The organism is Pseudomonas sp. GW821-FHT01E05 (assembly GCF_059422425.1).
The window spans coordinates 112,203-226,897 of record NZ_JBWKWW010000010.1 but is presented as its reverse complement, the minus strand read 5'-3'; the positions used below and the strand labels follow the sequence as shown (position 1 = coordinate 226,897).

Annotated in this window: 112 protein-coding genes and 1 pseudogene (2 of these 113 cut by a window edge); 89 read left to right on the top strand and 24 right to left on the bottom strand. The window is 59.3% G+C overall.

The genetic code is table 11. The features are described 5' to 3' along the window. The 4 genes from AC07W5_RS22335 to AC07W5_RS22320 all read right to left on the bottom strand — a co-directional run. On the bottom strand, positions 1-52 hold the 5' end (the start) of the coding sequence (locus tag AC07W5_RS22335; RefSeq protein ID WP_494994270.1) for a response regulator transcription factor. 626 nt of this gene lie to the left of the window's left edge; the window shows 52 of its 678 coding nt (coding positions 1-52); its start codon is at positions 50-52; its stop codon lies beyond the left edge, outside the window. 7 nt (positions 53-59) lie between these two features. Beyond that, positions 60-470, bottom strand: a complete 411-nt coding sequence (locus tag AC07W5_RS22330) for an SH3 domain-containing protein (protein ID WP_495024343.1) — start codon at positions 468-470, stop codon at positions 60-62. 110 nt (positions 471-580) lie between these two features. Then, positions 581-880: a YciI family protein gene (locus tag AC07W5_RS22325; RefSeq protein ID WP_495024342.1), complete on the bottom strand. Its 300-nt coding sequence runs from the start codon at positions 878-880 to the stop codon at positions 581-583. A gap of 1 nt (position 881) precedes the next feature. Next, complete coding sequence (locus AC07W5_RS22320; RefSeq protein ID WP_494994267.1) at positions 882-1,478, bottom strand: septation protein A; 597 nt, start codon at positions 1,476-1,478, stop codon at positions 882-884. A gap of 87 nt (positions 1,479-1,565) precedes the next feature. Here AC07W5_RS22320 and AC07W5_RS22315 point away from each other — a divergent pair, with 87 nt between their 5' ends. From AC07W5_RS22315 to arfB, 7 genes are all read left to right on the top strand, one after another. Beyond that, positions 1,566-2,429 carry a PHP domain-containing protein gene (locus AC07W5_RS22315; protein WP_494994266.1) on the top strand — a complete coding sequence of 288 codons (864 nt, stop codon included), beginning with the start codon at positions 1,566-1,568 and terminating at the stop codon, positions 2,427-2,429. A gap of 13 nt (positions 2,430-2,442) precedes the next feature. Then, positions 2,443-3,072, top strand: a complete 630-nt coding sequence (locus AC07W5_RS22310; RefSeq protein ID WP_494994265.1) for an L-threonylcarbamoyladenylate synthase — start codon at positions 2,443-2,445, stop codon at positions 3,070-3,072. Next, complete coding sequence (locus AC07W5_RS22305) at positions 3,073-3,891, top strand: segregation and condensation protein A (protein WP_495012237.1); 819 nt, start codon at positions 3,073-3,075, stop codon at positions 3,889-3,891. It abuts the gene before it with no gap. 13 nt (positions 3,892-3,904) lie between these two features. Beyond that, complete coding sequence (gene scpB, locus AC07W5_RS22300; RefSeq protein ID WP_495012236.1) at positions 3,905-4,888, top strand: SMC-Scp complex subunit ScpB; 984 nt, start codon at positions 3,905-3,907, stop codon at positions 4,886-4,888. A gap of 292 nt (positions 4,889-5,180) precedes the next feature. Next, positions 5,181-6,410 (top strand): 23S rRNA pseudouridine(2605) synthase RluB, encoded by a 1,230-nt coding sequence (rluB, locus tag AC07W5_RS22295; protein ID WP_494994262.1) that lies wholly within the window; start codon positions 5,181-5,183, stop codon positions 6,408-6,410. 1,153 nt (positions 6,411-7,563) lie between these two features. Next, positions 7,564-8,985 carry an amino acid permease gene (locus AC07W5_RS22290; protein WP_495024341.1) on the top strand — a complete coding sequence of 474 codons (1,422 nt, stop codon included), beginning with the start codon at positions 7,564-7,566 and terminating at the stop codon, positions 8,983-8,985. Between the two features lie 116 nt (positions 8,986-9,101). Then, entirely contained in the window at positions 9,102-9,515 is a 414-nt protein-coding gene (gene arfB / locus AC07W5_RS22285) for an alternative ribosome rescue aminoacyl-tRNA hydrolase ArfB (protein WP_495012232.1), read from the top strand. A gap of 1 nt (position 9,516) precedes the next feature. Here arfB and AC07W5_RS22280 read toward each other — a convergent pair whose 3' ends face one another. From AC07W5_RS22280 to phhA, 5 genes are all read right to left on the bottom strand, one after another. Beyond that, entirely contained in the window at positions 9,517-10,722 is a 1,206-nt protein-coding gene (locus AC07W5_RS22280; RefSeq protein WP_495024340.1) for an MFS transporter, read from the bottom strand. A gap of 138 nt (positions 10,723-10,860) precedes the next feature. Beyond that, positions 10,861-11,043, bottom strand: coding sequence for a hypothetical protein (locus tag AC07W5_RS22275; protein ID WP_494994258.1), 183 nt, complete (start codon positions 11,041-11,043; stop codon positions 10,861-10,863). 545 nt (positions 11,044-11,588) lie between these two features. Further along, on the bottom strand, positions 11,589-12,782 hold the full coding sequence (locus AC07W5_RS22270; RefSeq protein WP_494994256.1) for an amino acid aminotransferase: 1,194 nt from the start codon (positions 12,780-12,782) through the stop codon (positions 11,589-11,591). Then, the gene (locus tag AC07W5_RS22265; protein WP_419119313.1) at positions 12,782-13,138 is read right to left on the bottom strand and encodes a 4a-hydroxytetrahydrobiopterin dehydratase; all 357 of its coding nucleotides are present in this window, start codon (positions 13,136-13,138) and stop codon (positions 12,782-12,784) included. Before AC07W5_RS22265 ends, AC07W5_RS22270 begins: the two co-directional genes overlap by 1 nt. Positions 13,139-13,208: 70 nt before the next feature. Next, complete coding sequence (gene phhA / locus AC07W5_RS22260) at positions 13,209-14,000, bottom strand: phenylalanine 4-monooxygenase (protein ID WP_494994255.1); 792 nt, start codon at positions 13,998-14,000, stop codon at positions 13,209-13,211. Positions 14,001-14,417: 417 nt separating this feature from the next. Between phhA and AC07W5_RS22255 the strand changes: the two genes are divergently transcribed. The 66 genes from AC07W5_RS22255 to AC07W5_RS21930 all read left to right on the top strand — a co-directional run bounded on the left by AC07W5_RS22255 (position 14,418) and on the right by AC07W5_RS21930 (position 85,070). Beyond that, a complete protein-coding gene (locus AC07W5_RS22255; RefSeq protein ID WP_495024339.1) occupies positions 14,418-15,989 on the top strand; it encodes a sigma-54-dependent transcriptional regulator in 1,572 nt (523 codons plus the stop codon). A 336-nt stretch (positions 15,990-16,325) separates the two neighbouring features. Next, on the top strand, positions 16,326-17,066 hold the full coding sequence (locus AC07W5_RS22250; protein ID WP_494994253.1) for a flagellar basal body rod protein FlgF: 741 nt from the start codon (positions 16,326-16,328) through the stop codon (positions 17,064-17,066). Between the two features lie 45 nt (positions 17,067-17,111). Then, positions 17,112-17,897 carry a flagellar basal-body rod protein FlgG gene (gene flgG / locus AC07W5_RS22245; protein WP_494994252.1) on the top strand — a complete coding sequence of 262 codons (786 nt, stop codon included), beginning with the start codon at positions 17,112-17,114 and terminating at the stop codon, positions 17,895-17,897. A gap of 51 nt (positions 17,898-17,948) precedes the next feature. Next, positions 17,949-18,644: a flagellar basal body L-ring protein FlgH gene (gene flgH, locus AC07W5_RS22240; RefSeq protein WP_494994251.1), complete on the top strand. Its 696-nt coding sequence runs from the start codon at positions 17,949-17,951 to the stop codon at positions 18,642-18,644. Positions 18,645-18,659: 15 nt separating this feature from the next. Further along, positions 18,660-19,769: a flagellar basal body P-ring protein FlgI gene (locus AC07W5_RS22235; RefSeq protein WP_494994250.1), complete on the top strand. Its 1,110-nt coding sequence runs from the start codon at positions 18,660-18,662 to the stop codon at positions 19,767-19,769. 10 nt (positions 19,770-19,779) lie between these two features. Further along, positions 19,780-21,057, top strand: coding sequence for a flagellar assembly peptidoglycan hydrolase FlgJ (gene flgJ / locus AC07W5_RS22230; protein ID WP_495024338.1), 1,278 nt, complete (start codon positions 19,780-19,782; stop codon positions 21,055-21,057). Between the two features lie 10 nt (positions 21,058-21,067). Next, the gene (gene flgK / locus AC07W5_RS22225) at positions 21,068-23,113 is read left to right on the top strand and encodes a flagellar hook-associated protein FlgK (RefSeq protein WP_495024337.1); all 2,046 of its coding nucleotides are present in this window, start codon (positions 21,068-21,070) and stop codon (positions 23,111-23,113) included. Between the two features lie 13 nt (positions 23,114-23,126). After that, a complete protein-coding gene (locus tag AC07W5_RS22220) occupies positions 23,127-24,692 on the top strand; it encodes a flagellar hook-associated protein 3 (RefSeq protein ID WP_495024336.1) in 1,566 nt (521 codons plus the stop codon). Positions 24,693-24,808: 116 nt separating this feature from the next. Next, positions 24,809-28,405, top strand: a complete 3,597-nt coding sequence (locus AC07W5_RS22215) for a glycosyltransferase (RefSeq protein WP_495024335.1) — start codon at positions 24,809-24,811, stop codon at positions 28,403-28,405. Positions 28,406-28,695: 290 nt separating this feature from the next. Next, positions 28,696-29,469, top strand: coding sequence for a glucose-1-phosphate cytidylyltransferase (gene rfbF, locus AC07W5_RS22210; protein ID WP_494994245.1), 774 nt, complete (start codon positions 28,696-28,698; stop codon positions 29,467-29,469). Next, positions 29,451-30,533, top strand: coding sequence for a CDP-glucose 4,6-dehydratase (gene rfbG / locus AC07W5_RS22205; protein ID WP_494994244.1), 1,083 nt, complete (start codon positions 29,451-29,453; stop codon positions 30,531-30,533). The genes rfbF and rfbG overlap by 19 nt, the downstream gene beginning before the upstream one ends. Further along, the gene (locus AC07W5_RS22200) at positions 30,530-31,090 is read left to right on the top strand and encodes a dTDP-4-dehydrorhamnose 3,5-epimerase family protein (RefSeq protein ID WP_495024334.1); all 561 of its coding nucleotides are present in this window, start codon (positions 30,530-30,532) and stop codon (positions 31,088-31,090) included. Before rfbG ends, AC07W5_RS22200 begins: the two co-directional genes overlap by 4 nt. Next, positions 31,087-32,313: a methyltransferase domain-containing protein gene (locus AC07W5_RS22195; protein WP_495024333.1), complete on the top strand. Its 1,227-nt coding sequence runs from the start codon at positions 31,087-31,089 to the stop codon at positions 32,311-32,313. The genes AC07W5_RS22200 and AC07W5_RS22195 overlap by 4 nt, the downstream gene beginning before the upstream one ends. Continuing rightward, positions 32,310-33,431 carry a DegT/DnrJ/EryC1/StrS family aminotransferase gene (locus AC07W5_RS22190; protein ID WP_495012222.1) on the top strand — a complete coding sequence of 374 codons (1,122 nt, stop codon included), beginning with the start codon at positions 32,310-32,312 and terminating at the stop codon, positions 33,429-33,431. Before AC07W5_RS22195 ends, AC07W5_RS22190 begins: the two co-directional genes overlap by 4 nt. After that, positions 33,428-34,093, top strand: a complete 666-nt coding sequence (locus AC07W5_RS22185) for an acetyltransferase (protein WP_495012221.1) — start codon at positions 33,428-33,430, stop codon at positions 34,091-34,093. The genes AC07W5_RS22190 and AC07W5_RS22185 overlap by 4 nt, the downstream gene beginning before the upstream one ends. Positions 34,094-34,119: 26 nt before the next feature. Beyond that, the gene (locus AC07W5_RS22180; protein ID WP_495012220.1) at positions 34,120-34,848 is read left to right on the top strand and encodes a cephalosporin hydroxylase family protein; all 729 of its coding nucleotides are present in this window, start codon (positions 34,120-34,122) and stop codon (positions 34,846-34,848) included. Between the two features lie 55 nt (positions 34,849-34,903). Further along, complete coding sequence (locus tag AC07W5_RS22175; protein WP_495024332.1) at positions 34,904-37,834, top strand: TIGR00180 family glycosyltransferase; 2,931 nt, start codon at positions 34,904-34,906, stop codon at positions 37,832-37,834. Between the two features lie 30 nt (positions 37,835-37,864). Further along, complete coding sequence (gene pseB, locus AC07W5_RS22170; protein ID WP_494994237.1) at positions 37,865-38,866, top strand: UDP-N-acetylglucosamine 4,6-dehydratase (inverting); 1,002 nt, start codon at positions 37,865-37,867, stop codon at positions 38,864-38,866. After that, the gene (pseC, locus tag AC07W5_RS22165; RefSeq protein WP_495024331.1) at positions 38,863-40,020 is read left to right on the top strand and encodes a UDP-4-amino-4,6-dideoxy-N-acetyl-beta-L-altrosamine transaminase; all 1,158 of its coding nucleotides are present in this window, start codon (positions 38,863-38,865) and stop codon (positions 40,018-40,020) included. The genes pseB and pseC overlap by 4 nt, the downstream gene beginning before the upstream one ends. A 34-nt stretch (positions 40,021-40,054) precedes the next feature. Continuing rightward, positions 40,055-40,675 carry a pseudaminic acid biosynthesis-associated methylase gene (locus tag AC07W5_RS22160; protein ID WP_494994235.1) on the top strand — a complete coding sequence of 207 codons (621 nt, stop codon included), beginning with the start codon at positions 40,055-40,057 and terminating at the stop codon, positions 40,673-40,675. Further along, on the top strand, positions 40,672-41,379 hold the full coding sequence (gene pseF, locus AC07W5_RS22155) for a pseudaminic acid cytidylyltransferase (RefSeq protein WP_494994234.1): 708 nt from the start codon (positions 40,672-40,674) through the stop codon (positions 41,377-41,379). The genes AC07W5_RS22160 and pseF overlap by 4 nt, the downstream gene beginning before the upstream one ends. Further along, positions 41,376-42,881 (top strand): UDP-2,4-diacetamido-2,4,6-trideoxy-beta-L-altropyranose hydrolase, encoded by a 1,506-nt coding sequence (pseG, locus tag AC07W5_RS22150; RefSeq protein ID WP_495012215.1) that lies wholly within the window; start codon positions 41,376-41,378, stop codon positions 42,879-42,881. The genes pseF and pseG overlap by 4 nt, the downstream gene beginning before the upstream one ends. After that, the gene (gene pseI / locus AC07W5_RS22145) at positions 42,874-43,926 is read left to right on the top strand and encodes a pseudaminic acid synthase (RefSeq protein WP_494994232.1); all 1,053 of its coding nucleotides are present in this window, start codon (positions 42,874-42,876) and stop codon (positions 43,924-43,926) included. Before pseG ends, pseI begins: the two co-directional genes overlap by 8 nt. A gap of 228 nt (positions 43,927-44,154) precedes the next feature. Further along, positions 44,155-45,081 carry a ketoacyl-ACP synthase III gene (locus AC07W5_RS22140; RefSeq protein ID WP_494994231.1) on the top strand — a complete coding sequence of 309 codons (927 nt, stop codon included), beginning with the start codon at positions 44,155-44,157 and terminating at the stop codon, positions 45,079-45,081. 83 nt (positions 45,082-45,164) lie between these two features. Further along, positions 45,165-46,457, top strand: coding sequence for a motility associated factor glycosyltransferase family protein (locus AC07W5_RS22135; protein WP_495024330.1), 1,293 nt, complete (start codon positions 45,165-45,167; stop codon positions 46,455-46,457). Then, complete coding sequence (locus tag AC07W5_RS22130) at positions 46,454-46,726, top strand: hypothetical protein (RefSeq protein ID WP_494994229.1); 273 nt, start codon at positions 46,454-46,456, stop codon at positions 46,724-46,726. Before AC07W5_RS22135 ends, AC07W5_RS22130 begins: the two co-directional genes overlap by 4 nt. 247 nt (positions 46,727-46,973) lie before the next feature. Then, on the top strand, positions 46,974-47,825 hold the full coding sequence (locus AC07W5_RS22125) for a flagellin domain-containing protein (RefSeq protein ID WP_419119285.1): 852 nt from the start codon (positions 46,974-46,976) through the stop codon (positions 47,823-47,825). A gap of 73 nt (positions 47,826-47,898) precedes the next feature. Then, on the top strand, positions 47,899-48,249 hold the full coding sequence (locus AC07W5_RS22120) for a flagellar protein FlaG (RefSeq protein WP_494994228.1): 351 nt from the start codon (positions 47,899-47,901) through the stop codon (positions 48,247-48,249). An 83-nt stretch (positions 48,250-48,332) separates the two neighbouring features. After that, on the top strand, positions 48,333-49,745 hold the full coding sequence (gene fliD, locus AC07W5_RS22115) for a flagellar filament capping protein FliD (RefSeq protein ID WP_494994227.1): 1,413 nt from the start codon (positions 48,333-48,335) through the stop codon (positions 49,743-49,745). 128 nt (positions 49,746-49,873) lie between these two features. After that, positions 49,874-50,269: a flagellar export chaperone FliS gene (fliS, locus tag AC07W5_RS22110; protein ID WP_494994226.1), complete on the top strand. Its 396-nt coding sequence runs from the start codon at positions 49,874-49,876 to the stop codon at positions 50,267-50,269. A 10-nt stretch (positions 50,270-50,279) separates the two neighbouring features. Then, the gene (gene fliT / locus AC07W5_RS22105) at positions 50,280-50,576 is read left to right on the top strand and encodes a flagellar protein FliT (protein WP_494994225.1); all 297 of its coding nucleotides are present in this window, start codon (positions 50,280-50,282) and stop codon (positions 50,574-50,576) included. A 169-nt stretch (positions 50,577-50,745) separates the two neighbouring features. Continuing rightward, complete coding sequence (locus AC07W5_RS22100; protein WP_494994224.1) at positions 50,746-52,221, top strand: sigma-54 dependent transcriptional regulator; 1,476 nt, start codon at positions 50,746-50,748, stop codon at positions 52,219-52,221. Between the two features lie 286 nt (positions 52,222-52,507). Further along, positions 52,508-53,713, top strand: coding sequence for a sensor histidine kinase (locus tag AC07W5_RS22095; RefSeq protein ID WP_495012251.1), 1,206 nt, complete (start codon positions 52,508-52,510; stop codon positions 53,711-53,713). Between the two features lie 5 nt (positions 53,714-53,718). Beyond that, positions 53,719-55,122 (top strand): sigma-54-dependent transcriptional regulator, encoded by a 1,404-nt coding sequence (locus AC07W5_RS22090; protein ID WP_495024329.1) that lies wholly within the window; start codon positions 53,719-53,721, stop codon positions 55,120-55,122. 126 nt (positions 55,123-55,248) lie between these two features. Beyond that, positions 55,249-55,578, top strand: a complete 330-nt coding sequence (gene fliE / locus AC07W5_RS22085) for a flagellar hook-basal body complex protein FliE (RefSeq protein ID WP_419119279.1) — start codon at positions 55,249-55,251, stop codon at positions 55,576-55,578. Between the two features lie 15 nt (positions 55,579-55,593). Beyond that, complete coding sequence (gene fliF / locus AC07W5_RS22080) at positions 55,594-57,375, top strand: flagellar basal-body MS-ring/collar protein FliF (RefSeq protein WP_494994222.1); 1,782 nt, start codon at positions 55,594-55,596, stop codon at positions 57,373-57,375. Then, a complete protein-coding gene (gene fliG, locus AC07W5_RS22075; RefSeq protein ID WP_494994221.1) occupies positions 57,368-58,387 on the top strand; it encodes a flagellar motor switch protein FliG in 1,020 nt (339 codons plus the stop codon). The genes fliF and fliG overlap by 8 nt, the downstream gene beginning before the upstream one ends. A gap of 9 nt (positions 58,388-58,396) precedes the next feature. Further along, on the top strand, positions 58,397-59,200 hold the full coding sequence (gene fliH, locus AC07W5_RS22070) for a flagellar assembly protein FliH (RefSeq protein ID WP_494994220.1): 804 nt from the start codon (positions 58,397-58,399) through the stop codon (positions 59,198-59,200). After that, positions 59,190-60,548: a flagellar protein export ATPase FliI gene (gene fliI, locus AC07W5_RS22065; protein ID WP_495012210.1), complete on the top strand. Its 1,359-nt coding sequence runs from the start codon at positions 59,190-59,192 to the stop codon at positions 60,546-60,548. Before fliH ends, fliI begins: the two co-directional genes overlap by 11 nt. 6 nt (positions 60,549-60,554) lie before the next feature. Further along, positions 60,555-61,004, top strand: a complete 450-nt coding sequence (gene fliJ / locus AC07W5_RS22060) for a flagellar export protein FliJ (protein WP_495012209.1) — start codon at positions 60,555-60,557, stop codon at positions 61,002-61,004. Positions 61,005-61,090: 86 nt separating this feature from the next. After that, entirely contained in the window at positions 61,091-61,396 is a 306-nt protein-coding gene (locus AC07W5_RS22055) for an STAS domain-containing protein (protein ID WP_494994217.1), read from the top strand. A 5-nt stretch (positions 61,397-61,401) separates the two neighbouring features. Continuing rightward, on the top strand, positions 61,402-63,108 hold the full coding sequence (locus AC07W5_RS22050; protein ID WP_494994216.1) for an ATP-binding SpoIIE family protein phosphatase: 1,707 nt from the start codon (positions 61,402-61,404) through the stop codon (positions 63,106-63,108). 30 nt (positions 63,109-63,138) lie between these two features. Continuing rightward, positions 63,139-63,483 (top strand): Hpt domain-containing protein, encoded by a 345-nt coding sequence (locus AC07W5_RS22045; protein ID WP_494994215.1) that lies wholly within the window; start codon positions 63,139-63,141, stop codon positions 63,481-63,483. A 109-nt stretch (positions 63,484-63,592) separates the two neighbouring features. Then, entirely contained in the window at positions 63,593-64,933 is a 1,341-nt protein-coding gene (locus AC07W5_RS22040; RefSeq protein WP_495024328.1) for a flagellar hook-length control protein FliK, read from the top strand. A 159-nt stretch (positions 64,934-65,092) separates the two neighbouring features. Further along, entirely contained in the window at positions 65,093-65,593 is a 501-nt protein-coding gene (gene fliL / locus AC07W5_RS22035; protein ID WP_494994213.1) for a flagellar basal body-associated protein FliL, read from the top strand. A gap of 9 nt (positions 65,594-65,602) precedes the next feature. Beyond that, complete coding sequence (fliM, locus tag AC07W5_RS22030; RefSeq protein WP_494994212.1) at positions 65,603-66,571, top strand: flagellar motor switch protein FliM; 969 nt, start codon at positions 65,603-65,605, stop codon at positions 66,569-66,571. A 57-nt stretch (positions 66,572-66,628) separates the two neighbouring features. After that, positions 66,629-67,087 (top strand): flagellar motor switch protein FliN, encoded by a 459-nt coding sequence (fliN, locus tag AC07W5_RS22025; RefSeq protein ID WP_494994211.1) that lies wholly within the window; start codon positions 66,629-66,631, stop codon positions 67,085-67,087. After that, the gene (gene fliO, locus AC07W5_RS22020; protein WP_495024327.1) at positions 67,088-67,522 is read left to right on the top strand and encodes a flagellar biosynthetic protein FliO; all 435 of its coding nucleotides are present in this window, start codon (positions 67,088-67,090) and stop codon (positions 67,520-67,522) included. It begins immediately after the preceding gene. After that, on the top strand, positions 67,522-68,274 hold the full coding sequence (gene fliP / locus AC07W5_RS22015; RefSeq protein WP_495012205.1) for a flagellar type III secretion system pore protein FliP: 753 nt from the start codon (positions 67,522-67,524) through the stop codon (positions 68,272-68,274). The genes fliO and fliP overlap by 1 nt, the downstream gene beginning before the upstream one ends. Before the next feature lie 24 nt (positions 68,275-68,298). Further along, positions 68,299-68,568 carry a flagellar biosynthesis protein FliQ gene (gene fliQ, locus AC07W5_RS22010; protein WP_494994208.1) on the top strand — a complete coding sequence of 90 codons (270 nt, stop codon included), beginning with the start codon at positions 68,299-68,301 and terminating at the stop codon, positions 68,566-68,568. Positions 68,569-68,571: 3 nt separating this feature from the next. After that, on the top strand, positions 68,572-69,354 hold the full coding sequence (gene fliR / locus AC07W5_RS22005; RefSeq protein ID WP_494994207.1) for a flagellar biosynthetic protein FliR: 783 nt from the start codon (positions 68,572-68,574) through the stop codon (positions 69,352-69,354). A 3-nt stretch (positions 69,355-69,357) separates the two neighbouring features. Then, complete coding sequence (gene flhB / locus AC07W5_RS22000; RefSeq protein ID WP_494994206.1) at positions 69,358-70,494, top strand: flagellar biosynthesis protein FlhB; 1,137 nt, start codon at positions 69,358-69,360, stop codon at positions 70,492-70,494. 293 nt (positions 70,495-70,787) lie between these two features. Beyond that, positions 70,788-72,917 carry a flagellar biosynthesis protein FlhA gene (gene flhA / locus AC07W5_RS21995; RefSeq protein WP_494994205.1) on the top strand — a complete coding sequence of 710 codons (2,130 nt, stop codon included), beginning with the start codon at positions 70,788-70,790 and terminating at the stop codon, positions 72,915-72,917. A gap of 11 nt (positions 72,918-72,928) precedes the next feature. Then, on the top strand, positions 72,929-74,248 hold the full coding sequence (flhF, locus tag AC07W5_RS21990) for a flagellar biosynthesis GTPase FlhF (RefSeq protein WP_494994204.1): 1,320 nt from the start codon (positions 72,929-72,931) through the stop codon (positions 74,246-74,248). Between the two features lie 119 nt (positions 74,249-74,367). Continuing rightward, a complete protein-coding gene (fleN, locus tag AC07W5_RS21985) occupies positions 74,368-75,198 on the top strand; it encodes a flagellar synthesis regulator FleN (protein ID WP_494994203.1) in 831 nt (276 codons plus the stop codon). After that, a complete protein-coding gene (fliA, locus tag AC07W5_RS21980) occupies positions 75,195-75,935 on the top strand; it encodes an RNA polymerase sigma factor FliA (protein WP_494994202.1) in 741 nt (246 codons plus the stop codon). The genes fleN and fliA overlap by 4 nt, the downstream gene beginning before the upstream one ends. 166 nt (positions 75,936-76,101) lie before the next feature. After that, a complete protein-coding gene (locus AC07W5_RS21975) occupies positions 76,102-76,473 on the top strand; it encodes a chemotaxis response regulator CheY (RefSeq protein WP_003183998.1) in 372 nt (123 codons plus the stop codon). Positions 76,474-76,503: 30 nt separating this feature from the next. After that, a complete protein-coding gene (locus AC07W5_RS21970) occupies positions 76,504-77,292 on the top strand; it encodes a protein phosphatase CheZ (protein ID WP_494994201.1) in 789 nt (262 codons plus the stop codon). Positions 77,293-77,319: 27 nt separating this feature from the next. Further along, positions 77,320-79,548 carry a chemotaxis protein CheA gene (locus tag AC07W5_RS21965; protein ID WP_495024326.1) on the top strand — a complete coding sequence of 743 codons (2,229 nt, stop codon included), beginning with the start codon at positions 77,320-77,322 and terminating at the stop codon, positions 79,546-79,548. A 49-nt stretch (positions 79,549-79,597) separates the two neighbouring features. After that, positions 79,598-80,731: a protein-glutamate methylesterase/protein-glutamine glutaminase gene (locus tag AC07W5_RS21960; protein ID WP_495012203.1), complete on the top strand. Its 1,134-nt coding sequence runs from the start codon at positions 79,598-79,600 to the stop codon at positions 80,729-80,731. Next, a complete protein-coding gene (locus AC07W5_RS21955) occupies positions 80,731-81,471 on the top strand; it encodes a flagellar motor protein (RefSeq protein WP_494994198.1) in 741 nt (246 codons plus the stop codon). The genes AC07W5_RS21960 and AC07W5_RS21955 overlap by 1 nt, the downstream gene beginning before the upstream one ends. An 11-nt stretch (positions 81,472-81,482) precedes the next feature. Further along, positions 81,483-82,370, top strand: a complete 888-nt coding sequence (motD, locus tag AC07W5_RS21950; protein WP_494994197.1) for a flagellar motor protein MotD — start codon at positions 81,483-81,485, stop codon at positions 82,368-82,370. Positions 82,371-82,420: 50 nt separating this feature from the next. Continuing rightward, the gene (locus AC07W5_RS21945; RefSeq protein WP_494994196.1) at positions 82,421-83,209 is read left to right on the top strand and encodes a ParA family protein; all 789 of its coding nucleotides are present in this window, start codon (positions 82,421-82,423) and stop codon (positions 83,207-83,209) included. A gap of 31 nt (positions 83,210-83,240) precedes the next feature. Further along, positions 83,241-84,116: a CheW domain-containing protein gene (locus tag AC07W5_RS21940; RefSeq protein ID WP_494994195.1), complete on the top strand. Its 876-nt coding sequence runs from the start codon at positions 83,241-83,243 to the stop codon at positions 84,114-84,116. 75 nt (positions 84,117-84,191) lie between these two features. Beyond that, a complete protein-coding gene (locus AC07W5_RS21935; protein WP_008024622.1) occupies positions 84,192-84,677 on the top strand; it encodes a chemotaxis protein CheW in 486 nt (161 codons plus the stop codon). Beyond that, positions 84,678-85,070, top strand: a complete 393-nt coding sequence (locus AC07W5_RS21930; protein WP_495024325.1) for a DUF2802 domain-containing protein — start codon at positions 84,678-84,680, stop codon at positions 85,068-85,070. Positions 85,071-85,241: 171 nt separating this feature from the next. Here AC07W5_RS21930 and AC07W5_RS21925 read toward each other — a convergent pair whose 3' ends face one another. Beyond that, positions 85,242-85,571 (bottom strand): EscU/YscU/HrcU family type III secretion system export apparatus switch protein, encoded by a 330-nt coding sequence (locus AC07W5_RS21925; RefSeq protein WP_495024324.1) that lies wholly within the window; start codon positions 85,569-85,571, stop codon positions 85,242-85,244. Next, a complete protein-coding gene (gene fliK / locus AC07W5_RS21920; protein ID WP_495024323.1) occupies positions 85,568-87,139 on the bottom strand; it encodes a flagellar hook-length control protein FliK in 1,572 nt (523 codons plus the stop codon). Before fliK ends, AC07W5_RS21925 begins: the two co-directional genes overlap by 4 nt. Before the next feature lie 249 nt (positions 87,140-87,388). Here fliK and ccmA point away from each other — a divergent pair, with 249 nt between their 5' ends. The 11 genes from ccmA to AC07W5_RS21865 all read left to right on the top strand — a co-directional run bounded on the left by ccmA (position 87,389) and on the right by AC07W5_RS21865 (position 95,767). Continuing rightward, complete coding sequence (gene ccmA / locus AC07W5_RS21915) at positions 87,389-87,970, top strand: cytochrome c biogenesis heme-transporting ATPase CcmA (protein WP_494994191.1); 582 nt, start codon at positions 87,389-87,391, stop codon at positions 87,968-87,970. Next, positions 87,967-88,635, top strand: coding sequence for a heme exporter protein CcmB (gene ccmB / locus AC07W5_RS21910; RefSeq protein ID WP_494994190.1), 669 nt, complete (start codon positions 87,967-87,969; stop codon positions 88,633-88,635). Before ccmA ends, ccmB begins: the two co-directional genes overlap by 4 nt. 76 nt (positions 88,636-88,711) lie before the next feature. Further along, entirely contained in the window at positions 88,712-89,467 is a 756-nt protein-coding gene (locus AC07W5_RS21905) for a heme ABC transporter permease (protein WP_494994189.1), read from the top strand. Continuing rightward, a complete protein-coding gene (gene ccmD, locus AC07W5_RS21900) occupies positions 89,464-89,640 on the top strand; it encodes a heme exporter protein CcmD (RefSeq protein ID WP_494994188.1) in 177 nt (58 codons plus the stop codon). The genes AC07W5_RS21905 and ccmD overlap by 4 nt, the downstream gene beginning before the upstream one ends. Further along, a complete protein-coding gene (gene ccmE / locus AC07W5_RS21895) occupies positions 89,637-90,092 on the top strand; it encodes a cytochrome c maturation protein CcmE (protein ID WP_494994187.1) in 456 nt (151 codons plus the stop codon). The genes ccmD and ccmE overlap by 4 nt, the downstream gene beginning before the upstream one ends. Before the next feature lie 3 nt (positions 90,093-90,095). Then, complete coding sequence (locus tag AC07W5_RS21890) at positions 90,096-92,084, top strand: heme lyase CcmF/NrfE family subunit (RefSeq protein WP_494994186.1); 1,989 nt, start codon at positions 90,096-90,098, stop codon at positions 92,082-92,084. Beyond that, on the top strand, positions 92,081-92,617 hold the full coding sequence (locus tag AC07W5_RS21885; RefSeq protein ID WP_495024322.1) for a DsbE family thiol:disulfide interchange protein: 537 nt from the start codon (positions 92,081-92,083) through the stop codon (positions 92,615-92,617). The genes AC07W5_RS21890 and AC07W5_RS21885 overlap by 4 nt, the downstream gene beginning before the upstream one ends. After that, positions 92,614-93,087 (top strand): cytochrome c-type biogenesis protein, encoded by a 474-nt coding sequence (locus AC07W5_RS21880; protein ID WP_495024321.1) that lies wholly within the window; start codon positions 92,614-92,616, stop codon positions 93,085-93,087. The genes AC07W5_RS21885 and AC07W5_RS21880 overlap by 4 nt, the downstream gene beginning before the upstream one ends. Then, a complete protein-coding gene (gene ccmI, locus AC07W5_RS21875) occupies positions 93,080-94,288 on the top strand; it encodes a c-type cytochrome biogenesis protein CcmI (RefSeq protein WP_495024320.1) in 1,209 nt (402 codons plus the stop codon). The genes AC07W5_RS21880 and ccmI overlap by 8 nt, the downstream gene beginning before the upstream one ends. Positions 94,289-94,302: 14 nt before the next feature. Next, on the top strand, positions 94,303-94,701 hold the full coding sequence (locus AC07W5_RS21870; protein WP_495024319.1) for a hypothetical protein: 399 nt from the start codon (positions 94,303-94,305) through the stop codon (positions 94,699-94,701). A 496-nt stretch (positions 94,702-95,197) separates the two neighbouring features. Further along, the gene (locus AC07W5_RS21865) at positions 95,198-95,767 is read left to right on the top strand and encodes a hypothetical protein (RefSeq protein ID WP_494994293.1); all 570 of its coding nucleotides are present in this window, start codon (positions 95,198-95,200) and stop codon (positions 95,765-95,767) included. Positions 95,768-96,043: 276 nt separating this feature from the next. Here AC07W5_RS21865 and AC07W5_RS21860 read toward each other — a convergent pair whose 3' ends face one another. The 8 genes from AC07W5_RS21860 to gcl all read right to left on the bottom strand — a co-directional run bounded on the left by AC07W5_RS21860 (position 96,044) and on the right by gcl (position 105,609). Next, positions 96,044-97,042 carry a sulfate ABC transporter substrate-binding protein gene (locus tag AC07W5_RS21860; protein WP_494994181.1) on the bottom strand — a complete coding sequence of 333 codons (999 nt, stop codon included), beginning with the start codon at positions 97,040-97,042 and terminating at the stop codon, positions 96,044-96,046. A gap of 91 nt (positions 97,043-97,133) precedes the next feature. After that, entirely contained in the window at positions 97,134-97,958 is an 825-nt protein-coding gene (locus AC07W5_RS21855; protein WP_495024318.1) for an ion transporter, read from the bottom strand. A 21-nt stretch (positions 97,959-97,979) separates the two neighbouring features. Next, positions 97,980-98,894, bottom strand: a complete 915-nt coding sequence (locus tag AC07W5_RS21850; RefSeq protein WP_494994179.1) for an urea transporter — start codon at positions 98,892-98,894, stop codon at positions 97,980-97,982. Positions 98,895-99,038: 144 nt separating this feature from the next. Beyond that, positions 99,039-100,454, bottom strand: coding sequence for a pyruvate kinase (gene pyk / locus AC07W5_RS21845; protein ID WP_495024317.1), 1,416 nt, complete (start codon positions 100,452-100,454; stop codon positions 99,039-99,041). Then, positions 100,444-101,724, bottom strand: a complete 1,281-nt coding sequence (locus AC07W5_RS21840) for a glycerate kinase type-2 family protein (protein WP_495024316.1) — start codon at positions 101,722-101,724, stop codon at positions 100,444-100,446. The genes pyk and AC07W5_RS21840 overlap by 11 nt, the downstream gene beginning before the upstream one ends. 147 nt (positions 101,725-101,871) lie before the next feature. Then, positions 101,872-102,762 carry a 2-hydroxy-3-oxopropionate reductase gene (locus tag AC07W5_RS21835; protein WP_495012191.1) on the bottom strand — a complete coding sequence of 297 codons (891 nt, stop codon included), beginning with the start codon at positions 102,760-102,762 and terminating at the stop codon, positions 101,872-101,874. A gap of 146 nt (positions 102,763-102,908) precedes the next feature. Next, positions 102,909-103,691, bottom strand: coding sequence for a hydroxypyruvate isomerase (gene hyi / locus AC07W5_RS21830; RefSeq protein WP_495024315.1), 783 nt, complete (start codon positions 103,689-103,691; stop codon positions 102,909-102,911). Positions 103,692-103,833: 142 nt separating this feature from the next. Beyond that, positions 103,834-105,609, bottom strand: a complete 1,776-nt coding sequence (gcl, locus tag AC07W5_RS21825; RefSeq protein WP_495024314.1) for a glyoxylate carboligase — start codon at positions 105,607-105,609, stop codon at positions 103,834-103,836. Positions 105,610-105,875: 266 nt separating this feature from the next. On the opposite strand from gcl, the gene AC07W5_RS21820 reads away from it, so the two are divergent. After that, on the top strand, positions 105,876-106,316 hold the full coding sequence (locus AC07W5_RS21820; RefSeq protein ID WP_494994173.1) for a GlcG/HbpS family heme-binding protein: 441 nt from the start codon (positions 105,876-105,878) through the stop codon (positions 106,314-106,316). Positions 106,317-106,466: 150 nt separating this feature from the next. On the opposite strand, the gene AC07W5_RS21815 is transcribed toward AC07W5_RS21820, so the two are convergent. Further along, entirely contained in the window at positions 106,467-106,925 is a 459-nt protein-coding gene (locus AC07W5_RS21815) for an REP-associated tyrosine transposase (protein WP_495012188.1), read from the bottom strand. 204 nt (positions 106,926-107,129) lie between these two features. Further along, positions 107,130-107,738: a TetR/AcrR family transcriptional regulator gene (locus AC07W5_RS21810; protein WP_495012187.1), complete on the bottom strand. Its 609-nt coding sequence runs from the start codon at positions 107,736-107,738 to the stop codon at positions 107,130-107,132. A gap of 134 nt (positions 107,739-107,872) precedes the next feature. Between AC07W5_RS21810 and AC07W5_RS21805 the strand changes: the two genes are divergently transcribed. Beyond that, complete coding sequence (locus AC07W5_RS21805) at positions 107,873-108,787, top strand: DUF808 domain-containing protein (protein ID WP_495012186.1); 915 nt, start codon at positions 107,873-107,875, stop codon at positions 108,785-108,787. A 77-nt stretch (positions 108,788-108,864) separates the two neighbouring features. Here AC07W5_RS21805 and AC07W5_RS21800 read toward each other — a convergent pair whose 3' ends face one another. Together AC07W5_RS21800 and AC07W5_RS21795 are read right to left on the bottom strand one after the other, a co-directional pair. Further along, positions 108,865-109,569, bottom strand: coding sequence for an MlaA family lipoprotein (locus AC07W5_RS21800; protein ID WP_495012250.1), 705 nt, complete (start codon positions 109,567-109,569; stop codon positions 108,865-108,867). 88 nt (positions 109,570-109,657) lie between these two features. After that, a complete protein-coding gene (locus AC07W5_RS21795) occupies positions 109,658-110,956 on the bottom strand; it encodes a serine/threonine protein kinase (protein ID WP_495012185.1) in 1,299 nt (432 codons plus the stop codon). Positions 110,957-111,190: 234 nt separating this feature from the next. On the opposite strand from AC07W5_RS21795, the gene AC07W5_RS21790 reads away from it, so the two are divergent. Beyond that, complete coding sequence (locus AC07W5_RS21790; protein ID WP_494994168.1) at positions 111,191-111,562, top strand: hypothetical protein; 372 nt, start codon at positions 111,191-111,193, stop codon at positions 111,560-111,562. 59 nt (positions 111,563-111,621) lie between these two features. Here AC07W5_RS21790 and AC07W5_RS21785 read toward each other — a convergent pair whose 3' ends face one another. Beyond that, positions 111,622-113,217 (bottom strand): glycoside hydrolase family 17 protein, encoded by a 1,596-nt coding sequence (locus tag AC07W5_RS21785; RefSeq protein ID WP_494994167.1) that lies wholly within the window; start codon positions 113,215-113,217, stop codon positions 111,622-111,624. Positions 113,218-113,666: 449 nt separating this feature from the next. Here AC07W5_RS21785 and AC07W5_RS21780 point away from each other — a divergent pair, with 449 nt between their 5' ends. Beyond that, positions 113,667-114,518, top strand: a complete 852-nt coding sequence (locus AC07W5_RS21780; RefSeq protein WP_494994166.1) for a glycine betaine ABC transporter substrate-binding protein — start codon at positions 113,667-113,669, stop codon at positions 114,516-114,518. A 121-nt stretch (positions 114,519-114,639) separates the two neighbouring features. Continuing rightward, positions 114,640-114,695, top strand: a pseudogene (locus AC07W5_RS21775) (group II intron reverse transcriptase/maturase); its annotated part runs 115 nt beyond the window's last position; the annotation flags it as partial.

Below are 114,695 nucleotides of genomic sequence, written 5' to 3'. Positions count from 1 at the left end.
TCAGGAGCTCACACAGCTCCTGGTCATCATCTATCAGTAACAGGTCGCTCATGACTCACTCAATTTAGCCATTGCCGACGTTGTCTACGTCCGCCACTGGCGAAGATACCGCAGAGCAGGGCCAATAGCGCTACTCCGGCACCGGTGACGAACCACCGCTGCTGATCGGTCAGCAGGTGCGGTACCGAGCTGGCCTGGGTTTCCTTGAGTTGCAGCTTGAGGCGCTGGTTCTCTTGGTGCAGACGGGTCAGCTTGGCGCTCTCGCGTTCGGCATCGGCACTTTGCAATTGTTTGTTCAGCTCATCGCGCTGGCGTTCGCTTTCTTTCAAACGCTGCTGCAACTCGGTGATCTGACTGCCGGCGCTCAGGGACAGAGGCGTTGAATTGCCCGAATCAGAGCGTTCTTCGGCATGGGCAGGGACCCCGATCGATAACATGACCAACAGCAGACACAACGGACCTTGGCGCATCGGAACTCCTGATTCCAATCGAGTGTTAGGCAAGTTGTCGGCCGTTAAACGAGAATAATGAGCGATTGAGCGCGCGATGAACCGACAGGATTCACCGCGCAAGGGACACTTTACGGCAGGACTTGCTTGAATGGCTTGACCAGAACACTGGCGTAGACGCCTGCCGCGATGTACGGATCGGCATCGGCCCAGGCTTGGGCGGCCGTCAGCGAGTCGAACTGGGCGACGATCAGGCTGCCGGTAAAACCTGCAGCGCCCGGATCATTACTGTCGACGGTCGGGTGCGGACCTGCCAGCACCACGCGACCTTCGGCCTGCAGCTGTTGCAGCCGCTCCAGATGCGCGGGGCGTGCAGCCAGGCGATTTTCCAGGGAATTGGCGACGTCTGTAGCAATAATTGCGTAAAGCATGTCAGTCCTCGGTTTTCGGAGTGGTGGTGTCGGCGTCATGCAGGTGGCGGGACAGGTAGATACCCTGGCCGACCAGGAACAGCAGGGTCATGCCCAGGCTGCCGAAGACTTTGAAGTCGACCCAGTAGCTCTGGAAGGTAAAGGCCACGAACAGGTTGGCACCGCCACAGAACAGGAAAAACGCGATCCAGGCAATGTTCAGGCGGGTCCAGACCGGGTCCGGCAAGGACAGCGCGTGGCCCATGATGCGTTTGATCAGCAGTCGGTCACCAATGAAATGGCTACCGGCAAAAGCCACGGCGAATAGCCAGTTGACCACCGGGGCTTTCCACTTGAGGAAGGTTTCGCTGTGGAAGGCGAGGGTCAGGCTGCCGAAGACCAGGCAGGCGATCAACGTCAGCCATTGGCTTTTTTCCAGCTTGCGCTGGGAAACGAACAACGTGCCGTAAACCACCAGTGAACTGATGATCAGCATCGCGGTGGCGCTGTAAATACCGCCTACAGTCAGCTCATGGCCGGCGATGTCGACGACCCGAGGATCGATTTTGTAGACGATGAAAAACAGGAACAGCGGGATGAAGTCGATGAATTGTTTCACAGTGGCAGCCAGAAGCAGGATGTGGCGGCATAATAACAAACATCTTAGGCCGCGAAAGCGCCAGCTGATTTGAGGTTACAGAGTCCTGTGAATGTTGATTTGCACTGCCATAGCACGGCCTCCGATGGCGCCCTGGCGCCTGCGGCACTGGTTGCGCGTGCGTTCGAGAGAGGCGTGCGAGTCCTGGCCTTGACCGACCATGACACCCTCGAAGGCCTGGAAGAGGCCCGCAGTGCAGCAGTTGCGCTGGGTATGCAACTGATCAACGGTGTCGAACTGTCCTGTACCTGGGGCGGTGCGACCATTCATGTATTGGGCTATGGTTTCGACATTAATGCCCCGGCTTTGGTCGAGGCCATCGGCAAGTTGCACCACGGTCGCTGGCTAAGGTCCGAAGAAATCAGCCGCAAACTTGCGCTCAAAGGCATGCCGGGAGCGCTGGAAGGTGCCCGGGCGGTTCAGCAGGAGTTGGGGGACAGCGGCAATGCACCCGCTCGACCGCACTTCGCTGATTACCTGGTACGTGCCGGTTTCGTGAAGGACCGCGCCGAGGCATTTCGCAAATGGTTGGGCGCCGGCAAGCTGGGGGACGTCAAGCAGCATTGGCCGACCCTGGAGGAAACCGTCGAGACGCTGCGTGCGGCGGGCGCCTGGGTCAGCCTGGCACATCCTTGGCACTACGATTTCACTCGCAGCAAACGTCGTCGCCTGATTGCCGACTATATTCAAGCGGGTGGCCACGCGATTGAGGTAGTCAATGGCCATCAGCCCGCCGAGCAGGTGGGCAGCCTGGCTATTCTGGCTCGTGAATTTGGGCTGCTGGTCAGCGCCGGCAGTGATTTCCATGGACCTGGAGGCTGGTCCGAGATTGGCGAATACCGTCCGCTCCCGGAGGATCTGCCGCCGCTTTGGTGTCGGTTCAAACATGACCCAATTATTGCCGCCGTCTGAACAGGTAGAGAATGTGAGTCAATTTTTCCAGATTCATCCGGAAAACCCGCAAGCGCGCCTGATCAAACAGGCTGTTGAGATCATCAGGTCCGGTGGGGTGGTGATCTATCCAACTGACTCCTCCTACGCCATTGGTTGCCAGATCGGCGACAAGAACGCCATCGAACGTGTCCGTCGTTTGCGGCAACTGGACGACAAGCACAACTTCGCGCTGATCTGCAGCGACCTGTCGCAACTGGGGCTGTTCGCCAAAATCGATACCGGTACCTTTCGCTTGCTCAAGGCCCATACGCCGGGCCCGTACACGTTCATTCTCAACGCTACCCGCGAAGTCCCGCGCCTGTTGCTGCACCCCAAGAAGCGGACCATCGGTCTGCGGGTGCCGAGCCATCCGATTGCCCTGGCGTTGCTTGAAGAGCTGGGGGAGCCGCTGATGAGCGTGACGCTGATCATGCCCGGTGAGACTGAGCCAATGAGCGATCCTTACGAGATGCGCCAAATGCTTGAGCATCAAGTCGATCTGATCATCGATGGCGGTTTCGGCGGCATCAAGGCGTCCACGGTGATCAATCTGGCTGATGGCGAGCCTGAAGTGATCCGTGTCGGTTGCGGCGACCCGGCGCCGTTCACGGTCGAAGCCTAGATGTCTGCAGTCGAATCAGTGGACAGCCAGGCGGGAGCGCAGCAAGAACTGCCGTTCGCCATGGTCTATGGCCAGGCGGTCATGGAAATGCCGCTGGACCTGTACATCCCGCCGGATGCGCTCGAGGTTTTCCTCGAAGCCTTCGAAGGCCCGCTGGACCTGCTGCTGTACCTGATCCGCAAACAGAACATCAACATTCTTGACATCCCGGTGGCGGAAATCACCCGCCAGTATATGGGCTATGTCGAGTTGATGCAGTCGGTGCGCCTGGAGCTCGCCGCCGAGTACCTGGTCATGGCGGCAATGCTCGCCGAGATCAAATCGCGGATGCTGCTGCCTCGGTCTAGTGAGATCGAGGTGGAAGAAGACGATCCGCGCGCCGAGCTGATCCGCCGCTTGCAGGAATACGAACGCTTCAAAGCCGCGGCAGAAGGCATCGACGGGTTGAGCCGGGTAGGGCGCGATGTGGTGGTGCCCAGGCTCGATGCCCCGGAAGCCCGGGCGCGCAAATTGTTGCCGGACGTGAGCCTGGAAGAGTTGCTGATGTCCATGGCCGAAGTCCTGCGTCGTGGCGATATGTTCGAAAGCCATCAGGTCAGCCGCGAGGCGTTGTCCACCCGTGAGCGCATGAGTGATGTGCTCGAACGCCTCAAGGGCGGCGGCTTCGTGCCCTTTGTCGAGCTGTTCACCGCTGAAGAAGGCCGCCTGGGTGTGGTGGTGACCTTTATGGCAATCCTCGAGCTGGTCAAGGAATCTTTGGTCGAGCTGGTGCAGAATGAGCCTTTTACGGCTATCCATGTGCGGGCGCGAGCCGAATAACGAGCCGAAATCAATGAATCTGAGTGAACCCCGCGAGCTGGCGCCATTGCTTGAAGCCTTTCTGTTGGCCTCGGGAAAGCCGCAAACCATGGAACGTCTGTTTGAGCTCTTCGAAGAGGGTGAGCGGCCGGAACCTCCGGTTTTCAAGAAAGCCCTGGAGATCTTGCGCAAATCCTGTGACGGCCGGGCCTTTGAGCTCAAGGAAGTCGCATCCGGTTATCGCCTGCAGATTCGCGAGAAGTTCTCGCCTTGGGTTGGGCGACTGTGGGAAGAGCGGCCGCAGCGTTATTCCCGGGCCATGCTGGAAACCATGGCCTTGATCGCCTATCGCCAGCCGATAACTCGGGGCGAGATCGAGGATGTGCGCGGTGTGGCAGTCAACAGTCATATCGTCAAAACCCTGCTCGAACGTGAGTGGATCCGCATCGTTGGTTACCGCGAAGTGCCAGGTAAACCGGCGATGTTCGCCACCACCAAAGCCTTTCTCGACCACTTCAACCTGAAAAATCTCGACGACCTGCCGCCGCTGGCCGAACTGCGTGAGCTGGAGCCCGATCCGATTCTCGATTTCGACGACGCACCAGTGCCGCAGAGCCTGCAAGAGCTGGCCGATGCCAGCGCCGAGCCGGAAGAACCGAAAGACGAAACCAGCTTCCATACCCTGTTGCTGGAACTGGACTCGATGGAGGAAGGGATCAAGACCGACTTCGACGATTTGCTTCGGGATGGGGCAGTGAACGAGACCAGCGTCGAGAGCGAGACCGAAGTCCAAGCCGAAGCACAACCCGAAATTGAGGTTGAGCTTCACGTTGAGGCTGAAGCCGAAACTGAGGAAGAGCAGGAAGACGACCTTATCGGCGTCGCAGAGGCCCGCGCCAAACTGCTGGCCGCTGTCGCCGCGCTGGAGCAAGCAACACCAGTCTTGAGCGACGAAGAAGCCGAAGCCCAGGCCCTCGCCGAAGCAATCGAGAACGAAAGACGCTTGCTGGAAGAGTGATCGTTCCCACGCTCTGCGTGGTAACGCATCCCGTGACGCTCTGCGTCGCAGCCGAAGGCGGACGCAGAGCGTCCATGGCGGCATTCCCACGCAGAGCGTGGGAACGATCTGATCACCTTTCCCCTCACCGGTCGGCGGAAAAACAACTAACCGACCGTTTATCCGCTAGTCTCTGATGCGCGAACAGCGCCATGCGCGTATGATTCGCGACCCTTTGGCGATCCTTGCGCCCAAAGACCAGCTTTCAACGCTTCAGGCCAGGCCTGAACAGACCACACCGGGAGGTGCCCAGATGAGTGACAACGACCAGAAAGACAGCCAGGAAATCGGCCCAGCAGGCGAAAAACTGCAGAAAGTCCTCGCCCGTATCGGCGTTGGCTCGCGCCGTGACGTAGAGGCCTGGATCAGCCATGGCCGGATCAAGGTCAATGGCAAAGATGCCACCCTTGGCCTGCGCGTCGACCTGCATGACGCCATCACTATCGATGGCAAGGTGATCAAGCGTGAAGAGGCCGCCGAGTCGGTGCGCCGCGTGATCATGTACAACAAGCCCGACGGCGAAATCTGCACCCGTGACGACCCTGAAGGCCGTCCGACCGTGTTCGATAAAATGCCGCGTCCGAAAGAAGGTCGCTGGATCAACATTGGCCGTCTGGACATCAACACCACCGGTCTGCTGATGTTCACCACCGACGGTGAGCTGGCCAACCGTCTGATGCATCCTTCCTACGAAATGGACCGCGAGTACGCGGTGCGTGTGCGTGGCGAAGTCGATGACGAGATGATCGAGCGGCTCAAGGCCGGCGTGGTCCTCGAAGACGGCCCGGCGAAGTTCACCGATATCAAGCAAGCACCGGGCGGCGAAGGCTTCAACCATTGGTACCACTGCGTAGTGATGGAAGGCCGTAACCGTGAAGTGCGTCGTTTGTGGGAATCCCAAGGGCTGGTGGTCAGCCGTCTGAAGCGTGTACGTTTTGGTCCGGTGTTCCTCAACTCCGACCTGCCGATGGGCCGCTGGCGCGAAATGAGCCAGTACGAAGTCGATATTCTCAGCGCTGAAGTCGGCTTGACGCCGGTCGCCATGCCGCAGATGAACGCCAAGAGCAAAGACAAGCTTGAGCGTATGCAACGCAAATCGTCCCGCCCGGTTGGCAAGGCCGAGCGCGTGCGGACCCTGCGTCCAGCCGCTGGTGCACCTGCCGCTGGCCCGCGTCCAGTCCGCGAGCCGCAGATCGAAGGCGAGCGCCCGGCGCGCAAACCTGCTCCACGTCAGGATGGCGAGCGCGGCCCACGCACTCCGCGTCCGGCTACCGGTCGCGGTGCTCCAGCAGGCGGTCGCAGCGATCGTGGTACGCCAGTGGCAGACCGTCCGGCCGACACCAAGCGTCCAGCCAAGCCTGGGCCAAAGTCCAAACGTCCGGGTATCGGCCTGGTCGACAGGGATGCGCCATCCGGCAAGCGCCGTGGCGCACCGGCCGGCTCCGGTCAGCGTCCAGGCTTTGGCCGTCGCAAGCCTGAGTAAGCGGTAAGCTGCAAACAAGAACGCCAACCCCAGGGTTGGCGTTTTTTTTTGCGCTTCGTATTGATCGTTCCCACGCTCTGCGTGGGAATCCCGCCTTGGACGCTCCGCGTCCGCTTTGGCAGTGACGCAGAGCGTCACGGGATGCATTCCCACGCGGGAGCGTGGGAACGATCATGTGTTGCACTTAAAACACAAACCACCCATCAAACACCATCTTATGGGCGTTGTGATTTGATCGTTCCCACGCTCTGCGTGGGAATGCCGCCTTGGACGCTCCGCGTCCGCTTCGGCAGTGACGCGGAGCGTCACGGGATGCATTCCCACGCGGGAGCGTGGGAATGATCATGTGTTGCACTTAAAACACAAACCACCCATCAAACACCATCTTATGGGCGTTGTGATTCAGCAAATGGCCAATCCCTGGCGGATCTGTATTGGAAATTTTGCGTGCCGCCTCGTAAACAAATATTTACGAAATTCCAGCTTTCCACCCATGGAATCGACAATTCATCCCAACCGTAAGGAAAACCTGCCGGAAAAGTGTTGAAGCGAGCTATTCCAAGGCTCTGCCCCGGTTGTTTCGCAAGGCTGGTGAGGGTGTTATGCGCCCCATGCCTGTCGTGCAGGCCATAACAACAAGGAGGCGCAATGAACGCTGTGACTCATTTTCTGCGAGGCGAAATCGACTTCGCCCTTAGCGACCACCCATGTGGGTATGTCCATTCCTTTGCTGCTATTGAAGACCATCGAGCAAGCCCCAGCCTGACGCTGCGTAATCCGCGCTGACCAAGCGGTGTCTGGCAGCAGGAGGTTACGGGTGTACAATGCGCGGCGTTTTAACTGTGACTCAACTGCGTATCCGCGCATTTTGCGCCTGTCGGCTGTCATGACTCGCTGCGAGCTTTTGCTCCCGGCAACCCGCTCGATTGCCCAAGGCCAATAAACTCAAGGCTATCCGCCTTGTTCACTCCGCCGCGTCACAAGCGTGGTGGGTTCGATCTCGTCACAGATAAAAACAAACAGGTGACGCATGACCCGTGAAAAAACGCTGAACTCCTGGTGCCTGCGCTGGGGTTTGATCTGTGCTGCTTAAACCCGTATCCAAGCAGCAACGTAAAACGAACATCATCAAACCTTGCGTGAGACCCTTTTAATGAGTGGACAAAACTCGCATTCAGGTACGCTTCAGCGCGGCCTGAAAAATCGCCATATTCAACTTATCGCCCTCGGTGGCGCGATCGGTACCGGGTTGTTCCTGGGCTCCGCCGGCGTTCTGAAATCGGCCGGTCCGTCGATGATCCTCGGCTACGCGATCTGCGGCTTCATTGCCTTCATGATCATGCGCCAACTGGGCGAAATGATCGTAGAAGAGCCGGTGGCCGGTTCGTTCAGCCACTTCGCCCACAAATACTGGGGCGGATTTGCCGGCTTCCTGTCGGGCTGGAACTGCTGGATCCTCTACATCCTGGTGGGCATGTCGGAGCTGACCGCGGTCGGCAAATACGTGCACTACTGGTGGCCGGATGTCCCGACCTGGGCTTCGGCAGCCCTGTTTTTCGTGATGATCAACGCGATCAACCTGGCCAACGTCAAAGTCTTTGGCGAGGCCGAGTTCTGGTTCGCGATCATCAAGGTCGTGGCCATCGTCGGCATGATCGCCCTGGGTAGCTACCTGCTGGTCAGCGGTAATGGCGGCCCACAGGCTTCAGTCAGCAACCTGTGGGAACACGGCGGTTTCTTCCCCAATGGCGTCAGTGGTTTGGTGATGGCCATGGCGATCATCATGTTCTCCTTCGGGGGCCTGGAAATGCTCGGTTTCACTGCCGCCGAGGCTGACCAGCCGAAGACCGTGATCCCGAAAGCCATCAACCAGGTGATCTACCGGATCCTGATTTTCTACATCGGCGCACTGGTGGTGCTGTTGTCGCTGACCCCATGGGACAGCCTGCTGGTGAGTTTGAACGCGTCCGGCGATGCCTACAGCGGCAGCCCGTTCGTTCAGGTGTTCTCGATGCTCGGCAGCAACACCGCGGCGCACATCCTGAACTTCGTGGTCTTGACCGCCGCGTTGTCGGTGTACAACAGCGGTACTTACTGCAACAGCCGTATGCTGCTGGGTATGGCCGAGCAGGGTGATGCACCGAAGGCGCTGGCGAAGATCGACAAGCGCGGCGTACCGGTGCGTTCGATTCTGGCGTCGGCGGCGGTGACCTTCGTCGCTGTGGTGCTGAACTACCTGATCCCGCAACATGCACTGGAATTGCTGATGTCGCTGGTGGTTGCGACGCTGGTAATCAACTGGGCGATGATCAGCTTCTCGCACTTCAAGTTCCGTCAGCATATGAACCGTACCAGGCAGACCCCGCTGTTCAAGGCGCTCTGGTACCCGTACGGCAACTATATTTGCCTGGCGTTCGTGGTGTTTATTCTCTGCGTCATGCTGATGATTCCGGGCATCCAGATATCGGTCTATGCGATTCCGGTGTGGGTGGCGTTCATGTGGATTTGCTACGGCATCAAGAACAAGCGCAGTGCTCAACATGCGTTGAGCGTGGCCGGTTCTGCGGTGAAGTAAGCGCAACCTGCTGACAACAAACCCGGCCTGTGCCGGGTTTGTTGTTTCTGGGCTTTTTGTTTATTGAAACGGGTAGACCCGCGTATCCTGAAGGCCCTGAAACCGGATCGTTTTCCATGCTGGTGATTTCCAACAATGTGCATCTGCCAGATGCCGAGATCGAGTTGACCGCAATTCGCGCCCAGGGCGCGGGTGGGCAGAACGTCAACAAAGTCTCCAGCGCGGTGCATTTGCGCTTTGATATACCGGCTTCGTCCTTGCCACCGTTCTACAAGGAGCGGCTGTTGGCGCTGCGCGACAGCCGGATCACCAGCGAAGGGGTGATCATCATCAAGGCGCAGCAGTATCGGACCCAGGAACAGAACCGCGCTGATGCGCTGGAGCGCCTGACCGAGCTGATCCTCAGCGCCACCAAGGTCGAAAAGAAGAGGCGTGCAACCAAGCCGACCCTGGGTTCGAAGAAGCGTCGGCTGGAATCCAAGACCAAGCGTGGTTCGATCAAGGCCGGGCGCGGCAAGGTCGATTTCTAGTTCAGGCAGTAGTGGCCGCGCGCTCTTCACGGTATTTCGGCGCTCGCCGGTACAGGTAGATGCTCAGTATCAAACCGGCCATGGCGGCCAATGCGGCGAACAGGAAGATCGAGGCAAAACCAAAGCCTGCCGCAATCGCCCCGGCCAAGGGGCCAGTGATGCCCAGCGACAGGTCGATGAACAGCGAATAGGCCCCGACCGCCGCACCACGGCTGGAGGCCGGTACCAGATTCACCGCTTCCACACCCAGGGCCGGGAATACCAGCGAAAACCCGAAGCCGCTCAGCGCTGCGCCAGCCAGCGCCCAGTGGGCGTTCGGGGCCAGCCACAGGAGCAAGAGCCCGAGGATTTCTACCGACAGGCAGGCAATTGCCACACGAAAGCCGCCGAGGCGGTTGATCAGGTTGCCGAACAGCAGTCGCGCACCGATGAAGCAGGTACCGAACAGGCTCAGGCAGAGTACGGCGTTGGACCAGTGCTGAGTGGCGTAGTACAGCGTAATGAACGTGGCGATGGTGCCGAAACCGATTGAGCCAAGGGCCAGGCCGCAACCGTGGGGCAGCACACGCCCCAATACATGCAGGAACGGCAAGCGCTCGCCGGCCACGATCGGCGCGGCGATTTTTGGCCAGGCCAACAGCAGGCCCAGTGCAGCCAGCAACAAAATGCTGACGCCCATGCTCCATAGTCCCAGTTGATTGACCAGCAATACCCCCAGCGGAGCACCAATGGCCAGCGCGCCGTAACTGGCGATGCCGTTCCAGGAAATAACCTTGGCGGTGTTCTGCGCGCCGACCCGGCCAATACCCCAGCCAATCGAGCCGGAACCCACCAGGCTTTCGGCGCTGCCCAGCACCAGTCGGCCGATCAACAGGCTGATCAGGCTCAGGGCCGGCATGCTCTGCAGCCAGGCCGAGAGCAGCATGAACACACCACTCAAACCGCAACCGGCCAGGCCGTACATCACTGCACGTTTGCTACCGAGGTTGTCGATGATCCGGCCGGCATAAGGACGGCTGAGCAGGGTGGCGAGGTATTGCACGCTGATCACCAGGCCCGCGATCACCGCGCCGAAGCCCAGATCGCTGTGCACGTAACCTGGCAGCACGGCCAGGGGAATACCGATATTCAGATAGCCAATGAAGGTGAAAAGTACGATAGAAACGACTTGCAGCGTGACCGCCATGGGGCGTTGGGTATCTGGCATCGGTAAAGGTCCACTGGCGCAGCAGGATAGATAGGCTGCTTATGATACCGATGGTTGCGCCGATGCAGGGGGGCTAAAACGAAAAACTATCTCGCCGACGATGAGGTTCCGGCAGCGGTTTGATCAGGATGAGAAAAATCAGGATTTGGCAGGTGCCAGCATCTGCGTGGCGACCAGAGCGGCGAGCGCATTTTCCTGGGTGCCGAAGCGTTGCAGCAGGGTGGTTTGTTTTTCTGGAGTGAGGCGATTCCAGACCTCGATCATTTTTTCAGCGGTGTCGATCAGGATGCCGGCTTGGGTTTCGCTGAAATTGTCGGTCATGGTTCGGGTCTCTGGCGTTCAGGCTGTGTGGAAAGCGCATGAATCAGCGCTTTCCACACGGTCTGGGTATCGCGTTCAGTCTTTGCTGTCGGCCTTGCGGCGTTCAGCTGCTTCTTTTGGCTCGGGCTGATGGGCGCCGGCTTGCCGCGGGGTTGTCTGCTCAGTTTCGTGCAGGCTTGGGAAGGGGAGATTAGGGATCTCGTGCATCGTAGTCGCTCCTCGCAAGGTCTGTTTTTAAATCGCTGGTAGATCCACGCTTTTAAAAAGCCTGCGCAGCATACAGCACTGGAAAAGACAAAAAGGCTTTTATATCCAGTTGTTACGACGGATGGGGTTGTCTAGACAGGTGAAGGGGTGAGCCAGCAGGGAAGGAGATGCAATCTGCAAAACACCACAGCTCTAGTGTGGGAGCGGGCTTGCTCGCGATGAACGATGACACGGTTTTCTGATAAACCGCGCCGCCTGCATCGCGAGCAAGCGAAGCGTCGCCCGGCCCTTCCCACATTAGATTTTCGTAGCCGCGAGCCCGTGCTTTGCCAAAATTATTACGCGCAAACCTCAGCAATCGCTTCAGCCAGCAAATCCAGGCGCGTCGCATCGATACCGGCGACGTTGGCGCGCCCGGAACTGACCATGTACACGCTGTGGTTTTCCCGCAGGCGCTGCACCTGTGTCGGAGTCAGGCCGGTGTAGGAAAACATTCCGCGCTGTACGCCAATGTGCGCGAAGCGCTCGCCAAGACCATGAGGGCCAAGGGCTTCCACCAGGCCTGAACGCAGTTGTGCAATACGCAGGCGCATGGCCTCGACCTCATCGGCCCAGAGGCTTTTCAGCTCTGGATCGCCAAGGATGGTCGCGACAACCGCTGCGCCATGATCCGGCGGTGTCGACCACAGGTTGCGGGCGATAAAGGCCAGTTGGCTACGGATATCCAGCAACTTGTCGGCATTGGCCGCGCAGACGATCAGTGCGCCGGTGCGTTCACGGTACAGACCGAAGTTTTTCGAACAGGAGCTGGTGATCAGTAACTCAGGCAGTGCTTCTGCGAACAGGCGTACCGCCCAGGCGTCCTGCTCCAGACCGTCACCGAAGCCCTGGTAGGCGAAGTCGATCAGTGGTAACAGTTCGCGACTGCGCACGACCTCCAGCACCCGACGCCAGTCATCGCGGGACAGATCGAAACCGGTGGGGTTATGGCAGCAGGCATGCAGCAGCACAACGTCGCCCTTGGGCGCCAGTTTCAGAGTCGCCAGCATGGCTTCGACGTCGAGGCGGTTGTCGCTGCCGACATACGGATAGTGACTGACCTTGAGGCCAGCCGCCGCGTAGATGGTTTCGTGGATCGGCCAGGTCGGGTTGCTCAGCCAGATGCCACGGCCCGGCAGGCAGCGGGCGATGAAATCGGCGCTCAGACGCAATGCGCCGGTGCCGCCAGGTGTTTGGGTCGCGCCAGCACGCTGGTGGGCGAGCAAGGCCGAGTCCGCACCCAGCACCAACTCATTGATGACCTTGCCGAACGCCGCGTCGCCGTGACCACCGATGTAGGTCTTGGTGGTTTGCCGGTCGACCAACCGTTGCTCGGCCAGCTTCACTGACTGAAGAATCGGCGTCAGGCCCTGGGCGTCTTTGTAGACGCCAACGCCCAGGTCGAATTTGTGCGGGTTGGTATCCGAAGCGTAGGCCTCCATCAGGCCGAGAATCGGGTCGCCGGGCACTCGACCGATGGCATCGAAATGCATTATTTGCGGCCCTCGGCGTCTTTGGCCACTTCGTCAGTGCGCGCGGCCATGATGAAGTCGTTGCGGTGCAGGCCCTTGATCGAGTGGCTCCACCAGGTCACGGTGACTTTGCCCCACTCGGTGAGCAGGCCTGGGTGGTGACCTTCGGCCTCGGAGATTTCGCCGACAGCGTTGGTGAAGGCCAGGGCAAATTTGAAATTTTTGAACAGGAAGACTTTTTCCAGCTGCATGACGCTATCGCGTACTTCAATGTTCCAGTCAGGAATCTGCTTGATCAATACCGGCAGTTCTTCGTCGCTGACTTGAGGAGCGTCGGCACGGCAGGCTTCGCAATGGGCTTGGTTCAGAGTGGACATGGTGTATTCCTGAATTCGGTTCTTATTGAAAACTACTATTTTTTTGAGAGCGTCGCGAGTGCTGCCGTTCTCAAGCCGCCTTGGGCCTAGGCGGAAATTTTGGTGCGTGCAAGCCCAGCTGCATGCCGCGCTGGACCATTCCCATGATGTCTTCATGAGCCAGGTCGAACAGGCGCTTCAAGTCAGGCAAGACAAAGTACAGCGGTTGCAGGATGTCGATGCGATATGGCGTGCGCATCGCTTCCAGTGGGTCAAAGGCCTGATGTTCAGGCTCTGCGGACAAGCTGTAAACCGTTTCTTTGGGTGAGGAAAGAATACCGCCGCCGTAGATGCGCTTACCTTGCGGTGTGTCGACCAGGCCGAACTCGATGGTCATCCAGTATAGCCGCGCCAGGTAAACCCGCTCCTCCTTGGAGGCCTGCAGGCCAAGCTTGCCGTAGGTGTGGGTAAATTCAGCGAACCAGGGGTTGGTCAGCAACGGACAGTGGCCAAAGATCTCGTGGAAAATGTCCGGCTCTTGCAGGTAATCCAGCTCTTCGCGGGTGCGAATAAAGGTCGCCACCGGAAACTGTTTGTTGGCCAGCAACTCGAAAAAAGTCTGGAAGGGAATCAGCGCCGGAACCCGGGCGACTTGCCAGCCGGTGGTGGCGCCCAGCACCTGATTGATTTCGCCGAGCTGCGGAATGCGATCGTGAGGCAAGCCGAGTTTTTCAATGCCGTCCAGGTATTCCTGGCACGCACGACCCTGGACCACTTTCAGTTGGCGAGTGATCAGCGTATTCCACACCGCATGTTCTTCGGCGGTGTAGTCGATAAAACCTTGCGCATCGGGCTCGCGGGCCACGTATTGCGTCTGCTTCATGCTGCTCTCCTGCGAGGGGATTCGTTCTTGTTATGTCCAGCTATGTCCATAGAGATAGCTCAGAGAAGAACAAGTTGCAGCACCTTGGTCGCAGCGTAAGCGGGAATTTCCCCTGCTATTTGTAAAGTTTTCGTTACGTAACGACCCCGATCCCACACTCATTGAGATTTGTCGGTTTGAAAAGGCCTGTAACTGTCACATAATCTTGACGACTAACTGAGCCTGGCTGCAAAAAAAGTGGCAGGCCTTGTCTTAATACCTTGTAGGAGCCGAGCTTGCTCGCGATGGACTCAAGGGCGGCGCGTTCATTCAGAAAACACGCGTTATCGTTAACGTCCATCGCGAGCAATCGAGCGTCGACCGGCTGCTCCTACAAGGTGCAGCGTCGATCTCCCAATAATAATCCTGGACCTTTATATGCGTATCAAAGTCCACTGTCAGAATCGCATTGGCATCCTGCGCGACATCCTCAATCTGCTGGTGGAGTACGGGATCAACGTCGCCCGCGGGGAAGTCGGCGGTGAGCACGGCAATGCGATCTACCTGCATTGTCCGAATCTGATCAACATCCAGTTCCAGGCGTTGCGTCCGAAGTTCGAGGCGATTGCCGGGGTGTTCGGCGTCAAGCGGGTAGGGCTGATGCCCAGCGAGCGTCGGCATATGGAACTCAATGCGTTGTTGGGGGCGCTGGAGTTTCCGGTGCTGTCTATCGATATGGGCGGTTCCATCGTTGCGGCAAACCGCGCGGCTGCGCAGTTGCTTGGTGTGCGGGTGGATGAAGTGCCGGGGATTCCGCTGTCACGCTATGCCGAAGATTTCGATTTGCCTGAACTGGTTCGTGCCAACAAGTCACGGATCAATGGCCTGAGGGTCAAGGTCAAGGGCGATGTGTTTTTGGCCGATATCGCGCCGCTGCAATCCGAGCACGATGACAGTGAGGCCATGGCCGGCGCCGTGCTCACGCTGCACCGGGCCGATCGGGTCGGTGAGCGTATCTACAATGTGCGCAAACAGGAGCTGCGTGGCTTCGACAGCATTTTTCAGAGTTCTAAAGTCATGGCAGCGGTGGTCCGCGAAGCGCGCCGCATGGCGCCGCTGGACGCGCCCTTGCTGATTGAAGGCGAGACTGGCACCGGCAAGGAATTGTTGGCTCGGGCTTGCCATCTGGCCAGCCCGCGTGGGCAGTCACCGCTGATGGCACTCAATTGCGCCGGGTTGCCGGAGTCGATGGCCGAGACTGAGCTGTTCGGTTATGGCCCGGGTGCTTTCGAAGGTGCACGGGCCGAAGGCAAGCTCGGTCTGCTGGAGCTGACGGCCGGCGGCACGCTGTTTCTTGATGGGGTGGGGGAGATGAGCCCGCGCCTGCAGGTCAAGCTGCTGCGTTTTCTGCAGGACGGCTGTTTCCGCCGGGTCGGCAGTGATGAAGAGGTCTATCTGGATGTACGGGTGATTTGCGCGACTCAGGTCGATCTGTCCGAGTTGTGTGCCCGTGGTGAGTTCCGCCAGGATCTTTACCATCGGCTCAATGTGCTGTCCCTGCATATTCCGCCGCTGCGCGAATGTCTCGACGGTCTGACACCGCTGGTGGAGCACTTCCTCGATCAGGCCAGCCGGCAGATCGGTTGCTCGTTGCCGAAACTGGCACCGGCGGCGATGGATCGGCTCAGTCATTACCATTGGCCGGGCAACGTTCGGCAATTGGAGAACGTGTTGTTTCAGGCGGTTTCACTGTGTGATGGCGGGACGGTCAAAGCTGAGCATATCCGCTTGCCGGACTACGGCGTGCGCCAGCCACTCGGCGATTTTTCGCTGGAAGGAGGGCTGGATGCGATTGTCGGGCGCTTCGAAAAAGCAGTGCTGGAGCGGCTGTATTCGGAGCATCCAAGCAGTCGGCAATTGGGCAAGCGACTTGGGGTTTCCCACACCACCATCGCCAACAAATTGCGCGAGTACGGGGTGGGAAAGAACGATCAAGAGTCGAGTGCATAACCTTTAAAAGATCGTTCCCACGCTCCTGCGTGGGAATGCCTCATTGGACGCTCTGCGTCCGCTTTAGCTGTGACGCGGAGCGTCGCGGGCTGCATTCCCACGCAGAGCGTGGGAACGATCAGATCAAAAGATCGCCGCCTGCGGCAGCTGATACGCCGCAAGCGGCATAACGGCGCCGGTTTTTCGTCTTTGACACAATTCATAAATCCCCTCTGATTCCATCAAGTCCTTTGTTTGCCTGCCCTCAAGCCACCAAAAGAAAGTTGGTGCACTTATTGCTTCTGGCTCAGCAGTACAGCGGTGGGCGGCAAACGTCCGGCAGACAGAGGAAAGACTGTGGACAAGTACCTTTACGTGGCAATGACCGGTGCCAGCCAGAATGCACTGGCGCAAAAGGCGCATGCCAACAATCTGGCGAACATCTCCACCAACGGTTTTCAGCGTGACCTGGAGCAGGCGCGCTCGATGCCGGTGTTTGGCGACAGCTTTCCGGCGCGTGCGTTTGCTTTGTCTGAACGTCCGGCAACCGATTTTACTGCCGGGTCCATGGTGGAAACCGGCCGCGACCTCGATGTGGCGGTGAGCGGCGACGGCTGGATCGCCGTGCAGACGCCTGATGGCAGCGAAGGTTACGTGCGCACCGCAAGCATGAATGTGGACGCCCTTGGCGTACTGCGGGCCGGCAACGGTATGCCAGTGTTGGGCAACGGTGGGCCGATTGCCGTGCCGCCAGAGCAGAAAATCGAAGTCGGTCAGGACGGCACCATCAGTATCCGTGCGATGGGCGAAGGTCCGCGGGTAATGGCTGAAGTCGACCGCATCAAGCTGGTCAAGCCGGACCTCAAAAACATGACCAAGGGCCTGGATGGTTCGATCCATACCATGGACGGCAAGCCAGTGGTGGCTGATGCCAGCGTGCAGGTGGTGTCCGGTTTCCTTGAGTCGAGCAACGTCAATGCCGTCGAAGAGATGACCTCGGTGCTGGCTCTGTCCAAGCAGTTTGAGCTGCACATCAAGATGATGAACACCGCCAAAGACGACGACCAGGCCATGGCTCGGGTCTTGCAGATCAGCTAATTATCAGAACGTAGCGCCGTAAAACAGGCGCGCGAGGAGAATCGAATGCTTCCGGCTCTATGGGTTGCCAAAACAGGTCTGTCCGCCCAGGACACCAACCTCACGACTATTTCCAACAACCTGGCGAACGTCTCGACCACGGGCTTCAAGCGTGACCGTGCCGAGTTCCAGGACTTGCTGTACCAGATCAAGCGTCAGCCAGGTGCCCAGTCGACCCAGGACAGTTCGTTGCCATCGGGCCTGCAAGTGGGTACCGGTGTGCGCATTGTCGGTACCCAGAAGAACTTCACTGCCGGTAGCCTGCAAACCACCGAGCAGCCTCTGGATCTGGCCGTCAATGGCCGCGGCTTCTTCCAGATCCTGCAACCGGATGGCACGACCGCCTATACCCGTGACGGTACCTTCCACCTGGACTCCAACGGCCAGATCGTGACGGCCAACGGCTTCGCTCTGGAGCCGGCGATCGTCGTTCCAAACAATGCGCAAACCTTCACCGTAGGCCAGGACGGTACCGTTTCGATCACGACCGCCGGTAGCGCTGCGTCGCAAGTGATCGGCAACCTGCAAACCGCCGATTTCATCAACCCGGCCGGTCTGCAAGCGGCTGGTAGCAACCTGTTCCACGAAACCGCCGCCAGCGGCGCGCCGCAAATCGGCACGCCAGGCCTGAACGGTTTCGGGACCACGCTGCAGAACACCCTGGAAACCTCCAACGTCAGCACCGTTGAGGAGATGGTCAACATGATCACCACTCAGCGTGCTTACGAGATGAACTCCAAGGTGATCTCCACCGCCGACCAGATGCTCTCGTACGTAACGCAGAATCTGTAATCAAGTCTATGGGGCGGCCTGAGGTCGCCTGCAATACCGTGAGGTAAGGTCATGAATCGGTTTGTTTCTGTTCTGGCACTGAGTGGGATCGCTGTGCTCGCGGGCTGTGTCGGCCCGACGCCGAAGCCCAATGACCCTTACTACGCGCCGGTGTTGCCGCGTACGCCGTTGCCTGCTGCGGCGAACAACGGTTCGATCTACCAGGCCGGTTTCGAACAGAACCTGTACGGTGACCGCAAGGCGTTCCGGGTCGGTGACATCATCACCATCACCCTGAACGAGAAAACCCAGGCCAGTAAAAATGCCAACTCGCAACTGGCCAAGACCAGTAAGACCAGCATCGGCCTGACCTCGCTGTTCGGTAGTACGCCCAACACCAATAACCCGTTTGGCAGTGGTGATTTGAGTCTGGACGCCAGCTACAACGGTGACCGCGCGACCAAGGGTGACAGCAAGGCCGGGCAGGGCAACAGCCTGACCGGTTCGATCACCGTGACCGTCGCTGAAGTCTTGCCTAACGGCATCATCGCCGTGCGCGGCGAGAAGTGGATGACCCTCAATACCGGCGATGAGCTGGTGCGGATTGCCGGTCTGGTACGAGCTGACGATATCGCCACCGACAACACCGTGTCTTCGACCCGGATCGCCGATGCGCGTATCACGTATTCGGGTACCGGTTCGTTTGCCGATACGAGTCAGCCAGGCTGGTTCGACCGTTTCTTCCTCAGCCCGCTGTTCCCTTTCTAGGTGATGACCCGCCCCATGTTGAATTTCAAGCACCTGATGGCGGCCATGGTTTTGCTGTCGATCTCCCTGGATGCTCATGCCGAGCGGCTGAAGGACATCGCGAGTATTTCGGGCGTACGTTCCAACCAGTTGATCGGCTATGGCCTGGTTGTCGGGCTTAACGGCACGGGTGACCAGACCACGCAAACCCCGTTCACCCTGCAGACCTTCAACAACATGCTGTCGCAGTTCGGTATCAAGGTGCCGGCAGGCTCGGGCAACGTGCAGTTGAAGAACGTCGCAGCGGTATCGATCAGTGCAGATTTGCCGGCGTTCGCCAAGCCGGGGCAGCAGGTGGATATCACCGTGTCCTCCATCGGTAACTCCAAGAGCCTGCGTGGCGGTACCTTGCTGCTGACACCGCTCAAGGGTATCGACGGCAACGTCTACGCCATCGCTCAAGGTAATCTGGTGGTCGGTGGTTTTGATGCTGAAGGTCGCGATGGTTCGAAGATCACCGTCAACGTTCCGTCGGCCGGCCGGATTCCCGGTGGTGCCTCCGTCGAGCGTGCGGTGCCGAGCGGTTTCAATCAGGGCAACAGCCTGACTCTTAACCTCAACCGTTCAGACTTCACCACCGCCAAGCGCGTTGTCGACAAGATCAACGACATGCTGGGCCCTGGGGTCGCTCAAGCCATCGATGGCGGTTCGATTCGGGTGACGGCGCCACTGGATCCGAGTCAGCGCGTCGACTACCTGTCGATCCTGGAAAACCTCGAAGTCGATCCGGGGCAGGCGGTGGCCAAGGTCATCATCAATTCGCGCACCGGCACCATTGTGATCGGCCAGAACGTCAAGGTGTCACCGGCCGCCGTGACCCATGGCAGCCTGACCGTGACCATTACCGAAGACCCGATCGTCAGCCAGCCGGGCCCTCTGTCCAACGGCCAGACGGCGGTCGTGCCGCGCTCGCGGGTCAGTGCCCAGCAAGAAGCCAAGCCGATGTTCAAGTTCGGTCCGGGTACCACGCTCGACGAAATCGTCCGGGCGGTGAATCAGGTTGGCGCTGCGCCGGGTGACTTGATGGCAATCCTGGAAGCCTTGAAACAGGCCGGCGCCTTGCAAGCCGACCTGATCGTGATCTGATATGGCGGCCATGGATATTCGCAAGAGCGGTCTGGTCACCACTGGCGACTCGGGGGCTTACTCCGACCTCAACCGGCTTAACCAGCTCAAGGTCGGCGACAAGAACAGTGACGGCAACATGCGCAAAGTCGCGCAGGAGTTCGAATCGCTGTTCCTCGGCGAAATGCTTAAGTCCATGCGCTCGGCCACCGAGGCGCTGGGCAAGGACAATCCGCTCAACACGCCAGCGGCCAAGCAATACCAGGAAATGTACGACCAGCAGCTGGCGGTTTCCTTGTCTCGTCAGGGTGGTGGTATCGGTCTGGCTGACGTGCTGATGCGGCAAATGTCGAAAGCCCACCCGGCCACTGCTGCCACAGAGTCAGCATTGCCGGGCGCCGCGCCAGAGACCAGGGTATCGACGCCTACTGCCATTGCCGCGGGCACCAGCGCGGTGGATGGCCCATTGACTCGTCTCAATGGTCAGCGTCCGCTGTGGGCATCGCGCGCCGTGGACCCGCACAAGTCCGCCAATGGCGCGGTGCATAACGACATGGCATTGCTCAATCAGCGACGTTTGTCGTTGCCGAGCAAAATGACCGATCGCTTGCTGGCGGGGATTGTTCCTTCGGCTGCGAATGCCACGGATACCACTGCTAGAACCGCTGTGCCGAGCCGCACCACCGCCGCTACGGATGCGGTGATCAAGGGTGACCGGCTGACCGCGCGAAGTGTCGTTGCACCCCGTGGACAGATGCAGATTTACGGTCGTGCCGTGGCTCAGCCGCCCTTGGCGCCAGCCAGGCAGTCGTTCAGTTCCCCTGACGAATTCGTCGCGACCATGATGCCGTTGGCGCAGCAGGCGGCTGACCGGATCGGCGTCGATCCGCGCTATCTGGTCGCCCAGGCTGCGCTGGAAACCGGCTGGGGTAAATCGGTGATGCGTCAGCAGGACGGCACCAGCAGCCACAACCTGTTCGGGATCAAGGCCAGCAGCAGTTGGCAGGGCGCTCAGGCCCGTGCGATCACCAGCGAATTCAGAAATGGCGAGATGGTCAAGGAGACGGCTGAGTTCCGCTCCTATGACTCTTATCAGGACAGCTTCCATGACTTGGTGACCATGTTGCAAAGCAACAATCGCTATCAAGATGTGCTGAAGTCGGCCGATAACCCAGAACAGTTTGTACGCGAATTGCAAAAAGCCGGGTATGCAACAGATCCGGATTACGCAAGCAAGATTTCGCAGATAGCGAAACAGATGAAGAGCTACCAGAACTACGCTGCGGCGGGCGCTTCCACGAATTTATAAGGTTTGAATCATGAGTTTGCTCAATATCGGCTTGTCGGGTCTGGCTTCGAGCCAATCGTCTCTGGCGACGACCGGCAACAACATTGCCAACGTTGATACCGCCGGTTATTCGCGCCAGCAAACCGTGCAGAGCAGCAAGGCCTCGAATCAGTACGGCAGCGTTTTCATCGGCACTGGCACGACCCTGGCGGATGTGCGCCGGGTCTATAGCGCCTACCTGGATGCCCAGTTACGCACTTCGACCTCGCTCAGCAGCGATTCGTCGTCCTACCTGGCGCAGGTCACGCCGACCGACACGCTGCTGTCCGACAGCAACACCGGCGTCACCGGTGCGCTGCAGAAGTTTTTCACTTCCCTGCAAAGTGTGTCGAGCACGCCGACCGATGATGCGTCCCGTCAGTCGGTGCTGACCAATGCCCAGGCCTTGAGTGATCGCTTCAACTCGATTTCCAAACAGTTGACCGACCAGAGCACCGGCATCAACACCAACCTGTCGGACCTGTCGTCCCAGGTGAACAAACTGGCAACCACGATCGCTCAGTACAACCAGCAGATCTCTCAAGTGTCGGGTGGCGCCAGTGCGCCGAACGACCTGCTCGACAAGCGTAACGAGTCGGTCCGTCAGTTGTCCGCGCTGGTCGGTACCCAGGTGGTGGAGCGCGGCACGAATTACGACGTCTACATCGGCAGTGGCCAGCCGCTGGTGATGGGCAATACCACCAACACCCTGGAAACCGTGCCGGGCAAGACCGATCCGAGCCGTTCGACGCTCCAGTTGAATCGCGGTTCGAGCACCATCGATATCACGTCGGTGGTGACCGGCGGCCAGATCGGTGGCTTGCTGCGTTATCGCAACGAAGTGCTCGACCCGGCGATGAACGAGTTGGGGCGGGTCGCGTTGGTTGTCGCCGATCAGATGAACAGTCAGCAGGCCCAGGGCATCGACAAGAATGGCGACTTTGGTTCGGCGATCTTCGGCGATATCAACAGCGCGGCGCTGATCAGTCAGCGCAGCATTGCCCAGACGGGCAACAGCGCAGGTTCCGGAAACCTGAATGTCACCATCAAAGACACCAGCAAACTGACCGCCAACGATTATCAGGTGACCTTCAGCACTGCCACGGACTACAGCGTCAAACGCTCCGATGGCACCAACATGGGTACCTTCAGCACCACCACTACACCGCCTCCGGTCATCGACGGCTTCAACATGACACTCAGTGGCGGCGCCATGAGCGCTGGCGATACCTTCAAGGTAACGCCGACCCGCAGTGGCGCCACTGATATCCAGACCGTGCTCACCGATCCGAAGAAAATCGCTGCAGCGGCACCTCTGACCGGAGTCACCAGCGCCAACAACAAGGGTACCTACAGCCAGCCAACACTGACCAGCACCCTGGATATTTACGATCCCGCGGCCAGTACCGATCTGCAAACCGGGCTCACGTATTCGACGCCGGTCAAACTGGTGTTCAATGCCGCGAGCGCCGGTAGCCAGGGCTATACGCTCTACGATGCCAAGGGCGCCAGCATGGGCACGGGCACTATCGTTCCCGGTCAAAGCAATACCCTTAACCTGCAAGTGAACATGATCGATGGTAGCGGCAATCCGATCATGGACAACACGGTCGTGCCGGCAGTGCAGAAGACCTTCACGGTTCAAACGACGGTCGCAGGCTCACCCGCCACCGGTGAAAGCTTCAGTATTTCGTTGACTGGCGCAAGCTCCTCGGACAACCGCAACAGTACGGCGCTCGTTGGCTTGCAGAGCAAACAGACGGTCGATACCGGTTCGGCGAGTAAAGGCATCAGCCTCTCGGATGCCTACGGCAGACTGGTTTCCAACGTCGGCGCCCAAGCCGCCCAGGGCAAGTCTGACAATGACGCCACCACGGCGATTCTGACCCAGGCCAAGAGTGCCCGCGACTCCCTGTCCGGCGTCGATCTGGACGAAGAGACCGGCAATCTGGTCAAGTACCAGCAGTACTACACGGCCTCTTCGCAGATCATCAAGGCTGCGCAGGAAACCTTCAGCACGCTGATCAACAGTCTTTAAGGAGTCGTAATTCATGCGCATTTCTACCGCCCAGTATTACGAAACGACCGCCGCTAACTACCAGCGCACCTACACAAACATGATCAAGAGCAGTGCCGAAGCCAGCAGCATGACCAAGCTCAACACGGCCGCCGATGATCCGATAGGTGCCGCTCGATTGCTGCAGCTCGGGCAGCAGAGTTCGATGCTGGATCAGTACGCCGGCAACATCAGTAGCCTGAAGGGTGCGTACAGCCAGTCGGAAACAGCCCTGAGTTCCATTGGCAATGCCTTGCAGCGGGCCAAGGAGTTGGCGCTCGGCGCCAATAACGGTACCCAGACCGATGCGGACCGCCAGGCCGCTGCCCAGGAGTTGGGGCAAATCCAGAGTCAGGTGTTGGGCCTGATGAACAGTCAGGATGCCAACGGCAACTATCTGTTCGGCGGTTCGAAAACCAGTACGCCGCCGTACACGGCAAACTCCGACGGCACCTACAGTTACAATGGCGACCAGTCCAGGTTGAACCTGGCCATCGGCGATTCCATGTCGGTCGCCAGCAACACCACGGGTTGGGATGCTTTCCAGCAGGCGATCAACACCAGTCGCACCCAGAGCAGCATGACGGCACCGGCGGTGGATGACGGTCGGGTGACGCTGTCCAACGGTCAGGTCAGCAACACCGGGACTTACGATTCCAAATTTGCCGCTGGTCAGCCCTACACCGTGAACTTTCTCAGCAGTACGCAGCTGCAGATCACCGATAGCCTGGGCAATGATGTTACCGCCGAAGCCAGCCAGAACGGTGTGATCAGCAATAGCAACGGCGCCAACCAGACTGTCAGTTTCCGTGGTGTCGACCTGAGCTTGAACATCAATCTGAAGTCAGGGGATGTCCCGGATGCGGTGATTGCCGGCCATACGTTCCAGTTGTCGGCCCAGGCGGACACCATCAACGCATCGCGTAGCGCGGGCAACCCTTCCACGGCGGTGATCACTGGCGCTGTCCAGAGCAACTCGGCGGCCTATAACAGCACCTTCCCGGCGGGCGGGGCGATCCTCAAGTTCACCAGTGCCACCGCTTACGATCTTTATGCTTCGCCGATCACGGCAGGCAGCAAACCGGTTTCCTCGGGCATCATGGCGGGCGCCACGGCGACGGCGGCCGGGGTCACATTCACCCTCGGCGGTACTCCGGCGGCCGGTGATCAATTCGTGGTCCAGACCAATAACCACCAGACCCAGAACGTTCTGGACACCCTGGGGCAGTTGCGTACCGCGTTGAATACGCCGGCCGATAACAACCCGGTCGCCTTGCAAAAAATGCAAGCGGCGGTGGCTTCGGGCATTGGTAACCTGGACAGTGCGCAGGCGCAGGTGGGTTCGCAAATCACTTCCGTGGGCGTACGCGGCCAGGTCCTGGATGATCAAACGACAACCAATGAGAGCCTGGTGCTTGCCAACAAAGCCAGCCAGTCGGCGATTCGCGACTCCGACACGGCCGAGGTCATGACTCGCCTGACCCTGCAGCAAACCATGTTGCAGGCAGCGCAACTGGCGTTCAGCAAAGTCAGTCAGCTGGGCCTGTTCAACAAGATCTAAGGGGGGGCTGGCGAGTAAGCGCCCGATCGTAACAACCGCCGAATACCAACCGCCTTTTTTCAGCGGTTTCAGGGGTTCACCCGACCGGGTGAGCCCCGCCGCTTGAGAGCCCTGCCGTGAATCCAGTCCCGCTAGTCAGCCTTGTCATTCCCGCCTTCAATCCACGCTTTTTCGGCAGGGCCCTGCGCAGCGCCTTGATCCAGCACTACGCGAACCTGGAGATCATTGTGTGCGATGACAGTCGCAACGATGAAATCAAGCAGGTTGTCGAGTCGTTGACCGCAGAGGCGGCAGGGCGCGTGCGCTATGTACGAAACCCACAGACGCTGGGTTTTGTCGGCAATCTGCAGGCGTGTCTGGAGCAGGCGCAAGGCGAGTTCATCAAGTTTCTCTGTGATGACGATCAACTGTCCCCAGCCTGTATCGAGCGCCAGGCGCAAGTGCTGATCGAGCAGGCGGATATCAATCTGGTGCTCGCTCAGCGGGTGTTCTGGGACGCTGACGATCACCCCTTGCCGTCGCGCCTGGAGAACAGCACGCTCTCGCCTGTATGCGGGATGTTCAAGGGCGATGACCTGCTGGCGATTTTCGAGAGCTTTCCGGTCAACTTCCTCGGTGGGTTCAGCAGTGCACTGTTTCGCCGTGAGGATGTGCTGGAGTTGTTGCCGGCTTTGACTCAGCCCGGTCATTGCTTTGTCGCATCGCTCGATCTTGCCTTGTACATTTGCCTGCTGCGACGGGGCAATCTGGCGCAGCTGAACTATGTCCTGAGTGTCGAGCGCCAGTATCCGGAACGGCTGATACGTCAGCAGCCGATGAAAGATGCGGCCGACACGGAAAAGCAATGGCTGGTGCAAATGCTCAAGGTTCGTGGTGGCGAGGGAGCACCTGCGGCTGGCTGGGTTCGTTATCTGCCGTTGGCCCGGGCCGATGAGGCGCCGAGGGTCTGGGACGAGTTGCCCTTGAGTCGAACCCTGGGCGCGCGGCAGGCCAACCAGGAATATCGGGTTGGCATCGCCAGCGAAAGTTTTTCCCAGCTTTACGCGCAGTGGCTGGCCTGTCGCACGCTCAGTGATACTCAGCGGCGTCTATTGCCGGAAACGTTGGCCGGTTGGTCGCGGCAGCCGAAAATTGTTCCGATCATCATCGATGAGCAAGCCAGCCGCGCCGGTCTGGATATCACCCTTCAGAGCCTTGCCGGGCAGCTCTATGCGCCGGAACTGATACTGGTATTGTCCAGTGCCTGTACCGAAGCGCAGCTCGATGAGCGGGTATTCACCTTGCCGTTGCAGGAAGATTGGTGCCAGCAGCTCAATGAGTTGCTGGCACAACTGGACGGGGTTGACTGGTTCTATGTCGTGCGTGCCGCAGATCGTCTGGTGGAGCCAGCGTTGCTGCTGCTGGCCGAGCGTATCTGCGCCTCGCCAAGCGCTCTGTGCATCTACGGCGATGAGGGTGGTTTGCGTGACGGTGAATCGGCAGACCCCGTCTTCAAGCCGGACTTCAATCTGGACCTCATGCGCAGTTACCCCTATGTAGGACGGTCTCTGGCATTTGAGCGCGAGCGCTTCCTGGCGCTGGGCGGTTTCAACTCGCGCTATGGCGAGCTGGCACCGCACGATGTGCTTTGGCGCATGGTCGAGGATGACGGCATTCAGGCCGTCGAACATATCGCCGAGGTATTGCTGGAATCGACGCTTGGCTTGTCTCAGTGGCTCGCGTTGCCCGAGGTGATCGAACTCAACCCGCAGGTGCTGGAGGCGCATCTTCAGCGTATGGGGGTTGCCCATGAGATTCGCCAAGGCAGTTTTACTCTGCTCAATCGCGTCGATTACCGGCACGCGGAACGGCCGCTGGTGTCGATCATCATTGTCTGCAAGGACCAGTTGGCGGTGCTGCAACGCTGTGTCGAGAGCCTGCTGGAGAAAACCGCCTACAGCGAATACGAGCTGTTGCTGATCGACAACGGCAGTGAAACCCCGCAGGCGCTCGACTGGCTGGCCGGTATGGCGCAGTTGGGCAGTGACAGGTTGCGGGTGCTGGAGTATCCGCAGCAGGGTAATGTCGCGGCGATTCGCAACTTCGCGGCGCAGCAGGCACAGGGCGAATACTTGCTGATGCTCGACCCTTATGTGGTGGTCACCCATGCGGACTGGCTGGATGAGCTGCTCAACCATGGGCAGCGCCCGGAAGTCGGTGTGGTGGGGGCCAAGCTGTTCAACCCGGATGGTCGTATTCTGCATGCTGGCCTCATTCTCGGGCTGCAAGGGCCGGCCGGTTCGCCGTTTTTCGGCGATTCGCTGGACGCGGTGGGCTACATGCACCGGTTGCAGGTGGTCCAGGACTTGAGTGCGGTCGGTGCCGATTGCCTGATGGTGCGCAAACAGGTCTTTGACAGTGTGGGCGGTCTTCAAGAGCAGGACTTCGCCTCGACCCTCAGCGAGGTGGATCTGTGTCTGCGTGTCCGCCAAAGCGGCTATCTGGTGGTATGGACGCCGTATGCCCAGTTGGCTCTCGGAACCCAACCTGCAGTAGCGCCGGACGTTGCCCAGCAGGCGCTTCGAGGAAAGGAACAGGAAAGGTTCTACCAGCGCTGGCTGCCCGTCGTTGCCCGCGATCCGGCTTACAACCCTAACCTGATGTTGAATACGCTGGGGGGCTCCAGTTTCAGTCTGGAGCCAGGCTTGCGCACAGGATGGAACCCGTTTTCCATTCGCCAGGTACCGAAGGTGATGGGCCTGCCGGTCAACTCCTCGGCCGTCGGGCATTATCGGGTGATACAGCCACTGGTTGAGCTGGAGGCGGCGGGCCGGGCGGGTGGGCGTATCTACCATGACCTGCCTACGATCATCGAGATCGAGCGCGAATCGCCCGATGTTATCGTTTTGCAGGGGCGCTACAGCGAAGGGCCGATCAATGAGATCGCCAATTTGAAACCCTACACCAACGCCCGACTGATTTTCGAGCTGGATGACTATGTCATCCAGGCCCCGAAAAAAAACGTGCACATTCGCAATATGCCGGACAACGTCGAGATGGAACGTCTGGTCCGGCGCGCCATCGGTCTGTGTGATCGGGTGGTGGTATCGACCCAGCCTCTGGCCGATGCGTTGTCGTCCATGCACCATGACATTCGGGTCGTACCGAACATGCTGGCGACCGAGCTATGGGGCGATCTGCGCAGTCAGCGCCGCACCTCGAGAAAACCACGGGTAGGTTGGGGCGGTGGCACCAGTCACTCGGGTGATCTGGCAATCATTGCCGACGTCGTCCGCGAATTGGCCAGCGAAGTGGATTGGGTTTTCTTCGGCATGTGCCCGGAGGAATTGCGCCCTTACATGCACGAATTCCATGGCGTTATCGACCTCAGTATCTACCCGGCGAAACTGGCCAGTCTGAATCTGGACCTGGCCCTGGCGCCGCTGGAGTTTCATATCTTCAACGACTGCAAGAGCAATCTGCGCTTGCTGGAGTATGGCGCCTGTGGCTACCCGGTGGTGTGTACCGACACCGCAGCCTATCGAGGTTATCTGCCGTGTACACGAGTCATCACCAACAGTACTGATGAATGGCTGCAGGCCATTCGCATGCACCTGGCCGACCCGGATGCCAGCTACCGCATGGGTGATGAGCTGCGCGAAGCGGTGCTGCGCGATTACATGCTGCGCGCAGATAATTTACGGTATTGGGAAAATGGCTGGCTGGCCGATTAAAGTCGCCCGCCATCAAAAGATCGCAGGCTCCTGCGATCTTTTGATTCTGACCGCTCGATCACCCCGCCTCACACACCGTCGCAAAGCCCCTTGAAAAGATTGCAGTCTGCGCCGGCGCCGGTGGCGGTTCGAGCTGGCGCGTTTCCTGCAAGTCCCCCATATATCGCCATAAATCGTGCATTTCCGGCGCTGCCTGAAAGGCATCGAGCGGCGTTGAGCGTTTTATCCAGAAGGCCTGCAAAAGCTTGATACAGCTTGGCTGAGCCCTGTGACGAACAAGAGGGGACAAGATGAAGGCAGTTATTCTGGCGGGTGGCCTGGGTACGCGGATCAGCGAAGAATCGCACCTCAAGCCCAAGCCAATGATCGAGATCGGCGGCAAGCCAATTCTCTGGCACATCATGAAGCAGTACTCCGCACACGGAATTCACGATTTCGTGATTTGCCTGGGGTACAAGGGCTACGCGATCAAGGACTTCTTCGCCAACTACTTCCTGCACACCTCTGACGTCACTTTCGACATGTGTAACAACCGCATGGACGTTCACCAGAACTACAGCGAGCCTTGGCGTGTCACCCTGATCGACACCGGTGAAGAGACCATGACCGGCGGGCGTTTGCGTCGCGCCAGTCGTTACGTCGAAGACGAGAAGGCGTTCTGTTTTACCTACGGCGATGGCGTGTCGGATCTGAATATCGGCGCGCTGGTGGATTTCCACTTGAGCAACGGCAAGCTGGCCACGGTCACGGCGGTGCAGCCGCCGGGGCGTTACGGCGCGCTGGAGCGTGACGGTGATCTGGTTCGTGGTTTCACCGAAAAACCTCGCGGTGATGGCGGCTGGATTAATGGTGGCTTCTTTGTCTTGTCGCCCAAAGTGCTGCCGCTGATCACCGCTGACGAGACGGTCTGGGAGTCCGAGCCGTTGACGACCCTGGCCGCCCAGGGCCAGTTGAATGCGTTCCAGCACGATGGTTTCTGGCATCCAATGGACACCCTGCGTGACAAGAACCATCTGGAGCATCTGTGGCAAAGCGGGGAGGCCCCGTGGAAGCAATGGGACTGAGTCCGCAGTTCTGGCACGGCAAGCGGGTGCTGTTGACCGGTCACACCGGTTTCAAAGGCAGTTGGTTGACGTTATGGCTGCAAAGCCTGGGGGCCGAGGTCAGCGGTTTTGCCCTGGATCCGTCCACCGGGCCGAGCCTTTTCGAACTGGCGCGCGTCGCTGAAGGCATCAACGATCAGCGTGGTGATTTGCGTGATCTGGCCGCCTTGCTGGAACTGATCGCCGAGGTTCAGCCAGAAATCGTCCTGCATCTGGCGGCGCAGCCGCTGGTGCGTGAAGGCTATCGCGACCCGCTCGGGACCTACTCGAGCAATGTCATGGGTACGCTCAACCTGCTGGAAGCGATTCGCCAGGTCGGCGGGGTACGTGCCTGCGTGTTGGTGACCACCGACAAGGTCTACGCCAATCAGGAGTGGCCGTGGCCCTATCGTGAGGACGAAGCCCTCGGTGGCCATGATCCTTACAGCAGCAGCAAGGCCTGTTGCGAGTTGCTCGCGCAGTCATACGCTGCCTCGTTTTTCCCCACAGAACGTTATGCCGAACACGGCCTGGCCCTGGCCACCGCGCGCGCCGGGAATGTCCTCGGTGGCGGCGATTTCGCCCCGGAGCGTTTGATCCCCGATGTGCTCAAGGCCTGGTCGGCGAATGAGCCGGTAACCCTGCGTTATCCACAGGCCGTTCGCCCTTGGCAGCATGCTCTGGAACCCCTGGCAGGTTACCTGCAACTGGCGGCGGGGCTCTTTGAGCATGGGCCGAAATTCGCCGGTGCCTGGAACTTCGGGCCTGGCGAAGGCGACATGTGCAGCGTCGGCGAAGTGGTTGAGCTGCTCTCCAGGCGCTGGCCGCAAGCGCGGGGTTTGCGCATAGAACCGAGTGATTTGCATGAGGCCGGTCTCTTGCGCCTGGACAGCAGTCGTGCCCGTCAGTTGCTGGCGTGGCAACCGCGCTGGTCGTTGCAAGAGTGCCTGACGCAGACCCTGGATTGGCACCTGGCCTGGGAAAATGGTGATGACATGCGTGCCATCACCCTGGATCAGTTGAGCCTTTACCGGGGGGCGCTGTGAGCGAGTTCCGGATCAGTGCATTGCCTCTCAACGGTTTGTTCAGTGTTCAGCACAAGCGTCATGAAGATCCGCGCGGGCACTTCGCCCGACTGTTCTGCGAAGGCAGCCTGAGCGCCTTTGGCGAGCCGTTCCATATTCGTCAGATCAATCACTCCTGCACCCGTGAGCGCGGTAGCGTGCGTGGTTTGCATTATCAGAATGCCCAGGCGCCGGAAGCCAAGCTGATTACTTGTCTGCGCGGTGAAGTCTGGGACGTTGCGGTCGACCTGCGACCGGACTCGGCCACCTTCCTGCAGTGGCACGCCGAGCATCTGTGCGCCGGCGACGGCCGCAGCCTGTTGATTCCGGCCGGCTTCGCCCATGGCTTCCAGACCCTGAGCGACGACGCCGAGCTGCTTTATCTGCACAGCGCCGATTATGCCCCGGATCACGAGGGTGGCCTGTCGGTGCTCGACCCGCGCCTGGCGATTGCCTGGCCCAGCCCTGTCAAAAATCTGTCGGCCCGGGATGCCGCTCATCCCCGGATCGATGACCATTTCCCTGGAGTGCGTCTATGAACTGCCGAGGTTGCGGCATCCCGTTGGCTTTGCCGTTGATCGATCTGGGCACCTCGCCACCGTCCAACGCGTACCTGCGGGCTGACCAGTTGGAGCAGGCCGAGCAGTGGGTGCCGTTGAAAGTGGCGGTCTGCCAGGCATGCTGGCTGGTTCAGACCCAGGACTACACCAGCGCCGATAGTCTGTTCGATGCCGACTATGCGTACTTCAGTTCCTTTTCCAGCACCTGGCTGGCCCATGCCGAGCGCTATGTGGCCGAGATGGTCGAGCGTTTCGGGCTGAGCGCCGACAGTCGTGTGGTGGAAATTGCCGCCAACGATGGTTACTTGCTGCAGTACGTTGCACAGCGCGGTATCCGTTGCCTGGGCGTCGAGCCGACCCGCAGCACGGCGCAAGCTGCGCGGGAGAAGGGGCTGGAAATACGCGAACTGTTCTTCGGCCGCGACACGGCGTTGCAGTTGCTCGGCGAGGGTTGGGCGGCGGATTTGATGGCGGCCAACAACGTGTTGGCCCATGTGCCGGAGATCAATGATTTTCTCGGCGGGTTTGCAACCCTGCTCAAGCCGACCGGCGTCGCGACGTTCGAATTTCCTCACTTGCTGACGCTGATGGCCGGTCAGCAGTTCGACACTCTTTACCATGAACACTATTCCTATCTGTCGCTGAGCGCCGTACAGCGTTTGTGCGAACGCAACGGTCTGGAAGTCTTCGATGTCAGCGAACTGCCGACCCATGGCGGCTCACTGCGGGTTTTCGTGCAGCGCGCCGATGGCCAGCGCCGTGAGGTGCAACCAGCGGTGCAGCAGCAATTGCAGAGCGAGTTGGCAGCGGGCGTGAAAACCCCGGAGTACTACGCCACTCTGGCCCCCGCTGCCGAGCGCATCAAGCACGAACTGCTGCGCTTCCTGTTGCAGGCCAAGGCCGACGGCAAGCGGGTGGTCGGCTACGGCGCCGCGGCCAAAGGCAACACCTTGCTCAACTATGCGGGGGTCAAACCGGACCTGCTGGCCTGGGTGGCGGATGCCAGCCCGCACAAGCAGGGCAAGTTCTTGCCGGGCAGTCGCATTCCCGTGGTTTCTCCCGAACGGATTGAAATCGAGAAGCCGGATTACGTCCTGGTGCTGCCATGGAATCTGCTGGATGAGATCACCCAGCAATACGCAGTTGTGCGCAACTGGGGCGCTCGTTTTGTCGTTGCCATTCCGGAGTTGAGCTTCAGATGAGCCGAATTCATTACACCAAGCCCAGTGTGGGCGAGCTGGAAGCCAAGTATGTGCTGGATGCCGTGCAGCATGGCTGGGGCGAGCGTTGCTACGAATACATCACGCGTTTCGAAAAAACCTTCGCGCAGCACATGGGCGTGCCGTACGCCATCGCGACGTCCAGTTGCACCGGTGCCTTGCACATGGGGATGGCGGCGCTGGGTATCGGCCCGGGCGATGAAGTGATTCTGGCCAACACCAACTGGATCGCCTCGGCGGCGCCCATCGATTACCTGGGTGCCACACCGGTCTTTGTCGACGTGTTGCCGGACAGCTGGTGCCTGGATCCGCAGCAGGTCCGGCAAGCCATTACGCCGCGGACCAAAGCCATTGTGGCGGTGCACCTGTACGGCAACCTGTGCGATCTGGACGCATTGCTGGATATCGGCCGCGAACACGGTATTGCCGTCGTCGAAGACGCCGCCGAAGCCATTGGCTCGCAATGGCGTGGAAAAGCGGCCGGCTCGCTGGGGGCCTTCGGTGCGTTCTCCTTTCATGGCACCAAGACCATGACCACCGGGGAAGGCGGGATTTTCGTGACCTCGGACAAGGCGCTGTATGAGCGGGTGCTTACGCTCTCCAATCACGGCCGGGTCAATGGCAGCACGCGCCAGTTCTGGCCGGATTTCATCGGCTTCAAATACAAGATGAGCAACCTGCAGGCGGCGATTGGGTGTGCCCAGATCGAACGTGTCGATGAGCTGATCGCACGCAAGCGCGCGATCTTCGATCGTTATGCCCAAGGGCTGCTGGATATCCCGGTGCTGTCCATGAACCCGCAACCGGATCATTCCAGGAACGGCTACTGGATGCCCACGGTGGTGTTCGACGCCAGTACCGGTGTCACTCGGGAGATGTTGATCGAAGCCTTTCAAGCTGCCGACATCGATGCCCGGGTGTTTTTCTGGCCGTTGTCGGCGCTACCGATGTTTGCCGATAAACCGGTGGATACACCAATGGCGTTTTCGCTGTCGGAGCGGGCCATCAACCTGCCGAGCTATCACGACATGAGCGATGCCGATCAGCAGCGGGTGATCGATGTTATTCGCACCGTCTGCAAGCAAAGGAATCTGCTGTGAACGTCTACTTGTTGGGCGCGGCGAACCCTGAAGCGGTGCGCATGATTGGTTCAGTCCAGCGTGCCAGCCCCACGGTGAAATTTGCCTTCCTGGACAACGATGCGGCCAAGCACGGCACGCTGTTTTACGGCATTGCGGTGATCGGCGGGGTGGAGCGGGTGGCCGACTTGAAGGGACCGGACACGCGCTTCGTGAACCTGATCACCCGCGATACCAAAACCCGTTACGAGACGACCCGGCAGATCATCGAAGCCGGCGGAACACTGGGCAACTTTCTGCACCCGGGTATTGACCTGGCCATGACGCAATTGGGGACGGGCAACTATCTCCAGGAAGGCGTGATCATTCAGGCCGAAGTCTCCCTGGGCGATAACAGCAGCATCAGTTACGGCAGTCTGATCGGACACGAGGGCCGGATCGGTCACTCCGTGTTCATGGCGCCTGGTGTCGCTATCGCTGGCTGTGTCGAGGTCGGCGATGGGGCCTTCATCGGCACCAACGCCACCATCCTGCCGCGTTTGCGCATCGGTCGCTGGGCCACGGTCGGCGCCGGGGCGGTGGTCACCAGGGATGTCCCTGACTACGCGGTGGTCGTGGGTAATCCCGCCCGAATTATCAAGACTCAGACTGTTCCTTATCGGGACGGCCGGGTTTTCAACTAATAAAAACCCCGTATCGGAGTGTTTGCATGAATCCTCATGAGCAGTTTCGTGAAGAAGTAAGCCAGAACATCGAAGGCTTGCAGCAAGACAAAAAGCTTCAGGCTGAGTCGCTGGATTGGGTCGGTGTCACGGCCAGGCACAAGTACACCTACAACTTCAGCTGGATGGGCCGGCCGATCATTCAGTTCCCTCAGGACATGGTCGCCATGCAGGAAATCATCTGGGACCTGCGCCCTGATGTGATCGTCGAAACGGGCATTGCCCATGGCGGCTCCCTGGTGTTTTACGCCTCGATGCTGGAGCTGATCGGCCACGGCGAAGTGCTGGGTGTGGATATCGACATTCGTCAACACAATCGCGAAGCCATTGAAGCCCACCCGATGGCGCGACGGATCAGCATGATCCAGGGGTCGAGCATCGATCCGGCCATCGTCGATGAAGTTCGTGCGCGGGTTGCCGGCAAGACAGTGCTGGTGGTTCTGGACTCCAACCATACCCACGAACACGTGCTTGAAGAGTTGCGCCTGTATGCACCGCTGGTTTCGGTCGGCAGCTACTGCGTGGTGATGGACACCGTGGTCGAAGACATGCCGCAAGATGCCTTCCCGGATCGTCCCTGGGGCAAGGGCGACAATCCGAAAACCGCGGTCTGGGCTTACCTGGAAGAGAACCGCGACTTCGAGATCGATGCACGGATTCACAGCAAGCTGCTGATCACCGTGGCGCCGGACGGCTATCTGCGTCGGGTTCGTTAAGCAACGACATCATTGTTGAGTTCATCGGGCGATACGCCGGTTGTGGGGAAAAATTATGCAAGGCAAGTACGGTTCTGAAAGCGGATTACCACTGAACGAGTTGTTGACGGTGGTCCTGATTACCCACAACCGTCCGGCATTTGCGCGCCGTGCGGTGAAGTTTTACAGCGCCTTGCCTTGCAGGATTCTGGTGCTGGACTCTTCGACTCAGGCCACCGACGGCATCGATGGCCTGTACCCCTCGGTCGACTATCAGCACCTGCCGCAGTACGGCTACTGGGGCATTCGGGCCAAGCTCGACTACGGCGTGCAGCAAGTCACCACGCCCTACATGGTGTTTGCCGCCGACGATGACTTCATCGTGCATGATGCCCTCGACGCTTCGGTCTCGTTCCTGGAAGCGAACCCCGATTACGGCATGTGCCATGGCTATTGCCTGATGTACCTGGCCCTGGCCAACAGCGTGAGCTACTACCGTCGGGACAAGAAGGTCTGTGAAGACTATTCGTCCGAGCGCGCTCAGGATCGTGTCATCGATTTTATGCATCAGTACATCCCGCCGTTCTATGCCGTTCACCGCACCGCGTTGTTGCGTGACTGGTACGCGGTCATGCCGGAGGACACCATCTTCGAATGGCAGGAAATCGGCCATGCGTACTACATGCTGGCAATGGCCAAGGCGCGAATTCTGCCGATTCCTTATGTGGTGCGAGAGGTCAATTACCTGGAGTCGGAACACAACACCGAGATCTACAGCACCCTGACCCTCGGCGATGCCAAATCGGTGGCCGATCGTGAGGCGTTTGCCCAATTACTGGCGACGCTGCCGAGTACCCGCACCGGCCTCGACCCGGAACAGGCCAGGCAGTTGGCACTGGACAGTTTCGAGGCGATGGCCGACAGCTTGCGCACCCGTCGGGCGCTGACGGCGGAGCCGATTTTCGAGTCGCGCTGGACCAATGTACAGAAGGGGCCAGACCGCCGGTTCGGGCTTTTGCAGTACGTCGAAATGCCTTTCTACAATCAGGCGTTCTTCGACCTGTTGAGCCAGTTCGAGTTTCTGCTGCACGCCATGCCGGCCGGCCGCGTTCAGCTTCAGGGGCTCGAAGGTATCTGGACCCAGCAGGAAGACCTGATGCGGCCCCGCAACAACGACACCGCCGAAAGCGTAGTCGAGCGGCTGGGGTATGCGTACGACAGCAGCCCGTTCAACCGTCGGGTGGTCAAGCGCCTGGCGCAACAGTTGGAGCTTATGGGCGAAGCGCACGACGCACGTGACATGTTCGCCTGGGCCGAGCGTCTGGACGCGGTATCGACTCAAGGCAATGACGAGGTGTTCGGTGCCATGCGCTCCGGTCGCCTGCTCAAGTGGCTGGCGGCACGCACCCCGGACGCTGACGAAGTCGCCGCGACGTCGCGTTATCTGGCCGCCCACAACGGTGGTCCGCAGTTTGGCATTCTGGTGCTGGACCTGGACAACGACGCGGCCAGGCTACAGACCACCCTCGACAGTCTGTTGGAAGGTCACAGCCACGCGTTCAAGATCGTGGTGTTCACTACCGGCGAGGCGCTGGCGGCGACGACAGTGCACAACACTCTGCACTTTGTTTGCGTGACCCAGGCCAACTATGTCGACAAACTCAATCAGATCGCGCGTCAGTCGCCGTGCGACTGGTTGCTGCTGACTGAGGCGGGCGACGAGTTCACCGCCGGTGGCCTGTTGCGCGCCGGTCTGGAACTGCAAGCCGCCCCCGAATGCCGGGCGGTGGCCACCGATGAGATTCAGCGTGACGCCAATGGCGCATTGGTCGATGTATTCCGTCCAGGCTTCAACCTCGACCTGCTGCAAAGCCTGCCGGCGCTGATGGCGCGGCACTGGCTGATCCGCAAGGATGTGCTATTGGAGGCGGGCGGTTACAAGGCCGACTTCAGCAAGGCACTGGAATTCGACTTGCTGCTGCGCATCATCGAGGAGGGTGGCATGGCCTGGCTGGCCCACCTGGACGAGCCGTTGTTGATCGCCCGGGCGCCAGTGCCGCAAGACAATGCCCACGAACGTCAGGCGTTGATTCGTCACCTCGCGACTCGCGGATACAAGGCGCAAATCAGCTCAACCGAACCGGGTACCTATCACATCGATTACCGCCACCCCGAGCGTCCGTTGGTGTCGATCATCGTTCACAGCCAGGACAACCTGCAGGAGTTGCAGCGTTGCCTGACCGGCATTCTGCAGAGAACCCGCTACACCCGTTATGAAGTACTGATCGCCGACAACGCGAGCCAGTCGCCCGAGGTCACGCAGTGGCTGGCCGGCCTTGGACAACCGGGTGACAAGGTCCGTGTTCTGCGGGCCGAAGAGCGACTCAGTGTGTCGGCTTTGTACAATCTGGCCGGTCAGCAGGCTCAGGGTGAATACCTGGTGCTGCTGGCGGCGGACAGTGAAGTGGTCAACCCGAACTGGCTCGAATCCCTGCTCAACCAGGCCCAGCGTCCAGAGGTTGGCGTGGTCGGCGCCAAGCTGCTCGACCGCGACGGCAAAGTGACTCAGGCCGGGTTGATTCTGGGCATGAACGACAGTGTCGGTTCTGCCTTCGTCGGTGAGTCGAAGGATGCCAAGGGCTACCTGAATCGCCTGGTACTGGAACAGAACTATTCGGCCGTCTCGGCAGTGTGCCTGATGATCCGCAAAGCACTGTTCGACGAAGTCGCAGGGCTGGACGAAAACGCATTCGCCGAAGCCTTCGGTGATGTCGACCTGTGCCTGAAAGCGGGCCAGGCCGGCTATCTGGTGGTGTGGACTCCGCAAGTGCAGGTCATCCACCCAGGCAACCTGCCCGACGCACCGCAGGCCCTCGAAGCCTTGCGCGAAAAGTGGGCCGGGCTGTTCCAGCACGATCTGGCCTACAACAAGAACCTCGCCCTGACCGGCAAGGGGTTCACCCTTGGCAGCGCTTGCGGTGTGGATTGGGCGCGGTTGCTGGTTTAAGTCTGGCGCACAGGTAAAAGGATTCACGGCATGTTCAACGGTAAATCGATTTTCATCTCCGGCGGCACCGGTTCGTTCGGCCGCAATTTTATCCGCCGGCTGCTTGAGCAGTACCAGCCCAAGCGCGTGGTGGTGTTCTCGCGCGACGAACTCAAGCAGTACGAGATGCAGCAGACCTTCAATGCACCCTGCATGCGTTATTTTCTGGGTGACGTGCGCGATGCCGAGCGTTTGCGCCAGGCCATGCGCGGCATCGATTACGTGGTGCACGCAGCGGCCCTCAAGCAAGTGCCGGCGGCCGAGTACAACCCCACCGAATGCATCCGCACCAACGTCAACGGCGCGGAAAACATCATCGCTGCGGCCATCGACAATGGCGTGAAAAAAGTCATTGCCTTGTCCACGGACAAGGCCGCGAGCCCGATCAACCTGTATGGCGCGACCAAGCTGCTGTCGGACAAATTGTTCGTCGCGGCGAACAATATCGCCGGCGATCAGCAAACCCGCTTTGCCGTGGTGCGCTACGGCAACGTTGCCGGTTCCCGCGGGTCTGTCGTGCCGTTTTTCAGCAAGTTGATTGCCGAGGGCGCGCGGCAGCTGCCGATCACCGACGAGCGCATGACCCGCTTCTGGATCACTCTGGATCATGGCGTGCAGTTCGTGCTCGACAGCTTTGCCCGTATGCACGGTGGTGAAGTCTTCGTACCGAAGATCCCGTCGATTCGTATTGTCGATCTGGCAAGTGGCATGGCCGGACATCTGTCGCATAAAAACGTCGGGATCCGTCCGGGTGAAAAGCTCCACGAACTGATGGTGCCCCTCGACGATGCGCGCATGACCCTGGAGTTTGCCGATCACTACACCATTCAGCCGTCGATTCGCTTTACCAGTGTTGATGTCGACTTCTCTGTGGATGGTCTGGGCGAGCGGGGCAAGTCGGTGAATGAAGACTTCGAGTACCGCTCCGACACCAATCCGCAATTCCTCTCGGTCGGGCAGATCGCCGAGCTGCACGCTGAGCTGTCGGCATGATCCCGTACGGTCGGCAAAGCCTGGATCAGGCGGATATCGATGCGGTGGTTGCCGTGTTGCAGTCCGACTGGTTGACCCAGGGCCCGACCATCGAGCGTTTTGAGCAGGCAATGGCTAAACGTTGCGAGGCCGGTTTTGCGGTGGCAGTCTGCAACGCCACCGCGGCCTTGCACATCGCCTGCCTGGCAGCCGGGCTCGGACCGGGTGACCGACTCTGGACCACCCCGAATACTTTCCTGGCGTCGGCCAACTGCGGACGTTACTGCGGCGCCGAAGTGGATTTCGTCGATATCGATCCGCTGACCTGGAACCTCGATGCCAACGCGCTGGCGATCAAGCTCAAGGCGGCGGAGCGCAGCGACACGTTGCCAAAAGTGCTGGTGGCGGTGGCCTTCTCCGGGCAGAGCTGTGACCTGCAGGCCATCGGCAAACTCGCCGGGCAGTATGGCTTCACGGTGATCGAAGATGCCTCTCACGCGGTCGGCGCTTCTTATGGCGGGCGCCCGGTGGGGTGCGGTGAATACGCGGCAATGACGGTGTTCAGTTTTCATCCGGTGAAAATCATCACCAGTGCCGAAGGCGGGATGGTGCTGACCAATCGCCCGGAATTGGCTGAACGTTTACAGCGTTTGCGCAGCCACGGCATGACTCGCGACCCTGCGCAGATGACTGAGCCGAGCCACGGCCCCTGGTACTACCAGCAGATCGAGCTGGGTTTCAACTACCGGATTACTGACCTTCAGGCCGCGCTGGGGCTTTCGCAACTGGATAAGCTTGAAGGCTTTATCGCGCGGCGTCGTGAGCTGGCCGCCCGCTATGATCGGTTACTGGCAGATCTGCCGTTGACCCTGCCAAGTGCTCAATCCGGTGCAGTGTCAGCCTGGCATCTGTACGTGGTACGCCTGCAGCTCGAGCGGATCAAACTCAGTCATCGAGAGGTCTTCGAGGCGCTGCGCGCGTCCGGGGTCGGGGTTAATCTGCACTATATTCCGGTACACCTGCAGCCGTATTACCGCGAGCAGGGTTTCACCGAAGGCGACTTCCCTGAAGCGCAGCGCTACTACGCGCAAGCCATCAGCTTGCCGATGTTTCCAATCCTGAGTGATGAGCAACAGGATTATGTGGTCGAGCAGTTGCGGCGCTTGGTCGGCTGAACAGCTGCTCATTGGCCTTTGATAAGAGTGATTTATGCGTGAAGCAAGTGAGCAGGAAATTTTCTGGCAAGGTGACTTCGGCGACGACTATGTGGCTCGCAATCAGGGCCATCAGCTAGTCGCGGCCAATCTGGCGCTGTTTTCCAAGGCGTTGGCGCGCACCTCCCGAATCGACAGCCTGATCGAATTGGGGACCAATACCGGGAACAATCTGCAAGCGCTGCATCAGTTGCTTGCGGGGTGTGCCTTGCACGGTGTCGAGATCAACGCGAAGGCTTACGCCCAAGCCCGAGCCTTGGGTATTGCCGATATCTGGCACGGGTCGTTGTTCGATTATCCCAGTGACCGGACCTTCCAGTTGACCTTGAGCAAAGGGGTGCTGATCCACCTGGCGCCCGAGCTGTTGCCTGCCGCCTACGCACAGCTCTATGAGTTGAGTGAGCGCTATATTCTGATTTGTGAGTATTACAACCCTGCACCGGTCGAGGTGCCGTATCGCGGCAACAGCGGCAAGTTGTTCAAGCGCGATTTCGCCGGCGAAATGCTCGATCGCTACACTGATCTGCAATTGCTCGACTATGGCTTTGGATACCATCGTGATCCTCAGTTTCCCGTCGACGATATCACCTGGTTTCTGCTGGAAAAACGCACGTGAACAGCGTCGCAATCATCCCCGCCCGCGGAGGCAGCAAGCGCATCCCGCGCAAGAACCTCAAGCTGTTCGACGGCGAACCGATGATTGCCCACTCGATACGTACCGCGCTGAACTCAGGCTTGTTCGATCAGGTGCTGGTCAGCACTGATGACGAAGAAATTGCTGAGCTGGCCCGCGCCCGTGGAGCAACAGTGCCGTTCATGCGCCCGGCGGAGCTGGCAGATGATTTCACCGGAACCGCAGCCGTGATCGCTCATGCCTTGAATACACTGCATGAGCAGGGACAGCACTACGAGTACGCCTGCTGCATTTACGCGACCGCTCCGTTGCTGCAAACGCGGTATTTGCATCAGGGCCTGGACGTGTTGGAGCAGCATCCAGAGAAATCCTTTGCCTTCTCGTTGTGCAGTTTTGGCTTCCCCATTCAACGTGCGTTGACCATCGATGCGCAAGGCACTCTGGCTTCGCTCTATCCGGAGTTTCGCGACACCCGCTCCCAGGATTTGCCCGCCGCCTATCAGGATGCCGGGCAGTTTTACTGGGGGCGAGCCGAGGCCTGGTTACGCGGGGACAGGCTGTTCTCTGAAAAGAGCCTGCCAGTCATTTTGCCTCGGCATCTGGTGCAAGACATCGACACCGAAGAGGACTGGAAGCGCGCCGAATACCTGTACGCCGCGTTGAAGGCCGGTGGAGAGCTTTCGTGAGAGTCCTGATCCGTGCCGACGCTTCGCTGGCGATTGGCAGTGGTCATGTGGCGCGATGCCTGACGCTGGCAAACGTGCTTCGTCAGCAGGGTGTGCAGGTCGCGTTCGCCTGTCGTCGGCTGCCGGGCAATCGCCTGGAGAGTCTGCAAACCCAGGGTTTCGAGACTTTCGCGTTGCCTGATGAGTATCCGCAGGAACATCCCGAGCAGGGCATTGAGGCGTTGTTGCCCTGGCAGGCCGAGATTGTTGAACTCCAGAACGTTTTAAAGACCACGCAACCCTTCGACTGGATCATCGTCGACCATTACGGCCTCGATCATCGTTGGCAGACGGCGGCCCGACAGTGGGCGCAGCGGATTGCGGTGATCGACGATCTGGCCAACCGGCAGCACGATGCCGATCTGCTACTGGACCAGAATCTGACGGCGACCGCGCACGTCTATGGGCCATTGACCGATCCCGGGTGCCAACAGTTGCTCGGCCCGCGCTTCGCCTTGTTGCGCGACGAGTTCCGTCGCGAGCCGATTGCGATCAAGGATCAGGCACGTCGGGTACTGGTGAATTTCGGCGGCTTTGACGCTGTGGGTGAGACCTGGAAAGCAATGTTGGCAATGGCTGACTTTGGTGAATTGGACGTTGATTTCGTGGCGGGCGTCGACAATCCGGCCTGGACGCAAATGCAGGTGCTGGCTGCCAGCCGTCCCCATTGGCGGCTGCACAGCCATGTCAGCGATTTTGCCCGGTTGATGGCCGAGGCCGATCTGTTTGTCGGCGCGGGCGGCGGTACCAGTTGGGAGCGCGCGGCCATGGGGCTGCCAACGATTTGCATTGCGGTGGCCGCCAATCAGCAACTGAACGCCGAACGCCTGGCGAGCGCCGGCGCCCATGTATATCTAGGGGCCAGCGCCCAGGTCAGTATTGAGCAGCTGCGCCAGGCCATTGGTTTTTTGCTGGGTAATGCTGGTTTGCGGCAAAGTCTGGCGCAGCGCTCCCGACAGTTGGTCGATGGGTTGGGTGCGCGGCGTGTGGCTGTCGCGTTGTCTGGAGTTGTCCTGCAATTACGCCGGGCCACGCTTGAGGATGCGCGACTGCTGTTTGATGGCCGCAATGCCGAGGCGGTCCGCCGTTGGGCCGTGCAGTCCGAAGAAGTAAGCTGGAAGAACCATCAGGCCTGGCTCGCGGCCAGTCTATGCAACCCTCAGCGCTTGCTGTTGATCGCTTGCGCCGCTGACGGCCCTGTCGGGGTGCTGCGCTATGACCGCGTCAAGGCTCAGGCCGAGGTGTCGATTTATCTGTTCGAGGGGCGTTCAGGGTTGGGTTGGGGCAGGGCGTTGCTGGCGCGAGGGGAAGCGTTTGTTGCAGCGCTATGGCCTGATCTACACCTCATCACGGCTCAAGTGCTTGCCGGCAATCAAGTGTCGTCTGGTTTGTTTCGCCGCGCCGGCTACCAGCAAAATGCCTGTGAATTCAGGCGGGTGTTAAAGGATCATCCTAATGACTAGTTTCAAGATCGGTTCGCGTTCGATCGGTGCCGATGCGCCGCCATTTATCATCGCCGAGATGAGCGGCAACCATAACCAGTCGCTGGAACTTGCGTTGCAGATCGTCGAGGCGGCAGCGAAGGCCGGTGCCCATGCCTTGAAGCTGCAAACCTATACCGCCGATACCATGACCCTGGACCTGGATCATGGTGAGTTCTTCATCAAGGATCCCAACAGCCTCTGGGCCGGCTCGTCGCTGTACGCATTGTATGAAAAGGCCCATACGCCATGGGAATGGCATGCGCCGATTTTTGCCCGAGCCAAAGAGCTGGGCATGCTGGCATTCTCGACGCCCTTCGATGAGAGCTCGGTGGATTTCCTCGAAAGCCTGGACGTGCCGGCGTACAAAATCGCCAGTTTCGAAAACACCGATTTACCGTTGATTCGACGGGTCGCCGCCACCGGTAAACCGTTGATCATCTCCACCGGCATGGCCAGCATCGCCGAACTGGACGAGACCGTCCGCGCAGCCCGTACCGCTGGCTGCACAGATCTGGTGTTGCTCAAGTGCACCAGCACCTACCCGGCCTCCCCGGAAAACAGCAATGTGCGCACCATCCCTCATTTGCGGGAGCTGTTTGGCTGTGAGGTGGGGTTGTCCGATCACTCCATGGGTGTTGGTGTTTCAGTGGCGGCGGTGGCGCTCGGGGCGACGGTGGTGGAAAAACACTTCACCCTGGACCGTAGCGCTGGCGGTGTGGATGCGAGCTTTTCTCTGGAACCGGCCGAGTTGGCCAGCCTGGTAATCGAAACCGAACGCGCCTGGCAGGCCATGGGCCAAGTGCGTTATGGCGTGAGCGAGGCGGAGCGGAAATCGCTGGTTTATCGCCGCTCACTCTACGTGACACGGGATATGGCGGCCGGTGAAGTCTTCAATTCGGGCAACGTGCGGGCCATCCGTCCGGGCCTCGGACTGCCCCCCAAGCACATTGATGCGATACTCGGTCGACACGCTCGAAACCCTCTGAAACGTGGTACGCCACTGGATTGGTCGTTGGTCGAGTAGCAGCTTGTGTGGTTGATTCGGCAAAATAGCGTGACCTGCGAGTCATAACGCGCATCTTCACTGTATTGTATTGACCGGGAATATGGCGCCTGGCCCCTGGCTGGCCCAGTGATGGCCTTTTGTTTTTCCCGCTGGCGCCCTCTTGGGGTGATGTAAAATCTCTGTTTGTCGGCGCCCCTCGATTCCTGCGAGCGGTGGTATTCAGCTGTTTATTATTGGGAAGCCGTAATGATTGGCATAAAGAGCATTGCGAGCTACGTACCCGTAGCCGGCGTAGACAATTACGCGCAAGGTGCAAAATTCGACAAGGATGAAGAGTTCATTCTGGGTAAAATCGGTTCCGCTTTCCTGCCGCGCAAACACGCCGGGCAGGAAACCTCGGACCTGTGCGTCGAAGCAGTCAATGCACTGTTCGCCAACAATCCCGAGCTCAAGCGCGAATCGATCGATGCGTTGATCGTCGTCACCCAGAACGGCGACGAAGAGGGCCTGCCGCACACCGCAGCCATCGTTCAGGACAAACTTGGTCTGCCGACTACCGTGGCCGCCTTTGATATTTCCCTGGGTTGCTCGGGCTATGTCTATGGCATCTACGCAATCAAAGGCTTCATGGAAGCTGCGGGCCTGAAGAATGGCCTGCTGGTGACCGCTGATCCGTATTCAAAAATCGTCGACCCGGAAGACCGCAATACCACCATGCTTTTTGGTGATGCTGCGACGGCTACCTGGATGGGCGAAGACGCGCCGTGGCAACTGGGTAAAGCCAAGTTCGGCACCGATGGCTCTGGCGCGCCGCACTTGAAAGTCACCGATGGCGTGTTCTTCATGAATGGTCGTCAGGTGTTCAACTTCGCCTTGTTGAAGGTTCCGGCGCATTTGCATGAGCTGCTTGACGATTCCGGCCTGCAGGCCAGCGATATCGATGCGTTCTGCATTCACCAGGGTAGCGCGGCAATCGTCGATGCGGTGGCGCGACGCTTCGAAGGCGAACCGGAAAAGTTCATCAAGGACATGGTCGAGACCGGGAATACGGTGTCATCGAGCATTCCACTGCTGCTGGAAAAGCACGTGCTCGACAGCTCCTGGAAGCGTGTCGCGCTAAGCGGTTTCGGCGTTGGCCTATCTTGGGGCTCTGCGATTATCTATCGCCCTTGAACTAAAGTCCCCGGCAGCAAAAATAGCGCTCCAAGGTGTAACCTTGAGCGCTATTTTTTTGCATGAATGATGAGCGAGGCAGCATGAGCGAGAGCTTTGAGCACAATGCCCAGGTAATACAGAACCGTTGGCCGGCGCTGCTCGCCCGTCTGTTGGATGAAGACAGTCAGGCCTTGCAGGCCGATTTGGTGGAGGGCCTGGGTTCGACCCTGAGCATTGCCGGCATTCAGCTCACCAGTCGCCATGATCGTACCCGCGAGGCTCGCTTACAGGCCGACAGTCTGCCTCCCGAGAGCCCGGTGCTGCATGTCTATGGCACGGGGCTGGGCGACCTGCAGCACGTGTTGCTGGAGCGGCCGGCGCTTCAACGTCTATATGTTCATATCCTCAACGGCGCGATTTTCGCGCTGGTACTGCAGTTGCTCGACCAGCGGCAATGGCTCAACGATCCGCGCGTCGAGCTGATGTATGCAGGTGACTTGTCAGACATTCGGTTGCCATTTTTTGTGCTGCCCTCCGAGATGGTGCTGGCGGATGACTTCAATGCCAGGATCCGGGATCGATTAGTCAGCGAAGTGCATTTGAGCTTCAACAATCGCGAGTTCGATCCGCAGTCCCCGCAGATCATCCAGCGCCTGCAGGACAGTCTTGAACTGGTGCGCAGCGATCGTGATGTTGCCGAGCTATTTGGCTCGCGGGCGGGTCAGGAAATCTACGTGATTGCTACCGGGCCGAGCCTGGAGCAGCACTTTGACAAACTACGGACTATTCGCGCCCAGGCGCAGCGCCCCTTGTTCATCAGTGTCGATACGGCCTACCGGCCGTTGATTGAACACGGCATCAAGCCAGATCTGGTGGTGAGCGTCGACCAGCGGATCAGCGCCCGACACTTGCCGCCTGAAGACTCCGACAACATACCTCTGGTGTATCTGCCGATGAGTGATCCACAGGTGATGTCTGCCTGGAAAGGAGTGCGCTACGCGGCCTACTCTGCCAGCCCGATCTATGCCGCGGTGCGCAAGCAAATCGCTAAAGCCGAACTCTACGTCGGCGGCAGTGTGATTCATCCGGCGGTAGATCTGGCGGTGAAGATGGGGGCGGCGCAGATCACCGTATTCGGAGCCGACTTTGCCTTCCCGATGAACAAGACCCACGCCGGCTGGAATGATGGTGAGCTGGGGCCGGGCGTTGATCTGGCCAGGCACTGGGTGCTCGATGGTCATGGGCAGCGAGTCAAGACGCAATTGAATTTCCGCCGCTACCTGAATGAGCTGGAGCGTTACATCGCCAGGCATCCACAGGTGCGTTTCTTCAATAGCAGTCGGGCGGGCGCGATGATTGCAGGCACGGCGTTCAATCAGGAGTTCGTGCAATGAACCGGATTGCGCAGTGTGTTATCGACAGTCGGCAGTGTGCCGGGCTGTTCCGCCTGGGACGCGATGTCGAGGCGGCATTGAATATGGTCGAGGTGTTTGACGAGGCGCAGAGCCTGTTCAGCCGAGCCTCGCCGGATATCCAGCAGCAGTGGGCGCAACTCCTGATGCGCATACTGGCCTGTCAGCAGGCCCAGGATTGGTCAGGGCTTGCTGATTACATGGAGTATGAACTGGTCGAGCTGCTGGATTCCGGCCTGAGTTATTCCTGAAAAATCCTGTTCCGGTAAAAAGCGTCCTGCTCTCCTCATTGCCGGCAATTCTCTGACGTCATTTTTCTTTTGCATACCCTCCCAAACCTTTGTTTTGTGGGGGGGTGGCAGTGTGATGGCAATTTTTTTTAAAAAAGCCCTAAAGCAACCTGCTATCGCGACGATAACTATTACGAAGGTTCTCTAGGCCACACCCGGCGGTTGCCAGGGCCGGAAGCCGCTGTACCCATCCAATGAGGAACTCACCATGTCTTTAGGCGTAAACACTAACGTTGCTTCCCTGTCTGTTCAAAAGAACCTGAACAATGCCGCGAACGCTCTGTCTCAATCGATGACACGCCTGTCTTCCGGCCTGAAAATCAACAGCGCCAAAGACGACGCTGCCGGCCTGCAGATCGCTACCCGTATGAGCAGCCAGATCCGCGGTCAGACCGTAGCGATCAAAAACGCCAACGACGGTATTTCGATGGCTCAGACTGCTGAAGGCGCTCTGCAAGAGACCACCAACATTCTGCAACGTATGCGTGAACTGGCTGTTCAGGCCCGTAACGGCACTAACGGCACCGCTGACCAGACTGCGACCAACGCAGAATTCACGCAGATGTCCGACGAGCTGACTCGTATTTCGCAAAGCACCAACCTGAACGGCAAAAACCTGCTGGACGGTTCCGCTGGTAGCATGACCCTGCAAGTGGGTTCCAACACCGGTACCGCCAACCAGATCACTCTGACCCTGAGCAGCAAGTTCGACGCCGTCAGCCTCTCCGTAGGTAGCGGTACTACTGTACTGACCGGTGCCACCAGCGCCGCAGCGGGTTCCGCCATCGACGGCGCAATCACTGCAATCGACGCTGCAATCGCCTCCGTAGGTGCCACTCGTGCAGCCCTGGGTGCTTCGCAAAACCGTCTGACCAGCACTATCTCCAACCTGCAGAACGTTAACGAAAACGCCACCGCTGCACTGGGTCGCGTACAAGATACCGACTTCGCTGCGGAAACTGCTCAACTGACCAAGAACCAAACTCTGCAATCGGCTTCCACCGCTATTCTGGCGCAAGCCAACCAGCTGCCAAACGCCGTACTGAAACTGCTTCAGTAATTTCGCAGTGAGTTTTGGCGGGGGAGTGCGCTGGTCGTGCTCTTCCGCTTTTTTACTTTAGGAGGTGATGGACATGGATATGAGCGTAAAGCTGAACTTGTCTTACCCGGCGGTTAAACCGGTGGGCAGCACGACCGATAAACCGGCTGGGGCGCCTGGGGTCGACAGCGTACAGGCTGTGGCTGGTAGTAAAGACTCTGATTCGGAGAAGTTGAAAACCGCCGTGCAGGAAATCGAAAAGTTCGTGCAGTCGATCAAGCGCAACCTGGAGTTTTCAATCGATGAAGCCTCCGGCAAGGTCGTTGTAAAAGTGATTGCTACTGCAACGGGGGAAGTGGTGCGACAGATCCCTTCCGAAGAGGCGTTGAAGCTGGCGGACAGTTTGAATACGGCGAGTAATGTGTTGTTCGACGCGAAAGCCTGACAACTGGCATGAATAGTGTCTTTACATTCTTTTGATGGCGATTGTGGTCAAAAGGCTGGCAACAGACTGAAAGGGAGATGTACATGGCAAGTCCAATTACAACGTCTACAGGCCTTGGCTCTGGTCTTGACATCAATTCGATCGTTACTGCGTTGGTCAATGCCGACAAGGCGGCCAAGCAGGCGCAGATCAACACTCAAACCACGCTCACCACGTCGAAGATTTCCGGTGTTGGCTCGCTGAAAAGCGCCCTGGCTGCTTATCAGGCCGCCATGGACAAGCTCAACAGTGCTACAAGTCCGGCTTTTGCGGGCTTTTCGGCGACTTCGTCGACGCCGGCAACGCTCACGGCTACCACTGACAATACTGCAGTCAACGGTAGCTATAACGTTGTTGTCAATAATCTGGCCACCGGTTCGAAAGTCGCCAGTGCTTCCTTTGCTGGCGGTGCTACCAGTGCCATTCCGACTGGTACCTTGCAAATCAGTCAAAATGGCACTGCCTACAACGTCAGTATTCCGTCCGGTGCGACCTTGCAGTCAACCCGTGATGCGATCAACAGCACGCTGAAAACCCAGGGCATCACGGCCAACATCGTCACCGACAGCAATGGTTCGCGCCTGGTGATCGGGTCGACCACCACAGGCAAGGGCTCGGATCTTACGGTCAGCGGCATTGCCGGTCTGGCAATCGACGGCACGAAGCTGGCGGACACCACTAATACCGCAAGTGCCGGGACTATCGGCGCGTTTGCCAGCGACGCGAGTCTCACAATCGACGGTCTGGCAGTGACCAGCAAGAGCAATACTGTCAATCAGGCGGTGGGTGGCCTGAGCATGACGCTGGTTGCACCGGGTTCCTCGACGGTGACAGTGGCAACCAATACCACGGGTTTGCAGACCTCGATCCAGTCGTTTGTCGATGCCTATAACACGCTGGTGAAGACTGTAACCTCCCTGACCCAGGCCACTGCGGATGCGAATGGCAAGCTGACCGTCTCTGCTGCGATGACCGGTGACTCCCTGCCGCGTTCGCTCATTGCCGATGTGCGTAACGTGTTGGTCACTCCCGGGGCGGGGGGGCAGTTATCGGTGCTGTCGCAATTGGGTATCACCACTGATCAAAAGGCCGGCACGCTGAATTTCGACACGACCAAGTTCACCAAGGCGATGACCGATAAGGCGCTGGGTGGTCAGGTCCAGACGCTGTTTACCGGTACCAACAGTACCAATGGTCTGCTGGCCCGAATGGGGGCGGCGATCAAGCCCTACTCGCAGACCGGCGGCCTTCTTGATCAGCGCAACAGCAGTCTGGGCAAGCAGAAAAGCGATCTGACCAATCAGCAGGCGGCACTGGATCTGCGGGTCACCAGTCTGACGACCACTCTGACCGCCAAGTACAACGCCATGGACTTGCTGGTTGGGCAGATGAAGGCGACGGCGACCAATATTTCGTCGTTCTTCACATCCCTTAATGCGCAGAAATCCTCTGGCTAGTCATGAACTGGTGCCAAAAACCCGGCTGCGTTTTTAGCGCGCCGGGTTTTTGCCTTTCGATCTAAAGTTTTTTGACTCGTAGACGATACATTGGTTATACGAGCCCTTGAGTTGTGATGAGGTAGAACATGAATCCGATGTTAGCCCTTCGGCAATATCAGAAGGTTGGAGCGCAAGCCCAGACCTCCGAAGCCAGCCCGCACCGCTTGGTGCAGATGCTGATGGAGGGCGGGCTGGATCGTATTGCTCAGGCCAAAGGCGCCATGGAGCGCAAGGATATTCCGGGTAAAGGTGTGTTGATCAGCAAGGCTATCGGGATCATCGGTGGCTTGCGTGAGGGGCTGGATCTCGAGACTTCGGCCGATTCATTGGGGGACCTGGATAATCTCTATGTCTACATGATGAAGCGTCTCGCTGAGGCCAATATCAACGGCGATCCAAAGATTCTCGACGAGGTCGCCGGCTTGCTTCGCACCGTTAAAGAAGGCTGGGATGCCATTGCTGTGCCTGGTCCGCAGTTCTAGGGAGATCACCATGAGTCTTGTACTGCAGCGTATCGAAGAAACCCGTGAGGCCCTTGTAGGGGCATTGGCCGAGCGTGACTGGGAGGCCATCGGCCAGTTGGACCTGGCATGCCGTGCCTGCATGGAAGATGTGCTGAGTGAGGCTTCGCTGGACGAGATGGCGCTGCGTAATAATCTGGAAGAGTTGCTAGGGGTTTACCGGCAATTGCTGGAAACCGCGATGGGCGAGCGTCAGGCGATAGTTGACGAGATGTCGCAGATCCATCAAGCACAGAGTGCGGCAAAGGTTTACCATCTATTCGGTTAATACTCAGTTAATCCGAACGTAGTGCGTCATAAATTTGACTGTGCACGCTTTTTTGACTTAACTAGTGGCTGATTTCAGAATTCAGGCGTCTATCTGGCAGAAAGTGCCTACAAGCGTCTAGCTTGCCCCTCATGTTGGGCATTGAGTTGACTAGGGAAGTTGCTATTGCATGTGGCGTGAAACCAAAATTCTGCTTATTGATGACGATAGCGTCCGTCGCCGCGACCTTGCGGTGATTTTAAATTTTCTTGGCGAAGAAAATTTACCCTGTGGTAGCCATGATTGGCAGCAGGCTGTCGGCTCTTTGTCATCCAGTCGTGAAGTAATCTGTGTCTTGATCGGGACCGTAAATGCTCCTGGCGCGGTTTTGGGTTTGTTAAAGACACTCTCAATGTGGGATGAGTTCCTTCCGGTTTTGTTAATGGGCGATATTTCTTCCATTGACCTGCCTGAAGACCAGCGCCGCCGAGTGCTTTCCACGCTGGAAATGCCTCCCAGCTACAGCAAATTGCTGGACTCCCTGCACCGTGCCCAGGTCTATCGCGAGATGTACGACCAGGCCCGCGAGCGCGGTCGTCATCGCGAACCCAATCTCTTTCGCAGTCTTGTTGGCACCAGTCGGGCGATTCAGCATGTCCGCCAGATGATGCAGCAAGTGGCCGACACCGATGCCAGCGTGCTGATCCTTGGCGAATCCGGCACCGGCAAGGAAGTGGTGGCGCGCAATCTGCACTACCACTCCAAGCGTCGTGACGGGCCGTTCGTGCCGGTCAACTGTGGTGCGATCCCGGCCGAGTTGCTGGAAAGCGAATTGTTTGGCCACGAGAAGGGCGCTTTCACTGGAGCGATCACCAGTCGTGCCGGACGTTTTGAACTGGCTAACGGCGGTACGCTGTTCCTCGACGAAATCGGTGACATGCCGTTGCCTATGCAGGTCAAGCTGCTGCGTGTGTTGCAGGAGCGGACCTTCGAGCGTGTCGGCAGCAACAAGACCCAAAGCGTCGATGTGCGAATCATTGCGGCGACCCACAAGAACCTCGAAAGCATGATCGAGGTTGGCAGTTTCCGCGAAGACCTGTACTACCGCCTGAACGTATTCCCGATCGAAATGGCACCGCTGCGCGAGCGCGTCGAAGACATTCCGTTGCTGATGAACGAGTTGATCTCGCGCATGGAGCACGAGAAGCGCGGTTCGATCCGCTTCAACTCGGCGGCGATCATGTCGCTGTGCCGTCACGGTTGGCCGGGCAACGTTCGTGAGCTGGCCAACCTGGTGGAGCGCATGGCGATCATGCATCCGTACGGGGTCATCGGTGTGGTCGAGCTGCCGAAGAAATTCCGTTACGTGGACGATGAAGACGAGCAAATGGTCGACAGTCTGCGCAGCGATCTGGAGGAGCGGGTGGCCATTAATGGGCATGCCCCGGACTTCGCGGCCACTGCGATGCTTCCGCCGGAAGGTCTGGACTTGAAGGACTACCTTGGTGGTCTGGAACAAGGCTTGATTCAGCAGGCGCTGGATGATGCCAATGGCATCGTGGCGCGGGCTGCCGAGCGTTTGCGCATTCGTCGTACCACCTTGGTGGAGAAGATGCGTAAGTACGGTATGAGCCGTCGTGATGGCGATGAACAGGCGGATGATTGACGCCTGTTTTTTAACGTGCTGAAAAGCACGTACCCCGCCTCGACAATAACTGTTCGTCTTTGACGGCATCTCTTGCCGTCATACGGCGTTGCCGCTCCTCGCCATGGCGGGCTATGACTCGTCGCGGCGCCTTGTCTGGCGGCAAGAGCCGCTCGTCAAAAACTGAACGTATTGCCGAGGCGGGGCACGCATTATTTTTCGGCACGGGTATTGCTATAGCTCTCGCAACGTTCCGTTTAACTGACGGTCAGCCAAGCGAGAGAGCACGATGCCCCAAGCCGCCCAGATGTCTCCTGCCCCTGATGCGCAAGGGCAATCGTCGTCCGTAGAGCAGGCAAGCCGGCTTGGGCTTGAGCAGGCGTTTGCACTGTTCAATCAGATGTCGAGCCAACTTACCGACTCCTACAGCATGCTTGAAGCGCGAGTCACCGAACTCAAGGGTGAGCTGGCGGTGGTCAGTGCTCAGCGCATGGAAGAGCTGGCCGAAAAAGAGCGCTTGGCCAATCGACTGCAAAACCTCCTTGACCTGTTGCCCGGTGGCGTCATCGTCATCGATGCGCAAGGCATGGTCCGTGAAGCCAATCCGGCGGCGTGTGAATTGCTCGGCCTGCCGCTGGAGGGTGAGCTCTGGCGTCGGGTCATCGCGCGCTGCTTTGCGCCCCGCGAGGACGACGGTCATGAAATTTCCCTGAAAGATGGTCGACGGCTGTCGATTGCCACCCGGTCGCTGGATGCCGAGCCGGGTCAATTGGTGCTGCTCAACGATCTGACTGAAACCCGTCACCTGCAAGATCAACTTGCCCGCCATGAGCGCTTGTCGTCCCTGGGGCGGATGGTCGCTTCTTTGGCCCACCAGATTCGCACGCCGTTATCGGCCGCCTTGCTGTACGCCAGTCATCTGACCGAACAGGAACTGCCGGTAGCCACTCAGCAACGCTTTGCCGGACGGTTGAAAGAGCGCTTGCACGAGCTGGAGCATCAGGTGCGCGACATGCTGGTGTTCGCCCGTGGCGAGTTGCCGTTGACTGACCGTGTTACCCCTCAGGCATTGATGCAGTCGCTGCAAGCCGCAGCACTGACCCATGTTCAGGATTTACCGGTGCGCTGGCAGTGCGACAGTCATGCTGGCGAGCTGCTGTGCAACCGCGACACGCTGGTGGGGGCTGTGCTCAATCTGATTGAAAACGCCATTCAGGCCAGTGCCGGCAATGTCTGTTTGAAGGTGCATCTCTATACCCGTGAAAACACCTTGCGCTTGTGCGTCAGTGACAACGGCAGTGGTATCGATGCGGCCGTGCAGGCCAGATTGGGTGAGCCGTTTTTCACCACTAAAACCACTGGGACCGGCCTCGGCCTGACGGTAGTCAAGGCGGTGGCGCGTGCTCATCAGGGAGAATTTCTGTTGCGCTCACGGCCGGGCCGCGGCACCTGCGCGCTGGTGGTTTTGCCACTTTTTTCTTGTGAGCAGCCCAGTGTTCAAGGAGTGGAATGAGGCTCATGGCAGTCAAGGTTTTACTGGTCGAAGACGATCGTGCGCTGCGCGAGGCGTTGACGGATACGCTGCTGCTGGCCGGGCATGACTACAAGGCTGTCGGCTCGGCAGAGGAGGCGCTGGAGGCGGTCGCCGCCGAAGCGTTCAGTCTGGTGGTCAGTGATGTGAACATGCCGGGGATGGACGGTCATCGGTTGCTCGGCCTGTTGCGTGCGCGTCAGCCGCAGTTGCCTGTCTTGTTGATGACGGCTCACGGTGCGGTCGAGCGGGCGGTGGACGCCATGCGCCAGGGGGCAGCCGATTATCTGGTCAAGCCGTTCGAGCCCAAGGCGTTGCTCGATCTGGTGGCGCGTCATGCCTTGGGTTGTCTGGAGGGGGCGCAGGATGAAGGCCCGGTGGCCTTCGAGCCAGCCAGTGCACAGTTGCTTGAGTTGGCGGCGCGGGTCGCCCGAAGTGATTCCACGGTGTTGATTTCTGGTGAGTCCGGTACGGGCAAGGAGGTGCTGGCACGTTACATTCATCAGCATTCTCATCGAGCGAGTCAGCCGTTTATCGCAATCAACTGTGCGGCGATTCCCGACAACATGCTCGAGGCCACCTTGTTCGGCCATGAGAAGGGCTCGTTCACGGGCGCCATTGCCGCTCAGGCCGGCAAATTCGAGCAGGCTGATGGCGGTACTATTCTGCTCGACGAAATCTCCGAAATGCCTTTAGGGCTACAGGCCAAGCTATTGCGTGTATTGCAGGAACGCGAGGTTGAGCGCGTTGGAGCGCGCAAACCGATCGCGCTGGATATTCGCGTGGTTGCGACCACCAATCGTGATCTGGCTGGCGAAGTGGCGGCGGGGCGGTTTCGTGAAGATCTCTACTATCGTCTGTCCGTGTTTCCGTTGGCCTGGCGTCCGTTACGCGAGCGCACCGCCGATATCCTGCCACTGGCCGAGCGTCTGCTGGCCAGGCACGTCAATAAAATGAAACACGCCGCCGCGCGGTTGTCGAGCGAGGCTCGGGCTTGCCTGGTCGGTTATCCGTGGCCGGGCAACGTACGTGAGTTGGATAACGCGATCCAGCGTGCGCTGATCCTGCAGCAAGGCGGATTGATTCAGCCTCAGGATTTTTGTCTGGCGGGACCTGTGGCCTGTGCGCCGCTTCGTGCATTGGGTGTGCCCAGCTCGCCGCAAGTGCGCGGCACGCCGGTAGATATGGAGCAGGGTGAGTCGGCGGGCGGGCTGGGGGACGATCTGCGTCGTCGCGAGTTCCAGATGATAATCGATACCCTGCGTTCCGAGCGCGGTCGCCGCAAAGAAGCGGCCGAGCGCCTGGGCATCAGTCCACGGACGTTGCGCTACAAGCTGGCGCAAATGCGCGATGCCGGAATGGACGTTGAGGCTTACTTGTTCGCGACCTGATGAGTCGGCAAAGGCCGGGAGCGGGTTTTGTTCATGGTTGCCATGGAGCTGGCACCCTTGTTGCTAACACCTGTCTATCCGCTGTGTGAGTGTCAAAAAATTGCGGGTCGTCAGAGAGAGTAGACCATGAGCCAGGGTATTGAATTTAATCGATTGATGTTGGATATGCGTTCCATGCAGATGGATGCCATGGCTCAACCTAAATCGGCTGTCGCAGTGCCGGAAATGGGCGGCAGCAGCTTTTCCGACATGCTTGGGCAGGCCGTCAACAAGGTCAACGACACTCAGCAGGCATCGAACCAATTGTCGAGCGCCTTCGAAATCGGCAAAAGCGGCGTCGACCTGACGGATGTGATGATTTCCTCGCAGAAGGCCAGCGTCTCTTTCCAGGCGTTGACACAAGTGCGTAACAAGCTGGTTCAGGCGTACCAAGACATCATGCAGATGCCAGTTTAAGGAAGAGATTGAGTCATGGCAGAAGCAGTCGCCGATAACGTTCCGGTCAAGGCCAGCCCAGCAGGCGGCAAGCCGCCGCTGTTCGGTTTGTCCTTTCTGGAAAACCTCTCCGAGATGACCATGCTGCGTCAGGTTGGCCTCATGGTTGGTCTGGCAGCGAGCGTGGCGATTGGGTTTGCCGTGGTGTTGTGGTCCCAGCAGCCCGATTATCGTCCGCTGTATGGCAGCCTTGCCGGTATGGACGCCAAGCAGGTCATGGACACTCTGGCCTCCGCAGACATTGCCTATACCGTTGAGCCTAATTCCGGTGCGTTGCTGGTCAAGGCTGATGATTTGCCACGGGCGCGACTCAAACTTGCCGCTGCCGGTGTGACTCCGCGCGACGGCAATATCGGTTTCGAAATCCTCGATAAGGACCAGGGCCTGGGTACCAGTCAGTTCATGGAGGCGACCCGTTATCGTCGCGGCCTTGAAGGGGAATTGGCGCGGACCATCTCCAGTCTGAATAACGTCAAGGGCGCGCGCGTGCACCTGGCGATTCCGAAAAGCTCGGTGTTTGTGCGCGACGAGCGCAAGCCAAGTGCTTCGGTACTGGTTGAACTGTATTCCGGCCGCTCGCTGGAGCCGGGTCAGGTTGTGGCGATTATCAATCTGGTGGCAACCAGTGTTCCCGAGCTGAGCAAGTCGCAGATCACTGTGGTCGATCAGAAGGGCACCCTGCTCTCCGACCAGGCGGAAAACTCCGAACTGACCATGGCCGGCAAGCAATTCGACTACAGCCGCCGCATGGAAAGCATGCTCACTCAGCGTGTGCACAACATTCTGCAGCCAGTACTGGGCAACGACCGCTATAAGGCCGAAGTGTCCGCTGACGTGGACTTCAGTGCCGTCGAGTCGACTTCCGAACAGTTCAACCCTGACCAGCCTGCATTGCGCAGCGAGCAGTCAGTCAACGAACAACGCTCCAGCAGTAACGGCCCGCAAGGTGTGCCGGGCGCCCTGAGCAACCAGCCTCCGTCCCCGGCCTCCGCGCCGCAAACCACGGCCGGCGCTGCGCCTGCTTCCGGTATGGTGCAGCCGGGGCAACCGTTGCTCGATGCCAACGGTCAGCAAATCATGGACCCGGCCACAGGTCAGCCAATGCTGGCGCCGTACCCGGCGGACAAGCGTCAACAATCCACCAAGAACTTCGAGCTTGATCGCTCCATCAGCCACACCAAGCAGCAGCAGGGACGTTTGAGTCGTCTGTCGGTTGCGGTGGTGGTCGATGATCAGGTCAAGGTCAATGCAGCCAACGGCGAAACCACCCGCGCGCCATGGAGCGCCGACGAATTGGCGCGCTTCACTCGCCTGGTGCAGGACGCCGTCGGTTTCGACGCCAGCCGTGGCGACAGTGTCAGCGTGATCAATGTGCCGTTCTCCGCCGAGCGCGGTGAAGTGATCGCCGAAATTCCGTTCTACTCGCAGCCATGGTTCTGGGACATCGTGAAACAGCTGCTCGGGGTATTGTTCATCCTGGTGCTGGTGTTCGGTGTGCTGCGTCCGGTGCTCAACAACATCACCGGCAAAGGCAAGCAGTTGGCGGGTATCGGTAGCGACGCCGAGCTGGGCGGCATGGGTGCTCTGGATGGCGAACTGAGCAACGACCGCGTCAGCCTTGGTGGCCCGCAAAGCATCTTGCTGCCTAGCCCGAGCGAAGGCTATGACGCACAGTTGAATGCAATCAAAAGTCTGGTGGCAGAAGACCCGGGTCGAGTGGCTCAGGTCGTGAAAGAGTGGATTAACGCAGATGAGTGATAACCGAGCTGCTACCGAAAAACTCACTCGAGTCGACAAAGCCGCGATTCTGCTGCTGTCCCTGGGTTCAACCGATGCCGCGCAAGTGTTGCGGCACATGGGGCCCAAGGAGGTTCAGCGTGTCGGCGTGGCCATGGCGCAAATGCGCAATGTGCACCGCGAGCAGGTCGAGCAGGTCATGAGCGAGTTCGTCAATATCGTCGGCGACCAGACCAGCCTCGGCGTCGGTTCCGATGACTATGTCCGCAAGATGCTCACTCAGGCCCTGGGCGAAGACAAGGCCAACGGCCTGATCGACCGGATCCTGCTGGGTGGCAACACCAGCGGCCTGGACAGTCTGAAGTGGATGGAGCCGCGGGCGGTGGCGGATGTGATCCGTTACGAGCACCCGCAGATCCAGGCCATCGTCGTTGCTTATCTGGACCCGGACCAGGCCGGTGAAGTGCTCGGGAATTTCGATCACAAGGTGCGGCTGGATATCATTCTGCGGGTTTCCTCGCTCAATACCGTGCAGCCGGCGGCGCTGAAAGAGCTCAACCAGATTCTCGAGAAACAGTTCTCCGGCAACTCCAATGCGGCTCGTACCACCCTGGGTGGTATCAAGCGTGCTGCCGACATCATGAACTTCCTCGACAGCTCGATCGAAGGTCAGTTGATGGACTCGATCCGCGAAGTCGACGAAGACCTGTCCGGTCAGATCGAAGACCTCATGTTTGTGTTCAACAACTTGTCCGACGTCGACGACCGCGGTATCCAGGCGCTGCTACGCGAGGTCTCATCCGACGTGCTGGTGCTGGCTCTCAAAGGCTCGGACGAAGGCGTCAAGGAAAAGATCTTCAAGAACATGTCCAAACGGGCGGCCGAACTGCTGCGCGACGACCTCGAGGCCAAGGGCCCGGTACGCGTCAGCGATGTGGAAACCGCTCAGAAAGAAATCCTCACCATTGCCCGCCGTATGGCCGAAGCCGGAGAAATTGTTCTCGGCGGGAAGGGCGGCGAAGAAATGATCTAAGGCAGGTCCATGTCTTCCAGAAATGATGAGTCCCCAAGCGACCTGATTCGCGCCCGGGATGTCGGCGGTTTCGACATCTGGTCGTTGCCCAGCTTCGACCCGCATCAGCCGGAGCCGGAACCTGAGCCGGAGCCTGTAGAAGAAACACCGGCCGAGATGGAAGAAGTGCCGCTGGAAGAAGTCCAGCCACTGACCCTCGAAGAGCTCGAAAGTATCCGCCAGGAGGCTTACAACGAAGGTTTCGCGACCGGTGAGAAAGAGGGCTTTCACAGCACTCAACTCAAGGTTCGCCAGGAAGCCGAGGTTGCCTTGAGTGCCAGGCTCGCCAGCCTCGAGCGGTTGATGGAAAACCTCTTCGAGCCGATTGCCGATCAGGATTCACAGATCGAGAAGTCGATGGTCGGGTTGGTCGAGCACATTACACGTCAGGTGATCCAGCGTGAGCTGGCTATCGACTCGACACAGATCGAACAGGTGATGCGCGAAGCATTGAAGCTGCTACCGCTCGATGCCGAAAATGTCCGCCTCTTTATCAATCCGCAGGATTTCGACCAAGTCAAAGCCCTGCGCGAACGCCACGAAGAAAAATGGCGGATCGTCGAGGATGCGGCGTTGCAGGCCGGTGGTCTGCGGGTTGAAACCGCCCACAGCCGCATTGATGCGACCATCGAAACCCGTATCACCCAGGTCATGGCCAAGCTCTTCGACCAGTTGCACGAACAGGCCCTGCATCCAGCCAAACCTGACCTGAGTGTCGAACTTGCTGCTGTTGAGAATCATCGCGTCGAACTGGATCGTGCGGATGCGTCTTGAGCGAACCAGCTTTGGCAAGCGCCTGAGCAGCTACGCCGAAGCCACCGAGCTGGCGGGCCAGCCGATCCTTGAAGGGCGATTGCTGCGCATGGTCGGCTTGACCCTTGAAGCAGAAGGCTTGCGTGCTGCCATGGGCAGTCGCTGCGTGGTGATCAACGATGACAGTTATCACCCGGTACAGGTAGAAGCTGAAGTCATGGGGTTCTCCGGCAATAAAGTCTTTCTGATGCCGGTGGGCAGTGTCGCTGGCATCGCGCCGGGCGCGCGGGTCGTTCCGTTGGCCGATACCGGTCGTTTGCCAATGGGCATGAGCATGCTCGGGCGGGTGCTCGATGGCGCCGGGCGCGCGCTGGACGGCAAGGGCGGCATGAAGGCCGAAGACTGGGTGCCGATCGACGGTCCGACCATCAACCCGCTCAAGCGTCATCCTATCAGCCAACCGCTGGACGTCGGCATTCGCAGTATCAACGGATTACTGACCGTCGGCCGCGGTCAGCGTCTCGGGCTGTTCGCCGGTACCGGTGTCGGCAAGAGTGTGCTGCTGGGCATGATGACGCGCTTTACCGAGGCCGACATCATTGTCGTCGGGCTGATCGGCGAGCGGGGTCGTGAAGTTAAAGAGTTCATCGAGCACATTCTCGGTGAAGAAGGCCTCAAGCGTTCGGTGGTGGTGGCCTCGCCTGCGGACGATGCGCCACTGATGCGCCTGCGTGCCGCCATGTATTGCACGCGTATTGCCGAGTATTTTCGCGACAAGGGCAAGAATGTTCTGTTGCTGATGGATTCCCTGACCCGTTTCGCTCAGGCCCAGCGGGAAATCGCCCTGGCCATCGGCGAGCCGCCAGCGACCAAGGGCTATCCGCCTTCAGTGTTCGCCAGATTGCCGAAACTGGTGGAGCGCGCAGGTAACGCCGAAGCGGGCGGGGGGTCGATCACGGCTTTCTATACCGTGCTTTCAGAGGGTGATGATCAGCAGGACCCCATCGCCGATGCGGCGCGAGGCGTACTTGACGGTCATATCGTGCTGTCGCGGCGCTTGGCCGAGGAAGGTCACTACCCGGCCATCGACATCGAGGCGTCCATCAGTCGGGTCATGCCGTCGGTGGTCAGCCCGGAGCATATGAGGCGTGCGCAGCACTTCAAACAACTCTGGTCGCGCTACCAACAGAGCCGCGACTTGATCAGCGTCGGTGCCTATGTGCCCGGCGGCGACCGGGAAACCGACACGGCCATCGCCTTGCAACCGTCGATGCTTACCTACCTTCGCCAAGGCTTGAACGACAACATCGGCATGGGCGAGAGCGAGGCTCATCTGGCATCGGTGTTTGCTCCTGTGGCCGGCGGTTAAGTCGTCGTGGTCCAGAGCCGTGCGGCGCGCCTGGCGCCAGTGGTCGACATGGCTGAAAGCGCCGAGCGCACTGCCGCCCAGCGTCTGGGGCACTTTCAGGGGCAGGTCCGTCTGGCGGAGAGCAAGCTGGGCGACCTGGAGCGCTTTCGTGGCGAGTACCAGCAGCAATGGATCGACCGTGGCAGTCAGGGGGTGTCCGGACAATGGCTGATGAATTACCAGCACTTCCTCAATCAACTGGAAACGGCGGTCGGCCAGCAGCGACAAAGTCTTGTCTGGCACCAGAACAATCTGAACAAGGCGCGAGAAACCTGGCAGCAGGCTTATGCGCGGGTCGAGGGGTTGCGCAAGCTGGTTCAGCGCTATATCGATGAAGCGCGTCAGCTTGAAGACAAGCGCGAACAGAAGCTGCTCGACGAATTGTCGCAGCGCTTGCCGCGTCAGGATCAGTATTGATCCGCTATTTCCGGTTTTGCCGGTTGCCCGCGGGCGTGCGGGGTGCTAAACCTTTTACACGTTGCCAATGACAAGGAAGCATTATCATGTCGGTCGTTACTGAAGTTTCACCGGACGGGCAAAAGCTGACGATCTCGATCAAGGGTCGTTTTGATTTCGGCAAGCATCAGGAGTTTCGCGAGTCCTATGAGCGACTCAATAAAACACCCGAGTACATTGTGGTCGATTTGAAAGAGGCCACTTATCTGGACAGCTCCGCGCTGGGCATGCTGCTGTTGCTGCGTGATCATGCCGGCGGAGAAAAATCCGATATACGGGTGATCAACGGTAGCTCGGACGTTCGCAAGATCCTCGCCATCTCCAACTTCGACAAGCTCTTCGACATCAGTTGATCGCCATGCAGCCGGTGTCTGAACCGCTGACCGTCCTGATCGCCGAAGACAGTGCAGCCGATCGCCTGCTGCTGTCGAGTATCGTCCGTCGCCAGGGGCATGAAGTGCTGACGGCCGGCAACGGTGCCGAGGCGGTGGCCGTGTTCGGGCAGCAGCGACCGCAGCTGGTATTGATGGACGCGATGATGCCGGTGATGGACGGTTTCGAGGCCGCCCGGCAGATCAAGCAGTTGGCCGGCGAAACGCTGGTGCCGATTATCTTTCTGACCTCTCTGACCGAAAGCGAAGCCCTGGCTCGTTGCCTGGAAGCGGGTGGCGACGACTTTTTGGCCAAGCCTTATAACCAGGTGATTCTGGCCGCCAAGATCAAAGCGATGGACCGATTGCGCCGGTTGCAGGCGACGGTGCTTGAGCAGCGCGACCTGATTGCCAGTCACCATGACTATTTGCTCAATGAGCAGCGGGTCGCCAAGGCGGTATTCGACAAGGTGGCGCATGCCGGGTGTCTGAATGCGCCGAATATCCGTTACCTGCAATCGCCTTATGCCTTGTTCAACGGCGACTTGCTGCTGGCAGCGTTTACGCCCGCCGGCGATATGCACGTTCTGCTGGGCGACTTCACCGGCCACGGTTTGCCGGCGGCGGTGGGGGCCATGCCGTTGGCGGAAGTCTTCTATGGCATGACTGCCAAAGGCTATGGTCTGTCGGAAACCCTGCGCGAGATGAACGCCAAGCTCAAGCGCATCTTGCCGGTCGATATGTTTTGCTGCGCCACGATGCTTTGCCTGAGTGGTCAGCGACGGGCAGTGGAGGTCTGGAATGGCGGGATGCCGGATGGCTATCTGCATTGCAGCGCAACGGGCGAGCGTACGTCGCTGTTGTCGCGGCATTTACCGTTGGGTGTACTGGGTGCGCAAGACTTCGATGATCGAACCGAAGTCTTCCCCATGGCGCTCGGGGACCGGATCTTTCTGTTGTCGGATGGGGTGATCGATACCTGTGACGCCAATGAGCAATTGTTTGGCGTTGAACGATTAGAGCGGGTATTTGCTGCCAATAGCCATCCAGCCCGGCTGTTCGAGGAGATCGAGCAAGCGCTGAAGGATTTTCGCGGTGAGGCGCGCGACGATGTCAGCATGGTCGAGGTGAGCCAGCTTGCGGCAGAGCTGCTGAGCGCTCCAGTGATGGTTTATTCAGACAGCGGCCAATCCTGCCCGCTGGATTGGTCGGTGAGTTTCGAGTTCCGTGGGGCTACGCTCAAACGCTTCAATCCCCTGCCTTATTTGCTGCGGTTGTTGCTTGAAGTGCATGGGCTGCGGGCGCAAAGCGGAGCGCTTTACAGTGTGATGTCCGAGCTCTATTCCAATGCCCTGGAGCACGGCGTGCTGGGGCTCGATTCAAGCCTCAAGCGCGATGCCCTGGGCTTTACGCAGTACTATCACCAGCGCAACACGCGCCTCACCGAGCTTGAGGACGGCTACGTGCGGGTGCACTTGCAGGTGGAGCCGCGAGGCGAAGGTGGATGCCTGGTGGTTCGGGTCGAGGACAGTGGTGCAGGTTTTGATGTGCAGCGAGTAATGGCCAGACCCATTGATACCGGCAGGCTGTCGGGGCGTGGAGTGAGCCTGATTCGCCAGTTGAGTCGCAGTGCGAGCTGGTCTGACGATGGCCGCAGCGCCCGCGTGGAGTTTTACTGGGAGGCTCTGGCATAATCCGCGAATTCTTGATCAAGGAGCGAGCAAGTGGATGAGATTCATCTGGACCACGATGTGCTGAGCGCATTGCAGGAAGTCATGGAGGATGAGTATCCGCTGCTGCTGGATACCTTTCTCTCAGATTCGGAAGAGCGTTTGAGGCAGTTGCATAAAGCCGATGATGCACACCAGCTCATAGCTGCGGCTCATAGTTTCAAGGGCAGTAGCAGTAATATGGGCGCTACCCGTCTCGCCGAGCTGTGCCATCAACTTGAGCTGCGGGCCAAAGAGCCGTCGCCTGCCGATATCGAAAAGCTGGTGGCAGAGATTGACGGCGAATTCGCTATCGTCCGCCCTCTGTATGAGGAGGAGCTCGAGCGTTTCCATTGTTGAAAAAAAGCCGCCGCCTGGCGGTTTTTAACTTTACTGAACCAATCTGGCTCGACCTTTGCTAGATATCCTCCAACTGTGCCTACGATCCCAGTGCAGCGGAGACCGTTTTATGCCCCTCACCCCGAACATGCTTCTTCAGGCCGCGTCGAAGGCCAAGACTCCGGCCGCCACTGCCAATACCCCGGCAGTCGTTGCCGGGCCTGGGGATAAGGCTTCAAGCTTTGCACAGGTCTACGCCAAAGAGTCGCAGAGCAAACCTGCCGCGACAGGTGTGGGATCAGTCAGACCGGTGCGCGACACGGTCGCGGTTAGCGCCGGCAAGAAGGGCACGGTCAGTGATAAAGCTGCCGCCCCGGAGCCGGCAGTTGCCGATAGCGGCAATTCCTTGCCTGCCGATAAAACGGCCGATTCGCACGATAAGCTCGCCAGTGATAATGCGCCCGCGACCGACACCCCGGTGGCTGACAGTGTGCCGGCCGACCCGACATTGGACCCTGCGTTGATGCAAACAGTGCAGCCGGTCGTGTCGGCCCCTGCGCCCGAAACGCCGCCAGTGGTTGCTGCCGTGCAGCCGCAGGTTGAAGCCCCGCTCGCCGCAGTGGCGACTGCCCCATGCGCGCCTGCCCAGGCGGCGGTGGCAGATCCCCAATTTGATCCGCAAGCCGATCCGCTCGATGCGCTGCCCGCCGTGCGTCTGGCCCTTGAGCAAAGCGGGCATGTGTCGGCTTCCAGTCAGGTTCAGTCCAAAGCTGCACCGGATCAGTCTGAGCTGACTGCGGCGCAAACCTTTGCCAACGGCCTGGCGACCATGGTGGATCAGCAAGCGGCTAAAGACAGTACCGACCAGGGCGGTGACAAGGCGTTCAGCGGCTTGATCGACGGTGGCCTCAAAGATCTGAAAGATGCCTCCAGCGATACCCGTGTCGATGACTTCGCCAACCGCTTGGCGGCGCTGACCCAGGCTGCAACGCCAAAGACCGCCAATGCGCTGCCGGTGAATCAACCGTTGGCCATGCATCAGAGTGGCTGGACCGAAGAGGTGGTCAATCGGGTCATGTACCTGTCCAGTGCCAATCTCAAGTCCGCCGATATTCAGCTGCAGCCGGCAGAGTTGGGGCGTCTGGATATTCGCGTGAACATGGCAGCGGATCAGCAGACTCAAGTGACCTTCATCAGTGGTCACGCCGTCGTGCGTGAAGCGCTGGAAGGGCAGGTACACCGCTTGCGCGACATGTTCTCCCAGCAAGGTATGGGGCAGGTCGACGTCAACGTGTCCGATCAGTCCCGTGGCTGGCAGGGCCAGCAGCAGGCCCAGCAAGGGCAGAACCGCAGTGGTGGTAACGGCGGTCGCCTGGATTCGGCTGATGACGACCTGCCGATGAGCGTGGCTGAAGTCGCCACCAGTACCACCAGTGTGATCGGCTCCAGTGCAGTCGACTATTACGCCTGACCTGGTGCAGATCCTTGTGGGAGCAGCCGGTCGACGCTCCCACATTAGATCCATGTTCACATAACCAGCGCCGCACCTTCCTCCCAACAACTCTGGCATAACACTTGCTCTTGCCTTGCCGTGCGACTGTGAAAACCCGAATAGTGACGGATTATTGGCATGGCGAAGAGCGAAGCAGTGAAAGACCCCGCCGGGAAAGGCAAACTCAAGCTTATTCTCCTGATTGTTCTGGCTTTACTGCTGGTTATCGGCGTGTCAATCGGGGCGACCTGGTACGTCATGCACAGTGCCAAAAGCAAGCCTGAACCGACTGCTGCGGATGTGGCCAGCAGCGTCAAACCGGCAGCGATCTATGAGCCAATGGCTCCGGCTTTCGTGGCCAATTTCAATCAGAACGGTCGTCAGCGTTACCTGCAGGTGAGCATTACGATGCTCGCGCGCAATCAGGCCGATCTGGATGCGCTGAAAGTCCACATGCCGGTGATCCGCAATAACCTGGTCATGCTCTTCTCCGGGCAAAGCTTCGACAGCCTGGCGACCCCGGTCGGCCAGGAAATGTTGCGCCAGAAGGCGACTGCCAGCGTGCAGGAAGTGGCGCAGAAAGAAGTTGGCAAAGTGGTGGTCGAGCAGTTGCTCTTTACTAACTTCGTACTGCAGTAGGAACACGACATGGCCGTGCAGGACCTGCTGTCCCAGGATGAGATCGATGCGCTGTTGCATGGTGTCGACGACGGTCTGGTTCAGACCGACAACGCTGCTGAGCCCGGTAGCATCAAAAGCTATGACCTGACCAGCCAGGATCGCATCGTCCGCGGACGCATGCCCACCCTGGAAATGATCAACGAACGGTTTGCCCGCTATACCCGCATCAGCATGTTCAACATGCTGCGTCGTTCGGCGGACGTTGCCGTCGGTGGCGTGCAGGTCATGAAGTTCGGTGAATACGTTCACTCGCTGTATGTGCCAACCAGTCTCAACCTGGTCAAGATCAAGCCGTTGCGCGGTACCGCATTGTTCATCCTGGACGCCAAGCTGGTGTTCAAGCTGGTGGATAACTTCTTTGGTGGTGACGGTCGTCACGCGAAGATCGAAGGGCGCGAATTCACACCCACCGAGTTGCGCGTGGTGCGCATGGTGCTGGAGCAGGCCTTCATCGATTTGAAGGAAGCCTGGCAGGCGATCATGGAAGTGAATTTCGAGTACATCAACTCGGAAGTAAACCCGGCCATGGCGAACATCGTCGGGCCGAGTGAGGCCGTCGTGGTCTCGACCTTCCACATCGAACTCGATGGTGGCGGCGGCGATCTGCACGTGACCATGCCGTACTCGATGATCGAACCGGTCCGGGAAATGCTCGATGCGGGCTTTCAGTCGGATCTCGATGATCAGGACGAGCGCTGGGTCAAGGCCTTGCGCGAGGATGTGCTGGACGTCGATGTGCCACTGAGCGCCACGGTCGCACGCCGTCAATTGCGTCTGCGGGACATCCTGCATATGCAGCCCGGCGATGTGATTCCGGTAGAGCTTCCGGAAGAATTGGTCATGCGCGCCAACGGTGTGCCGGCCTTCAAGGTCAAGCTGGGCTCCCACAAGGGCAACCTGGCATTGCAAGTGGTTGAGCCGATCGAGCGCCGTTAAGCGGCGCCTGTACTAATTCGCTTTGTTAAATGATTTTTTGCCCGCCGAGGATAACTGATGGCTGACGAACACGATGTAATTTCCCCGGATGATCAGGCCTTGGCTGATGAGTGGGCTGCCGCTCTGGGAGAAGCCGGTGATGCCGGTCAGGACGATATCGATGCCTTGCTGGCGGCCGATGCGCCGACGTCCAACCGATTGCCGATGGAAGAGTTTGGCAGCGTGCCAAGGAATAACGACCCGGTCACTCTCGACGGTCCGAACCTGGATGTGATCCTGGATATACCGGTATCGATTTCCATGGAAGTCGGCAGCACCGATATCAACATCCGTAACCTGTTGCAGTTGAACCAGGGTTCGGTGATCGAGCTCGATCGTCTGGCGGGTGAGCCATTGGACGTGCTGGTCAATGGCACGCTGATCGCTCACGGCGAAGTTGTGGTGGTCAACGAGAAGTTCGGCATACGCCTGACGGACGTGATCAGTCCTAGCGAACGCATCAAGAAGCTGCGCTAAGTGAAGACGTTTCTCGGTGTACTCCTGGCCTTGCCATTCAGCGTGCTGGCGGCCGAACCGCTGGCTCAGGCCGCAGCGCCGGTGGCCAGCAGCGGTGTTGCCGGGCAACTGACGCAGTTGGTGGTGGGCTTGTTGCTGGTGTTGGGCTTGATCTTCTTCCTGGCCTGGCTGTTGCGCCGGGTTCAACAGGCAGGGCCAGGTGGCAAAGGGCAGGTGATCGAGCTGATCGGTTCGCGGGCCCTCGGGCCGCGGGATCGGCTGGTGTTGGTGCAGGTCGGCAGCGAGCAGATTCTGCTGGGGCTGACGCCGGGCACCATTACTGCGTTGCATGTGCTCAAGGAGCCGGTGCAGGTGCCCAGCACCGAGCAAGCGACACCCGAGTTCGCCCAGCGCCTGATGGAATTGTTGGGCAAGGATCAGAAGGAAAAGAAGTAATGGGCGCATTGCGCATAGTGCTGACGCTGGTGCTGATGCTCGCGGCGCCGTTGGCGTTCGCCGCCGATCCGTTGTCGATTCAGGCGATCACCTTGGGTACGGGGGCCAACGGGCAGCAGGAATATTCGGTCAGCCTGCAGATTCTGCTGATCATGACGGCGCTCAGCTTCATTCCGGCGTTCGTCATGCTGATGACCAGCTTCACCCGGATCATCATCGTGTTCTCGATTCTGCGTCAGGCCCTGGGCCTGCAGCAGACGCCGTCGAACCAGATTCTCACCGGCATGGCGTTGTTTCTGACCATGTTCATCATGGCGCCGGTGTTCGATCGAGTGAATCAGGACGCCTTGCAGCCATACCTGGCTGAAAAGCTCACGGCCCAGGATGCAGTAGCCAAGGCGCAAGTGCCGATCAAGGACTTCATGCTGGCGCAGACCCGCAGCAGCGATCTGGAGTTGTTCATGCGTTTGTCCAAGCGCACTGACATTGTCACTCCGGACCAGGCGCCGCTGACCATTTTGGTCCCGGCCTTCGTCACTTCCGAACTGAAAACCGCGTTCCAGATCGGTTTCATGATTTTCATTCCGTTCCTGATCATCGACCTGGTGGTGGCCAGTGTGCTGATGGCCATGGGGATGATGATGCTCTCGCCGCTGATCATTTCCCTGCCTTTCAAGATCATGTTGTTCGTACTGGTGGATGGCTGGGCGTTGATCATCGGTACGCTGGCGAGCAGTTTTGGCGGTGTTTAAAACCTTGTTGGCGGGTGGTGCGTTATGACTCCTGAAGTCGCTGTAGACATCTTCCGTGAAGCGCTCTGGCTGACCACGATGATGGTTGCCATATTGGTCGTTCCGAGTTTGCTGGTGGGTTTGCTGGTGGCAATGTTTCAGGCGGCCACGCAGATCAACGAACAAACCTTGAGCTTCCTGCCGCGTTTATTGGTGATGCTGGTCACGTTGATCGTCGCCGGGCCCTGGTTGGTGCAAACCTTCATGGAATACATCCTGCAGTTGTACGGCAGTATTCCGCAGGTCATCGGTTAAACAATGTCGATGCTTGCGCTGACCGACACACAGATCAGCACCTGGGTGGCGTCCTTCATGCTGCCACTGTTTCGTGTCGGCTCCTTGCTGATGGTCATGCCGATCTTCGGCACGACCCTGGTGCCCAGGCGCGTGCGTCTGTACTTCGCTCTGGCGATCACCGTGGTCATTGTTCCGGGTTTGCCACCCATGCCTGAGGTGCACGCGCTGGACCTCAGTGGGCTGCTGTTGATTGCCGAGCAGATCATCATTGGCGCCGTGCTGGGGTTCTCCTTGCAGCTGTTCTTCCAGGCGTTCGTGGTGGCTGGGCAGATCATTGCGATTCAGATGGGCATGGGCTTCGCCTCGATGGTCGACCCCACCAACGGCGTGTCGGTGGCGGTGATCGGGCAGTTCTTCACCATGCTGGTGACGCTGCTGTTTCTGTCGATGAATGGCCACTTGGTAGTCTTCGAGGTGCTCACCGAAAGCTTCACCACCTTCCCGGTGGGCGGTGGCCTGGTGGTCAATCATTTCTGGGAATTGGCCGGCAAGCTGGGCTGGGTGCTGGGCGCGGCCCTGTTGCTGGTGTTGCCGGCGGTCACCGCGTTGCTGGTAGTCAACATCGCCTTCGGTGTGATGACCCGTGCGGCGCCGCAATTGAACATCTTCTCCGTCGGCTTTCCGCTGACGCTGGTGCTGGGTCTGGTGATTTTCTGGGTCAGTCTGGCCGACATCTTCAATCAGTATCAGCCGCTGGCCAGCGAGGCTCTGCAATTTTTACGCGAACTGGCACAGGCGCGCTGAGTCATGGCAGAGAGCGAAAGCGGTCAGGACAAAACAGAAGATCCCACGGACAAGCGCAAGAAGGATTCGCGGGACAAGGGTGAGGTGGCCCGCTCCAAGGAGCTCAATACCTTGGCGATCATGCTCGGTGGGGCGGGTGCGTTGTTGGTATACGGCGGCGGCCTGGCGCAGGATCTGCTGGAAATCATGCGCCTGAACTTCTCTCTGCCCCGTGAAACGCTGCTCAGTCCGGGGGCTATGGGGCTGTACCTGCTGCATTCAGGCAAGATCGCGATACTGGCGGTGCAGCCGGTGCTGCTCACGCTGTTACTGGTGGCGTTTCTCGGCCCGATTTCGCTGGGTGGCTGGTTGTTTGCCGGCAGTAGTCTGGCGCCCAAGTTCAGCCGGATGAACCCGGCCAACGGGCTCAAACGGATGTTTTCCTCAACGTCGCTGATCGAGCTGCTCAAGGCACTGGCGAAGTTTTTGCTGGTGCTGTTTGTGGCGCTCTCGGTGCTTTCCTCGGATATCGACGACCTGCTGCGCATCGCTCATGAGCCGCTGGAGCAGGCGGTCATTCACAGTGTTCAATTGGTGGGGTGGAGCACCTTGTGGATGGCCTGCGGCCTGATTCTGATCGCTGCGGTGGACGTGCCGGTGCAGCTCTACCAGAGCCATCAAAAGCTGCTGATGACCAAGCAGGAAATACGTGACGAGCACAAGGATCAGGAAGGTCGGCCTGAGGTCAAACAGCGGATTCGTCAGTTGCAGCGAGAGATGTCCCAGCGGCGGATGATGGCGGCGATTCCCGAGGCGGACGTGGTCATCACCAACCCGACTCACTATGCGGTGGCCCTCAAATACGATCCGGAAAAAGGCAGCGCGCCGGTGCTGCTGGCCAAGGGCAGTGATTTCCTGGCCTTGAAAATTCGTGAAATCGCCGTAGCCAACGAAGTCCTGCTGCTCGAATCGCCAGCCCTGGCCCGTTCGATCTATTACTCCACCGAACTTGAGCAGGAAATCCCGGCGGGGTTGTATCTGGCGGTGGCCCAGGTCCTGGCCTACGTCTACCAGATCCGTCAGTACCGAGCCGGCAAAGGCAAGCGTCCGGATCCGTTGAAAGATCTGCCGATTCCGCAGGAATTGCGGCGCGACTCGTAATTACCGGTGATAGTCCCGGCCCCCGCATGTTTTCTGAATAAACTCGTTGCCCTTGAGTCCATCGCGAGCAAGCTCGCTCCTACGTGGGTAGGGGTTTGATGTCCGAATGTGGCCCATTGTAGGAGCGAGCTTGCTCGCGATAGCGCCCTCCCGGGCACTGCAAATCCTTGATCCTTATGCATCTTTCATAGCCCACTATTTCCTGTCTGCGCAAAAGTTGGAAGGCTTCTTGCAGTAGCCCCCGTGCGTCGCTTCAGGCGTCAAAAGTTTGCTTCAGGGAACGGGGAATACCGGTGGATCGCTCTCAGTTAATCAACGCCGCTCGCAGCAACCTGGCTGACCTCTCTCGAGGCAATCTGGGTGTGCCGCTGTTGCTGTTGGTCATGCTGGCCATGATGATGTTGCCGGTTCCTGCGTTCCTGCTGGACGTGTTCTTCACCTTCAACATTGCCCTGTCGATCGTCGTGCTGCTGGTCTGCGTTTACGCGTTGCGGCCGCTGGACTTTGCGGTGTTTCCGACCATTTTGCTGGTGGCCACGCTGTTGCGGCTGGCGCTGAACGTGGCCTCCACTCGGGTGGTGATGCTCCACGGTCAGGAAGGTCATGCCGCCGCCGGTAAGGTGATCCAGGCCTTTGGTGAGGTAGTGATCGGCGGCAACTACGTGGTGGGTATCGTGGTCTTCGCGATTTTGATGATCATCAACTTTGTGGTGGTGACCAAGGGTGCCGGACGGATTTCCGAGGTGAGCGCGCGTTTTACCCTCGATGCGATGCCTGGCAAACAGATGGCGATCGACGCCGACCTCAACGCTGGCCTGATCGACCAGCCGCAGGCCAAGCTGCGCCGTCTTGAAGTGGCACAAGAGGCAGAGTTCTACGGCTCGATGGACGGTGCCAGTAAATTCGTTCGCGGTGACGCCATCGCCGGTCTGCTGATTTTGTTCATCAACCTGATCGGTGGTATGGCGGTCGGCATCTTCCAGCACGGCATGGGCTTTGGCGATGCGGGCAAGGTTTATGCGTTGCTGACCATTGGTGACGGATTGGTGGCGCAATTGCCTTCACTGTTGCTGTCGACGGCGGCGGCGATCATGGTGACCCGTGCTTCCGGTTCCGAAGACATGGGCAAGCAAATCAGCCGGCAAATGTTCGCCTCGCCCAAGGCCCTGGCGGTGGCGGCAGGGTTGATGGCGGTTATGGGGCTGGTGCCTGGCATGCCGCACGTTTCGTTCCTCAGCCTGGCTGCGGTGGCCGGTGGTATGGCTTATCTACTCTGGAAGAAGCAAAACGTTGTCAAGGTTCAGGCTCTGGAAGAGGTCAAGCGTCAGCAGGAGCTGCTGCCTTCACCGGCGCGTGCTCAGGAAACCAAGGAGTTGGGCTGGGATGACGTGACACCGATCGACATGATCGGTCTGGAAGTCGGCTATCGACTGATCCCGCTGGTGGACCGTAACCAGGGTGGTCAGTTGCTGGCGCGGATCAAGGGGGTGCGCAAGAAGCTCTCCCAGGATCTGGGCTTCCTGATGCCGACCGTGCACATCCGTGACAACCTCGATCTGGCGCCGAGTGCCTACCGCCTGACCCTGATGGGGGTGATCCTCGCCGAGGCGGAGATCTATCCGGATCGCGAACTGGCGATCAACCCTGGGCAGGTCTATGGCACGCTCAATGGCATCACCGCCAAAGATCCGGCCTTTGGTCTGGAGGCAGTCTGGATCGAAATCAGTCAGCGTCCTCAGGCGCAGTCTCTGGGTTACACCGTGGTCGACGCCAGTACGGTAGTGGCGACTCACCTCAATCAGATTTTGTACAAGCACTCCAGCGAGCTGATCGGCCACGAAGAAGTTCAGCAGCTCATGCAATTGCTGGCCAAAAGCTCGCCAAAACTGGCCGAGGAGCTGGTGCCGGGCGTTGTTTCGCTGTCGCAGCTGCTCAAAGTGCTGCAAGCATTGTTGGCCGAACAGGTTCCGGTTCGCGACATTCGCAGTATTGCCGAGGCCATCGCGAACAATGCGTCCAAGAGTCAAGATACTGCCGCTCTGGTGGCAGCCGTGCGGGTTGGCGTATCACGCGCTATCGTCCAAAGCATTGTAGGCACTGAGTCCGAGCTACCTGTGATCACCTTGGAACCAAGGTTGGAACAGATATTGCTCAATAGTCTGCAGAAGGCAGGACAAGGTCAGGAAGAGGGCGTTCTGCTGGAGCCAAGCATGGCTGAGAAGTTGCAGCGCTCGTTGATCGATGCGGCGCAACGTCAGGAAATGCAAGGTCAACCGGTGATTCTGTTGGTAGCAGGTCCGGTGCGCGCGATGCTCTCGCGGTTCGGACGTCTCGCAGTCCCGGGTTTGCACGTGTTGGCGTATCAGGAAATTCCTGACAACAAGCAAGTGACCATCGTTGCGACAGTAGGGCCCAACGGCTGAGGTAGTGGTTTATGCAAGTTAAGCGTTTTTTCGCCGCCGATATGCGTCAGGCCATGAAACTGGTTCGCGATGAGCTGGGCGCTGATGCCGCCATTATCGGCAATCGCCGGATCGCCGGTGGTGTCGAGCTGACTGCAGCCCTGGATTACAAACTGTCCGCGCTGGCGCCTCGTGTACCGAACATCGAGCTCGAAGACGAGTTGCGTAAAACCCAGTCGCGAATCGTCACGGCTCAGGCTGAACTGAGCCTGCGCGGTGACGGCGATTCAACCACCAATCGTCAGTTGTTCGCCGGTTTGCCGCTGACCGCCGCCGAACCGTTGATCGAGCCGACCTTCGCTGAGCCCCGTCGTCCAGCACCGGCACCCGCTGCTTCGCCTTCCGTGGATCAGCGCGTGTTTGACTCGATGCGATTCGAGCTCAGCGGTCTGCGTGAGCTGCTGGAAGTGCAGTTGGGCTCGCTGGCCTGGAACCAGTTGCAAGGCAGCCGGCCACAGCAGGCCAATCTTTGGCGTCGCCTGCAACGTATCGGTTTGTCCGGTCCGCTGTCGCGCGACCTGCTGGCACTGATTACTGAAATTGAAGAGCCACGTCAGGCCTGGCGCATGCTGTTGGCGCACCTGGCGCGGATGATCGCGACCCCCGAGATCGAGCCGCTGGAAGAGGGCGGGGTGATTGCCATGGTCGGTCCTGCCGGCATGGGCAAGACCACCACGCTGGCCAAGCTGGCGGCGCGTTATGTGCTCAAGTACGGCGCGCAGAACATCGCGCTGGTGAGCATGGACAGCTACCGTATCGGGGCCCAGGAACAGCTCAAGACCCTGGGGCGTATCCTCAATGTCTCCGTGACCCACGTCGACCCGGGCCAGTCCCTGGCGCAGGCGCTCGATCCGCTGTTGCGCAAGCGCGTCGTGTTGATCGATACCGCCGGCCTTCAGGCCAGCGACCCGGCGTTGCGCATGCAGCTGGAAAGCCTGGCCGGTCGCGGGATCAAGTCAAAGAATTATCTGGTGTTGGCAACAACCAGCCAGAAGCAGGTACTAACCGCCGCTTATCACAGTTACAAACGCTGCGGGCTGGCCGGGTGCATCCTGACTAAACTGGATGAAACGGCAAGCCTGGGCGAAGTGTTGAGTCTGGCGATCAGTCACGAGTTACCCGTTGCTTATCTGACCGATGGGCCGCGGATTCCGGATGATCTGCATTTACCACGCCGCCATCAATTGGTCAGTCGCGCCGTGAGTGTGCAGATGCAGGAAGAACCCAGCGAAGAAGCCATGGCTGATATGTTCGCTGACCTCTACCACAGCCCGACCAAGCGGGTCGGCTAAGGTAATAACGAATAGATTGCAGTGAATCTACATCGATGGTCTGCCATGCATTGTTTCAGTGGTGAACGCGCAGCCAGTTATGTGGCCTCCGTCTAAGTAAGACAAGGTATAGAAAGAACATGGGCAGCATGCATCCCGTACAGGTGATTGCGGTGACCGGCGGCAAAGGTGGCGTCGGGAAGACTAACGTGTCAGTGAACTTGTCCCTGGCTCTAGCTGAGCTCGGCCGGCGCGTCATGCTGCTGGATGCCGATCTGGGGCTGGCGAACGTCGACGTTCTGTTGGGACTGACACCCAAACGCACTCTGGCCGATGTGGTCGAGGGGCGTTGTGAGTTGCGCGATGTACTGCTTCAGGGGCCAGGCGGCATTCGCATCGTCCCGGCAGCATCCGGTACGCAGAGCATGGTGCATCTGAGCCCGGCCCAACATGCCGGTCTGATCCAGGCCTTTAGCGATATCGGCGACAACCTCGACGTGCTGGTGATCGACACCGCCGCCGGTATTGGTGATTCGGTTGTCAGTTTTGTTCGCGCGGCCCAGGAAGTGCTGCTGGTGGTCTGCGACGAGCCGACCTCGATCACCGATGCCTATGCCCTGATCAAATTGCTCAATCGTGACCATGGCATGAACCGCTTCCGTGTGCTCGCCAACATGGCGCAGAGCCCGCAGGAAGGTCGCAATCTGTTCGCCAAGTTGACCAAGGTCACGGATCGCTTCCTGGACGTGGCCTTGCAGTACGTCGGTGCGGTTCCCTACGACGAGTGTGTGCGCAAGGCTGTGCAAAAGCAGCGTGCGGTCTATGAGGCCTTCCCTCGTTCGAAGTGCGCCCTGGCGTTCAAAGCCATTGCTCAGAAAGTCGATACCTGGCCGCTGCCTGCCAATCCACGCGGGCATCTGGAATTCTTCGTCGAGCGGCTGGTGCATCAAACGGCAGGGCCGGTGCTATGAGCGCCAGCGGGTACAACCTCTACAAGGCGTCGGCACGTGACAGCCAGTACGAGCTGATCGAGCGCTATGCGCCACTGGTCAAGCGTATTGCCTACCACTTGCTGGCACGCCTGCCAGCCAGTGTTCAGGTCGAGGATCTGATCCAGGCCGGGATGATCGGCTTGCTGGAAGTGTCGACCAAATACGACGCCAGCAAGGGCGCGAGTTTCGAGACTTATGCGGGGATCCGCATTCGTGGCGCGATGCTCGATGAAGTGCGTAAAGGTGACTGGGCTCCACGTTCGGTACACCGCAATACCCGGATGGTCAGTGACGCAATCCGCTCAATTGAAGCTAAAACCGGACGTGACGCTAAAGATCACGAGGTTGCGGCCGAACTCCAATTGAGTCTCGATGATTATTACGGGATTTTGAACGACACCTTGGGTAGTCGGTTGTTCAGCTTCGACGATCTGTTGCAGGACGGCGAGCATGAAGGGCTGCACGAGGATGGCGCGAGTGCTCATCTCGAGCCGTCGCGTGATCTGGAAGATGAACGCTTCCAGGCTGCGTTGGCGGACGCGATTGCCAATTTGCCGGAGCGTGAGCGACTGGTGTTGGCGCTGTACTACGACGAAGAGCTGAACCTCAAGGAAATCGGTGAGGTCCTGGGAGTCAGCGAATCGCGGGTCAGCCAGTTACACAGCCAGTGCGCGGCCCGTTTACGGGGGCGTTTGGGGGAGTGGCGAGCGCGCTGACAGGCAGTGTGGGGACACTGCGAACGAGGCTGGTATGGCGTAGCCGCACCGGTCACGGCCCGTTGTGCTCCATGCAACCGTTGAGTGTTACGCCGAATTGATTGAATGGCGCGTTCAGGTGCTGGGCGCGTTTTAAGACTGCTTGGAGGTCGAATTGGACAAGAACATGAAAATCCTCATCGTTGATGACTTCTCAACGATGCGGCGGATCATAAAAAACCTGTTGCGTGACCTTGGGTTCACCAACACGGTCGAGGCGGATGATGGTACTACCGCGATTCCGGTCCTCAACAGCGGGAGCATCGACTTTCTGGTAACGGACTGGAACATGCCCGGCATGACCGGTATCGACTTGCTGCGCCACGTGCGTGCCGATGAAAAGCTCAAGCACCTGCCGGTGTTGATGGTGACGGCCGAAGCCAAGCGCGAGCAAATCATCGAAGCCGCTCAGGCCGGCGTGAACGGCTATGTGGTCAAACCATTCACGGCTCAGGCGCTGAAAGAGAAGATCGAAAAAATCTTCGAACGCATCGGTTGATATGCGGAGCCAGTCCGCCACGGGGGAGCTATGGAGCATAACGAATCTTCACTGGGCGATTTTGAATCGACCCTGAAAAAACATGCCAGCGAACTGGTCGAAAGCCTTGAAAAAGGTAAATTCGGCGACGCCGTGCAACTGATCCATGAGCTCAACCAGACCCGTGATCGCGGCCTGTACCAAGAGGTAGGCAAGCTCACCCGCGAGCTGCATAGCGCAATTGTCAATTTTCATATTGACCCGCACATGCCGCAAGCCGAGGAGGTTTCACAGATCACGGATGCCACTGAGCGCCTGTCCTATGTGGTCAGGCTGACCGAGGCTGCGGCCAACCGCACCATGGACCTGGTCGAGAACAGCACCCCGTTGGTCAATGGCCTGAGCACCGAGGCTCAGGCCTTGAGCGTGGACTGGGGGCGGTTCATGCGTCGTGAAGTCGGTGCCGAGGAGTTCCGTGAACTGGCCCGGCGGGTAGACGGTTTCCTGACGCGTAGCGAGCAACAGACTCGTGTCGTGTCGAGCAATCTCAACGACATCCTGCTGGCTCAGGATTACCAGGACCTCACAGGCCAGGTGATCAAGCGCGTGACCCAATTGGTCACGGAAGTCGAAAGCAATCTGCTCAAACTCGTGTTGATGGCCAGTCACGTCGACCGGTTTGCGGGCATTGAACATGACCGCGAATCGATCCTCGCGGAAAAAGATCCGGAAAAACATCTGTCTCAGGGTGAAGGTCCGCAGATTCATGCCGATAAACGTGAAGACGTTATGTCCGGTCAGGACGATGTAGACGATTTGCTTTCCAGCCTTGGATTTTAGGCCGACTTATCAGGAGCACCCATACACATGAGCTTCGGCGCCGATGAAGAGATCCTTCAGGATTTCCTGGTTGAGGCCGGCGAGATTCTTGAGCAACTGTCCGAACAACTGGTTGAGCTTGAAAGCCGACCAGATGATGCGGACTTGCTCAACGCAATTTTTCGCGGTTTTCACACTGTAAAAGGGGGCGCCGGCTTCCTCCAGCTCAACGAGCTGGTGGAGTGCTGTCACATCGCCGAGAACGTCTTCGACATCCTGCGCAAGGGTGAGCGTCGGGTCGACTCGGAATTGATGGACGTGGTTCTGGAAGCGCTGGATGCCGTGAACGGTATGTTCACCCAAGTCCGCGAGCGCACCGCGATCACCGCTGCAACACCTGAATTATTGGCAGCGTTGGCGCGGCTGGCCGAGCCTGCCGCTGCCGATGTTGCACCGGCGGTTGAAGTGAGCGCCGAACCTGTCGTCGAGAGCGAATCGGGCGACATCACCGACAATGAGTTCGAACAGCTGCTCGATTCGCTCAATGCGGTCAAAGCCCAGGCAGAAACGCCTGCGGTGGTTCAGCTGGCTCCAGCGGCTCCAGGCAGCGATGAAATCACCGATGCCGAGTTCGAGTCGTTGCTCGATCAGTTGCACGGCAAGGGCCAGTTCGCCGTTGACGCCGTCACGGCACAAGCTGAGCCTGCTGCGCCAAAGGGCGAAGCGGCCAGCAACGAGATTACCGACGACGAATTCGAAGCATTGCTCGATCAGTTGCACGGCAAAGGTACATTCGCGGTAGATGCACTGGATGCGGCGATCGCTTCGGTGCCAGCTGCTGCCCTGCCAAGTGCTCTGGCGGCTGGCAGTGATCTGATTTCCGATCATGAGTTCGAGTCGTTGCTTGACGAGTTGCACGGCAAAGGCAAGTTCACTGAAGTACCTGCTGCTGCGACTGCGGTAGTGGCGGCGCCTGTTGCCAAAGCGGTTGCACAGCTGGTCACAAAAGCACCTGAAGCCAGGGCCCAAGCGCCAGAGCCGGCGGCTCCTGCACCGGCTGCGGCCAGAGCGCCTGCGGCTGCGTCATCGGAAAAACCGGCCAGTGAAGCCGAGACCACCGTGCGGGTCGATACCGCGCGGCTGGACGAGATCATGAACATGGTCGGCGAATTGGTGCTGGTCCGTAACCGCTTGGTCCGTCTGGGCCTCAATAGCGGCGATGAAGCCATGTCCAAAGCCGTGTCGAACCTCGACGTGGTGACGGCCGATCTGCAAACCGCGGTGATGAAAACCCGGATGCAGCCGATCAAGAAAGTCTTCGGTCGCTTCCCGCGACTGGTACGCGATCTGGCTCGCCAGTTGAAGAAAGAGATCAACCTGGAGCTGGTCGGCGAAGAAACCGACCTCGACAAGAACCTCGTCGAGGCCCTGGCCGACCCGTTGGTCCACTTGGTGCGCAACGCGGTCGACCACGGTATCGAGTCCCCGGAAGAACGCGAAGCATCGGGCAAGTCCCGTGGCGGCAAGGTGATTCTGGCGGCCGAGCAAGAAGGCGACCATATCCTGCTGTCGATCTCCGATGACGGCAAGGGCATGGACCCGAGTGTCCTGCGTTCCATTGCGGTGAAACGCGGTGTGATGGACAAGGATGCCGCTGATCGTCTGAGCGACACCGAATGCTACAACCTGATTTTTGCACCAGGTTTCTCGACCAAAACCGAGATTTCCGACGTGTCGGGTCGTGGTGTGGGCATGGACGTGGTGAAAACCAAGATTTCCCAGCTCAACGGTTCGATCAACATCTACTCGACCAAGGGCCAGGGCTCGAAGATCGTCATCAAGGTCCCGTTGACCCTGGCGATCATGCCGACGCTGATGGTCATGCTCGGCAACCAGGCCTTTGCTTTCCCGCTGGTCAACGTCAACGAGATTTTCCATCTCGACCTGTCGCGCACCAACGTGGTCGATGGCCAGGAAGTGGTGATCGTGCGCGACAAAGCGCTGCCTCTGTTCTATCTCAAGCGCTGGCTGGTCGCTTCCGCCGCTCACGAAGAGCAGCGTGAAGGCCATGTGGTGATCCTTTCAGTGGGCACCCAGCGGATCGGCTTTGTCGTCGATCAACTGGTCGGTCAGGAAGAGGTGGTCATCAAGCCATTGGGCAAGATGCTTCAGGGAACCCCGGGCATGTCCGGCGCCACCATCACCGGTGACGGCCGCATTGCGCTGATTCTCGATGTTCCGAGCATGCTCAAGCGTTACGCCGCACGGCGTATTTGATTCTGATGGAGCGGGGCGACTGAGCCTCGCTCCGTCTAACGGAGTGTTTATGGCAGTCAAAGTCCTGGTGGTGGACGATTCGGGGTTTTTCCGCCGCCGCGTCTCGGAAATTCTTTCAGCGGATCCGAGCATCCAGGTCGTCGGTACGGCGACCAACGGCAAAGAAGCGATCGATCAGGCGCTGGCCCTCAAGCCAGACGTGATCACCATGGACTACGAGATGCCGATGATGGATGGCATCACGGCGGTGCGGCACATCATGCAGCGCTGCCCGACTCCGGTATTGATGTTCTCCTCGCTGACCCATGAAGGCGCCCGGGTAACCCTCGACGCTCTGGATGCCGGTGCGGTGGACTTCCTGCCGAAGAATTTCGAAGACATCTCGCGTAATCCCGAGAAGGTCAAGCAACTGCTGTGCGAGAAGGTTCACAGCATTTCGCGCAGTAACCGTCGTTTCAGTGCCTACAGCGAACTCGCCTCGCAACCGGCCGCTGCGCCCGTGCCTGCACCGTCGCCCTCTGTCAGCACTTTCGGCAGCAGCGCGCCTGTACGTCCCGCACCCGCGCCGATGCCTGCCCGTGTTCCTGCGGCCAGCCCGAGCTCGCCCGCACCGAAACGCAAATCCTACAAACTGGTCGCCATCGGTACGTCTACGGGCGGCCCGGTAGCGTTGCAGCGGGTGCTGACTCAGCTGCCAGCAAATTTCCCGGCGCCGATCGTGCTGATCCAGCACATGCCAGCGGCCTTCACCAAGGCGTTTGCCGAGCGCCTGGACAAGCTGTGCCGCATCACTGTCAAGGAAGCGGAGGACGGCGATATTCTGCGTCCAGGCCTTGCTTTGCTGGCACCCGGTGGCAAGCAAATGATGATCGATGGCCGTGGCGCGGTGAAAATCCTTCCGGGCGACGAGCGTCTGAACTACAAGCCGAGCGTGGACATCACCTTTGGTTCGGCAGCCAAATCCTACGGTGACAAAGTTCTGGCGGTGGTGCTCACCGGCATGGGTGCCGATGGTCGCGAAGGCGCGCGTCTGCTCAAGCAGGGTGGCAGCGCCATCTGGGCCCAGGATGAAGCCAGCTGCGTGATCTATGGCATGCCGATGGCCATTGTCAAAGCCGATCTGGCGGATGCTGTGTACGGCCTGGACGATATAGGCAAACATCTGGTCGAGGCTTGCCTCTGATGGATGTTTTAAGCCTTATCGGGATCATCATGGCGTTTGTCGCCATCATTGGTGGCAATTACCTGGAAGGTGGTCATCTCACCGCACTGGCCAATGGCCCGGCGGCGCTGATTGTGTTGGGCGGCACCGTCGGCGCTGCGTTGTTGCAGTCGCCAATGAGCGCCTTCAAACGCGCCATGCAGATCTTTATCTGGATTTTGTTTCCGCCTCGTGTCGATCTGCCCGGTGGCATCGATCGGGTGGTGAACTGGAGCCTGATCGCCCGCAAGGAAGGTTTGCTGGGTCTTGAAGGCGTGGCTGATACCGAGCCCGACAGCTACTCGCGCAAAGGCTTGCAGTTGTTGGTCGATGGCGCCGAACCGGAAGCGATCCGCAGCATCCTCGAGGTGGACTTCTACACCCAGGAAAGCCGTGACACCGACGCTGCCAAGGTTTTTGAAAGCATGGGCGGTTATGCGCCAACCATCGGCATCATCGGTGCTGTCATGGGCCTGATCCATGTCATGGGCAATCTGGGCGACCCTTCGCAACTGGGCAGCGGGATCGCCGTGGCGTTCGTTGCGACCATCTACGGTGTGGCCAGCGCCAACCTGGTATTGCTGCCGATTGCCAGCAAGCTCAAGTCCATCGCGTTGCGCCAGTCGCGTTATCGCGAAATGCTGCTCGAAGGAATCCTGTCGATAGCCGAAGGTGAGAACCCTCGTTCAATTGAGTTGAAGCTTCAGGGCTTCATGGACTAATGGAGTAGCCCATGGCACGTCGTCGCCAACCTGAAGAGCACGTCAACCACGAACGTTGGTTGGTGTCCTATGCCGACTTCATTACGCTGCTGTTTGCTTTCTTCGTGGTGATGTATTCGATTTCGTCGATCAACGAAGGCAAATACAAAGAGATTTCCCAGGCCCTGATCGGCGTGTTCAACGACTCGCAACGCACCCTCAAGCCGATTCCCATCGGTGACGAGCGGCCCAGGACGGTCACGCCGGCCAAGCCGTTGGTCAAGGACAGCGAGCAGATTGACGCGGGCATTGCTCAGGCGAGCAACGACCCACTGAAGTCCATTGCCGATGACATCAGCGCCGCGTTCGGTGACTTGATCAGCTCCAATCAAATGACCATCCGCGGCAACGAGTTGTGGGTCGAAATCGAATTGAATTCCAGCCTGCTGTTCGGCAGCGGTGACGCCATGCCCAGCGATGTCGCGTTCAATATCATCGATAAGGTGGCGAAAATTCTGAAGCCCTTCGACAACCCGATTCACGTTGAAGGTTTCACCGATGATCAGCCGATCCGCACTTCGCAATACCCGACTAACTGGGAGCTGTCGTCAGCTCGCTCCGCCAGCATTGTGCGCATGCTTGCCATGGAAGGAGTGAATCCGGGCCGTCTGGCTTCGGTCGGTTATGGTGAATTTCAGCCGGTGGCCAATAACGCGACCTCCGAAGGCCGTGCGCGCAATCGCCGCGTGGTGCTGGTGGTGTCGCGCAACCTCGATGTGCGCCGCAGTCTGACGGGCACCGGCACGGCAAATGCCAAACCCGATGCCGCATTGAAGCGTGCTGGCACACAAACTGCACCCTCGTCCGTAAAGTCGACGAGACGAGAGAGTGCCGTCAATTCTCCGTCGCCCGCCCTATAACTTAGCGCTATTTCTCGGTTGAGCCTGTTCGACCGGGAGGAACAATCTGAATGAGAGTCTGGGCAGTTGCCAATCAAAAGGGTGGTGTCGGTAAAACCACCACCTCCATCGCTCTAGCCGGTTTGCTGGCTGAGGCGGGCAAGCGCGTGGTCGTGGTTGATCTCGACCCCCACGGCTCCATGACCAGCTACTTCGGCTATGACCCCGACAGCCTGGAACACAGTAGCTACGACCTGTTCCTGCACAAGGGTAGCGTGCCGGCGGGGTTGCCCGGTCAACTGCTGCTGCCCACCAGTGACGAACGCATTTCCCTGCTGCCTTCGAGCACCGCGCTGGCGACCCTTGAGCGTCAGTCACCAGGGCAGAGCGGTCTGGGTCTGGTGATCGCCAAGAGCCTCGCGCAGTTGTGGCAGGATTTTGATTACGCGGTGATCGACAGCCCTCCGTTGCTCGGCGTGCTGATGGTCAATGCCTTGGCGGCCAGCCAGCAGTTGGTGATCCCGGTACAGACTGAACACCTGGCGGTCAAAGGCCTCGAGCGCATGGTCAACACCCTGGCGATGATCAATCGTTCGCGCAAACAGGCGTTACCATTTTGCATCGTGCCAACCCTGTTCGATCGCCGAACCCAGGCGTCCATGGGGACATTGCGGGTACTGCGCGACATGTATCCCGAGGACATCTGGCAAGGCTACATTCCGGTCGATACCCGTTTGCGCGATGCCAGCCGGGCAGGGCTGACGCCTTCTCGGTTCGACGGCAAAAGTCGTGGGGTTCTGGCCTATCGGTCATTGCTCAAGCACCTGCTTTCCCTGCAACTCGTCCCACAGGTGGCCTGAGATGACGCTTCTTTCTGCGGGGAGTGTTCCAATGAACAGTCCGGTAAAAATCACTACTCGCCCGCAATTGGCGCTGCAGTCTTATCTGGACGCGTTGTTGCAGGACGCGACCGAGGAGCTTGAGCTCGAAGCGTTGACTGAGGTCATAGCGCCGCAAGACACGCTGGATGAGTTTCAAGCCGCCGTGCTGGAAGAGCAGGCCCGTGATGCGCAACAGCGAGGCATGGCCGTTCCGGCTGTAGCTGCCGCCGTGCGGGTGCAGGCGCCGATGCCGATTGCCGTGCCGGTGCTGGAAGCGCCTGCGCCGATTCTCGCGCCGGTTTCACTGGTCGCACCAATGCTGCAAGCGTTGGTCGAGCCGGTGGCCGAAGTCCATCTGCCGCCGAGCAACACACCGCCACCTGTGGAAAGCGATGGTCGCCCGTCGTGGGCAGCCGAGCCGTTCGAATGCCTGCTGTTCGATGTGGCCGGTCTGACGCTCGCAGTGCCGCTGGTGTGCCTGGGTTCCATCTATTCCCTGGCCGGTCACGAGTTGACGCCGCTGTTCGGTCAGCCGGAATGGTTCCTCGGGATTCTGCCGAGCCAGGCTGGCAATCTGAAAGTGCTGGATACCGCTCGCTGGGTCATGCCGGATCGTTACCGCGATGATTTCCGCCAGGGCCTGCAATACGTGATCTCGGTTCAGGGCTATGAATGGGGGCTGGCGGTGCATCAGGTCAGCCGTTCCTTGCGCCTGGACCCGAACGAAATCAAATGGCGTAGCCATCGTGGTCAGCGGCCATGGCTGGCCGGCACGGTAATCGAGCATATGTGCGCGTTGCTGGATGTCTCGGAGCTGGCGGAGCTGATCGCCAGTGGCGGTGCCAAACACATGAACGGCCGCAAGCCGATCCACAAACCTACATAACAAGCACCTGGCCGCATACAAGATGCGGTCGGCCAGAACATACACCGCACAGGCGGTTTTTCGAGGGGTCAGGGTATGAATGATAAGGCGTCGTCTGCAAAAGGTTCCGAAGATCCGATCCTGCAATGGGTAACCTTCAAGCTGGACAATGAAACCTACGGCATCAACGTTATGCGCGTTCAGGAAGTCCTGCGTTACACCGAAATCGCCCCTGTGCCGGGTGCGCCAAGCTACGTGCTGGGCATCATCAACCTGCGCGGCAATGTGGTCACCGTGATCGACACCCGCCAGCGCTTTGGTCTGATGAACGCCGAGATCAGCGACAACACCCGTATCGTGATCATCGAAGCCGACAAACAAGTCGTCGGGATCATGGTCGACAGCGTGGCGGAAGTGGTTTACCTGCGTCAGTCCGAGATCGAAACCGCGCCAAACGTCGGTAACGAAGAGTCGGCCAAGTTCATTCAGGGCGTGTGCAACAAGAACAACGAGTTGCTGATCCTGGTCGAGCTGGACAAGATGATGAGCGAAGAAGAGTGGTCGGAACTGGAGAGTATCTGATTGATTCTCGAGGTTGCTGTGATTGTGCTGGGGCTCCTCTGGGTAGGGACCCTGGCAATTTTCCTGGCTTACACCCGTAAACAGCGGCAGCAGGCCATCCTCAAGGCTCAGGGTGATGCGTTGCGTGATCAGCGCATCAAGGATCTGGCAAAGCGCGTTGACGATTACCAGAACGGTAGCGTGCGCATGGGCGAGGACTTGCACAAACTGCGCGCGGTGGTCAGGCCGTTGCCGGACAAACTGACCCAACTGGAGCAGCGCGATCCGACCAGCCTGTCATTTGCCCAGGCTGCACGCCTGGTCGGAATGGGCGCCAGCGTCGACGAATTGACCCAATCCTGCGGATTGACCCAGGCCGAAGCCGAGTTGATGAGCAAGTTGCATAAGGGTTAAAAAAGTGACGCGGTCAACGTAGCAGCTGCCGAAGGCTGCGTTCGGCCGCGGAGCGGTCGCAATCCGGCCGCCTCGGTTATCCTGATATACCGCAAGCAGTGAATTTACGACTGCTGCGCAGCCGAACGCAGGCTTCGCCAGCTGCTACGGGGCCTGCGTTCATCTTGCTGATCAATAATCCTCCCCGCGATCTGTCACATCCCGCTCCACCCTCTGCGCCTGCGGGTCATGGCCTTCGGGGAACTTGCCTTTCAGGTTCCAGGCAAAGGCGATGATCTCGGCGATGGTCCGGTACAACGCCTCCGGGATGCTGTCACCCAGTTCCATTCTTGCCAATAGTCTTACAAGCTCGGCGTTTTCGTAGATCGGCACTTCATAGTCGCGGGCGATTTTCAGGATCGCTTCGGCCAGTTCGTCGTCGCCCTTGGCGGTGAGGGTCGGGGCCTGGTGGCCATCGTATTTGAGGGCGATGGCCTGGCGGGGTGGGGTGGAGTTTTTCATGCGGTTTCGTCGACCCAGCGTTGTTCGAGACGGGTTTGATTGCCTTGGGGCGCAGTGCCGAGGTGGCAATTCAGGTCGCCTACATTGAGCCCCGACGCCAATAACCGGGCGCGCAAACTGCCCAAATGACTCTCGATCAGGCTGGCGGTGTAGGGGCGTTCGGCCCAGAGCTGGCTGGAGAGCTTTCCCGAAACCAGCTGCGCCTGAACCTGCAGCGGCCCGAGGGGCTCCATGTCGAAGGCCAGCTCAACTCGCCACAACCGCTGTTTTGGCTCGCGCTCGGCGGGTTTTTCGTTGTGTTCCTTTGTCGATGCGTCTTCGCGCTGGAACTTGACCTGCAGCGGCACAATGTCTTGCTGGTTGCGCATGGGGATTTCCAGCTGCCAAGTGGTTTGTAGATTGCCATTGGCGGTGATACCCGTCTGCTCCAGGCTCGACAGTTGATGGCTTTGCAGGCGCGAAACGGCCGCAGCGGCTAAACGCAGCAAGTGTTCCAGGTCGCCTTCGCCCTCCAGGCTTTGCAGTAAGCGTGAGGGTAGAGGGAAGCTGGTTGGCTGGGGTTTGGCGCTGACCTGACCGAGGGTGCCGAGGGCGCTGCGTACAAAACCTGGAAGCACCTGAGCCAGGGTATTGGCGGCGATGATCGCGTTGAAACTGGTGTTGCCCGGCAGGTCGGGGGTGATTTGCGCAATCAATCGCAGCAGATTGCCTTTCATGTCCGGTGTCAGCGACGGGTTCTGACCGGCGAGTAATTTCGCTTCAAGGAACAGACCGCTGTTGACCAGTGCCTGGGCCAGTCCTTTTGGCGTGCTCAGTTGCTGAGCGTCCGGCAACCCGGCCAGCAACTGGTCGATCGCGGCGCGCAAGTCGGCCGATGTCGCGTCGGACGGCACCTGGTTTTGCAGCGCGTTGATCAGCCCGTCCAGCGAGCCCTGGCGGCTTTGTTGGGCGATCAATTGTTGCGCCACGGCCAGCTGTTCCTGGCGACTGCTCAGCGGCACGAAGCTGAGGGTTTGCGAATCCTGGACCATGGCACTGAGCAACGTGCCGATGCGCAACGGCTGTGGGCTGTCAATGCTCAAGGTGCTACCACTGAGCGCGGTGTTGAGCAAACTCACCAGCGAGCGATACACCGCCGGTTGGCCAGTGGCTTGCGGCATCAGTTGGGTGGTCAGTACCTTGCCTTGCAACAAGGTGCCGACCGGTAATTGTGAAGTGTCCAGGCGGGTGAGGGTGGCGACGTTAGAGGCGATGGCCTGCTGCACCGTGATCGCCAGATTGCCGGCCGACGGTTGGCTCACCGCCAGGCTGGTGCCTTGCGGCAGCGGCTGGTTGCTGGTGGCCTGAACCGTGGTCTGGCGACCGCTGTCGAGGGTGACCTTAAGCAGCAACTGAAAAGTCTGATCCGCTTGTTTGAGCGACAGCACTTCAGCCTTGGCGGTTTGCCCAGCGGCGATCAAGCCTTCCAGCGGTTGCGCAAGCGTGAGCAACTCACCACTCACCACGGCCGGGCGCATGACGCCGGGGCTTGGCTGCGGCAGCGGGAGGATGTTCATTTCGCCTGTCATCGGGTCGCAGCCTGTGGAAATTGCCCTCTTGAGGGCGGGGTACAGCATGTATAATGCCGCCCCGTTATCAGCGGAGTGCTAAAAACATCGCAAATGTTTGACGCAGCTCTCTAGTACAGGCCGCTAATACATCTATTCTGCATCACTATAACGGCCGTTCCACCGCCGACTTGAACCGTAAAGGCCCGCGATCTCTTGACCAGCCCTCTTCTAGAAGCCGTAGCGCTCGCCTGTGAGCGAGACTGGCGGATGCTCTTCGAAAACCTCGAATTTCGTCTGGCGGGCGGCGACATGTTGCAGATCAGCGGCCCCAACGGCAGCGGCAAGACCAGTCTGCTGCGCCTGCTCGCCGGGTTGATGCATCCGACCAGCGGCCAGGTGCTGCTCAATGGCCAGCCGTTGACCGCGCAGCGCAGCGAACTGGCGCGCAACCTGCTGTGGATCGGCCACGCTGCCGGGATCAAGGATTTGCTGACCCCGGAAGAAAACCTCAGCTGGCTCTGCGCCCTGCATCAGCCGGCCAGCCATGAGGCCATCCGGGAAGCGCTGGCAGCGGTGGGCTTGCGCGGTTTCGAGGATGTGCCGTGTCACACCTTGTCCGCAGGTCAGCAGCGCCGCGTGGCCCTGGCCCGGCTGTATCTGGACAGCCCACCGCTGTGGATCCTTGACGAACCCTTTACCGCCCTCGACAAACAAGGTGTGGCGCAGTTTGAAGAGCATCTGGCCGTTCACTGTGAAAAGGGCGGGATGGTGGTGTTGACCACTCACCACACCTTGAACCGCATGCCTGCCGGTTATCGTGACATCGATTTGGGGCGCTGGGCCGTATGAGTGTTTTCGGACTACTGGTCGCCCGTGAGGCGCGGTTGTTGTTTCGGCGTCCGGCGGAACTGGCCAACCCTCTGGTTTTCTTCGCAATCGTCATCGCATTGTTTCCGTTGGCGGTCGGTCCTGAGACTCAATTGTTGCAAACCTTGTCTCCGGGGCTGGTCTGGGTAGCGGCCTTATTGTCCGTCCTGCTCTCGCTGGACGGGCTTTTCCGCAGTGATTTCGAGGATGGATCACTGGAGCAGTGGGTCCTTTCGCCGCACCCTCTGCCTCTTCTGGTTTTGGCCAAGGCACTGGCACACTGGGCGTTTTCCGGCCTGGCACTGGTTTTGCTCGCACCGTTACTAGCCTTGATGCTCGGTTTGCCTACCGCCTGTCTGCCGGTGTTGCTGCTTTCCCTGTTGCTGGGTACACCGGTGTTGAGCCTGCTCGGTGCGGTGGGCGCGGCGCTGACGGTTGGGTTGAAGCGTGGTGGACTCCTGCTGGCGCTGTTGATTCTGCCGTTGTACATCCCGGTATTGATTCTCGGCAGTGGCGCCTTGCAGGCGGCATTGCAGGGCATGCCGGCGACCGGGTATCTGCTGTGGCTTGGTAGCCTGACTGCCTTGGCGATAACCCTGACACCCTTTGCAATAGCCGCTAGTCTGAAGATCAGCGTCGGCGAATAATGAGGTCTGGTCAGTTTTGATCAGTAAAGACCCTGGCGGCTCGTGATAGCGAGCAGCAACCGTGATGGAAACAGTAATGAACTGGACTTGGTTTCATAAGCTCGGCTCGCCCAAGTGGTTTTACGGCATCAGCGGCAAACTGCTGCCTTGGCTGAGTGTTGCGGCGTTGCTGCTGATTGGCGTCGGTGTGGTCTGGGGCCTGGCGTTCGCGCCGCCGGACTACCAGCAAGGCAACAGCTTTCGGATCATCTACATCCACGTCCCGGCCGCCATGCTGGCGCAGTCCTGCTATGTGATGCTGGCGGTGTGCGGCATTGTCGGACTGGTGTGGAAGATGAAACTGGCCGATGTCGCGCTGCAATGCGCAGCACCGATCGGTGCCTGGATGACCGCCGTGGCGCTGCTCACCGGGGCGATCTGGGGCAAGCCGACCTGGGGCTCGTGGTGGGTCTGGGATGCACGACTGACGTCCATGCTGATTCTGCTGTTCCTGTACTTGGGTCTCATTGCGCTGGGCAATGCCATCAGCAATCGTGACAGCGCGGCCAAGGCCTGTGCGGTGCTGGCAATCGTCGGTGTGATCAACATACCGATCATCAAATACTCGGTGCAATGGTGGAACACACTGCATCAAGGTGCGACATTCAGTCTCACTGAGAAACCGGCCATGCCCGCCGAAATGTGGCTGCCGCTGCTGCTGACGGCACTGGGTTTCTATTGTTTCTTCGGTGCGGTGCTGTTGTTGCGCATGCGCCTTGAAGTGCTCAAGCGTGAAGCCCGCAGCAGCTGGGTCAAGGATCAGGTGCTGAATACTCTGGAGGCTGCACGATGAATTTTGCATCCTTCGGTGATTTTCTCGCCATGGGTCATCACGGTTTATATGTCTGGTCAGCCTATGGCATCTGCTTTGCAGTGCTGGCCCTCAACGTCGCGGCGCCGGTCCTGGCCCGCAAACGTTATCTGCAACAAGAGGCGCGTCGTCTGCGCCGGGAGAACGGCAAGTGAATCCGCTGCGTAAAAAGCGTCTATTGATCATCCTCGCGATCCTGGTAGGGGTCGGAAGTGCCGTTGGCCTGGCCTTGAGCGCCTTGCAGCAGAACATCAATCTGTTCTATACCCCGACCCAGATCGTCAACGGCGAAGCGCCGCAAGACACCCGCATTCGTGCCGGCGGTATGGTCGAGAAGGGTTCGCTGCAACGCTCCGGGGATTCTCTGGACGTGAAATTCATCGTCACCGACTTCAATAAATCCGTCACCATCACGTATCGCGGCATCCTTCCGGATCTGTTCCGCGAAGGGCAGGGCATTGTCGCCCTCGGCAAGCTCAATGGTGATGGCGTGGTTGTGGCCGACGAAGTGCTGGCCAAGCACGACGAGAAGTACATGCCGCCGGAAGTGAGCAAGGCCCTGAAAGACAGCGGTCAGTCGGCGCCTTCACCAGCCAAAGAGGGTTAATCGATGACTTCCGCACTCTTTATTCCCGAGCTGGGCCACCTGGCAATGATCCTGGCCCTGTGCTTTGCCATCGTTCAGGCCATCGTGCCGTTGCTGGGTGCCTGGCGCGGTGATCGGCTGTGGATGGGCCTGGCTCAGCCGGCGGCCTGGGGGCAGTTTACCTTTCTGGTATTCGCTTTCGGCTGCCTGACCTACGCCTTCATGACCGATGACTTCTCTGTCGCCTATGTCGCCAGTAACTCCAACAGCACCTTGCCCTGGTACTACAAGTTCAGCGCCGTATGGGGTGCCCACGAAGGTTCGTTGCTGCTCTGGGCGCTGATCCTCGGTGGCTGGACCTTCGCAGTGTCGGTGTTCTCCCGGCAGTTACCGCAAGTGATGCTGGCGCGGGTGCTGGCAGTGATGGGCATGATCAGCACTGGCTTCCTGCTGTTCCTGATCCTCACCTCCAACCCGTTCGCGCGCATCCTGCCGCAGGTTCCTACCGACGGTCGCGACCTCAACCCGTTACTGCAAGACATTGGTTTGATCGTTCATCCGCCAATGCTCTACATGGGTTATGTCGGTTTCTCCGTGGCGTTCTCCTTTGCCATCGCTGCCTTGCTTGGCGGTCGTCTTGATGCGGCCTGGGCTCGCTGGTCGCGGCCATGGACCATCGTCGCCTGGGCCTTCCTCGGTGTTGGCATCACCCTCGGCTCCTGGTGGGCCTACTACGAACTCGGCTGGGGTGGCTGGTGGTTCTGGGACCCGGTGGAAAACGCTTCCTTCATGCCTTGGCTGGTCGGTACCGCGTTGATTCACTCGCTGGCCGTTACCGAAAAACGTGGCGTGTTCAAAAGCTGGACCGTGCTGTTGGCCATTGCCGCATTCTCCCTGAGCCTGCTGGGAACCTTCCTGGTGCGTTCCGGCGTGCTGACTTCGGTGCATTCCTTCGCCTCTGATCCTGCGCGCGGCGTGTTCATCCTGATCTTCTTGCTGTTCGTGGTCGGCGGTTCGCTGACGTTGTTCGCGTTGCGTGCACCGGTGGTCAAGAGCCATGTCGGCTTCAACCTGTGGTCGCGGGAAACCCTGCTACTGGGCAACAACCTGGTACTGGTCGTCGTCGCGTCAATGATTCTGCTCGGCACCCTGTACCCGCTGGTGCTCGATGCCCTGACCGGCGCCAAGTTGTCGGTCGGCCCGCCGTACTTCAATGCGCTGTTCATTCCGTTGATGGCGCTGCTGATGGTGGTGATGGCGGTCGGGATGCTGGTGCGCTGGAAGGACACCCCGGTCAAATGGCTGGGGAGCATGCTCACCCCGGTGCTGCTCGGCAGTGCCGCGCTGGCCGTGGTGGCCGGCATCGCATATGGCGACTTCAACTGGGCCGTGCTGGCCACCTTCATGCTCGCTGCCTGGGTGTTGTTGGCCGGTGTGCGAGACATCTTCGACAAAACCCGCCACAAAGGCCTGATCAAAGGTCTGCCAACCCTGACCCGTAGCTATTGGGGCATGCAGGTTGCGCACCTTGGGATCGCGGTCTGCGCCTTGGGCGTGGTGCTTTCCAGCCAGAACAGTGCTGAGCGTGATTTGCGTCTGGCGCCGGGCGAATCCATGGACCTGGCCGGTTACCATTTCATCTTCGAAGGCGCCAGGCACTTCGAAGGCCCGAACTTCACCTCCGACAAAGGCGCTATTCGTGTCATTCGCGACGGCAAGGAAGTCACCGTGCTGCACCCGGAAAAACGTCTCTACACTGTGCAGAACTCGATGATGACCGAAGCCGGGATCGACGCCGGTTTCACTCGTGACCTGTACGTTGCCCTGGGCGAACCTCTGGGCGATGGCGCCTGGGCGGTCCGGGTGCACGTCAAACCGTTCGTGCGCTGGATCTGGTTCGGTGGCTTGCTCACTGGTCTTGGTGGCTTGCTGGCGGCGCTGGATCGACGTTATCGGGTCAAGGTGAAAAGCCGTGTGCGGGAAGCACTGGGCATGTCGGGAGCCACTGCATGAAGCGTTGGATAATGTTGTTGCCGCTGGTGTTGTTTCTGGTGGTGGCTGTGTTCCTCTACCGAGGGCTGTACCTGGACCCGGCCGAGCTGCCGTCGGCGATGATTGGCAAGCCATTCCCGACGTTCTCGTTGCGGTCTGTGCAAGACAGCAAGACCCTGACCCGGGCCGATCTAATCGGCAAACCGGCGTTGGTCAACGTCTGGGCCACCTGGTGCGTTTCCTGCCGGGTCGAACACCCGGTGCTGAACAAACTGGCCCAACAGGGCGTGCTGATCTACGGCATCAACTACAAGGACGACAATGCCGCGGCATTGAAGTGGTTGAGCGAGTTTCACAACCCGTATCAGTTGGATATCCATGACGGGGAGGGCTCACTGGGCCTGAACCTCGGTGTGTATGGCGCGCCGGAAACCTTCTTCGTCGACAGCAAAGGCATCATCCGCGACAAGTACGTGGGGGTGATCGACGAAGCGGTCTGGCGTGAAAAACTGGCCGCCAAATATCAGGCGCTGGTCGATGAGGCCAAGCCATGAAGCGCTGGATAGCCGCGGCCGTTCTCGGCCTGAGCATCGTAGGTGTGGCTCACGCCGCGATCGACACTTACGAGTTCGCCAATGACGGCGACCGCGAGCGTTTTCGTGAGCTGACCAAAGAGCTGCGTTGCCCCAAGTGCCAGAATCAGGACATCGCTGATTCCAACGCACCGATTGCCGCTGATTTGCGCAAAGAGATTTTCCGCATGCTCGGCGAGGGCAAAGACAATCAGCAGATCATCGACTTCATGGTCGATCGCTACGGCGATTTCGTGCGCTACAAACCGGCCCTGACCTCGAAAACCGCGTTGCTCTGGTTCGGTCCGGCGGGGCTGTTGCTCGGTGGTGTGGTGATCATTGGCGTGATCATCCGCCGGCGTCGCGTACAGCGCACTGATGCCCCGTATACGCTTTCCTTTGATGAGCGCAAGCGCCTCGATCAACTTTTGGATAACGATAAGAATGATTGATTTCTGGCTCGCTGCAGGTCTGCTCTTGTCAGTTGCCCTGAGTTTTCTGCTGATCCCTGTTTTACGCGGCCGCCGTGCCCAGCGTGAAGAGGATCGTACCGCGCTGAACGTTGTGCTTTACCAGGAGCGCGTGGCTGAGTTGCAAACTCAGCAGGAAGAGGGCGTACTCACTCCAGTGCAAATGGACACCGGCCGCGCGGAAGCGGTCCGTGAACTGCTGAACGACACCGAAGGCGCCGACACCGCGCGGGTTTCGCGTTTGGGCAAGCCGCTGCCGTTGCTGGCGGCGATACTGGTGCCGGTGTTGGGCCTTGGTCTGTACCTGCATTTCGGTGCCAGCGACAAGGTCGAACTGACCCGCGAATTCGCCCAGGCGCCGCAATCAATGGAAGAGATGACCCGCCGTCTTGAGCGTGCCGTCGCCGCGCAGCCGGACTCGGCTGAAGGCCTGTACTTCCTCGGTCGAACCTACATGGCCCAGGATCGCCCGGCGGATGCGGCGAAGATCTTCGAGCGCACCGTGGCGTTGGCCGGTCCTCAGCCGGAACTGCTCGGCCAATGGGCTCAGGCGCAGTACTTTGCCGATAACAGAAAATGGTCGGACAAGGTTCAGGCGCTGACTGACAAAGCGCTGAAGGCTGACCCGAAAGAAGTCACCAGCCTTGGCCTGCTGGGCATCGCCGCCTTTGAAGGCGAGCGTTATCAGGACGCCATCGACTACTGGAATCGTTTGCTGGCGCAACTGCCGCCAGATGATAACTCCCGTACTGCGCTGCAAGGCGGGATCGCCCGGGCCAGTGAAAAACTGCAGGCCAGTGGTGGCAAAGTCGCTCAAGCCCCGGCGGTTGTGGCGAAGGTTGCGGCACTGCTCAAGGTTCGTGTCGATCTGGCGGCGGATCTGAAAGCCAAGGTCCAGCCGGGCGACAGTGTATTCATCTTCGCCCGCGCCACCTCCGGCCCACCTGCGCCATTGGCCGCCAAGCGTCTGACCGTTGCTGATTTGCCTGCGACCGTCGAGTTGGGGGATGCCGACGCGATGATGCCGCAGTTGAAACTGTCGAACTTCCCTGAAGTCCAACTGGTTGCGCGCATCTCCCGCGCCGGCCAACCGACTGCCGGCGAATGGATCGGTCGCAGCCAGCCCTTGGCCAGCAGCACCACAGCGTCGCAACAACTGACCATCGACAGCCCGGATAAATAACAGAGAAGTCGCTTATGACCACCATCGCTCGTATCACTCTGCTCAGTCTGGTCCTGGGATTAAGCGCATGTGCGGTCCAGCAGCCGACCACCTTGCCACCCATCCCGCCTTCGGGGCCGGGCACTCAGCCGGTTCCAGCAAAAAAGCCCGGTACGCCGACGACACCCTCGAAACCCGCCAAGTCGCTGCCACGCACGTCCGCCAGCTTCGCCCCACCACCGGGCGGTAATAGCCATTGGGATGCGCGATTGGGTGTCTACGTCCTCGACGATCAGACCAACACCTTCTACCGCCAGCGCACTTACTACCGCTGGAACAACGGCTGGAGCCGCTCCGTCAGCCCGAACGGGCCTTGGGAAGAGACGGATATCCACGGCGTGCCATCGGGATTGGGGCGTCAGTTCCACGATTGAATCGCGTTGCGTGGCCGGTAAGGATCGCAGCCTGGCGACAGTTCCTACACCCACCGAGTACCCCCTGATTCATGGGGGGGCGCGGAACTTGCAGGATAGGGCCGGGCGGCGCTTCGCTTGCTGGCGAAGCTTTTGAGCATTACACAGCCGCCAGCGACCCTTTCCCGGATACACTCAAAAACCGCACCAACGCCAACGGCGCAAGCGTGCTGCCGATGATCACGATTCACAACCGCCCACCCGGATCGTGCAGTGCACTGGCGATCGCAGCACCAAAGGCGCGCCGCTCACCTGTGTCCGACGTCAGCGTCCGATGAAACATTCGCTCAAATCTCGTTAGATAGCTTGCTTGTGCTATCTACACTCTATGAATGTGACCGGCTCTCCAGCGTCTCTCTTGGATGTTTCCTCACAGGAAGCCAAACCCATGAATCAGATTTGCAGCAGCGTGATACGAAGTACGGCACTGGCGTGGGCCATCATTTTATTGGCATTGATGCCCGCAGGCGCCGCTCAGACCCAGGACGCTCCGGGTATGCGTGTCGCCGTACGCGGTGAAATCATCGAGGTCGCCGGGGACGTGATGCAGGTGCGCGCCAATAGCGGAGAAAACGTGACCATCAACCTCACCCCGAACACCGTGGTGCGCGCGGTGACCCTGGCCAACATCGAAGACATTAAACCTGGCAGCTACATCGGTTCGGCCGCGGTGCCGCAGGCGGATGGGACGCTCAAGGCGCTGGAAGTTCATGTGTTCCCCCCACAAATGGCTGGCACCGGCGATGGCCATCGACCCTTCGATCTGGTCAAGGGCAGCAGCATGACCAATGGTAGCGTCGGTGATCTGGTGGTCAGCAACGGGCGCACCCTGACGGTCAATTACAAGGGCGGCCAACAGACAATCCTGGTGCCGGATGACGTGCCCATCGTCAACCTGGCTCCGGGCGATCGCAGCCTGCTCAAGGTTGGGGTCAAAGTTGTGTTGTTCGCCTCGCAAAGCGTCGATGGTACGCTGACTGCTCAATCGATTTCGGCCGGCAAGGATGGCGTGACGCCACCGATGTGAGCATCTTTCCGGCATGAAAAAGGCGACCCGAAGGTTAATGCCAGTCAGTTAAGACATTACGCGAACCGTAGCAGCTGGCGAAGCCTGCGTCCGGCTGCGCAGCAGTCGTAAAACAGTCACTGCGGTATTCCAGACAAATCGTGGAAGCAGGATTTGCGATGGCTTCGCCGTCGGACGCAGCCTTCGGCAGCTGCTACGGGGGACAGTGCTGAACCTGAAATTCCTTAACTGACTGGCATTGACCCGAAGGTCGCCTTTTTCATGGGAGCCCAGCGCTTATTGCCCGCTGTAGACCTGATCGAAAACTCCACCATCGTTGAAGTGGGTCTTCTGCACGGTTCGCCAGTCACCGAAGGTTTTCTCTACCGAGAGGAAGTCGACTTTCGGGAAGCGGTCGGTGTACTTGGCCAGGACCTTCGGGTCGCGTGGTCGCAGGTAGTTGGCGGCAGCGATTTCCTGACCTTCTGGAGACCAGAGGTACTTCAGGTATTCGTCCGCTGCGGCGCGGGTGCCTTTTTTGTCGACGACTTTATCGACCACGCTCACTGGTGGCTCTGCTTCGGCGGAGACGCTTGGATAGATCACTTCGAACTGGTCGCGACCGAATTCGCGGGCAATCATTTCGGCTTCGTTTTCGAAGGTCACCAGCACGTCGCCAATCTGGTTGGTCATGAAGGTCGTGGTGGCGGCGCGGCCACCGGTGTCGAGTACCGGCGCTTGCTTGAACAGCTTGCCGACGAATTCTTTGGCCTTGTTTTCGTCGCCGCCGTTTTTCAGTACGTAGCCCCACGCCGAGAGGTAGGTGTAGCGGCCGTTGCCGGAAGTTTTCGGGTTCGGCACGATGACTTGCACGCCGTCTTTTAGCAGGTCCGGCCAGTCTTTCAGGGCTTTCGGGTTGCCTTTGCGGACGATGAACACGGTGGCCGAGGTAAACGGCGCGCTGTGGTCCGGCAGGCGGGTGACCCAGTTGTCGGGAACCAGTTTGCCATTGTCGGCCAAAGCGTTGATGTCGGTGGCCATGTTCATCGTGATGACATCAGCCGGCAGGCCGTCGATGACCGACCGGGCTTGTTTGCTGGAACCGCCGAAGGACATCTGCAGGGTGATGTTTTCGTTGTGCTCGGCTTGCCAGTGTTTCTGGAAGGCAGTGTTGTAGTCTTTGTAGAAATCTCGCATCACGTCGTAGGAAACGTTGAGCAGGGTCGGTGCGGCCTGAGCCACGCTACCCAAGGCCAGGCCAGCGGCCAAAAGTGAGGCGCTAAAGAGTCTTTTCACTGCGCATTCCTTGTTCTATTAAAAGTGATGCAAGTTGCCAGCGACTATAGCCGGGGCTTCATATCTCTTTAAAGATTAAAAAGAACTTTGCTTATTCTATTTTTTTGAATAGCGCATTGCCGCAACGTGAACAGAACGCTGCGTCGTGTTCATGATTGTTTTTTGGGCACACCGGGCAGTTGTGCTGCAACTGGGCGCCGCGCATGGCGCTGGCCAGTTCCGCAGTGAAAATCCCGGTGGGCACGGCGATGATCGAGTAGCCGGTGATCATCACCATGGCCGAGATCACTTGTCCCAGTGACGTCTTGGGCACGATATCGCCATAACCGACGGTGGTCAGAGTGACGATCGCCCAGTAGATCCCCTTGGGGATGCTGGTAAAGCCGTGTTCAGGGCCCTCGACCACGTACATCAGCGTTCCGAACACGGTCACCAGGGTGCAGACGCTGAGCAGGAACACGAGGATTTTCTGTTTGCTGCCGCGCAGGGCATCCAGCAGGTAGTTGGCCTGTTTCAGGTACGGGCCGAGCTTGAGTACGCGGAAAATCCGCAGCATCCGGATGATCCGGATGATCAGCAGGTACTGAGCGTCGCTGTAGTACAGCGCGAGGATCCCCGGGACGATGGCCAGCAGGTCCACCAGTCCGTAGAAGCTGAAGGCGTAACGCAGCGGCTTGGGCGAGCAGTACAGACGCAAGCCGTACTCGATGACGAAGATGACCGTGAAGCCCCACTCGATGTAGGCCAGCAGGTCTGCGTAGTTTTGATGGACGCTGTTGATGCTGTCGAGGATCACGATCACCAGACTGGCGAGGATGATTAACAGCAGTGCGCTGTCGAAACGTCTTCCGGCCATCGTGTCGGTCTGGAAAATCATGACGTAAAGCGGTTCACGCCAGTTGTTGCTGCTGTTCATGGAGAGCGCCTGAAGCAATGATCAGCGCAGCCTAGGGTGATTGTCCCTGATAGCGCAAGGCGCACTGTCCACGGCGGCCTGACGCAGTACGCGGGTGCCGGCGCGGATCAGCCAGCAAGCGAGGATGAAAGGCGCGGTGAGCGCCGATAGGCCCAAGGCGCTGAAGCCGGGTGTCAGCAGTATGGCCAGGGCAATGCCGAACAACGGTAGCCAGGGTTGGCGACGTTGCTGGCTGAAGGCAAGGGCGGCGAGCACTGCGTTGTAACCGCTCAAACCCAGCAGCGCGTTTGACGTTTCGTGATGCAGCAAGGCAAAGCACAGACCCGCGGCAGAACCCAGCAGCGCCCATAAGAAAGCGCGGCGGTCGGCGATCAGCAATCCGATAGCAATCAGTGCACCGGCCAGCGGATGACCCAGAAACATGACCTGACCAAGCCCTTTCAACGAGGCTGCGACCAGGTTGAGGGTGTTCATTTCAATCAAGGGTGCAGGAGACTGGGGTGCAGCAAAGTTCAGGAGTAACCAGCTCAATCCAACGAAGGGCGCGGTGTAGGCGGGCAGGCAATGCTGATCGCGGGCGCGCTTGAGCCATTGCTGAGTGAGTATCGCACTCAGGCCACCGCAGGCGATGATCAGCGGCGGCAACATCGCTGACCAGGGGAAATAAAGGCTCAGCAGCAAGCCGAGCAAAACACCGTTGTAACTGAACAGACCGGCCTGACGCTCAGCCTTGGCATAACCGCGACGTTGCGCGGTGAGCAACCCGGCGACACCGCCCAGCAGCGCACCGCCGAGCAAGGCTGGAGCAGTAAACAGAATGGCCAGCAGGCACAGCAGACCAAACAGCGGATGGCGCTGGAGGAAAATCTGGCTGAAGCCGTTGAGCAGGGCAGTGGCCCAGTCGGGGCAGTGGGTGTTGAAGTGGTTTGAGGGCATTTCGAGTCTATGTCTGGTAAACCGAGGCGCCCCCATCGCGAGCAGGCTCGCTCCCACACTGAATCTTTGTTCAGTTGTCAGATCTGCGAACAACACAAATCAAATGTGGGAGCGAGCCTGCTCGCGATGAGGCCGGAACAGGCGCTAAATCAACGTCTCGATGCGCAACGAGTTAGTTGATCCCGGCTGACCGAAAGGCACGCCCGCGGTGATCAACAACGTGTCGCCACGCTTGGCCATGCCTTGCGCCTGGGCGATTTCCAGGGCCGTGGAGCAAACTTCGTCAACCTGACGCAATCGATCATTGACCACCGAGTGCACACCCCAGGCCACGGTCAGGCGGCGTGCGGTTTGCAGGTTTGGTGTCAGGTTGAGAATTGGCACTGTCGGTCGTTCCCGCGCTGCCCGCAAACTGGAGCTGCCGGATTCGCTGTAGTTCACCAGCACCGCCACTGGCAGGATGCTGCTGATGCGGCGGATCGCACAGCTGATGGCGTCGGACACCGTGGCTTCGGCCTGAGGCCGGCCGACGTCCAGTTGCGCCTGATAATCCGGGCCGCTTTCGACCTGGCGGATGATCTTGCTCATCATCTGCACCGCTTCCAGCGGGTAATCACCGGACGCGGTTTCTGCCGAGAGCATCACCGCGTCGGTACCCTCGGCCACGGCGTTGGCAACGTCAGTGACTTCGGCGCGGGTCGGTGCCGGGGAGAAGCGCATCGACTCGAGCATCTGCGTCGCCACCACCACGGGTTTGCCGAGCTGGCGGCAGATAGTGATGATGTTCTTCTGAATCTGCGGCACGCTTTCGGCCGGCACTTCCACGCCCAGATCGCCACGGGCAACCATGATCGCGTCGCTTAGCCCGGCAATTTCTCGCAAGTGTTCGACGGCTGACGGCTTCTCGATTTTCGCCATCAGAAAGGCTTTGTCGCCGATCAGTTCGCGGGCTTCGAGGATGTCTGCCGGACGCTGCACAAACGACAGCGCTACCCAGTCCACACCCAGCTCCAGGCCGAAGCTCAGGTCGCGACGGTCCTTGGCGGTCAGTGGGCTCAATTCGAGCAGGGCTTGCGGGACGTTGACGCCTTTACGGTCAGACAGCTCGCCGCCGTTGAGCACCGTAGTGTCGATGGCATCGGCATGTTTGGCGGTCACTCGCAGGCGTAGCTTGCCGTCGTCCAGCAGCAGGTCCATGCCCGGTTCCAGCGCGGCGATGATTTCCGGGTGGGGCAGGTTGACCCGGCGTTGATCGCCGGGCGTTGCGTCCAGGTCCAGACGCAGGGCTTGACCGCGCATCAGTTGAACCTTGCCCTCGGCAAACTTCCCGACCCGCAGTTTCGGACCTTGCAGGTCCATCAGAATCCCCAGCGGGTAATTCAGCTGTTGCTCGACTTCGCGAATCCACTGGTAGCGCTGAGCATGATCAGCGTGGTCGCCATGGCTGAAATTGAGGCGAAAGATGTTCACCCCGGCTTCGACCAGCTCACGGATATCGTCGATTCCGTCTGTGGCAGGGCCAAGGGTGGCGAGGATTTTGACCTTCTTGTCAGGCGTCATGTTTAGGGCTCTCGAGAATCAGGATGGCGCGAAAGTCGTTGACGTTGGTGCGGGTCGGTTCGGTGACGATCAACGCATCCAGCGCGGCGAAGTAGCCATAGCCGTTGTTGTTGTCCAGCTCATCGCTGGCGCTCAGACCCAGGGCGGCGGCGCGAGCGTAGCTGTCCGGGGTCATGATGGCGCCGGCATTGTCTTCGGAACCGTCAATGCCATCGGTGTCGCCGGCCAGCGCATAGACGCCGGGCAGACCCTTGAGGTTATCGGTGAGGCTGAGCAGGAACTCGGCGTTGCGCCCGCCGCGGCCATTGCCGCGCACGGTGACGGTGGTTTCACCGCCAGAGAGAATCACACACGGCGCCGCCAGTGGCTGGCCGTGGAGCACAACCTGGCGTGCGATCCCGGCGTGGACCTTGGCCACTTCCCGGGACTCGCCTTCCAGGTCGCCGAGAATCAACGGGCTGAAACCGGCCTGACGAGCTTTCACCGCCGCCGCTTGCAACGATTGCTGCGGTCGCGCGATCAGCTTGAAATGACTGCGGGTCAGGCCCGGATCACCAGGTTTGACCGTTTCCGATTCGGCGCTTTGCAGCCAGCTGCGCACGGTCGCCGGAACATCAATGGCATAGCGCTTGAGAATAGCCAGGGCTTCGGCCGAGGTGCTCGGGTCGGCCACGGTCGGCCCGGAGGCGATCACCGTTGCCAGGTCGCCCGGTACATCGGAAATCGCGTAGGTGTAGACCGTCGCTGGCCAGCAGGCCTTGGCCAGACGGCCGCCCTTGATCGCCGAGAGGTGCTTGCGTACGCAGTTCATCTCGCCGATGGTGGCACCGGATTTGAGCAGGGCTTTGTTGATCGACTGTTTGTCGGCAAGCGTGATCCCGGCCGCCGGCAGTGCCAGCAATGCCGAGCCGCCGCCCGAGAGCAGGAAGATCACCCGGTCGTCTTCAGTCAGATCGCTGACCAGTTCCAGCACCCGTTTTGCCACGGCCAGACCGGCCGCGTCAGGCACCGGGTGGGCGGCTTCGACTACTTCGATTTTGTCGCAAGGGGCGCCGTGACCGTAGCGGGTCACTACCAGTCCCGAGACTTCGCCCTGCCAGCAACGCTCGACCACTTGCGCCATGGCCGCGGCGGCTTTACCCGCGCCAATCACGATCACCCGACCACTTCGATCGCTGGGCAAATGGGCTTCAAGGACGTGCTGCGGGTGGGCGGCGTCGATGGCTGTAGCGAACAGCTCACGCAGGAATTGTTGCGGATCGACCGACATGGCGGGCTCCCAATCTTATTGTTTTGGCTGATCGTTCCCATGCTCTGCGTGGGAATGCCTCAATGGACGCTCTGCGTCCGCTTCGGCGGTGACGCGGAGCGTCACGGGATACATTCCCACGCAGAGCGTGGGAACGATCGGGTTGGTTTATTTATCGCGAATCGAGAAATTCGCCATGTGCTCAAGACCTTTGATCAGCGCCGAGTGGTCCCAGTTACTGCCACCGATGGCCGCGCAGGTGCTGAACACTTGCTGAGTGTTGGCGGTGTTGGGCAGGTTGATGCCCAGCTCGCGAGCACCGGCCAGGGCCAGGTTGAGATCCTTCTGGTGCAGGCTGATGCGGAAGCCAGGATCGAATGTGCCTTTGATCATGCGCTCGCCGTGGACTTCGAGGATCTTTGACGAAGCGAAGCCACCCATCAGTGCTTCACGGACCTTGGCGGGATCAGCACCGTTTTTCGAGGCGAACAGCAGGGCTTCAGCAACCGCCTGGATGTTTAGCGCGACGATGATCTGGTTCGCCACTTTGGCGGTTTGACCGTCGCCGTTGCCACCGACCAGGGTGATGTTCTTGCCCATGCTCTGGAACAGTGGCAGAGCGCGTTCGAAGGCCTGGCTGTCGCCGCCGATCATGATGCTCAACGTGGCAGCCTTGGCGCCGACTTCACCGCCGGACACCGGGGCATCGAGGTATTGCGCGCCTGTTTCGTTGATTTTTGCAGCGAAGGCTTTGGTCGCGGTTGGTGAGATCGAGCTCATGTCGATCACTATCTTGCCTGGACCGACACCGGCAGCCACGCCATCGGCGCGGAACAGCACGTCTTCGACCTGCGGGGTGTCCGGAACCATGATGATAATGAACTCAGCTTCCTGAGCGACTTCTTTCGGGTTCGCCAGAGCGACCGCGCCAGCGGCCACCAGGTCGGCAGGTGCGGGGTCGTGGTGCGCCGAGAGGTACAGGCTGTGACCGGCTTTTTGCAGGTTCAACGCCATTGGGTGGCCCATGATGCCGGTGCCGATAAATCCGATTTTAGCCATGAGAAAATCCTCTTGTTTTTATTGCTTTATCACAAAATTCGTGGAGTGTCAGTGAGGCCGCTTCGCGGGCGAGCCTCGCTCCTACAGAGGGGCTCGTTCGACGTAGGAGCGAGGCTTGCCGCGATGAACGATGAGGCGGTCTTCAGTCAAATCGCGTTATGGGTTTTCAACCAGCCCAACCCGGCTTCAGTCGTGGTCAGCGGCTTATATTCACAGCCGACCCAGCCCTGGTAACCGATGCGGTCCAGGTGTTCGAACAGGAAACGGTAGTTGATCTCGCCAGTGCCCGGTTCGTTACGCCCCGGGTTGTCGGCGAGCTGGATGTGATTGATCTCGTCCAGATGGTCGGCCATGGTCCGGGCCAGGTCGCCCTCCATGATTTGCATGTGGTAGATGTCGTATTGCAGGAACAGGTTGTTGCTGGCGACCTGCTCGCGAATCGACAGGGCCTGAGCGGTGTTGTTCAGGTAGAAGCCCGGAATGTCGCGGGTGTTGATCGCCTCCATCACCAGCTTGATGCCCACTGCTTGCAGCTTGTCGGCGGCGTACTTGAGGTTGGCGACGAAGGTCTTTTCAACGGTGGCAGCGTCCAAGCCTTGTGGGCGGATGCCGGCCAGGCAGTTGATCTGGGTATTGCCCAGCACTTTCGCGTAAGCGATCGCCAGATCGACACCCGCGCGGAATTCTTCGACCCGATCCGGCAGGCACGCGATACCGCGTTCGCCCTTGGCCCAGTCACCGGCCGGCAGGTTGAACAGCACTTGGGTCAGACCGTGGGCATCGAGCTGCGCCTTGATTTCGACGGAGCTGAAGTCATACGGGAACAGGTATTCGACACCACTGAAGCCGGCCTTGGCGGCAGCTTCGAAGCGGGCAAGAAAATCCTGCTCGGTAAACAGCATGGACAGGTTGGCTGCGAAACGCGGCATGGTGGTCTCCTGTAAGGATTCATCGTTCCCACGCTCTGCGTGGGAATGCATCCGGTGACGCTCTGCGTCACCTAACGGCTGGACGCGGAGCGTCCGGGGCGGCATTCCCACGCGGGAGCGTGGGAACGATCCTTCAACGCAATCAGTCGAGCAACGAAATCGCCGTCGGCGCATCGCTGCCGACCAGCGCCAGATCTTCGAATTCGTTGACGGCGTTGATCTCGGTGCCCATGGAAATGTTGGTCACGCGCTCCAGGATAATCTCGACGATCACCGGAACCTTGAACTCCTCGATCAGCTCTTCGGCCTTGCGCAGGGCAGGGGCGATGTCAGCCGGTTCGAAGACGCGCAGAGCCTTGCAACCCAGGCCTTCGGCAACCGCGACATGGTCGACACCGTAGCCGTTGAGTTCCGGAGCGTTGAGGTTGTCAAAGGACAGCTGCACACAGTAGTCCATGTCAAAACCGCGCTGTGCCTGACGGATCAGCCCCAGATAGGAGTTGTTCACCACGACGTGGATGTACGGCAGTTTGAACTGCGCGCCCACCGCCAACTCTTCGATCATGAACTGAAAGTCATAGTCGCCGGACAGCGCCACGACTTTGCGGCTCGGGTCAGCCTTGACCACACCCAGCGCGGCCGGAATGGTCCAGCCCAACGGGCCGGCCTGACCGCAGTTGATCCAGTGACGCGGTTTGTAGACGTGCAGGAACTGCGCGCCGGCAATCTGCGACAGACCGATGGTACTGACGTAGCAGGTGTCCTTGCCGAACACCTGGTTCATCTCTTCGTATACGCGCTGCGGCTTGACCGGCACGTTGTCGAAGTGGGTCTTGCGGTGCAGGCTGGCCTTGCGCTGCTGGCAGTCTCGCAGCCAGGCGCTGCGGTTTTTCAGTTTGCCGGCAGCCTGCCATTCACGCGCGACTTCGATGAACACCGTCAGCGCGGCAGCGGCATCGGAAACGATGCCCAGGTCCGGGGTGAACACGCGGCCGATCTGGGTCGGTTCGATGTCAACGTGGATGAATTTGCGGCCTTCGGTGTACACGTCCACCGAACCGGTGTGACGGTTCGCCCAGCGGTTACCCACACCCAGTACCACGTCGGATTTGAGCATGGTCGCGTTGCCATAGCGGTGCGAGGTTTGCAGACCGACCATACCGACCATCAACGGGTGATCGTCAGGGATGGTGCCCCAGCCCATCAGGGTCGGGATTACTGGAATGCCGGTCAGCTCAGCGAACTCCACCAGCAAGTCACTGGCATCGGCATTGATGATGCCGCCACCGGCGACCAGCAATGGCCGTTCAGCCTGATCGAGCATGGCCAGGGCTTTCTCGACCTGCACGCGATTAGCCGTTGGTTTGGCCAGCGGCAGCGGTTCGTAGGCGTCGATATCGAATTCGATTTCTGCCATCTGTACGTCGAACGGCAGATCGATCAGCACCGGGCCAGGGCGGCCGGAGCGCATTTCGAAAAAGGCTTTCTGGAAGGCATAGGGCACTTGGCCCGGTTCCAGAACGGTGGTCGCCCACTTGGTCACTGGCTTGACGATGCTGGTGATGTCGACCGCCTGGAAGTCTTCCTTGTGCATACGGGCCCGGGGTGCCTGGCCGGTGATGCAGAGGATTGGAATCGAGTCGGCCGAGGCGCTGTAGAGCCCGGTGACCATGTCGGTACCGGCAGGCCCGGAAGTACCGATGCACACGCCGATGTTACCGGCTTTAGTGCGGGTGTAGCCCTCGGCCATGTGCGAGGCGCCTTCAACGTGGCGAGCGAGGACGTGATCGATGCCGCCGACCTTTTGCAGGGCGGAGTACAGCGGGTTGATGGCTGCACCGGGGATGCCAAAAGCGGTATCAACCCCTTCGCGGCGCATCACCAGAACGGCGGCTTCGATTGCTCTCATTTTGCTCATGGTTTTGTGCCTCTTAGGTTTTGTAATTGTATACAAGTGGCTTTGCGCAGAGTGTATTCACGGCAGACGGCGCAGGTCAATCCATTTTATCAAGCGGCTGTTTCATTCGTCAGAAGCCAGAAGTACTGTGGCTTTTCGTCGCACAAGCAGCTTTTCGATAATTATTGTATACAAAAAAATAACTCATTGTGTTCTATTTGTCGCGTCGGGCTTCTCAAGAAAAAGAAACCCAAAGGCTTTCCCCTAACAAGATAAGGACGGCACCCATGAGCGCTTTAACCTTGAAAGACGCAGTTAGCCTGACTGGTCGAGCCATTGCTGCGGGGCGCAAGATCGCCGCGGCACCGCTGACCATCGCGGTACTTGATGCCGGAGGGCATCTGGTGACCTTGCAACGTGAAGATGGCGCGAGCCTGCTTCGCCCGCAGATCGCCATCGGCAAAGCCTGGGGCGCGATTGCTTTGGGCAAGGGTTCACGGCTATTGGCGCTGGACGCGCAGCAGCGGCCGGCCTTTATCGCCGCGCTCAATAGCCTGGGGCAGGGCAGCGTGGTGCCGGCGCCGGGCGGGGTGTTGATTCGCAATCAGCAGGGTGTGGTGATTGGCGCCATTGGCATCAGCGGCGATACCTCTGACATCGACGAGCAATGCGCAATCAGCGCCATCGAGGCGCAGGGGTTGCAGGCGGATGCGGGTGTGACTGCTTGATCAGTGGTGCCTGATCGATAGCAATAGTGAGCAAGCGAACGTCGCCCGGCCCGTCCCACATTAAATCTGTGTTAGCCGAGAATCCGGCAGATGAACTCAGTCTGGTGTGGGAGCGGGCTTGCTCGCGATGGGGGCAACTCGGCCTATTGGCTAAACCCAAATCGCATCCCAAAGCGGATAGTCGCCAATCCGCTTCACAAGTCCTGCCCGCATTGGGTTGGCCACGACATAACGCGCGACTCGTCTCAAACCCTCTTCATGGCGCACGGCGTGATCATGGTAACTCTGTTGCCAAAGGCTTCCAGTTCGCCCAGTGGCAGTGTTGACCGCTCGAGTACTAAAGGATTTGGTCCGGCACATCAGCTCACCCAAAGAATCTTGGTGCAGTTCAACAAGCCAGTGGAAATGATCCGGCATGACTACCCACGCCAGAGAACTTGCCAGTCCTTGTTCCTCAGCCTTTCTGAATTGATGAACCACTAGCCGACCCAGGGTGTAATCCCTGAAAACAGGCTCGCGATTGAGAGTGTTCGCGGTAAGCAGATAGATTCTGTTTTGTTCGGCATAGCGACCGATGCGCAAGCGATGTGATGCTGGCAGTTCAGGCATTCCGTTGCCCTTTCTGTAGAAAATTTACTGAAAGGGTAGATCGGTGAATGCCGGGTAGTGGTGTGGACCTTTAGCTGGATGTGTCTGGTAGATGGCTATCGCGAGCAAGCCCGCTCCCACATTAGATCAGTGTTGGCCACGAATCTTCGGCTGAACTCGTTTTAGTGTGGGAGCGGGCTTGCTCGCGATTGAGGGCGCCGCGGTCTACTTGTCCGGCTCGCAGCCCTTGAGCACGAGGCGAATGATGGTCTGTGCCGCCGCTTCATAATCGGTTTCATCCAGCTTGGCCTTGCCAGTGACGACCGAGATTTGCCAGTCGAAATCGGCGTACGTCTGGGTTGCCGCCCAGATGCTGAACATCAGGTGGTTGGGGTCGATTTGGGCGATCTGCCCGCGGTCGATCCAGGTCTGGATGCAGTCGATATTGTGTTTGGCCTGGGCATTGAGTTGCTCGACCTGATCGGGGCTCAGGTGCGGTGCGCCGTGCATGATCTCGCTGGCGAACACCTTGGACGCGAACGGCAGATCGCGGGAGATGCGGATCTTGGAACGGATATAGCCACTGAGCACTTCGCTGGGCACACCGTCGGCATTGAACGGCGTCGAGGCCTGCAGAATCGGCTCGATGATGCTTTCCAGCACCTCGCGATAGAGGTTTTCCTTGGACTTGAAGTAGTAGTAGACGTTGGGCTTGGGCAACCCCGCCTTGGCCGCGATATCACTGGTTTTAGTCGCAGCGAAGCCCTTGTCGGCAAACTCTTCGCTGGCTGCGCGCAGGATCAGTTCTTTGTTGCGCTCGCGGATGGTGCTCATAAACCAGGTGATTCCTTGCCTGTTCTGGCGGTTGCGCATGGTAGCACCGGCTTCGCGCGGGGCTCAAGAATGCCCCGCAGCGCCTTGTGTCGCGCTATGCTCGACAAAATTCATGATCGAAGGAAGCCTGATCCATGGCAGGAAGCAGTTTGCTGGTGCTGATCGACGACATCGCCGCCGTGCTCGACGATGTAGCCTTGATGACCAAGCTGGCCGCCAAGAAAACCGCCGGTGTGCTTGGCGATGACCTGGCGCTCAACGCCCAGCAAGTTTGCGGTGTGCGCGCCGAGCGTGAAATTCCGGTGGTCTGGGCCGTGGCCAAGGGCTCGTTTCGCAACAAGTTAATCCTCGTTCCTGCTGCATTAGCCATCAGCGCCTTGGCGCCGATGCTGGTGACTCCGCTGTTGATGCTCGGCGGGGCCTATCTGTGCTTCGAAGGCTTCGAAAAACTCGCCCACACGTTCCTTCACAGCGAGGCCGACGACAAGGCCGGCCATGATCAACTGATCGATGCCGTGGCAGATCCGGCCGTCGACCTGGTGGCCTACGAGAGGGACAAGATCAAGGGGGCTGTGCGCACTGACTTCATCCTCTCGGCAGAAATCATCGCCATCACCCTGGGCACTGTGGCCGACGCGCCGCTGATGCAACAGGTCATCGTGCTGTCGGGTATCGCCATCATCATGACCGTCGGCGTCTATGGCCTGGTGGCCGGCATCGTCAAACTCGACGATCTCGGGTTATGGCTAATCCAGAAGCCAGGGCAGGTGGCCAAACGCATTGGCGGCGCCATCCTGCGTGCCGCACCGTACATGATGAAAAGCCTCTCGGTGATCGGCACCGCGGCGATGTTCATGGTCGGTGGCGGGATTCTCACCCATGGTGTGCCGGCGGCTCATCACTGGATAGAAAGCGTGAGCCAGAGCACAGGTGGCTTTTCGCTGATCGTGCCGATACTGCTCAATGCTGTGGCCGGGATTATCGCCGGGGCGGTGGTCCTGGTGGGGGTGATGGCGGCGGGCAAGGTCTGGCGGATGGCGAAGGCCTGAAACGGCGTTCTACAAAACGCCAAAGAAAAAGGCCATTCGATTGAGTCGAATGGCCTTTTTTTCACCCATGGATCGCGTTACTCAGCAATCTGCAACTTGCGCGCCTCGGTGTAGACGTAACGCACTTTTTCGTACTCGAACGGTGAGTTCGTCTGTCCGTAGCGGAATCTGTTCTGGTAGCGCTTGTCGATGCCGCGCAGGACCCAGATTTCCGGATGGTTCTCGCTGACCTTCGAGACATTGAGGAAGTTGATCTGCGATTCCGCCGTGAAGTCGAATACAAGCCCGCCGGTATCACGCAGGTTCGACGGGCCGAGGATCGGCAGGACAATGTAGGCACCGCCCGGGACGCCATAGAAGCCCAGGGTCTGGCCGAAGTCTTCGTTCTGGCGCGGCAGGCCCATCATGGTTGCCGGGTCCCACAAACCTGCGATGCCGATGGTGGTGTTGAGCAACAATCGACCGGTGGTCTCCATGGAACGTTTACCCTTGAACTGCAACAGGCTGTTGAGCAGATTGGGCACATCACCGAGGTTGTTGAAAAAGTTGCTCACACCGCTGCGCAGGAAGCCTGGGGTGATATACCGATAGCCGTCGACCACTGGCAGGAACACCCACTGATCGAAGCGATAGTTGAAGTGGTAGACCCGGCGGTTCCACGACTCCAGCGGGTCATAGACATTCAGCGCGTTCAAGGTCGAGCGTTCGAATTCGCGCTGGTCCAGCCCAGGGTTGAACTTGAGTTTGGTCATGGGCTCGGTGAAACCGTCCTGATCGACCACGGTGGTGGTGTTGGCCTTGCTGTTGTCGGCGTTGGCATAGCCCGTGAAAAGTAACGCAGCGATAAGCAGGAGATGTTTATAACGGGCCCTATCCACGGAAGAACTCCAGCATGGCGTCGCTGTTGACGCGGTAGTTGAGGTTGCCGCAATGGCCGCCATGGGGGTAGACGGTCAGGCGGTCGCCGAAGGTTCTACGCAGAAAACCAAGGTCGCCCGGGCCGAGAATCAGGTCATCGGCGTTGTGCATTACGGCAATCTTCGGGTTGTTGTGCAGGTAGTCCTTGAGTGCATAAAGGCTGACCTGGTCGATCAGTTGCAGCACGCTGCCGCCATCGGTGCGGGCGCGCCACATCGGGATCAGTTGCTCGGTGATGTAACAATCGAAGTCGCATTGCAGGGCACGCTTGAGGAACGGTGTAAGACTGGTGCCTTCGGTGATCGGGTATTTGGGTGGGGTGATCAGGCCGCGGCGGTTGATCAGGTCCGAGGTGAAGGCAATGTCGGCCGCAGAAAAGCGGAACGAGGTACCGATCAGCATGGCCATCTGTTCATTGCTCAGATGCTGTTTGGACTGTTGAAAGTCGTAGAGCAACGCATCGTTGAGATCGATATAGCCTTTTTGCTGAAAGTAGCGAGTCAGTTTGTTCAACACCAGTTCATAAAATGTGGTGCTGTTGTTGATGCCCTTGACCTCGGTCTGGACCAGTTTGTCCAGGTTGGTAATCGAGGTGTAAAGGTTGACCGGAGGGTTGAGCAGCAGGACTTTCTTGAAGTTGAAACTGCGTCGGGTTTCATCCAGCTTGCTGACAAACGCCGCATCCAGGCCGCCCAGGCTATAGCCGGTGAGGTAGTAGTCGGTGATCGGCAGTTTCGGGTTTTGTGCACGCACGGCCTGCATGACGCGGTACAGGTCCTCGGCGTCATCCTTGGTCACACCTGGCGTGGCATAGCGCGATGCAGCGCTCATGAAGTCGAAGCTGGTTGGCGACGACAGTTGCACTACGTGATAGCCGGCTTTGTAGTAGAGCTTTTTCAGGTATTCGTTAATGCTGCTGTTGTAGGGCGCGCCCGTGCCGGAGATCAGGAAAATCAGCGGTGCGGCGTGATCCTGTTTGGCCATCCGGTAGGTGAGCTTCTTCACTGCCCAGAAATTGTCCGGCAGGTTGAACTCACGCTCCGGGCGCAACCTCAGGCTGTAATCAGCCTGATCGATATCCTCATCGGACGGCAGCTCCGGCCGCAAATCCGGTGGGGTAGTAGCAATCGTCGCCTCGAACGGGTTGGTCAGCGGGTAGCCATAACTGACGGCGTCGATATCGACCGCCAGTGCGGACGCACTCAAGATAAGGCCGCCAAACAAGGCAGCGAGGCGCAAGGAACGGAGCATGACTAGATCCCTAAGAAGAAGGTGCCGAGTGAGGTATGCAGGCTATGACCATCGCGCTGTCGCCGAAGTGCCATGCATCGGCACAAATAGCCGGTCCAGACAGCCATAATCGGGGTAATAGTAGCTAGACGATACACTTTGCAGCTGTTTGGTGGACAGTTATCTGTGCAACGCGCTTGCATACCCTCGTCGGGCGATTAAGCTGAGCGCCGTTTTCGTTTATCGGAGTGCTTCATGTCCCGTCGTCTGCCCGTGATTCTGCTGCTTATTGTCTTGCCATTATGGCTGGCCGCCAGTTATGGCATGCGTTATGGGCTTATGGAGGATGCCCGGTGGGTTGGCGTCTGTGTCGATGAGGCGAGCCGTTGGGAGTGCCAGGCGCGTTCGACCCTGGGGCTGATGATTCATTTCAAGATCATGGGCTGGACTGCGCTGGCAGCGGCGATCATTGGGTTCCTGGTGCCGGGGCGTGCCGGATGGAGTCTGGCGGTGCTGTCACTGTTGTTCGGCTTTCCGGCGCTGGCGTTGTATAACGTCAGTCTTGCGGTGTTTGCGGTGGTGATTGGGGCATTGCGGTTGGTCCGGGCGCCGGACGTTGCCGCTTGAGCTGAATCGCGAGCGAAAAAAAGGGATGACCGTGGTCATCCCTTTTTTGTACCTGTCGATCAGCCCTTGCGAGCCCGCAAACTGCGCCACAACGCAGCGACCATCAACACACTCACCAGCGCCCAGCCCCAGGCCTGCTGGTTTTGCAGGCCTTCGCGGTACAGCTGCGGGGCGATGCCGGCACCGATGATAAAGGTCAGCAAGGCGACCTCCCGGCGCGCAACGCTGATCGGGCGGCACAGGTAAACCAGCGCCGGCAGCAACAAGGCTGCGCTCGGGAAGCTGCGATAGCGTGGGTCGAACACCAGCTCCAGCATCATCACCGCTGTGGCAAAGCCTGCGGCCGCCAGCAGCCAGCCAGCGCGCTGTTCCAGCCAGTTGAAGGCACACTTGCGCCATGCGGTTTTGGCGCTCAGGGCAAGTGCTGCGTGGGCCAGCACCAGCAGATTCAAGCCGACCAGCAATCCGGCCCAGATCCATTCGCCGGCAAAGCGGCTGGTGACTCGTGCCAGTTCGCCCCAGGCGCCGATGGAGCAGGCGCCCAATGCGCCGAGCAGCGGCAGGAGCAGAGCTGTGCGAGTGCTGCGCACGCGACCGCCGAGGATCAGCGTGCCGAGGAAAAGCAACCCACCGATGCCCAGCCATTGAGGCCAGAAGGGCAGATTCGACACCGGCCCGGCCAATACACCCTTGTCCTGACGATCTGCATCGAACAGCCCCCAGTAGCCGCCGACAGCCCCCTCGCTGGCGCGCTTCCAGGGTTGGTCGAAGGCTTCAATCAGGTTGTAGTGCCAGCCATTGTGCTCAGCCAAGGCGACAAAACCACGAATGAACTTGGCTTCGTTGACCCGGCTTGGCAGCGCCGTTTCGCGCTGGCGGCCTTCGCTTGGCCAGCCGGTTTCGCCAATCATCACGTCTTTGGGGGCGAAGCGATTGCCAAATACCTGGCGGACTTGCGCGACCTGATTGAGGGCGGCGTCGATGTTGGACGGATCATCTTCCCAATACGGCAGCAAATGGATGGTCAGGAAATCTACTGCCGGGGCGATTTCCGGGTGCTTGAGCCAGAACTCCCAGACATCGGCGTAGGTCACCGGCTGTTTGACGTGGCTTTTCACCTTGAGAATCAGCTTGGCCAACTGGGCTCCGGTGACTTCCTTGCGCAGCAGGGCTTCGTTGCCGACGATCACCGAGGTCACTACATCCGCGTTGGCATTGGCCGAGGCGATCAGCATGTCGACTTCCTTGGCGGTATCCACCGGGTTGCTGTTGACCCACGCGCCGATCATCAGCTTCAAGCCGTGCTTGCGCGCCAGGTCGGGAAGGGCTTCGAGACCGGTCATGGAATAGGTGCGAATGCATTCGAAGCGGGTCGCCAACAGCGCAAGGTCGGCGTCCATGCGCTCGGGGCGCAACTTGAATGGTTCGTCGAACGGTGATTGGTCTTTATCGAACGGGGTATAGGAGGCGCATTGCAGCTTGTGCCTGGCGCTGGCTACATCCGGTAGCAGTACCGGTTGGCCGAGACCGTACCAGAAGCCGCAAAGCGCAAACAGGCCAAGCAGACAGGCGAATAGATAAGGTAAGAAAGGAAAGCGGGCAGTCGCGGGCATGGTCAGGCCGTCTGGGAGCAAAGCCGCGCATCTTACCTGCATTTGCCGCGTGCTTGGGGGGCTGCATAAATTTGACAAGCAATGTTCGGGCGGTACCCGGTGAGGTATTCCTCATTGTCACGATTACTGGCGTTCTGATGTCGTTTCTCGTTGCCTTGAGGTCGCAGCCAGAGCAGGTCGTCGCGCACGTCAGGTTGATGATCGAAGCATCAGTACTCCGCTGATATTCGGACGGGTTTGGCAATGAAGCGTGAAGGGGGCGCAAGTGACCTGTGTGGCTGGTTCGTTAGTTCAAATTCGGATGCCAGAAGTCCTTGGCCAAGGCGCTGTGACGAGTCATAGCCCGCTATGGCGAGGAGCAGCAACGCAGGATAGGGGCTTGTGGCGCCGAAGTTGACTGACAGAACCAGCCACACAGGCCAAAAGGCACCATAGCAATAAGTTGACGCCGCTCGGCATCCGTCGGGCGCAGCACTTTCGGGGAAGTAACGATGAAGATGCGACAACTCTTAGGTGCAGGTGCCGCTCTGGTACTTGCGATTGGTTCCAGCGTGGCCAGTGCCGACGGCAAAACCCTGAGCATCGGCTATGTCGACGGCTGGTCCGACAGCGTGGCGACGACCAACGTGGCGGCTGAAGTGATCAAGCAAAAGCTCGGTTATGACGTCAAGCTGCAGGCCGTTGCGACCGGGATCATGTGGCAGGGCGTTGCCACCGGCAAACTCGACGCGATGCTCTCGGCCTGGCTGCCGGTGACTCACGGTGAGTATTGGGCCAAGAACAAGGACAAGGTGGTCGACTACGGTCCTAACTTCAAGGACGCGAAAATCGGCCTGATCGTACCGGAGTACGTCAAGGCGAAGTCCATCGCCGACCTGAAAGATGACACTACCTTCAAGAGCAAGATCGTCGGGATTGATGCCGGCTCAGGCGTGATGCTCAAGACCGATCAGGCCATCAAGGATTACGGTCTCGATTACAAGCTGCAAGCCAGTTCCGGTGCGGCAATGATTGCCGAACTGACCCGTGCTGAAGAGAAGAACGAGTCCATCGCTGTCACCGGCTGGGTGCCGCACTGGATGTTCGCCAAGTGGAAACTGCGCTTCCTCGACGATCCTAAAGCCGTTTACGGCGCTGCCGAAACCGTCAACAGCATCGGTAGTAAAGATCTGGAGAAGAAGGCTCCGGAGGTCGCTGCCTTCCTGAAAAAATTCCAGTGGGGGTCCAAAGACGAGATTGGCGAAGTCATGTTGGCGATTCAGGATGGTGCCAAGCCTGAAGCTGCTGCCAAGGACTGGGTGGCCAAGCACCCGCAACGTGTTGCCGAGTGGACCGCCAAATAACCTTACCACGCGTCTGAATAGCAGGTATCAAGACCGTCTGGCGTTCGCGCCAGGCGGTTTTTTTCTGTGCGCCAGGCATGGCGCGTGCGCGTCAGCGCAACCAGCTTGGATGTGGTGGCCACGCCTGGGACTCAATGAGGCGCGTGCTTGTAACTCGGCATTCAATGGTCGAGGCCC

Coding starts and splice junctions, on each gene's coding strand:
- fliN (WP_494994211.1), top strand. CDS start 66,629: ATGGCTGACGAACACGATGTAATTTCCCCGGATGATCAGGCCTTGGCT.
- AC07W5_RS22330 (WP_495024343.1), bottom strand. CDS start 470: ATGCGCCAAGGTCCGTTGTGTCTGCTGTTGGTCATGTTATCGATCGGG.
- flhF (WP_494994204.1), top strand. CDS start 72,929: ATGCAAGTTAAGCGTTTTTTCGCCGCCGATATGCGTCAGGCCATGAAA.
- AC07W5_RS22290 (WP_495024341.1), top strand. CDS start 7,564: ATGAGTGGACAAAACTCGCATTCAGGTACGCTTCAGCGCGGCCTGAAA.
- AC07W5_RS21810 (WP_495012187.1), bottom strand. CDS start 107,738: ATGAGCACCATCCGCGAGCGCAACAAAGAACTGATCCTGCGCGCAGCC.
- fliG (WP_494994221.1), top strand. CDS start 57,368: ATGAGTGATAACCGAGCTGCTACCGAAAAACTCACTCGAGTCGACAAA.
- AC07W5_RS21880 (WP_495024321.1), top strand. CDS start 92,614: ATGAAGCGCTGGATAGCCGCGGCCGTTCTCGGCCTGAGCATCGTAGGT.
- arfB (WP_495012232.1), top strand. CDS start 9,102: ATGCTGGTGATTTCCAACAATGTGCATCTGCCAGATGCCGAGATCGAG.
- AC07W5_RS22120 (WP_494994228.1), top strand. CDS start 47,899: ATGGATATGAGCGTAAAGCTGAACTTGTCTTACCCGGCGGTTAAACCG.
- flhB (WP_494994206.1), top strand. CDS start 69,358: ATGGCAGAGAGCGAAAGCGGTCAGGACAAAACAGAAGATCCCACGGAC.
- flgH (WP_494994251.1), top strand. CDS start 17,949: ATGAATCGGTTTGTTTCTGTTCTGGCACTGAGTGGGATCGCTGTGCTC.
- pseI (WP_494994232.1), top strand. CDS start 42,874: ATGACTAGTTTCAAGATCGGTTCGCGTTCGATCGGTGCCGATGCGCCG.
- AC07W5_RS22055 (WP_494994217.1), top strand. CDS start 61,091: ATGTCGGTCGTTACTGAAGTTTCACCGGACGGGCAAAAGCTGACGATC.
- pseC (WP_495024331.1), top strand. CDS start 38,863: ATGATCCCGTACGGTCGGCAAAGCCTGGATCAGGCGGATATCGATGCG.
- AC07W5_RS22265 (WP_419119313.1), bottom strand. CDS start 13,138: ATGTCCACTCTGAACCAAGCCCATTGCGAAGCCTGCCGTGCCGACGCT.
- AC07W5_RS22100 (WP_494994224.1), top strand. CDS start 50,746: ATGTGGCGTGAAACCAAAATTCTGCTTATTGATGACGATAGCGTCCGT.
- fliE (WP_419119279.1), top strand. CDS start 55,249: ATGAGCCAGGGTATTGAATTTAATCGATTGATGTTGGATATGCGTTCC.
- fliH (WP_494994220.1), top strand. CDS start 58,397: ATGTCTTCCAGAAATGATGAGTCCCCAAGCGACCTGATTCGCGCCCGG.
- AC07W5_RS21935 (WP_008024622.1), top strand. CDS start 84,192: ATGAATGATAAGGCGTCGTCTGCAAAAGGTTCCGAAGATCCGATCCTG.
- AC07W5_RS21955 (WP_494994198.1), top strand. CDS start 80,731: ATGGATGTTTTAAGCCTTATCGGGATCATCATGGCGTTTGTCGCCATC.
- AC07W5_RS22325 (WP_495024342.1), bottom strand. CDS start 880: ATGCTTTACGCAATTATTGCTACAGACGTCGCCAATTCCCTGGAAAAT.
- AC07W5_RS22190 (WP_495012222.1), top strand. CDS start 32,310: ATGAGCCGAATTCATTACACCAAGCCCAGTGTGGGCGAGCTGGAAGCC.
- AC07W5_RS21865 (WP_494994293.1), top strand. CDS start 95,198: ATGCCCGCAGGCGCCGCTCAGACCCAGGACGCTCCGGGTATGCGTGTC.
- fliS (WP_494994226.1), top strand. CDS start 49,874: ATGAATCCGATGTTAGCCCTTCGGCAATATCAGAAGGTTGGAGCGCAA.
- rfbF (WP_494994245.1), top strand. CDS start 28,696: ATGAAGGCAGTTATTCTGGCGGGTGGCCTGGGTACGCGGATCAGCGAA.
- ccmB (WP_494994190.1), top strand. CDS start 87,967: ATGAGTGTTTTCGGACTACTGGTCGCCCGTGAGGCGCGGTTGTTGTTT.
- AC07W5_RS21780 (WP_494994166.1), top strand. CDS start 113,667: ATGAAGATGCGACAACTCTTAGGTGCAGGTGCCGCTCTGGTACTTGCG.
- fliP (WP_495012205.1), top strand. CDS start 67,522: ATGGGCGCATTGCGCATAGTGCTGACGCTGGTGCTGATGCTCGCGGCG.
- flgK (WP_495024337.1), top strand. CDS start 21,068: ATGAGTTTGCTCAATATCGGCTTGTCGGGTCTGGCTTCGAGCCAATCG.
- fleN (WP_494994203.1), top strand. CDS start 74,368: ATGGGCAGCATGCATCCCGTACAGGTGATTGCGGTGACCGGCGGCAAA.
- AC07W5_RS21965 (WP_495024326.1), top strand. CDS start 77,320: ATGAGCTTCGGCGCCGATGAAGAGATCCTTCAGGATTTCCTGGTTGAG.
- ccmA (WP_494994191.1), top strand. CDS start 87,389: ATGCTCTTCGAAAACCTCGAATTTCGTCTGGCGGGCGGCGACATGTTG.
- AC07W5_RS21885 (WP_495024322.1), top strand. CDS start 92,081: ATGAAGCGTTGGATAATGTTGTTGCCGCTGGTGTTGTTTCTGGTGGTG.
- AC07W5_RS22255 (WP_495024339.1), top strand. CDS start 14,418: ATGCGTATCAAAGTCCACTGTCAGAATCGCATTGGCATCCTGCGCGAC.
- AC07W5_RS21890 (WP_494994186.1), top strand. CDS start 90,096: ATGACTTCCGCACTCTTTATTCCCGAGCTGGGCCACCTGGCAATGATC.
- scpB (WP_495012236.1), top strand. CDS start 3,905: ATGAATCTGAGTGAACCCCGCGAGCTGGCGCCATTGCTTGAAGCCTTT.
- AC07W5_RS22180 (WP_495012220.1), top strand. CDS start 34,120: ATGAATCCTCATGAGCAGTTTCGTGAAGAAGTAAGCCAGAACATCGAA.
- ccmD (WP_494994188.1), top strand. CDS start 89,464: ATGAATTTTGCATCCTTCGGTGATTTTCTCGCCATGGGTCATCACGGT.
- AC07W5_RS21805 (WP_495012186.1), top strand. CDS start 107,873: ATGGCAGGAAGCAGTTTGCTGGTGCTGATCGACGACATCGCCGCCGTG.
- AC07W5_RS21840 (WP_495024316.1), bottom strand. CDS start 101,724: ATGTCGGTCGATCCGCAACAATTCCTGCGTGAGCTGTTCGCTACAGCC.
- AC07W5_RS21925 (WP_495024324.1), bottom strand. CDS start 85,571: ATGAAAAACTCCACCCCACCCCGCCAGGCCATCGCCCTCAAATACGAT.
- AC07W5_RS21855 (WP_495024318.1), bottom strand. CDS start 97,958: ATGAACAGCAGCAACAACTGGCGTGAACCGCTTTACGTCATGATTTTC.
- AC07W5_RS22125 (WP_419119285.1), top strand. CDS start 46,974: ATGTCTTTAGGCGTAAACACTAACGTTGCTTCCCTGTCTGTTCAAAAG.
- fliL (WP_494994213.1), top strand. CDS start 65,093: ATGGCGAAGAGCGAAGCAGTGAAAGACCCCGCCGGGAAAGGCAAACTC.
- AC07W5_RS21940 (WP_494994195.1), top strand. CDS start 83,241: ATGAACAGTCCGGTAAAAATCACTACTCGCCCGCAATTGGCGCTGCAG.
- fliM (WP_494994212.1), top strand. CDS start 65,603: ATGGCCGTGCAGGACCTGCTGTCCCAGGATGAGATCGATGCGCTGTTG.
- fliK (WP_495024323.1), bottom strand. CDS start 87,139: ATGACAGGCGAAATGAACATCCTCCCGCTGCCGCAGCCAAGCCCCGGC.
- AC07W5_RS21870 (WP_495024319.1), top strand. CDS start 94,303: ATGACCACCATCGCTCGTATCACTCTGCTCAGTCTGGTCCTGGGATTA.
- AC07W5_RS22040 (WP_495024328.1), top strand. CDS start 63,593: ATGCCCCTCACCCCGAACATGCTTCTTCAGGCCGCGTCGAAGGCCAAG.
- fliQ (WP_494994208.1), top strand. CDS start 68,299: ATGACTCCTGAAGTCGCTGTAGACATCTTCCGTGAAGCGCTCTGGCTG.
- rluB (WP_494994262.1), top strand. CDS start 5,181: ATGAGTGACAACGACCAGAAAGACAGCCAGGAAATCGGCCCAGCAGGC.
- AC07W5_RS21835 (WP_495012191.1), bottom strand. CDS start 102,762: ATGGCTAAAATCGGATTTATCGGCACCGGCATCATGGGCCACCCAATG.
- AC07W5_RS22090 (WP_495024329.1), top strand. CDS start 53,719: ATGGCAGTCAAGGTTTTACTGGTCGAAGACGATCGTGCGCTGCGCGAG.
- AC07W5_RS21795 (WP_495012185.1), bottom strand. CDS start 110,956: ATGCTCCGTTCCTTGCGCCTCGCTGCCTTGTTTGGCGGCCTTATCTTG.
- AC07W5_RS22135 (WP_495024330.1), top strand. CDS start 45,165: ATGAGCGAGAGCTTTGAGCACAATGCCCAGGTAATACAGAACCGTTGG.
- AC07W5_RS22195 (WP_495024333.1), top strand. CDS start 31,087: ATGAACTGCCGAGGTTGCGGCATCCCGTTGGCTTTGCCGTTGATCGAT.
- fliT (WP_494994225.1), top strand. CDS start 50,280: ATGAGTCTTGTACTGCAGCGTATCGAAGAAACCCGTGAGGCCCTTGTA.
- AC07W5_RS22175 (WP_495024332.1), top strand. CDS start 34,904: ATGCAAGGCAAGTACGGTTCTGAAAGCGGATTACCACTGAACGAGTTG.
- AC07W5_RS21960 (WP_495012203.1), top strand. CDS start 79,598: ATGGCAGTCAAAGTCCTGGTGGTGGACGATTCGGGGTTTTTCCGCCGC.
- phhA (WP_494994255.1), bottom strand. CDS start 14,000: ATGAAGCAGACGCAATACGTGGCCCGCGAGCCCGATGCGCAAGGTTTT.
- flgG (WP_494994252.1), top strand. CDS start 17,112: ATGCTTCCGGCTCTATGGGTTGCCAAAACAGGTCTGTCCGCCCAGGAC.
- gcl (WP_495024314.1), bottom strand. CDS start 105,609: ATGAGCAAAATGAGAGCAATCGAAGCCGCCGTTCTGGTGATGCGCCGC.
- AC07W5_RS22160 (WP_494994235.1), top strand. CDS start 40,055: ATGCGTGAAGCAAGTGAGCAGGAAATTTTCTGGCAAGGTGACTTCGGC.
- ccmI (WP_495024320.1), top strand. CDS start 93,080: ATGATTGATTTCTGGCTCGCTGCAGGTCTGCTCTTGTCAGTTGCCCTG.
- AC07W5_RS21975 (WP_003183998.1), top strand. CDS start 76,102: ATGAAAATCCTCATCGTTGATGACTTCTCAACGATGCGGCGGATCATA.
- AC07W5_RS22140 (WP_494994231.1), top strand. CDS start 44,155: ATGATTGGCATAAAGAGCATTGCGAGCTACGTACCCGTAGCCGGCGTA.
- AC07W5_RS21945 (WP_494994196.1), top strand. CDS start 82,421: ATGAGAGTCTGGGCAGTTGCCAATCAAAAGGGTGGTGTCGGTAAAACC.
- AC07W5_RS22305 (WP_495012237.1), top strand. CDS start 3,073: ATGTCTGCAGTCGAATCAGTGGACAGCCAGGCGGGAGCGCAGCAAGAA.
- AC07W5_RS21785 (WP_494994167.1), bottom strand. CDS start 113,217: ATGCAGGTAAGATGCGCGGCTTTGCTCCCAGACGGCCTGACCATGCCC.
- AC07W5_RS22130 (WP_494994229.1), top strand. CDS start 46,454: ATGAACCGGATTGCGCAGTGTGTTATCGACAGTCGGCAGTGTGCCGGG.
- AC07W5_RS22270 (WP_494994256.1), bottom strand. CDS start 12,782: ATGCATTTCGATGCCATCGGTCGAGTGCCCGGCGACCCGATTCTCGGC.
- AC07W5_RS22275 (WP_494994258.1), bottom strand. CDS start 11,043: ATGACCGACAATTTCAGCGAAACCCAAGCCGGCATCCTGATCGACACC.
- flgJ (WP_495024338.1), top strand. CDS start 19,780: ATGGATATTCGCAAGAGCGGTCTGGTCACCACTGGCGACTCGGGGGCT.
- AC07W5_RS21905 (WP_494994189.1), top strand. CDS start 88,712: ATGAACTGGACTTGGTTTCATAAGCTCGGCTCGCCCAAGTGGTTTTAC.
- fliA (WP_494994202.1), top strand. CDS start 75,195: ATGAGCGCCAGCGGGTACAACCTCTACAAGGCGTCGGCACGTGACAGC.
- AC07W5_RS21790 (WP_494994168.1), top strand. CDS start 111,191: ATGTCCCGTCGTCTGCCCGTGATTCTGCTGCTTATTGTCTTGCCATTA.
- motD (WP_494994197.1), top strand. CDS start 81,483: ATGGCACGTCGTCGCCAACCTGAAGAGCACGTCAACCACGAACGTTGG.
- AC07W5_RS22050 (WP_494994216.1), top strand. CDS start 61,402: ATGCAGCCGGTGTCTGAACCGCTGACCGTCCTGATCGCCGAAGACAGT.
- AC07W5_RS22095 (WP_495012251.1), top strand. CDS start 52,508: ATGTCTCCTGCCCCTGATGCGCAAGGGCAATCGTCGTCCGTAGAGCAG.
- fliD (WP_494994227.1), top strand. CDS start 48,333: ATGGCAAGTCCAATTACAACGTCTACAGGCCTTGGCTCTGGTCTTGAC.
- AC07W5_RS22280 (WP_495024340.1), bottom strand. CDS start 10,722: ATGCCAGATACCCAACGCCCCATGGCGGTCACGCTGCAAGTCGTTTCT.
- hyi (WP_495024315.1), bottom strand. CDS start 103,691: ATGCCGCGTTTCGCAGCCAACCTGTCCATGCTGTTTACCGAGCAGGAT.
- AC07W5_RS21815 (WP_495012188.1), bottom strand. CDS start 106,925: ATGCCTGAACTGCCAGCATCACATCGCTTGCGCATCGGTCGCTATGCC.
- fliI (WP_495012210.1), top strand. CDS start 59,190: ATGCGTCTTGAGCGAACCAGCTTTGGCAAGCGCCTGAGCAGCTACGCC.
- AC07W5_RS21850 (WP_494994179.1), bottom strand. CDS start 98,894: ATGCCCTCAAACCACTTCAACACCCACTGCCCCGACTGGGCCACTGCC.
- fliR (WP_494994207.1), top strand. CDS start 68,572: ATGTCGATGCTTGCGCTGACCGACACACAGATCAGCACCTGGGTGGCG.
- AC07W5_RS21820 (WP_494994173.1), top strand. CDS start 105,876: ATGAGCGCTTTAACCTTGAAAGACGCAGTTAGCCTGACTGGTCGAGCC.
- AC07W5_RS21970 (WP_494994201.1), top strand. CDS start 76,504: ATGGAGCATAACGAATCTTCACTGGGCGATTTTGAATCGACCCTGAAA.
- AC07W5_RS22235 (WP_494994250.1), top strand. CDS start 18,660: ATGTTGAATTTCAAGCACCTGATGGCGGCCATGGTTTTGCTGTCGATC.
- pyk (WP_495024317.1), bottom strand. CDS start 100,454: ATGACGCCTGACAAGAAGGTCAAAATCCTCGCCACCCTTGGCCCTGCC.
- pseB (WP_494994237.1), top strand. CDS start 37,865: ATGTTCAACGGTAAATCGATTTTCATCTCCGGCGGCACCGGTTCGTTC.
- AC07W5_RS22220 (WP_495024336.1), top strand. CDS start 23,127: ATGCGCATTTCTACCGCCCAGTATTACGAAACGACCGCCGCTAACTAC.
- fliF (WP_494994222.1), top strand. CDS start 55,594: ATGGCAGAAGCAGTCGCCGATAACGTTCCGGTCAAGGCCAGCCCAGCA.